Here is a 115343-nt window from a genome sequence, read left to right as displayed (position 1 = left end):
TGGTACGTCTTATCGATCGGGAGCGGGCGATCAACATTACCTGCAATACTTCTTCCCCGGCGCCCTGCTCATGATCGTGCTGTTTACTTCCATCTTCACCATGATGTCGGTGATCGAAGACCGCGATCGAGGATTTCTCTCGTCCGTCCTCGTAGCTCCCGTAAGCCGCTCAGTTATTGTTCTGGGCAAAGTTCTGGGAGGCACGACTCTCTCTGCGGTTCAGGGATTGATCTTTCTAATCTTTGCGCCGGCGCTTGGCGTGCACATCGGAGTGTCTGATTTCCTCCTGGTGGTTCTCTCAGTGTTTTCGATGGCATTCGCGCTCACCGCGTTGGGATTCGCGCTGGCCTGGCGAATGGAATCGGCGCAGGCTTTTCACGCAATCGTCAATTTATTGCTGATTCCGTTGTGGCTGCTCTCAGGCGCGCTCTTCCCCGTAAACGGAGCCTCTGGATGGATTCGCTGGATAATGCGATTAAATCCCCTGACCTACGGACTCGACGTGCTACGCACAGCCCTCTTCCCCGCTACTGCTGCGATGAACCAGTTCTCGCTGGGAACTTCCCTTCTGATTCTGGCGATATTTACCGTCGCAATCTTCTGCGCAGCGTTCGTGATGGTAAACCGCAGAACAACCCAACCTGCGGCCTGAACTGATTGCAGATCGACTACAGCATCTTCCCGCCACTCGATGCCACGCTGAACGGCACCACCGCAATCTTGCTCACCATCGGACACAACTTCATCAAGCGCGGCGTCGTGGCCAGGCATCGCGCAACCATGATCGCTGCCTTCGTGACCTCTTCCGTTTTTTTCGGCTGTTACCTCTACTATCACTTTCATGTGGGGTCGGTGCACTTCCGAGGCAGAGGATGGTCGCGTCCGCTGTACTTTTCCATCCTGATTTCGCACACTGTGCTCGCGGCACTGGTAGTACCAATGATTTTCATCACACTCATCTTCGCACTGACCAACAGATTTGACCGTCACCGTCGACTCGCGCGTTGGACATATCCCATTTGGATGTATGTGTCAGTCACCGGCGTGATTGTCTACCTGATGCTCTACAAGCTATTCGTCTGAAGGCGTTGGCCATCGCAAGCCTTCGCCGGGCAAGGGCACGGATGCTCCGTTGAATAGCTACGCCTCGCGGTGCAGGCGCCTCGCCCGGCGTGTCTGGAATCCTATCGATGACCCTCAAATTTCATGACTCCACTGACTCTTTTGTGTTAGAGGAATCACCTAGACGTGCCTAAGAGTTTTTCCGCAAGTCCCTAGAGTCCTACGCCGATGTAGCGAGAGTAGATCGAAACCTACCGTGAATTCAGTCAGTTGCGTTCCCGAACTGGCAGGAGTTTACGGTGCAATTTTCTAAGGTTTTAATCAAATTCAGCGCGGCCGCGATTGCGGTTGGCTCAATTGTGGGTTGTGGCTCCGGATCGGCAAAGCCTTTCTCAGCCGGAAGCGCCAATAGCAGCATTAACTCAAATTCCAGCTCCGGATCGAATTCCAGCAGCTCGTCTTCCGCTTCAACGCCGGGCACGACCGCGTCGAACTCTGCCCCGACGACTCCACCTACACCGATCACGGTTCCGCCAACGCCTGCCGGCGCGGATCCCGCTGGCACAATCGTCTACGGCAGTCTGCAAACTCAGCCTGGATGGCAGACCTGCGGCGGCTGTGGCAATATCGGCGGCGTCGGACAGGGGCCCGACTATCATATGACCCAGGGTGTTTCGAATCCCAGTCTGAGCGGGTCTGCAGCTGACTTTTACGTAAATGGAGGCCCAGCGTACACGGGCGGCTACTACTTCATCGAGCAGCCAACGATTCCCAATCCGGTCAGCTACTTGCGCTACGATTTTGACATGTTCGTGCCCGGGCAGTATGCAAGCGCTCCTCAAGCAATCGAATTCGAGGCCCAGCAGACCACCAACGGCAATACGTACAACTTCGCCTGGCAGGCTGACTATGCCAGCAACACCTGGCGCGTCTTCAACTACACGACGAAGGAATGGGAAGGCACAGGAATCCCGCTACAGCGCTTTGCCCCTGATACATGGCATCACATTTCTGCGGTATTCCATGCGGCAGGGACGCAGGCGATTCATGATTCCCTCACCGTCGACGGTAACACGATGGGCGCAAACATTAGCCATCAAGCGACAGCCACCGGCACTCGCCTCGAGTTCACGGCAGGATTCCAGGTGGATCTGAACGCCAGCAGCACTCCGTATCACGTGTACGTAGACAATATAAAGGTGACGGCGACGGATTAGGCTCGCCCAACAGTGTGTCATTCAAAACCGCTGCCGTTTGGCGGCGAGGAATCCCCACCGACTGCCACTATGCCGGCAGGTGCTAGAGGTTGGCCCTTGGTTTTTGTTAACTGACACACCTCCCACGCAAGGAATCTCGAATCAATTCGGCAGTTTGGAAGTCCGTAGAGATTCCCTTCACCGCCAAACAGCGGCGGTTCGGAATAACAAATCGCGCCGATGGTGAATTTCCTGGGCGTTTGTTATATTGACCGCACTTCTTTCGTACCGGAGCAGCGGCATGGCCAAGAGCGTTAACAAAGTGATCCTCGTGGGAAATCTGGGAAAAGATCCCGAAGTCAAGTACACGTCAACCGGCACGCCCGTCGCCAAGTTCACACTCGCGACGAACGAGGGCTACAAGGACAAGAGCGGGCAGTGGCAGGAACGCACTGAATGGCACAACGTCGTTGCCTGGCAGAGGCTCGCCGAGATTGTCGGCGAGTACGTAAAGAAAGGTTCCAAGGTCTACATCGAAGGACGCCTCCAAACCAGCTCCTGGGACGACAAAGAGACTGGACAGAAAAAATACAAAACGGAGATCATCGCCAACGATCTCGTTTTGCTTAGCGGACGCGGCGAACCTGACGCCGAAGGCGCATCCCGCGGATACTCCCGCGGCGCCACCGCCAGCGGTGGCAACCTCGACCAGAGCCAGCAACATCACGAGGAGCCAGCCCACGCCACCCAGATTCAAGACGAAGATATTCCTTTCTAACCAGCCTCTAGTAGAGACGTAGCATGCTGCGTCTCTACCATGCTCTCAATCGGCTGCAGCAGCTCTGATCCAACGTAATCTGCTGGATTTTCATCCAATCATTTGAGCTTTTGCTCAATTTTTTCATCGGAAAATCCTTGTCTCTTATATGCAAGTTTCTTTCGGAGCTATTCAGCGTTTCTGTCTTTTTGTCGGCACTATAGTTCTCCTGAATCTCTCAGGATGCGCCGGTTCGCATCGCACTGATATCGCTCGCACGCTGCGATCAGAATTCTCCGCACCTGAAGGCAGTCCGCAGATCATCGCTGCGTATCAGCCATGGTTCGGACGTTCTGGACACATCGACGTCGGGTACAACTCGCAAGATTCGAACGTTCTTGCCCAGCAGGTCGAGCACGCGAAAGACCTCAACATCAAAGCGTTCGTCGTGAACTGGTATGGACCCTCACACGACTTCGAGGACCGCAGCTACGCCGCGCTGCAACGAGTTTCATCTGAACATGGATTCAAGACGGCCATCATGTACGACGAAAGCGTGGACGATCCCAGCCGCGCCACCCAACAAGCAATCTCCGATCTGCAATACGCATACGAGCACTACATCGGCCCGAAGTCCTCAATGCCTGCGGGTGCTTATCTGTCCTACGACGGCCGTCCCATGATCTTCGTCTTTCCCAAATCGGGAGACACAGACTGGAAGCGGGTGAAGCAGGCCGTGGATGGATGGGAGCATCCGCCCATTCTCCTTTATGAGGATCAAGACGCAAAAGATTGGGGCGCCTTCGACGGCTACTACGCCTGGGTTTCACCGGGAAAAAAGGGATGGGTCAAAGACGGGAGCAACTGGGGCCGCAGCTATCTCGAGGACTTCTACAGCAGAATGTCGAAACAAACCGAGAAGATCGCAGTAGGCGCCGCATGGCCTGGCTTCGACGACTCCAAAGCGGAATGGGGCCAAGGCCGCAAGATGGACGCCCGCTGCGGCAAAACCCTCGAAGACTCCCTCAACCTTCACCGCCGCTACTTCCCCGCCGATCGCCCGCTACCGTTCCTCATGATCGTTACCTGGAACGACTACGAGGAAGGAACAGCCATCGAACGCGGCATCGCCGACTGCGGAGGCAAGACCGAAACAGCACAGCGCGCTGGCGGATAGAACCATTCGCGGTAGCGAATGGGTCCACGGCCACCGACACCAACAACATCCACCACCTATAATGTCCCCATGCTCGACGAACTCGATTTCCGTCGCAAGGCCGATGTGGCCGTAGAAGACCTGAAAAAGAGCTTGATCGCAGCCGAAGACGAGGCCGCGATTGAAGTCGAAGAACAGAATGGCGTCCTGAACGTCGTCTTCGAGGAACCACCCGCGAAGTTCGTCATTACTCCCAACACCCCAGTTCGCCAGATATGGATCTCAGCTCTCTCCACGAGTTTCAAACTGGACTGGTCCGAAACCGAAAATGACTTTGTCCTGGAAAAAACCGGCGAACGGCTCAAACCGCTCGTCGGAAGACTAGTCAACGAACAACTCGGGGAAGAGGCGGTGTCCTTGTCCTAGTCTCAGAGCAATGAACAAGCAATCGCGGCAGCCCGTCTTGGTCTTGCATGCAGCGCGAAGCTGTTCTGTGCCAGCCTTGTTAATCGTCCCAAATATGCACGGGGCCGACTCTCGTATCCTTATCTGTTGTAATCCTTTTGTCATGGACGGAAATACGGATGCCACGAATTGCAGGTCTCGAGAAAAATCAGGCGCCCTGGCATTTGCGCTGGTTTTACGGAGCAATGAGGAAGATGTTTGGGCGGGATCTCACGCCGGCAAAGATCCAGATGCGTGTGCCTGGAGTGGTGTGGGGCAGCATCGGCATGGAGGCCGGACTGAGCAGAAAGCGGCGTGTCTCCTTGCGCTATACGCAGTTGAGCAAAGTGCGAGCCGCATCACGGATTGGCTGTCCGTTTTGAGTGGACATCAACTCTGCCGTGGGCAGAAAAGCAGGACTCAGCGACGCCAAGCTGGCGGCCATACTTGGTGAAGATCTTAGCGGCTTCAACGACGTGGAACGGATGGTGATTGAGCTTGCGGATGCGCTCACCAATACTCCGGCGAACGTGTCGGACGAACTCTATGCCAGGCTGCGCAATCAATTCTCGGAGGAACAGTTGATCGAGCTTGCGGCGCAGGTTTCATTTGAGAACTATCGCGCACGTTTGAACCGGTTGTACAACGCGGAGAGCGATCATCTATATGTGGCAGAGAATCGATGATCAAAGAAGTAGTACCATTGCCGACAGTGCACGGGTGGCAGGGATCGGGTGATCGGATCGCCTCCACTCGAGCAACCGCAAATGCGGCGCTCGCTGGGACCACGTTCATCGCGCAATCGGGAGAAGTGAACAATCAGTAGCGTTCGCGAGGCTGAAGCCGTCGCTTTCCCCGACTAGAGTCTCGGGTTTCCAGCAACACAGAACATTGCTATTTTGGAATTGCTTCTTCAGTTTCCTGAAATGGAATGGCATATGAGCATGAGGACGCACAGGGTTATAAGAGCGGTCCAGGGATGCCGCCGCTCAAAGAAATAGACACCGCAAGTCTGCAGACCTTGGCAGGTTTCTGAGATTTTCGTACGAAAACAAAAAAAAACCGGGCGAGGGCGCCCGGCGCTTCGTTCTTTACTCTGAATCAGTGCCCATCGAGGCATCCGCGCTGGCCTGAGCTGTTCGGGTAGCCGGTCCCTGTGTCGTAGGCATGGTTTGACCACTCCCCTTGAAGTTTCCACTCGGACCCGTTAGTAAATGTCACTAAAGGTACGTTGAAGGTCCACGCGCATTTGTCGCCATTTTCATTTCCGGAAGCGTCGTACCAGCCGCCGTTGCGCGGATCGGTTCTCGCTTCGGAGAGTTCGTGGGCACTCACGTTGGCTAGTGCTGCGAGCCCCTGTGAATGGCGCCCCGAACGGTCTTGAGGATCGCAGCCAGAATCGCTGTCGAGGTCAAAGAAGAAGGCAATCTGTACCGGGGTTCCTCCACAGCTCCCATAACTGTGCCAGGCACAGTATCCGGCGTTGCCTCGCTTGATGTCGGTGTAGACCGGGTAGTATCCATCTGCAGCTGGATTCGGTACCACCTTGCAGACTTCTGCAAGGATCGGCGAGACCTGGTTTCCTCCCGTGGCAGCGGTGGTATCAATCACGTAGCCACCATATGAATTGTTGGGCCCAACCTGCCCGTTGCTGCCGTTGTATTCGTCAGAGGTCTTGGCGTAATTCGAGCCGCTGAAGCCGAGGTAAAACGACTCTAAGCCTGAGATCTTCGGATTCGCAGAGGTCCAGGTTGTGCCCCAGTAAATTGCGGTCACGAAGGACGAGTTCATGATCGCGCCGTTGTGCCAGCTCATGTCCGGGCTGCGGTGGGAACGAGCAGCGTGAGCGAACTCCCGCGCCCAGTGAATACCCATCATCGGCGGTTCGTGGGTCGGTCTTGCTTCCAGCTTATCGACTTGTCTGCGATCCTGAGCGGTTAGGCTGCACGGATTGATTAACGCAACGGCCACGAGGACTGCCGCCGACAGGGTTTGTACCAAAACGGAACGGAACTTCATACAGTGGAGCCTCCAGGGACCTAAAAGGGATGTGCCTCTTACGGGAGCAAACCAGCTCGTGAGAAGAAGCCGCATAAATAGAAAAGAAGAGAGGCAACGAACGACCTGATCGGACGGGAACGCCAGCGAAGCAATCGCGCCAGCCAAGTTGCGGGACAGAGTAGCTGAATTGAGTTGTGGAATTCAAGGCGGGAATTGTGTGACCCAAATCAGTACCGCCCCGGCAGCAGACGATGAGCGCTTCACATGATCGGAGCAGCACTACATTCCACGGAACCTGCCCTAGCGCAGGCGATACTGATCAACTTCGGCGCGCGCCTCCGGCTGCTCGTTCCAGTGCAGCCAGTACTTCTTAAAATCCATCATCATTTCCTGGAGCTGGTGGGCAGTGTCGGGCTTGGTGAGATAGCCGTTTGCGCGGAGATCATAGGCGCGGTTCACATCGACCGAATGGCGGGAGGAGGTCAGCATCACAACCGGAATGCGGCTTAGGCCGGGGGGTTGTGATCGAAGCCACTCCAGTACTTCAAAGCCGGTGCGGCGGGGGAGTTTGATATCAAGGAGAATGACGTCGGGTAAGGGGTGAGTCTCACGATCGTCGAAGGGCGAAACGCCACTGAGATAATTGATCGCCTCTTCACCATGCTTGAGCCGCCAGAACTTGAAGTCGAAGCCCGCCTTCTCAAACGCCCGTTTAATAAGCAGGGCGTCACTAGCTTCATCCTCAATCAGCAAAATGTTACGTTGCGCAGACATATTCACGCCGAAGGAAGCCGGATTTCAAAGGTGCTGCCTTTTCCCATTTCGGATCGAAGACTCACAGTGCCGCCCATGCGAATAATTCCCCGCCGCACAATAGCGAGGCCAATCCCGGTGCCGGGATACTCTTCCGCATTGTGCAGTCTCTCGAAAACCTGGAATATCCGCTCCTGGTGTTGGGGCGCAATTCCGATTCCCTGATCCGTGACTTCAATGCTTACATAGTCGCCACGCCTGCAGGCATGTATTGTGACAGAGGGCGGAGTTTCCGGCTGGGTAAATTTCACCGCATTCGTCAGCAGATTGGAAATCACCTGCCGCAGAATCGGCTTGTATGCTCGTATCGCTAAGGCAGGATTTGCTGAGACGGACACCCTTGAGCGCGCATCCCTGTCCAATTCGTTACAGGCATCCGAGACTACAGACCTCACGTTGACTGCTTCCAACTTGAATTCGATTCGGGAGAGGCGGCTGTAAGTAAGCAGATCCTGAATCAGCCGGTTCATTCTCATGGTTGCTGTGACGATGTGCCGGAGCGATTCTTTGACCTCGTCCGGCAGCTCGCCGGCGAAATCCTGGAGCATGATATCGGCGAATCCTTCGATGGCTCTGAGCGGCGCACGCAAGTCGTGCGAGACGGAGTAGCTGAACGCTTCCAGCTCAGCATTCGTCTGCTCGCGCTCTTTGACTCTGAGTTCGAGCTCTTTGGAGTGCTGCTGAAGTTGGTGGACAAGAGCCTTGCGATCGGTGACGTCGCGGGTGATTTTGGAAAAGCCGACGAGAGTACCAGCTTCGTCCCGAATCGGTGTGATCGCAACGCTCGACCAGAATCGCTGGCCGTTTTTGCGCACACGCCAGCCCTCGGCCTCATAGTGTCCGTCTCGAGCGGCGGTCTCAAGCACCTGTGCCGGCAGATTTGCAGCTACATCCTCCGGAGTGTAGAACTTCGAGAAGTTCTGGCCGATGACCTCCTCAGCCTCATAGCCCTTTAACCGCTTTGCGCCGGAGTTCCAACTGGTAACCCTGCCCTCCGGATCAACGGAGTAGATTGCGTAATCGGTAATACCTTCAATGAGCCGGCGGTATTGCAGCTCCACTTCCCTGCGATCGGTGAGGTCGCGCGTGATCTTGCCAAAGCCAATCAGCCTCCCGCTCTCATCGAGAATCCGGGTGATGATGACGTTGGCCCAGAAGCGGCTGCCATCTTTTCGTAAGCGCCAGCCTTCATCTTCGAAGCTTCCCACTTCGGCAGCGACCTTGAGTTCGTGTCCTGGCTTGTCCGTGACTAGATCGTCAGGCGGATAGAAGAGTCTGAAGTTTTTACCGATGATCTCGGCTGTTTTGTAACCCTTGATTCGTTCGGCGCCGGGATTCCAGGAGGCGACATCTCCTTCGGGAGTTAAGAGGAAGATCGCGTAATCCTTTACCGAATCTACAAGCGTGCGGAAGACGTGTTCGGAGTGGAGTGTCGTTTCAGGTGTAACTGAAGTGCGACGTATTGAAGCCAACATAACCTCGAAGTTGCAAATTTGTGGTCAGGCGACCACATCGGATCAGCTACTCTCAAGCAAAATGCCGGATTAAGCAGGCTCCGCTGGAAGTCGGTTTGCATTCAACCAGTAATTGAGAGTCTTGCTGAGTAGATCGCTCATCTCCGCTGATGTGCTGGGTTTTACCAGGTACCCACAAGCTCCCAAACCGTAAGCCGAACTTATTGCTGACGGACTGTCACTGCCACTGAGAATCACAATCGGCGTCGAATGCAGTTGAGCGTGTCTCTTAAATTCGGAGATTAGATCCAGGCCGCTCATGCGTGGCATGGTCAGATCCATAAGCACGAGAAACACGCTTTCCTCGGGATCGGGACGAAAACGCTGAATCCAATCCAGCGCCTGTTCCCCGTTAGTTACCACTTCGAGCGCTACGTTGGGAAATTCCTTCTTGAGCACTCGCCCGATGCCGAGCGCGTCGATCTTCTCGTCCTCGATCACCAGCATCTTCTTGCGCACACCGCCTCCGAGCAAAGCAAACATTGTATCTCTGCCGGGCAGATGGCGGGCGCCCCCTATGGGATGGCTGCAAGCTCTTTGGTGTTGCTGAAATGTGATCCACGGCAGTGAGCTTCACAAGCGTGCTGATCAGTTTTTCCGGGTCACCTTACTGACAAATGCCGATGAGTAGGGACCAATGTCATCAGATGGCCAGTCCAGCTCCGAAAGGATAAGAATGGCGGTTTTCGGGAACTTGGACTTCAGCTGTTTCGCTATTTGAACCGCTGAGAGGGAAGCCTTGAGCCGGTAATCCAGAGCGACCACATCATGAGTCGCCTCCGGCATCTTTAGTGACCCATTTCCAAGGAAGACCGGGACGACATTAATGGTCCTCAAATCGTCATCAAATGGTCCTCGCTCAATGACCGACTGGTACAGCTTGAAGTGCTGTGGATCATCATCGAGAAAGAGAACCGTTGAGCGTTTTCCGAAATCCTGGTTCATTGGCGGTTGAAGTGTAACTTATATGTTTACACGAGCTCGGCCGCCTACGGCGCGCGCTTGCCATGACTTCGCACGCACGTGGCTGCGGAAGACTATGAAAGAATCCGTTTCGGGGGCATTGGTTGTCTACTCTGTGTATTCAGCGCCTCCGCTTTTGGACAGCAAATGGCGTCACAGACTGCGTCACCAAAACGCGTCGTAATCGCCGCCAGCACGGTTCTCGATGGCAAAGGACATGTGCTGCACGACACGCGCATCGTCGTTGAGGGCCCGAAGATTGTTGCCATTGATCCCAACGCCGCACCAGTGGATTACGATCTGCGCGGGTTGACTGTCCTGCCGGGATGGATCGACTCGCACGTGCACATCAGCTGGAGCTTCGGTCCCGACGGAAGAAACGTAAACAGCGGAGGCACTACGCAGGAGGCTGTGTATCAAACCGCGGCGAACGCATGGGCCACGCTGATGGCCGGCTTCACCACAGTGCAGAGCGTGGGCTCGGCGCTCGACGCTCCATTACGGGACTGCATCGCGAAAGGCCAATTACCCGGCCCGCGAATCATCACCTCGCTTGAGCCGCTCATGGGCCAGGGCGAAAAGACAGGGACTCCGGACGAGATACGTGCCTGGGTGCGCAAACAGAAGCAAGCGGGAGCGGACCTGATCAAGATATTTGCTTCCGGCGGCATGCGTCAGAATGGCATGACACTTTCGCAGGAGCAACTGAACGCCGCTTGCGACGAGGGGAAGAAGCTCGGCCTGCGCACGCTGGTGCATGCTTACCGCGACGCGGTCCGCGCTTCAACCGTTGCCGGATGTACCCAGGTCGAGCACGGCCTCGGAGCCACGGACGACGATCTGAAGCTGATGGCCCAAAAAGGGACATACTTCGATCCTCAGGCTGGGCTGCTTCTGAAGAATTATCTGGAGAACAAGGAAAAGTTTGTCGGCACGCCCTACTTCCCTCCCACACTCGACGGTTTTGCCCCCATGGAGCAGATCATTCCAATGAACCATGATGTAATGCGGCGAGCCGCAAAGACTCCCGAATTGAAAATCGTCTTCGGCACGGACGCGGTGGCCGGCATGCATGGACGAAACGCTGAAGAGTTTGTCGAGCGCGTGCGCGAATGTGGAGTCAGGCAGATATTGTCGCCCTTCAGGGCGATCCGCTGAAGGATATTAGGGGCGTGCGGCGGGTGGCGTTTGTGATGAAGGGCGGAATGGTTTATAAGGACACGGCGCACAATCAAAGTACGTGATCCCAGTCGCCGGAAGTGAACGCCGAGGGCGCGGCATTCTCGTAGCCCATCGGCGTGAGCCATGGGTTCAGCGTGCAAGAACATTGTCGGCTCTTAGGACGCCAGCCCGAAGTCCATGGACCAAAACGGAAGAGGAATGGCCCGCCTTCGGCGCTCGTGACCTAGGCTCCATTCACTTTGAGGGACTTCATCCTGTCTCTGGATTCCGCGCTGGCCCACGATGCTGCAGCTCTTGCTCAACCTTGTCCAGCCAACGAAGTTCCGTTTTGAACTGCTCGAGTATTAGCTTCAGCATCCAGACCGCCTCGTGATACGGGTGCCCCAATTCGCTTAGCACGGAGTGCAATACTTCTTTTTCGCGCATTAGCTCTGATTCCAGGAAATTTCTTCTGCGCTGGATCTGTCCTTCGAAGACCCCCGGGCGTGCCAGCCACGAGAGAGCGACCCAGGTGAGAAACGGGGGCCGTTCGCGCTGTGTGGTCCAGTCTTCGCGCTCAAGAGCGTCAGCGAGGGCGGCTCGTCCATCGGCGGTCGCGGCGAGGACGTTGCGCTCCGGACCCGCGGCGGGTTTCTTCGTTGCCTTCGTTCGCAGAAATCCCAAGCTCTGCAATTTGTCTAAGCTGTAGTACACCTGCGGTCTTGAGATTCCTGCCCAGTCCCGGATTTCGCGGCGTTCCAATTCGAGATTTGCTTCATAGCCATGCATCGGCCGTTCCGAGAACAGGCTCAGCACGACCAGGTCTGCAGTTGTGAGGTCCAGCTTGCGCTTACGCTTTGCCACGCCTCGCCTTCCGCTTGCGGCTCCAGTACCACCATACAGACTTTTCTGGCGCCAATCGTGGACTGCGCGCTTGCGCGACGGCGGCCTGAAAGACATCGAGGCAGCAAATGTCCTGTGTCTCTCCGGTCAACTCACATAGACGTCGGTACATCTTGCTCGGATTGGACTTGGCAAGCTGAGCAACGCTGCGGATTCCCAGCAGCTCGAAATCGCGCAGCGTCGCAGGACCAACGGAGATCAGGTCCTGCAAATTGCCCGCTCGTTTAAGGGATGAGATTTCAATTGACGCGGCCATACAGCTCCTGTACTGTTTTTGTAGTAGTCTAATTTAGACTAGGCGGGCAATGCAAGCTTCTCATCGGCTGCCCACGCCAGCTCGAGGCTTAGAAGCTCAGCAGCTTAGGAGCTCGCAACTATATGCACATCAAGAAACTCACGCCCGTGCTATACGTGGATGAGATTGAACCGTGCGCAGAATTCTGGACTGAGCGCTTCGGATTTCAGAAGACGGTGGAAGTGCCGGATGGGGATCGTCTTGGATTCGTAATCCTGCAAAAGGACAATTGCGAAGTTATGTATCAGAGCTTTGCCAGTGCAAGGAAGGATGCTCCCACGATCGCAGGTGAGATCGAAGGAGGCCGCGCATTCCTGTATATGGAAGTTGAGGAACTCGAACCGTTTATCGCAGCAACCAAGAACGCGAATGTCGTGCTTCCTGTGCGCACAACCTTCTACGGAGCCACCGAAATTGGAGTGAAGGATCCTGCAGGACATGTAGTCGTCTTTGCCGAGATCGCCGCCCAGCAACAGCACTGAACAAGTAGACGGAACCGGAGACGACGGCCCAGCGAAAGAGTTCGGACACGCTCGATGTCCGTGGGGATCAGCTCGTCCCCGCTAGTGCGTTGCAATGATTTCCCTTTCGTAATGCGCTGATACGTGGTTGCGTTCATCCGTCGCGCATTTTACCGCCATAATTGCTGGAGCATCATCTCCCCCAGGCGTGAATCCCGAAAAGGAACCTTAACCTATGTTGAAGCGGAATTGTGTGTTCGCACTCGTATTGCTGATGATTGGAGCTTCGGCGTCCTTCGCCCAATCCACGCCAGCGTCCTTGACGCTGCGTATGCCGGACCGGGGCTTCAGTTCTTACACGACGCTGTCGCAAAGCTATGACTCCTCCGCCAACTGGTCGAGCATTATTGATTCGACCGTCAGCTATAACTTCAACAAGGTTTTCGGCATCTCCCTGGGAGCGCCGTTCTATCTCGCTTACAATCAGCCGCTCTTCAATGGCACGACTACCACCACACAGACGGGTGGCACGACTACGCAATTCACTCCGAACTCCGGCTACAACGCGATCGGCGACATGCGCTTTGGGTTGAGATTCGCGACGCCGACTCCGGTAATCAAGTACGTGGTCACCGTAACGGGCACCGCGCCTACGGGTGATACATCGCTCGGGCTCAGCACTGGTCGTGCAACTGCCGATTTCAACAACCATGTGGAGTTCGACCTTGGGCATTTTTCTCCACTTCTCGATTTGGGAATTGCTAACTCTAATGCGCTCGTCAATATGGTGAAGCGTCCGTATACAACGCTGGGCGTGCTCTCGCACTACAAGGCGGGGCTCGGACTTCCGCTCGGCAAACGGTTAAATCTTGAGCTTGCAGGTTATGAGAATCTGCCGCTCGGACTGCAGAAGCTCTACAGCCAGGAATTCAATCGCGGAACGGGTTCTGTCTCCTCTAGTGGGAAAGGAAAGTCTGCGCCGATCTACGAGCAGGTTGCTGCGGCTATAGGAAATGGATTCACGGAAGATAACGGCTTTACTACTGGTCTGAACGCAGACCTCGGCCGTCGTATGGATCTCGGCTTCACCTACGATCGCAGCGCACGGCAAAAGCTGGATAGCTTTGCATTCAGTCTTGGCATTCGCATCGGCCACGCTCCGGCGCATTGATAAAATCGGGCGGCTAGCTCCGCGATGCACTGCAACTGCTGTTTGCCAAGGGCCCACTGACTATTCGCATCGCAACGCCACAATTGGATTCAGCAACGAGGCACGACGCGCGGGAACGAAGCTTGCTGCCACGGCAATCGCCGCAATGCCCAGCAACGGCATGATGACGCTGATGGGATCTCCTGGCTCTAAGCCGAAAAGCATGGCTTTCAGGAAGCGTGCGCCGGCTAACGCGATAGGCAGGCCTAGAAGCGTTCCCAAGAGACACAGCATGAGGCTTTCGCGAATGATCATCCACAGCACCTCGTGCTGTTGCGCGCCTACGGCCATGCGACGCCGATCTCAGGCGTGCGTCGCACGACTTTGTATGCCAGCGTCGCGTAGAGTCCGGTGGCTACGAGTACTACTGCAAGCACACCGAAGAAGATAGCTAGCCTGGCGAACAAACGGTCTTGAGATAGTGATTCTGCAAACTGCTCCTCCTGCAGTTTCGGTTCGAGGAGGGCGAGGTCGGGCGCGAACTCATTCACTGCCGACCGCACCGTCGGCAGGAGCGCGGCAGAATCTCCCGCTGTCCGAAGTTCAACCTGCATGGACATCGTTCCCGGCACTTGTGTGAACGGGAAATATGCCATGGGAATCATTTCTTCACGTACGCTTGTGTACTTGCTATCGGCAGCCACTCCCACGATTGTGTAGCGCTTCGAGTCGGGATTATGCCCGAATGACACAATGTGCCCAAGCGCGATCGAATCGGGAAGATAGCGCTTAGCGAAGGTCTGATTCACAACCACGACCTTGGGAGCTTCGGAAGTATCGGCATCGCTGATGTCGCGCCCGAGGTATAGGAACGGCGAGAGTGTGAAAGAAGTCGGAGCCGACGCTGTTCCATCGCATGCGTGACCCATCACTGACTTTCGGCTTTTGGCCGTCTACATAAACACTCGTGTTGCTGCTCCAGCCAACGCCAAGCCTCTGGCGCATGAGGGTCGCCGATTCCACTCCGGGTAGCGCCCGGATTCGTGCGATCAGCGCCTGAAAAAAGCCAATGCCTTCGGCATCGTTGTGTATCTGCTGCTGCGGCGTTAGTCCAAATACAAGCAATCCCGAAGGGCGAAGACCTAGGTTTAACGTTTCGAGGTTGTGCAGTGTCCGCACCAGCAGACCGGCTCCGACGAGCAGCACGAGGCACATAGACATCTGCAGGGCTACGACGAGCTGCGCGCTGCGATGAGATTTCCGGTCCTGGTAGGAGGTCGCGCTCGAGGTTTTCAAGGCCAGGCCGATCGGCACTCGCATGGCACTGCGGAACGGCACCAGACCGAAAATGAGCGCCACGACTACCGAGATTCCCAAAGTGAAAAGCAGTACTGTCGTATTCGGAGCGAGGCTGCGATCCAGCAGCGACCATCTGGCGAGGGCTCCGGTTGCCCAGATTGCGAACAGCCATCCCAAAGCGGCACCAGTGGCAACCAGCAAAAAGCTCTCCGCGAATAGTTGCAGGAATATGCGCGTGTCCGCCGCCAAGGGCCATGCGCAGGCTGAACTCTCGTTGTCGCGCTGCGTTTCGCGCAACCAGCAACATCGCGACATTTCCGCTGGCGATCACGAGCACTAGAACTACCATGCCCATCAGGATTCTTAAAGGCTGTTCGTATGTCTCGCGCATTCCTTCCATACCACGCGTGTCGCTGAGGGAGAGGGTTGGAGGTTTATCGTACCCTTCGAGATCGTCTGCGGAGAGCCCTTCATAAGCTGCTTGCCGGAAGATGGGATTCAGATACGCGGCTGCTTGTTCTTTACTGACTCCCGCCTGCAGCCGTCCAACTGTCAGCAGGAACCACCACTTTGCGCCGTAAAGATGGCTTCGTTGCCCCTTGCAGTCGACGTGCGTGAGACGCCCCAAGGCTTGACGTCGTCGCTGATCTGGAATGGGACCCAGACGTCGGTTGAGCTGCCGCGATGGAGTCCCACGAACCCTGGCGCAGCGATTCCTACGATGCTGAACGGCACTCCCTTAATAAAGAGAGTCTGGCCGAGCACAGCGGGACTGCGTCCGAAGCGCCGTGTCCAGAAGTCGTAGCTCAGGATGGCGATTTGAGCATGTTGTTTTTCGTCGGAAGGATCGAAGATTCGACCTCGGCCAGCCCTCACTCCCAATCCCGAAAAGAAATTACCGCTGACCATGTCGGCCTTAAGCTCTTCCGGCTCGGAACCAATGCGCGCGGGAACACCTCCGCTGGTGGAAAGAGGAACCCATGCCATTAGATCCGAGAAAATGCGCTTTTCGTTCCGCAGCGCTTCATAGACCTGCATGCGCATCGAGGTGTCGCCGTATCCGGTTTGTCCGCCGGGGAAAACTGAGGTGTGCAGATAGACAAGCTGCTGGGAATCGCGGACTGGAAGCGCGCGCAAAAGTACGGCATCCATCACGCTGAAGACGGCGGTGTTTGCTCCAATTCCAAGTGCCAGGGTGGCTATCACAACTGCGGTGAATCCCGGCGCCTTCCGCGGCTGTCGCAGAGAAAACCTTACAGCTTGCAGCACACTGTCAACTGTACTCCGCCTACTTATCCCCCCGCCATTACTGCGCTCTCATAACGCGCGCGGTTGATGTTTGTCGGCGCTTCCCACTGCAGCCGAAAAGTTAGATTCAAGTCCCACTGGACCGTCAACACTCGGATAGCCGCTTTGGAGCGAGGTTACGCCGGGGAATGGTAGACGGTTGCGAGGTCCATAAGTCTTTGGTCAGGTAGCGATGTGCTCGCCGCTATCTCTATGACCACTAACGGTCCATTCCGCAGGACAGGACTGTGGCCAAATGCGAATCCGCGGTCGGCTTTGGTAATGTTGATCGAATTCGTCCTGAATGGAATGCTTTCGCAATGCACAACATTGCAGATCAGCATCGCGATTCGATACGCGCTCCCCGCGTTATCGTTCCAAACAAGGAACGGGCGCTGGTTGCTCTTGGTGCCCAGCAAATGACAGGCATCCTGTGCAAGCTGTCCGCCACCGGAGGTACTGTGCGCTTAGGAAGGCCAGTGGCCAAGGGAACGATTGCCGATCTTACACTGGTGGCCGTATCCGGAAGAATCAGCAGCGCCGTCGAGTTCCTTGGACCCGCAGACCGAGGGACACCTCCTGCGCAAGCTTTCCGGTTCATCCACATGGGCCCTGCTGAGTGCCGGCGCCTCGAAAACGCCCTCTTGGAAATCCGCAAGCAGGGTTTCGGGGAGAAGCAGGATTGGAGATTCCACCCGCTAACGAGAACCGCCCTTCGCACAATGCGATCCATCACGCGCAAGCGCTCATGAACTAGGGGCCGCAAAGCTCTGGCGGCCCTCCCATTGTGGAATGCCTTACGTTCCACAGGGAGCTTCCTGGGTGGTTTTTACAAATTCGCCGCGATCAGTGTATCGTTGCGTGCGCCATTTCCACATCCCTCATTGTGGTGGTTCACATGACGATCCGTCGCCTGGCTGTTCTCTCCTTACTTCTTCTTACCGCACTCACTCAAAGCGGGATGTTCGGCTCCGCAATGCAAACCGCTGCACCGGCGGCGGAAGCCAGATCGGCGCCGGAGCAGTTAACGGCTGATACGCCGCGCGTCACCGCAGCCGGAGCGAGCTTCACGGTCCCTGCCGGCTGGTCGATCATGACGGGCAAGAATATAGTCATCCTTCAGCCTCCCGAGCCGGACACTCATATAGCGATCGTGGATACCCAGGCCACCGATGCGGCAGCTGCAGTCGCGGCCGCCTGGGGGGCGTACAAGCCAGATCACAAGTGGCCGGTCAAGGTCGTTACAGCGCGCCCACCACGCGAGGGGTGGGAGGACCGGCAGGTGTTTGACTACGAGACTTCTCCCAACGAACGCGCGGTTGTGCAGGCGATTGCGCTACGAGCGGGCAGCACATGGACGGCGGTGATCCTCGACGGAAGCGAACCAACTTTTGGAAAACGCGGCGCGCCAATTGGACTGATCATTCAGAGCCTACGTCCCAAGGGCTATCAACGTGAATCCTTCGCTGGACGTAAGGCTCATCCACTGGATGACGCAAAAATCGCTGAGATCAAAGCGTTCGTGGAAGATTCAATGAAGACGTTGGGAATCCCTGGCGCGTCTCTGGCGCTGATCGAGGGCGGCAAGATCGTCTATCAGGGTGGCCTCGGAGTGCGTGAGCTGGGAAAGCCCGAGCGCGTGGATGAGAACACGCTCTTCATGGCGGCTTCGAATACGAAAGGCATGACCACACTGCTGCTTTCAGAGCTCGTGGATGAGAAAAAGCTACGATGGGATGAGCCTGTCATTGACGTTTATCCGAGCTTCAAACTTGGCAATCCAGAGACGACCAGGAAGGTACTTGTCAAGAATTTGATCTGTGCTTGCACTGGAATGCCGCGGCAGGATCTGGAATGGATCTTCGAATTCAAGCAAGCCACGCCGGAGTCGTCACTTGCTCTGCTCGGCACCATGCAACCCACTACCAAATATGGCGAGGTATTTCAGTACAGCAATCTAATGGCATCGGCCGCCGGGTACATTGGCGCGCATATTGTGTATCCCAATATGGAACTCGGGGCTGCGTACGACGCTGCCATGCAGAAAGCGATCTTCGATCCTTTGGGGATGAAATCGACGACGTTCGATATGGCGAAGGCGCTGAAAGGCAATCATGCCAGTCCGCACGGCGATGATGTCGACGGAAAGCCGGCGGTCGCCGATATCGCATTCGATTATTCCGTAATGCCGCACCGTCCGGCGGGCGGAGTCTGGACCTCGGCTGCTGATCTGATTCGCTACGTCCAACTGGAGCTCTCTCTCGGAAAGCTGCCGAATGGCAAGCAGCTCGTCTCGGCGGAAAATCTGCTGGCACGGCGCGCGCGCCAGGTCGATGTGGGTGAAGATCATTATTACGGGATGGGCTTGATGGTCGACAGCAAATACGGCGTCCCCATCGTTCATCATGGCGGCAGCATGGCCGGTTACAAGAGCGATATCGATTTCCTGCCTGATTCTGGAGTAGGAGCTGTGCTGCTCACAAATTCCGATAACGGCGGAATGATGCTAGGTCCTTTCAGAAGGCGGCTGCTCGAAGTCCTCTTCGATGGCAAGCCCGAAGCGGTAGGAGACGTCAAAGCACAGGCGGCGCGATACAGGGCAGTTCTCGCGAAAGAACGTGAACGACTTGTGGTGCCGGCAGATGCATCGCTCGTCTCCCAACTGGCGATGAAGTATTACAGCAAGGACCTTGGCGAAATCGCCGTTTCAGCCAAGGGCGGCAAAACTACTTTCGACTTTGGCGAGTGGAAGAGCACGATTGCAACGCGGAAAAATGATGATGGAACGATATCGTTCATCACTATTGATCCAACAAATGACGGCTTTGAATTCGTGAAAGCGGAGAAGAATGGCAAGCGCGCGCTGATCATCCGAGACGGGCAGCATGAGTACACGTTCACGGAAGCGTCGCTGACCGTGTCTTCGAAATGAAGATTAGACGGACTCGCGAGCCTCTTTGAATTGGTTAAAACTGATCCGATTGCCGAATGGATCAGTCACGTGCATCGCGCGTGCGCCATAGAACTCGTCCTGCACTCCGGGGCAGAGATATGGATACCCTTTTGCAGTGACTTCGGCGTGGAATTCGTCGACTCCGGTCATCTCCACGTGAATATGCACGCCAGGCGAGCCATCGCCATGGTGCTCGCTGAGATGCAGCTGTAATCCCGCGCGTGAGACTTGCATGTACACCGGCATGCCAGGCTCGAACGTGTGCTCCCAGTCGACGGAAAACCCAAGAAAGCCACGGTAAAATTCTTTCGCCTTTTCGACGGAGAAGATGCGCAGAATTGGAACTGTACGGATGAAAGTGATAGCTGTCTTTGCGTCTGTTGGCAATGGGCTCATGATTGCTGCCTCTTTACGACAGAAAAATCATGCTTATCTGTAATAGGTTGAACTCTTCCACGTCAACCTGCGTATGAGGGAGAAGCACTTCCCTGCCTGGCTGTTCTGCTGCTCCCGTTAGGTGGGGGCTCGGCCCAGCTCGATTCTTGGCCTTGTGATACGGCAAGGAGTAATCATAGTGTGCGCTGGTCTCGTGCTTGGATTAATTTGCGCACTCGCCAGCGCCAAGCTCGTGGGCAAGTTCCTGGTAGTGAGCGGCTCCGATCCACTGATGTACTTTACGGTCTCGGCTGCGTTAACGCTGGTCGCGCTAGTCGCATGTTACCGGCGCGGCGGAGTGCCAGGGTGAATCCCATTATGGCTTTGCGCCACGAGTAGCAACAAGTCTATCGGTCTGGAGAGCGGCGGTGAAGGATGGACGACACTGCCAAAACCGCGGCTATGACGACGGCGACGCTCATTGCTGGCACACTCCTTGTCAGCATTTAGAGCGTATCCGGAGCCATGAGGGCCAACAAGATTACCCGCGCAAATTCACCGATTACTCGCGTTACCCGGAAACAACATTGCAATTAACAACTAACGGTAACGTGTTGATTCGGCTAGAGTGCTTTTGATTTCTGGCGCTCACATATCCGCTACTGCGGGCGGTTCTGAAATCGCGGCAATGGTGCAGGATGCCAATCGCTCGCCCATTTTGACGGGGTTTGGCCCATTTCGAACTCGAGGTTACCTCCATGTTGAATGTCCTCAAAATGGAGCATCGGTATCGTCAGGGGCTTTCCATTGAGCTTCGCCGACTGGATATATAGGCTTTGCGGCGAATTGCCATGCGCCGTGATTACGAAGGTTTTCCCTCCGGGCAGACTCAGCGCAACCTTCTGAAACAGCGGGCTTCCGATCATATACTCGCCGGAGACTGGATTTAGCGGGTAAAAGCCCATCGTAGTAAAGATGTACCAGGCCGACATCTGACCGCAATCTTCGTTCCCCAAAATTCCAACCGGCGTATTCGAATACGCTTGAGCGGCAATTTCACGGACTTTGGCCTGCGTCTTCCAAGGCTGTCCGCTGAAGTCATACAGGTATCCGTAGTGATGACTGGGCTCGTTGTCGTGCTTGTTGTGGCCGGCGGCGAAATGCTCGTCCAGCTTGCGATTGAAGACTTCCGGACTTCCCATGAGCTTCATCAGTCCGGGAACATCGTGCATTGGCGACCAGGTGTAGACCCACGTATCGCCTTCAGTCCAGCCCACTCCAGGATCGGCCCAGCTACCGTCGGAATTACGGGCCTGCATGAATCCTGTTTTGGTATTAAATAGCAGCTCGTAATTATGCGAGCGATTCATGAAGAACTCATAATCGCTCTGCTTGCCGAGTGCCTTGGCAATTTGTGCTACGGCGTAATCGTCGTAGGCGTCTTCCAGCGTTGAAGACGCCGCTTCGGCGGTCTTGTCGGCAGGCACGTAGCCCAAAGTCTTGGCGTAGCTGAGTCCGGCGCGAGCCTCGTACGGGGTGTGCTCCTCGCGATCGAGCCATTTGTGCTTGGTGTCGTCGTCGGGAGGCGTCATGGCGTCTTTGTAGGCTGCCTGGTACGCGAGGTTGTAATCGAATCCGCGGAAACCCTTGTTGATGGCTTCGGCGACCACTGCATCTGCATGCGTGCCAATCATGATGTTGGTGTAGGACGGATTGGGCCACTTCGGCATCCATCCGCCCTCTTGGTAGTCCTGGAGGAGTGCCTTCACCATATCAGGGACGCGCTCAGGGGCGAGGAGCGTGAGCAGGCTGTGCTCGGCCCGGAAGGTGTCCCAAATTGAAAAAGCAGTATATGAGACGCCGTTATGGACGCGATCGTCGAAAGCACTGTAGTACCGCCCATATTCGGAGAAGAGCCGCGGGTAAAGCAGCGCATGATAGAGGCTGGTATAAAACACTGTGCGCTGATCGTCGGTCGCTCCATCGATGGAAATCAGTCCGAGTTTTTGGTTCCAAATTTGTTTTAGCGCAGCGCGAATGCCTTCGAAATCCCAATTGGGAATCTCTTTCTGCAGATTGGCATGCGCCTGCTCAATGCTGATGAAGGACGTTCCGACCCGCACCTCAACAACTTTCTCCTCTCTAGCGCGGAACGTCGCATAAGCACCGACGTTGCTCCCTGAGACGGAAATGCGATCTCCGCGCACGTCGGAGCCGTGGTATGTGCCGCTCTCCGTCCACGAATCGCGGAATTGCACTACGAAGTACCCCTTGAAGTTCGGAAGCGCGAAGGGACCGAGGTGAGCGTCCATGCGATGAGGATTAAAACCGCTGATCTCTTTGCGATCGATGCTTACTTCGACCGAACCGGCGATGTTCGGCCGAGTCGCCTCCACTAAAACGCTGCCGCGAGTATCGGCAGGGAAGGTAAATCGGAGATAGCCGCAGTGATCAGTAGCGGTTAATTCGGCGTGGATTTTCCGCGACTGCCCGGCATCCAGCACTACGGAGTAGTAGTACGGAGTGGTGCGCTCATCGTCGCGGCTGAACTTCAGCTTGCGTTGTTCAGGAGTCGTCTTGATGTCATCCACTTCCGGCACAATGGTTACGTAGCCGAAGTCTCCCATCCAGATCGCGGGCTGGTGTGTGCCGATGAATCCCGAAATGGTCGTATCGTCGTAATGGTATGAGGTGACGCTGATCTTGTTTTGCCGAGTCTGCGGCGTCCAATTCGTCATGCCAAACGGCGTAGTGACCAGCGGCATGGTTCCACCATAGTCGCTTCCCGCGCCCGCAGCGCCGATGTATGGGTTCACCCAGTCGACCGCGCTCGTGCGCGTCGGAGGTGAAGCGGCTTCGTTTGTTTGTGCGAAAGTGAAGGTCGAGAGAAGCGAGCAGATGACTACGAGGAATGCTGGAATCGAATGTGAAGAGTGGCGATGAAGATTATTCAATTTTTGCCTGTGACAGTCAGAAGATTCGGCCTGTCAGGATAGCAAAATTGAATACAGCGTCGTGGGGGCTTCCTTTGACGCTGTCATCCCGGGCCGCCGCGACGCGGTATACCGCTCTGAGAATCGGCTGTTGCGGCGCGGGAATCTATGTTTCATAGCGTCAAGAAACAGCAGATCCCCCGGGCCGCTTTGCTTCGTGGGCAGATACACATTTTCGCACCGGCCCGAGGCATGGCAGTGTCCAGAGGAATGGCGTGATGATGGAGTCACGCAACCCCTCCGGGAGTGGCAGCACCCTGAGTCTTCTCCAGTGTTCGATAGTAGTTAATTAAGTCCGTGCTCTCAGGTGGTTTGGCGCCGACCTGGCGCAGCATGGTCGTCACTTGTCCGCGATGATAACTGGCGTGATTTACCACGTGCCGAAGCATCTGCTCGAACGAAGACAAATGCAGTTCCCCTTTGAGGGATCTGTACTCCAGCCGTGTCTCGAGTCGCTCAGCGCCCAGCTCCTGAAAAAAGACGCGCACAGCGGATTCCAACTCGCGCCAGGCAGAACGCAGCGCCGCGACATCTCCAAAAGAGTCACTTCTAGGCATTCCCTGCGGACTTCCACGCCAGCGGGAGTACCAGACCATTTCGGCGCCCATGATGTGCACCACGGTATCGCGAATCGATTTGAAGCTGCTTTCCATCGGCTCGGCGAATTGCTCAGGCGAGAGCGAATCGAGGGCAGCGAGCATGCGATCGCGCGCCCAGTAGTGATAATCGAGGAGAGAGTTGGTTTCGTCGTTGGTCACGGATTCCTCTTTGATTCAATCCTGCGTAATAATTTTATCTACCTTGTGAACGGAGCAAAATGGTCGCGAGCAACATAATGAGTTGATTTGATTCGAAGTTCCAAGAATGAGGATCGTTCAATTGTCATCCGGTGCTATGAGTTCGACAAGATGCTAGTTTCTTTGCAGGAAGCTCTCCATTACGTTCCCCGAGAACGCGCCAAGAGTGGATGGTAGTTCTTCGTGATCCTAATGGCCGGAGACCTAACTTGTCTTTGAAGCACGATCGTGAAAGGGGCTCAGGCAAAAGGAGCAGCTTTCATCACGATCTCTCTACACAGAGAGAGCAGAGAGGTCAAGGTGGAGCGGCTGGTAAAGGCCGGCGCCACTCGCTATCCGTGTAGATATAGAAAAAACCGATGACTTGTTGCGCTTGAAGATCCGAGTGGGAATCTCTTTTGCGTAATCCAGGTTGCCCAAGCTTGACTGAAAACGCATGCGGTAGAACGCAGCAATGCTGCAGCATGCTGCGTCTCTACCTTGCTGTTTATGGCGTCGACAGCTATCGAGGGCGGTATAAAGCCTGCAACGCGCTTCTGTAGGTTCGCCCACAGGGCAGTTCCTTGCCGTCTCGAAGGCACACTATAAATTCTCCGCTGTTGCAGGATTGCAGCTGTCGAATTCGGCTGACGTTCACGATATAAGAGCGATGAATACGGATGAAGCGGGAGCTGTCGAGCTGTGCGGCTATCTTACTGATCGGTTTGCGAAACAGGTATGACTCTTTTCCGTTCACATGGAGTCGAACGTAATTTGCATCCGCTTCGATCCAGTCAATCTCGTCCATGCGAATGAAGATTACGCGGCCGCCAGATTTGATGATCAGCCGAGAGTCTGACGGCCGGTTATTTTCCGGAAAGGCCGTACTCACCGCATTGCCCATCCACATCGATCACCTACTCCCATTACACCTGTCTGAGTCAAGATAGACCGAATCAACCAACAGGACTGGACGTTTGCGGACGTGTCTCCCTGCGGTTCAATTGCGGCTAAGGAGGCTGGTCCGAAAACGTCCATCCTGCTCCCAACGTTCCACTATGATGGCATTACGAGAATGGCACTCGATTGGCAGGCATGCTCGCAGGCGCGGCTCTCACGTGATGCACGCTTCGACGGCAAATTCTTCATTGCCGTCCTGACAAGCGGGGTGTATTGCCGTTCGATTTGTCCAGCACCCACAGCCAAGGAAAAGAACGTTCGCTATTTCCCCACTGCGGCCGCGGCCGCCGAAGCAGGCTTCCGTCCGTGCTTGCGCTGCAGCCCCGAGTGCTCGCCTGGAACGCCGGCGTGGCTGGGAACTTCCAACACCGTTTCGAGAGCCCTACGCCTGATTGATGAGAGCGGACTCGAAGATGGAGGCATCGAGGCGCTTGCCGGCAGACTGGGAGTCGGAGCGCGCCATCTTCGCCGACTATTCCTGCAGCACCTTGGAGCAACCCCGAGCGCCGTAGCTCGCACACGCCGATTGCACTTCGCCAAAAAACTGATCGACGAGACTAGGCTTGCGATGAATCAAGTCGCGCTGGCCTCAGGATTTGGTTCGGTGCGCCGATTCAATGCCGGCATCCGCGATGTTTACAAGAGAACGCCGAAGAAGATTCGCCAGCTTGCCCGCCAGAAAAGCATCGAGCCCGAGAATTACTATCTCTTCCGCCTCCGCTTTCGTCCGCCGTATCACTGGCAAAGCATGCTGACGTTTCTTGAAGCTCGAGCAACGCCCGGAGTTGAAGCCGTGGACTCCGGAATTTACCGCCGCTCCATTGCTGTAAATGGGAATCACGGCTACTTCGAGATTTCTCTCGACAAGAGCACGCACACCCTTGTAGCCCGGATTCAATTCGGCGATCCTCGAGCGCTGTTCTTCATTGTCGAGCGGATACGAGCAATGTTCGATGTGAATGCTGACTGGTCAACTATCGCGTCCGCTTTGCGTGCCGACGGAGCGCTGGCCAGGAGGATCGATGCAGCTCCAGGAATGCGCGTGCCCGGATGCTGGAACGGATTCGAACTGGCCGTCCGTGCCGTTTTGAGACAGCAGATCACGGTCAAAGGAGCTGCAGCACTCGCAGGGCGCCTCGCCAGATCCTTCGGATATTCCTTCTCCACACCTGCCGGTCTCACCCACATCTTTCCCGGACCTGAGGTGCTGGCCGATGCCAACCTCGCCAGCATCGGACTACCCAAAGCACGAGCCGGAACAATCCGCGCTATCGCACGGGCGGTGTGCGACCGAACAATTAGCTTCGAAGGAATCGTGGATGTCGATGCCTTCCTGAGTGGCCTGCAGCAAATACCGGGAATCGTCGAGTGGACGGCACAATATATCGCCATGAGGGCGCTGAGAGAACCTGACGCCTTTCCTTCTGCTGATCTTGGTTTGCTTCGAGCGCTCGACACACGGTCTCCGAGAGAGCTGGAGCGCCGAGCCGAGGCATTGCGGCCCTGGCGCGCCTACGCTGCGATGTATCTCTGGATCATCCCGGCTCACCAGAAAGCATCTCGCAAAGAAAGAACTTCCCTCAAGCCGGCCTTTCAGCAGGAAGACGGGGAGCGGCATATCTATGAGCAAGTATAGCGGCGACCTCGATCCGGTGAGCGGTTGCGCCTGAGTGAATCTATTTACGGAATTTTCCAATCCCGAATCGGAACTGGATTGTGTTCAAGCCAGGATTGGGAACGGACAATCCGGCATTGGAAATGTGCAGATATTTAAGGGCCAAAGTGGCGTGTAGGCCGTGCTCCCCAAACGGAATGTGCACTCCCAGGCCCAGTTGTGGCGTGAAATTGACCGCGTTTGTGCCGAATGGGATATCGTGATTGGAGATGAGAACGCCGCCACCCAATTCGGCAAATGGGATAGCGCGCCCAGCATTCCGCCGGAAGTTGTATTTGACATCGAATGGAGTGAAGCTTATTGCGTAGGCGTTCTGGATGGGCTGACGCACAAAATAGATTGGGATTGCCTCGAGCTCGTACTGAAATGAGCCACGGCCGAGGTCAAAAAGCCCGAATCCCCAACGCGCGCCCGCGTTAAAGATGGTCGTATCTCCGCGTCCACCGGCTACGCTGTGTCCACCCTGAGCAAAGAATTCGATTTCGCGACTACCGCTAGTCACCTCCTGCGCCCAGAGATTTATACAGAACAATGCTAAGCACAGCAATAGCAGCTTTCGCATTCGCGGATTTCCTCGATTGTTGATTCAAAAATTGAATGTATCACGCTTGTCTTCGGGAGGAGGCGCGGATTCCATCCGTACCGGAAAGGGAAAACTCTTCTTGCTTCTCAGTCTGCGGCTTCAATCGCGGCTTAAACCGCTGAACGATGCCAGCCAATGTTGTTCTTTCCGGCACGCATGAATCCGTGCTCCCTGGGCAGAAATCCAGCTGTTTCGCATGCAGAAGGATTATCGATTACTTCGCAGGAACGGCGCGTCCGTACTCCGACGAGCGGCCTAATCGATCGAAATATTCGTAGGCGGCGAGCGCGATTTCGCTGATCGAACGTTGGCCGACGCGTTCATCGTGCAGATAAGTGGTCATAACGCAGAGAATGAATGGGCGATTGGGCACGAAGATGATGCCGGAATCGTTGCGTACGGCTTCGAGCTCGCCTGGTTTATTGGCGATGTTCAGATCGGCTGGAAGTAGTTTTGGAATACTGCTGTCCTTCGGCGTGGAGAGAACTTTGAAAAAGTCGGCAGTAAGTTCCTTATCGAACAGCTTATTGCGATAAATAGCATCGAACAGCGTCATCATTTCGCGCGGCGTGGAGACGTTTTCCCGGCCTTGGCGTGCCGCTGCAATGTCCATCATCTTGCGTTGTAAGTGAGTGTTCTTTAAGCCAATCGAGGCAAGCATGCGCTCGACGTTCGGCATTCCCAAGTGGTCGATCAGAACATTGGTAGCCGAATTGTCGCTGACAGCAACCATCATCGTCGCTAAGTCGCGATTTGTAATGCGGCTTACGCCGGGAGTAAGCCCTCCCATAATGAAACTATCAGGAACAAGGTCCTCGCTGCGAACCGTGTAAAGATCAGCGAGTCGGGCTACGCCGCTTTCACCGCGACGTCCGCGCTGTTCCTGGTCGTAGAGTTCGGCCAACACGGCAATCTTGATGGAACTGGCTTGTGGGAAGACATCGTCGCCGTGCAGTAGATATGTCTCACTGTTGGTCAGATCGCGAACAGCGACGCCCATAACGCCGTCCAGATTGCGATCCACGGCGGCGATCTTTTCTTGCAATTTGGTCCAGAGCGCCTGTTGTTTTTCTTTACTGGAAATTTGCGGGCAGCAATTTAAAGCAGACATCTGCGCCCAGGCGCACGAGCAGCCCAGCAAAAAGACGCAGATTATCTCCTTTAATCTCCGCGCGGAGGTATTCAACGGATCAACGAGTCCTGCGATCTGACCAACGAGTCGTCCTTAGGCACTTTCTCTGCGCGACATCGTTGCTACGTTCGTGTGCGGAGCTGAGTGGAACGCGTTGACAGCCTTGCGCTCATCATCGTAGCTTTCGAAGACTGTAATCAGCTTGGTGATCTGGAGTAAGTCTCCAACACGCTTTGTGAGATTGACCAGTTTAATATCGCCTCCGGCGTTGCGTGCCGTGGTGAACAGGCTCACCAGGGTACCGATGCCGCCGCTATCGATGTAACTAACTTCGCCAAGATTCAGAACAAGACGATTGTTTTCCGCCAGTTCCCGCTTAACCGTCTCTCGCAATTGACTTGCTTCGTCGCCGAAGACAATGCGCCCAACGCAGTCGATAACCTTCACACCGTCTACCGTGCGAGACGTGATTTTTAACGCCATAGTGCCCCCCCGGGAAATGTAGCCCGAAGCGTACTCCCAAGCGCTCCACTTTTCAAGCGGAGCTAGAGCGACATCTGGCGACAGGAACTGGTGAATACGGTCTCCTTGTTCGGCTCAATTTCAAATCGTCGAGCTTCAATCTGACAAGTGTTGCCGAAAAACTCAGTTCAACTTGCGATTCGTTGCTCCGGCAATAGAAATTTCAGCGTGACAAGAGCCGCGATGAGGGACTTGAGTTGCTGAATCTAAGAAAAAATTACATCGTTAACGCCATTAAGTGCCTTGTTTTCAACAAGGCTACATGGTATCGCGCTTGCATTCAAGCAGTTGAGAGCTCGCAAGCACGAGGCGCGAACCAAAGTAGGCAATTGGTCAGGAGAGACGTTTAATGAAGTTCCCCACTTCGATGGTTTTGGTGGCATTGCTGGCTGCGGTGACTGGATGCGGCAAGCAAATGAGCACGCCTGTAGCGCGTAGTGCCAACGATCAACCTTCGACGCAAGCACAAACCGCGCAGGCCGCTCCCTTTTCCGGTAAGAATGATTCTGCTGACGCCAGCAAGACGACAAGCAAATCGCTCGTTCCGCAGGAAGTAGTGATCCCTTCGGGAACAGCGATCACCGTGCGCCTGCAAAACGCGGTTTCGAGCGCGACCTCGAGCCCCGGAGATCAATTTGAGGCGGTTCTTGATCAACCTATTGTCGTTGATGGAGAGACCATCGCGCCAACCGGCGCGCAAGTCACCGGACGTGTGGTCGCTGCTCGGCGCTCTGGACGGCTGACCCATCCCGGATATCTGCGGATCGCGCTCGCATCCATGGACGTCAAGGGCAAAACGATTCTTCTGCAGAGTTCGAGCGTGATGGTAGCCGGGGCCGCACATAAAAAGCGGAACTTGGCGTGGATCGGAGGCGGAGCAGGTGGTGGCGCACTAATCGGGGCGATAGCTAGCGGCGGCACCGGCGCGCTTATCGGAAGCGCCATCGGCGCGGCTGGTGGAACAGGTGCCGCATACGCCACGGGCAAAAAGGATGTTGGATTCGGCCCCGAGCGTCGCCTGACGTTCAGGCTGACGCGGCCAATAACGATTGCCTGAGTTTTCTCCCTCTTGAGCCCGGATTGGCATTATCGCGATCTGGGTCCCTTTGTTTTTAGATACATCGGACTTGGCAATAGTAGAGACGTAGCATGCTACGTCTCGTCCGTGCGCTTGCGAGGGCCGAACAGTCCTAGCCTTTCCGAAGTACGTCGTGAAGATGCAGCATGCTGCGTCTCTACCTCTCAATCTTTATCCAAGTTGCTCGGGCTTTTGCACAAAGCTGACTGTCGGAGTCATAGAGTCCAGCTCCAGCATGATGCTTTCGGCCTTCGCTGCCGGTTGACCAACTCATGACCACGTACGGCCGTGCAGGATATACCGGCGCCACTTGCTCGACGGAAAGGCGGCCGGTTACCAGAGTTCCCTTCCAGGGAAATCCGGCAGCGAAGCCTGTCGGACAATCCATGGCCGCCCAGACAAACTCTGGTCGAACCACAACACCGCCGTTGGTCAACGACGAGTCAGGGATCCACACCGCAGCAAAAACACCATCGTTGCCGTCCGCCTCGGGCAGGCACCCCGGAAAAATTCGCAGACCATCTCCAGGCTTCCGCTCCGGACCGCATGTGAAGCAGGTTGGAAAAGGATGATTCTCAAATGCCAGAGAGGTCAACGAAGCACGCTGCGCCTGTTCGAGTGCCGGAGCACTGTGATCAGCGCCATCTATCTCCGTCCGCACAGCCTCAATGATCAACTCGGCGCCATCGAGCAATCGCGCGCTTCGATCTGAGATCTCGGTCTGCAAGTCGCGCTCGAGTGGAATTGGCTTTCGCAGAGTGCATTCACACGTTCCGGGTAAAAGGCAGGCTAGCATCCCCGCACTATATCCGCCATTGCCGCTGTCTGGTGGTCCACAAAATCGACGAGCAATTCTGATGGCTGGGGACATTTATCCGCAGAATAACAGGGATAAGGGGAGAATCGGGTGAAGCAAGACCAGCAACCTTGAGTGGGCGGAATAGATCGCCTTCCATACTGTGATCCCGAAACGAAGTGAGGGGATCTGCTGTCCTGGGCAATGCTGGGAAGGAAAGCAGATTCCTCGCGCCCAATACCAGGCGCTTCGGAATAACAATGTGTAGTTGCGATCAGCGTGGGTTTCGCTTCACCCGATCACCGATCTGCGAGAACCTCGGCGACACTCAACGTCCAAATCCCGCGGCTTCCATCTGTTCGCGTGCAGCGTCGGCCGTTGAGCCGATTCCCTGCACCTTCAGCTTGAAATCGTCTGGGTTGGTCGCGTTTTCGAGCGCAACCTCGTAGGTGACAAGCCCCTGCTGATACAGGTCGTAGAGTGACTGATCGAAGGTCTGCATGCCGTATTGTGAAGTGCCGGCCGCAAGGGCTTCGCGGATCATGCGCGTCTTTTCGGGAATGGTGATGCACTCACGGATGAACGCCGTCGAGAGCAGCACCTCGACTGCGGGAACTCGGCCATTGCCATCGGCCTTGCGGACGAGCCGTTGGCTGATTACGGCCTTAATGGTCGCCGACAGCTGCATGCGCACTTGCTTTTGTTCTGGTGGTGGGAAGACGGAGATGATGCGGTTAATGGTTTCCACAGCGTCCAACGTGTGCAAAGTCGAGAAAACCATGTGGCCGGTTTCGGCTGCATGAAGTGCGGTTGAGATTGTTTCCAAATCGCGCATTTCGCCGACCAGGATCACGTCGGGGTCCTGACGCAAGCTGGCGCGAAGCGCCGACGCAAATGATGGTGTATCCACTTCCACTTCGCGCTGATTTACGAATCCGCGTTTGTCGCGATGCAGGAATTCAATGGGGTCTTCGATGGTGATGATGTGCTCGGGCCGCAGGGAGTTCACGCGGTCGATCATCGCGGCCAGTGTCGTTGACTTGCCGGAACCTGTGACTCCGGTAACGAGCACGAGTCCACGGGCTTCGTCGCAAATCTTCTCGATGATCTTCGGCAGATATAGCTCGTCAAGCACGCGGATCTTTGTCGGAATCACGCGCAGTACTAGCCCCACATTGCCGCGCTGCTGGAACACGTTCACACGGAAACGTCCCAGACCGGCGACTCCGTACGCCATATCGAGTTCGGCGGTTTCTTTGAACTTCTGTTTCTGCCGGTTCGACATCATGCTGAAGGCCATGTTCAGCATGTCTTCGGCAGAGATACGTGGCTGGTCGGAAAGTGCGACCAGTTCGCCGTCAACACGAATGTGGGGAAAGTTTCCGACTTTTAGATGCAAGTCGGAAGCTTTGCGATCCATTGCTATACGAAGCAGATCATCGATATTCATCGTCTATCCTTGCCCTTGAAAACGCTGGAATTTTTCTCTCGCCGGCGCTGCTGGGGCAGTACTGCGGAGTTTCGCAGTTGTGAGCTTTGGCGAAAGGTAGCATGCTCCTATTGCATACACAATGAGGCTCGCTACTTAGTAGTTACTTTTGGTCACGTCCGCTGACTTGGAACATCAAATAGGCATCATGGAAAGCAACAGCAAACACGCGCGTCCTCATGTGGTGGTCATCGGCGGCGGTTTCGGCGGGCTCCAGGGTGCGCTGGGACTGGCCAGAGCGGATGTGGAGGTTACGCTTCTCGACCGCAAGAACCACCACACATTTCAGCCGCTGCTATATCAAGTAGCATTGGCTGCGCTGTCGCCCGCAGACATCGCTGCACCTATCCGCAGCGTAATGCGCGGAAAGAAGAATGTGGAAGTGCTGATCGGCAATGTCGTCGGCTTTGACCTCGAGCATCGCCGCATCCTTCTCGAGGAAGGCGATCGTGTTCCCTATGACTACGTTGTCATCGCCGCTGGCGCTACGCATTCCTATTTCGGGCGAGATGATTGGGCTCAGCTTGCGCCGGGCTTGAAGACGCTTGAAGATGCAACCGAGATCCGCCGCCGCGTTTTGCTGGCCTTCGAGCTCACAGAGCGCGAAACCCTGCTAAACAGGCAGCACTGCCCGCTGAATTTTGTTATCGTGGGCGCCGGTCCTACGGGAGTTGAACTGGCAGGGGCTATCGCGGAAATCTCAAGACATGTGCTCAGCCAGGACTTCAACGCCACGGATCCACGTCGCGCGCGAATCGTCCTACTCGAAGGTGGACCACGCGTCCTGCCAGCTTATGCGGAAGACCTTTCGACCAGCGCGCAAAGACAGCTTGAACAATTGGGCGTGGAAGTTCGAACCAACACGAAGGTAACGAACATTGAACCAGGGCTCGTTTGGGTTGGAAACGAAAAAATCGAGGCTGCCGTAGTCCTCTGGGCCGCAGGAGTAAAGGCCTCACCCTTGGGTCAAGCGCTTGGCGCTGAAACCGATCGGAGCGGCAGAGTCATGGTGAACGACCGGTTGAACATCGAAGGATACCCGGAGGTCTTTGTCATCGGCGACCTCGCGCATTTTGAACAAAATGGCTCGCCTATGCCAGGAGTCGCTCCGCTGGCCATCCAGATGGGCCAGTATGTTGCGAAAGAAATCCGACGCCGCGTTGAGGGCAAGCCGAGCCAACCGTTCAGCTATTGGGACAAAGGCAGCATGGCGACGATTGGCCGTACTAAGGGAATCGCCCAAATCGGGAAAATCCATCTCTCTGGCGTGCTTGCATGGTCGGCATGGCTGTTCATCCACCTCATTTATTTAATCGGCTATCGCAACCGCTTCTCTGTTCTGCTGAACTGGGGCTGGCAATATCTGAGCTGGCAGTCAGGCGCACGGCTCATCACAGGTAGCGACCAACTGCCGGGATGGCACTATCATCATGAGGCTGAAGACTCGGAGCAGAAAAAACAAGCAGCGGGATAGGCTTTGTCTGTACCTACGGCTCAGGCCAGATGTTCGGCAGAGTTCTAACTCTTTGAATCGCTCGTCTGATTTCACGATGTATTCTGTAACTCTGTAACGTAGTCGCAGTCTCCCAATTCCATCTCCAAGAAAGCTGCGATGAGCGAATCCAAACAGGAAATCTGGTTAATGCGCCACGGCGAAACCGAATGGTCGGCCTCAGGAGCGCACACCTCGCGTACTGACCTGCCTTTGCTTCCAAGCGGAATCAAACAGGCAGAGGAACTCAAAACAAAACTACATGGACGCAAATTCGCGCTCGTGCTCGTCAGTCCGATGCAACGCGCGCTGGAAACATGTCGCCTGGCTGGCTACGCGGGCCAGGCCGAGATTACTGATGATCTCAAAGAATGGGATTACGGCGAATATGAAGGCCGCAGTACTGCAGACATCCGCAAGGATCGTCCCAACTGGTCGCTGTGGCGCGACGGTGTAGTGAGAGGTGAGTCCGCGGATCAGGTCGGAATGCGCGTGAAGCGTGTCATCGATCGCTGCGTGCAAGTGAACGGTGACGTGGCCCTCTTCGCCCACGGTCACGTGCTGCGCATCTTGACGGCTGTTTGGCTTGATCTTCCGCCTGTCGATGGAAAATTCTTCGCACTAAATACGGCCACGATCAGCGTTCTCGGATGTGAACATGAGTACAAGGTGATCCGCCGCTGGAATTCCGCGAGTGTATGACGTTTATATGTAACTGCGATAACGATATCGGCGCCAATAGCCGCCGGGTGCGACCGACCTCGCGCAGGCGCCAAACGAACGGCAGCTCACGCAGCTCTTCCCTGCCTTCTCTGCAAATTGAGTAACACTTGAATTGCACCAGAAGACCGGGTACTGCCTATTCTCGTGTTCTCTCCGCTCAGTCCCGCCAGAAATACGTAAATTAATTGCTACTTATCCACAGAAAATATTACGAGTAACTATAGGATAAACACTGTGGCAACAGCGTTTTGGAGATCCATGATTATGCAGCAATTAGCTGGAATTAATGGTTATTAATAGGTTCACAATGGGATAAGAAGGATCGTAACTATTTAGTAATAAGCCATCAAAGTTTTACTTGCCATTTCCCAATCCTCACTCCTATATTGGCCGCCTCCACTTCATCGGTAACACGAAATATCGTTACTCGGCCCCCGAAAGATTGCTGTAATTAATTCTGAGGTGTGCAGGCAGCAATCGCACCTTCAAAAAAGCCTTCCGCGTGCTTCCTTTTTCGCATGCGTCAGTAAACGCCATTCGTTCTTGAATCTCTGAAGTTCCTATTGGCCAAGGAGCTCGCGCACCGCTTTGCCTAACCCACTTGGAAGGAGCTCACTCGTGAAATATCCCCTCAGAAGCCATCTGCGGATCATCGCCGTACTGGCCCTGCTATGTGTGACTGGCACGATGACATTCGTGCTGAGCCAGGGAGCCTCGCAAGCACCCACCGGCTTCAGCACGCCAACGCTTAACGAGAATCAAGGATCGCAAAGCTTCAGCAACGGCTTTCCCGAAAGCGTAGGCAGTATCTTCGCAGACGTCCAAGCAACGTTTGAAGAACAAGACGGAGTGGACACGGGCCTTGGCCCACTCTACAACGCGCAATCCTGCGTGAGTTGCCATCAGAATCCGGTGACTGGCGGAATCAGCCAGGTGACCGAACTGCGCGTTGGCCACAATGATGCATCCGGAAACTTTATAAGCCCGACGATCAGCATCAACGATGGACAGAACACGGTTCCGAATCGGTCGTTGGTAAATGACCGTGCGATCTGCGCGGAAGCGCAGGAACGCACTCCGGGGTCGGAGAATATCCGAACCTTCCGGACTTCACTGAACACTCTAGGCGATGGTTTCGTGGAAGCCATCGATAGCAACACGCTGTTCGCGATTGCGAACAACCAGCCATCGCAAAGTGGCGGACGAATCGCCGGGGAGTTCATCCAGGTCGCGGTACTCGAGGCTCCCGGAAAGATTCGTGGCGGCCGCTTCGGATGGAAGAACCAGCATGCAAGTCTGCTGTCATTCTCAAGCGATGCCTATCTGAACGAACAAGGCATCACAAACCGCTTGAATCCTACTGACACCACCTCGGTCTGCAAGCTCACTGGTGATCCGGAGGATCTTGACAACGATATCGATCGCTTTGCGATCTTCATGCGCGGCACCAAAGCGCCGCCTGTGGACTCAGTATTGCTTGCGACCGGCGACGCGCAAGCTGGACAGCAGTTGTTCAGCGCTATCGGCTGCAACATCTGCCACCTCACGTCAATCACTACCGCTCCTGCGGGAACCGCAATCAACGGCGGCGCGTTCGTAGTGCCTGCCGCTTTGGGAAACAAGGTGATCCATCCCTACAGCGACTTCCTGCTGCATAACGTAGGGACGGGGGATGGAATCGTCCAGAACGGACCTGCCGATACCGCCAACAAGATGCGCACAGCTCCGCTTTGGGGCGTACGCACGCGCGATCGCTTGATGCACGATGGCGAATCACTCACGCGTAACGAGGCAATCCTTCGTCACGCGGGAGAAGCAACCTTCGTCATCAATAATTATCGGAACCTGACCACAACTCAGAAGAACCAACTAATCACGTTCCTGAACTCGCTCTAGAGTGGAAGAGCTTAGGCAGGCGGAGGCAAAAATCTCCGCCTGCTGACAATTCCTGAGGCCCAGAATGAAAATCTCTCATTTGGCTATTATTGCGATCACAGTTCTGTTTTGGTCCTGCTCAAAACGTGCTCCTGCTTCGTTCGAGAAGCCGGTTATTCGTCAGTCGAATGCTGACTCGCAGCCAGCAGCGTCCATTCCTATCAATTCTTCGCCTGCTACAGCTTCAGAGGTAAACGCGGCGTTGCATCGGATCTTTGCCGATTCCGTCCACGCCAGTTGTCAGGAACATTCATTCACCACTGGTGATTTCAATGGGGACGGATCACCGGATCTAGCCGCACTCGTTCTTCCCAACTATTCCAAGCTCAAGATAGTTAACGATCCGCTTGCCAATTGGACGATTCAGGACGCGAGGCAAGCCTTCGTGGCACCTGCAGACCAACGAGTCGTGTTCCTGCCCCCAAAACCGAAACCTCAGTCGACGCATTCCAAAGAATTGTTGTTGGCTATTGTTCACGGATATGGTCCGAATGGTTGGCGCGATCCCAATGCACAACAGGCTTACCTTGTACGTCATCCAGGAACCGGCCCGATTGAGACCCGGCGTGCGCCTCAGCACGTAGAAGGAGCTCCCGTCTCTCTGGCACACTCTCAAATTATTTTTGAACCTACGAGGGTAGGGTTCCTGTTCTGGACAGGCTCGCAGTACGCGTGGAGGGCTGCCCCGCATATGCCGGTCGAGACAGCCGAGTCAATACCACCGCCGTAGAGAGAGGCTACTGCTTCTGTGGCATCGATCCGAACCATTTCCTGCGACCGGGATGTACAGATGTCCGTCTAAAATGAGACAGTCGCGCAATGGCAGAAGCCCATCAGGAAGAAGAGGTACTAGGAAAGGCGTACGACAGCCGTTTGATGAAACGGTTGCTGGCTTATCTCGCGCCTTACAAATGGCAAACCATCGTTGCCATTGGCGCAATCTTGATCAAGGCTGGAGCTGATGTTCTCGGGCCGTATCTCACCAAGGTCGCTGTTGATAGATATTTGGCGGCAAGGCATACAGCTATCAGGCCTCACTTCCTCGATTCCTGGCTAAGCTCGCGACCTCTGATGGGCATTGGACAGATTGCCGGACTCTATCTCTCCCTGCTTTTTGTTAGCTACTGCATGGAATTCCTACAGACCTACTACATGCAATGGGTGGGACAAAAGGCAATGTTCGACCTGCGGAGCCAGATTTTCGGGCATTTGCAGCGACTGCATGTGGCATTTTTTGATCGCAACCCAGTAGGACGATTAGTCACACGAGTTACTACTGACGTGGACGCAGTCAACGAAATGTTCACCTCAGGCGTGGTCTCAATCTTCGAAGACGTCTTCGTGCTTGCTGGCATCATCGGGTTCATGCTGGTGATGAAGTGGTGGCTCGCACTCATCACCTTCTCCGTGCTGCCACTAATCTTCTGGGCAACGATGATTTTTCGTCGCAAGGTCCGCGAATCTTACAGGCGGATTCGGACAGCCATTGCGCGCATTAATTCTTATTTGCAGGAGCACGTCAGCGGAATTGTCGTGCTCCAGCTCTTCAATCGCGAGAAACGGTCCTATAAGAGCTTTGAAGAAGTAAACGCGATGCACATGGATGCCTTCAAAGACGCGATCCTGGCGCATGCCGTCTATTACCCTGTAGTCGAAATTCTGTCGGCAATTGCTATTGCATCCGTGATTTGGTTTGGCGGAAGACGGGCCCTAGTAGACGCAACTCTCTTGGGCACGGTGGTCGCCTTCATTCAATATGCTCAGCGCTTCTTCCGCCCAATTCAGGACCTGAGCGAAAAGTACAACATTCTGCAGTCCGCGATGGCCTCGAGCGAACGCATCTTCAAGCTGCTCGACACAGCGCCCGAAGTGGTCAGCCCAGCTACGGAGCGACAAGTGAAGGGCCGCGGACGGATCGAGTTCGACCACGTCTGGTTCGCATACAACCGGGTGCAACGCAAAGCTGACCGTAACGGGCAGCGCCACGCAGCTGAACCGCCGCCGCCGGAACCCGAATGGGTGCTGCGCGATGTATCTTTCACGATCGAACCGGGAGAGACGGTTGCAATCGTAGGCCACACAGGCGCCGGCAAGACGACGATCATCTCGCTGCTATTGCGGTTCTACGACATTCAACACGGCGCAATTCGTATCGATGGTGTGGACATACGGGACTTGGATCTCGGCGAGTTGCGGCAACGCTACGGTGTTGTACTGCAGGATCCATTCCTCTTCTCTGGCACCATTGCGGACAATATTCGGCTCGGTTCGAAATGGGTCACAAAAGAGATGGTCGAGCGGGCCGCTGACGAGGTAAATATCGGAGATTTCATCCGTACCTTGCCCGGAGGTTTCAAGGAGCCGGTACGGGAACGCGGCAGCACGCTCTCGACTGGACAAAAGCAGCTTATATCGTTCGCCCGGGCTCTGGCCCATCAACCCAGAATTCTGATCCTGGACGAAGCCACTTCCAGTGTCGATACCGATACGGAACTACGAGTGCGCGAAGCGCTCACGCGAATGGTGGAAGGTCGCACATCGATCGTCATCGCGCACCGGCTCTCCACCGTGCAGCGCGCTGATAAGATCATCGTGATGCACAGATCGAAGCTTCGCGAAATGGGATCACACCAGGAGCTTCTGACCCAGCGCGGAATCTACTGGAAACTCTACCAACTCCAGTACAAGGATCAGGAGCTCCCTACAACTTCCGGGACTCTGATCGGCAGCGACGACTAGCCCGCGCGACGAATCTGGTCCTCATCTCGGTCAATCTCGTCAGGCCTCCGCCGGTAAATCTCCTCGCGCCGGATTACATCCGGCTCGCGCGTGCTGCGTAAGGTCGGATCGGTCTGATCGATATCCGCCGCTGCTCGACTCCTCCCGATGAGCGCCCCAAGCAGGACCAAGGCAACAAAGATGCCTAGCGCGATCCAGAACCATTGGCCTCTTGTTCCCGGATTGGTAATGTTGGTTGGGGCGTGTCCGCTCGTCGGATTGCTCCCGGTGTCATCTCTCTTCAGGCCGGTGTTATCGCTACTGTTCGCGTTATTGCCTGCGGCAGTTCCGGGGGTGCCTCCGTTACCTGAATTAGCTCGAACAGCGCTTCCATTGGCCTGAGCGTCGCGTGTGGTGGCATTCGCGGGATTGCTGTCGCCTGGCAATGCCTGATTAGGGCTCGATGGCGTGCGACTCGCCTGTCCCTGAGCGCCTGAAGGCGAGGTGCTATTGCTGTTCGGGGTGGAGCTGACGCTGTTCCCACTGGACTGGGTTCCCCTGGCTGGAGCCTGGCCGGTCGCTGTTCCCTGAGCAAAGGCCATAGCACCACTAATAATATAAGCAGCAACAAACGTAAGAAGCCGATGCATGTTGCCTCCTCTGATTGTGCAGGTTCTATGTGAGATAAGAACTGGAGGGTGGTGGCTCTGTTGCCATCCAAAGGTTTTTTCTTGTATAGAGCAGCTGGACGAGAGCTGTGGGATACAGGTGCTGCTTACGTGGTTCCGGCCTCCCTCCGCCGGTAGGCTGCGACGAACCGAGAATTCGTACGTGCCAATTAATTGCGAGCCTTGAGTAGCGATCGCAAATTGATAGCCAGTCGTATTGTTTTAGCACTATAGAGATCGCCAGCCGCCTACCGGCCGAGGGCGGCCGGAACCACGTAAGCAACCCTTGACTTCAGGAGGACAGTTTTTGTGGAGAACTCCTTTCCGACAACTCTTCCCTGACTTTTACACCACTGGTTTCTAGATTCATTATTCTGGCTGCGAGGTTCAGGATGCGAGCTGCTGCTTCTTCACTCTGGAGTCCTCGCGAGTGAATATTAGAGATCAAGTTTCGGTCAGAATCGGTGTGTCCTGATCGAGGACGATAGGCCATGTATGCTGACATGCTCTCGGCGGTTGCCAATCCAGGACGTTCTCCAATCAATAGCACCGCTAGCCTTGGATGAAGCAGATCGCCAACATCATTGAGGACGCCAACGCGGCAGAAGCGGATCGCGAACAGTCTGCCTACACTCCATCGACGTGCGACCGCTCCTTGCATCAGGAGCGGCAGAAGAGAGGGAACCTGCGCCGAGATCGCTGTCGTGGAGAGTCCGTCGCCAATGATGATCTGGAGGTCAGGTTCTGCAACGCACAAATCCCCAGTCTTCTGCCGCGACTCAAGCGACAGTCGACGTCCCAGATCGGGACGCAGTAAATACTCGTCTTTAGAGCGGGCTTGCGTAACAGTCTCAAAGATTCCGAACTCCTCGATGAGTTCTTTGCCGAGGTGCTGTTGGAGATCAAAGTCGGTACGAACCGCGTCGCGAGCTGCGGCATGCGCGGCGCGCAGCTCAAGCTGCGTAGATGTGCGATATCCGCCACCGCTGTGACCGGCAAGCAAGCGCGCCGGAGTGCGAGCGCGAATCTTCTCGACGATACGAACCGCTAAATCGCTGTCCATGAAGATCTCAGCTCCCCAGAAGCTCTTCTGCTTTGCCAATCAGTTCGCGCCGGAGCGTGTTTTCGAGCATTGCCGGCTGCGAGTTCCTATACATGCCTTCAATCTCGAGCCATTCGAGAAATTCCGGAGCAGGACGAAGATGGAAGAGACGGCGCATCGCCAGCGCGTCGTGATAGCTCGTCGATTGATAGTTGAGCATTACGTCGTCTGAGCATGGAACTCCCATAAAGTAGTTGCATCCGGCAGCAGAGAGCAGCACGAGTAGGTTGTCGGCCGAATTCTGATCAGCTTCAGCGTGGTTGGTGTAGCACACATCGCAGCCCATAGGAAGCCCCAAGAGCTTGCCCATGAAGTGATCTTCGAGCCCTGCACGGATGATTTGTCTTTCGTCGAAGAGATATTCAGGACCAATAAACCCAACAACGCTGTTCACCAGCATCGGAGCGAATGCACGCGCCACACCATAAGCACGCGCTTCCAGAGTCAGCTGATCGATCCCATTATGGGCCTCGGCAGATAGCGCGCTACCTTGCCCGGTCTCGAAATACATTACATTCTCGCCGACCCAATGCACGTCGCTGCGCTCACGATGGTGCTCATGCACTCGCTCGTGACCTTCGCGTAGCAAGGATAGATTTATTCCGAAGCTGCGGTTCGCAGCCTCCGTGCCCGCCACGGACTGAAAGAGCAGATCAACCGGAGCACCACGCTCCATTGCCGCGAGTTGTGTTGTGATGTGAGCAAGACAACAGGTTTGTGTTGGTATCTCGTAAGCAGTCACGAGACGTTGTAAACCGTGCAGTATCGCCGAGACGCTCTCGACGGAATCTGCCGCTGGATTGACGCCGATCACCGCGTCCCCACATCCGTAGAGCAGACCTTCGAACGCTGCCAGCAGGATGCCGCCGATATCATCTGCAGGGTGGTTGGGTTGCGTGCGGATTGCAAGCACTCCAGTTTCGCCGAGAGTATTCCGGCAACGGGTTACATTGCGCATCTTGGACGCGGCGAGCACGAGGTCTTTGTTGCTCATGATCTTCGCGACTGCGGCGGCCATCTCGGGAATGAGTCCCGGCTCCAACGACTTGAGATCTTCGCCAGAATTTAGATCGCTCAATATGTGCTCGCGGAAAGCGCCAACCGTCATACTGCGGATCGGTGCGAAGGCTGCTTCGTCGAAGTTGTCATAAATCAGACGCGTGACTTCGTCTTCAAGGAGAGGCTTCGCAAAAATCTCGGCAAGTAGAGTGTCGGCAAGCGCGCACTTCGCTGCAACCCGCTCCTGCTCTGATCGCGCCGCGACGCCCGCGAGCTGATCCCCCGACTTCACCTCGTTGGCTTTGGCAAACAGCTCCCGAAGATCAGCAAAGCGCATAACGACAGGGTACAGGGGGAGAGGGGCAGGGAACAGGGTTCGTCGCTAACAGTTCCTTGCAATCATCAGAGCGACTTCTGACAAAGTCATGGGTTCGGTGCCTGCATCGCCTGCTGTGCCTTGCCTGTTCCCTGCCCCTGTTCCCTGTACCCTAATTCGTGTGCGTGTCTATCACTGCGACGTCCATGCCATCGACTTGCTCACGGACATCGGTTCCTTGCAGGTAAGTATCAGTCTGGTGTTGACTCTTTGTACTCCGATCAAGTTGGTCACCCTAGGGACTCTTGGCGGCGGATATTCCTTGCCCATGGAGCTGGCAGCAGAAGCACACGCCAAGGTCTATCGAACGGCTTCACAGATTTTTCCTTGAAAGGGATCCGCAAGAGCGGATCCCTGAGGTACTTAGGCTATGCAGCCAGCTTCGATGGAGCAGTTTCCATTGACTCGCCCGCCACTGCTGCGGGGGCGGAGACGACTTGATATGCCGGAGTTGGATGGTTGTACACGCCAAATAACAAGTGGTAACGGATCTTCAGAACCTCGCAAAACATGCGGAACGAATCGCTCACAATGTTCAGTCGACTGCGATCATCGTGAATAACCTCAACCCCGACCTCTTTCACGATAAAGCAAAACTTGTCGGCGAGCATGAGCACTTCAGGATCGAAGCCCCAACGTTCAATGCGCTGCCGTGAGAAGATCAACCGCGCTGCCTTGCGTTTGAGAGCCTTGAAGCCGCACTGCGTGTCCTCAAACCGAAGTCTGAGGACGGATTGGACGAGCATGCGAAAGCCTGCACTGCACAAGCGCCGATGCCAGGGAGCTAACGCACTTCCTCCAGCCTGCGCACCTCGCGATCCAATCGCGATGTCTGCGCCTTCTTTGATGGCATCGAGCAGCTTGTGGGCTTCGTTCAGCGGCACAGAAAGATCCGCATCGGTGAGAAGAATTAAATCTCCGAGCGCAGCTTCGACTCCGCGTCGGATGCTGAATCCCTTGCCGCGATTCACGTGGTTCTGCAAGAGCCGCATGTAAGGTTTCTCAAGCATGTGGCGCATTACGAGCTGCGCGGTTCGGTCGGTGGATCCGTCATCGACAACGATGAGCTCTGCATTCCAGTCCTCAGCCTTGAGGAATGCGTCGAGTTTGTGCAGCGTCGCTTCAAGGCGCGACTCTTCATTGAAAGCGGGAATGACAATTGTGAGCGAATACATGAGACACCTAAGAATTCACCGTAATGAAGTGTTGTTCCGCTTCTGTCGCTTGAGGCAGTTCCGACGGCCAGTAATCGAACGCCTGTACCGGTGAACGCTTTGAAATCTTATTCCGTCGCTTCAATGCAAGAGTCTTCGCGAACGCGTGGAGATACTGTCCCACGACTCTCTCCATCGTCGTTCGTACCGCTACCGAGAAGTTTTGCTCTGCCATCTCGTGCTGCAGAGTCGGATTCTCGAGTAGATCAGTCAGGACTTGAGCCAGACTTTCGGGGTTTCCAGTTTCGTAGAACAACATGGCGAGCTCTTCTGTATTCGCCATGTCGCGGAAGTCGGGAATATCCGATCCGATGATCGGTACTGCAAACTCACATGCCTGATGAGCAACTCCGCTTGGTCCGCCAGCGGAGGTATAAGGCAATACCAGAACCGTCGCTGAAGAGAAGATGTTTCCGATCTCCTCCTCCGGTATATAGCCCTGGAACTCGATGCGCTGGCAATCGCGCCAGCGCTCGCGCAGCGATTCGACGTATCCAGGGCACATCGGGTGATTGGAACCTGCGATCACCAGTTTCGCATTGGGAAACTTGTCGGCGATGTGAGCAAAGGCTTCAATCAAAATTTCTGGACGCTTATAGGTCCCCCATTTTCCAAATGCCAGAATCCGATGTTCGGGATTGCCTCGTTTGCTGATGTCCGGAAACTTAGGTGCTGCCGAAAAGACTCCGTGCTTGCGAAGATGCACGTACTCCCCACCGTAGCTTTCGAGCAGCACTTTGCGATAGGACGGCAACAACACAGTCAACGATCCCGAGAACAACATTAGTTTCGTCGCGATGGCTCCGAACAGCTTGTATAGCCTCGGGAATCGAGTTCCGTTCGAAAGATCGATGAATTCAATTACGTGATGCAGAGTGATATGTGTGTAAAAGCCGAAGAGCCGCAGTAGCAGCGCGGTACAAATTCCCAAAAATGCTGGGATCGGCTTATCTCCAAAGCTCGAAAACACCAGGTTGAACCAGACTACGTCGGGCCTGTGCCTTCGTGCGGCACGCAAAAGAGCAAACGGCGTCGCGACGGAATTAAATTTCCAGCTGCGGTCAACATCAAAGCCCGGAAGCTCGGCCGCGGGCCTGTCCATCTGATCTGCGAGGATCGTCAAACTGACGAGATCTCGCTTCTTGATTTCCTTTGCGAGATGAAACCCGTACTCATTCAGTCTTTCTGAGCTGGGAGGAAAAGCTGTGACTAAACAAACTTTCATCGTCGGGGCCCATCCGCCACATCCTTATCGGCGGATCATATGTTTACAGATGAGGCACTCTGCTTAGGTGTTGGCAGCAGCTTAGAAAAAATCTTTATAACATTTTCATCCGCTGTATGTCGTGATTCACCTGCCTTTACACGCCTGCTGGACCTAGATGAGGCAACCTTTTTGCGATCTCCCGTTGGTTACTGGTTCGATAACAGAGTTAGATGTGCAACATGCTGTGTCTTACTGCGAAAAATAAAAAGGCCGAACTCTTGTCCAGAGTTTCGGCCTTGCCGACATTTCCAAACAGCTCTCAAAAGCGAATCGACGGTCCAAACGTAATCTTCAGATTGTTCTGCGCTCCGCGATCGAAATAAATCTCGTCGCCGGCATCTGCTCGAATGCCGATAGGCCCCAGGAAAAACTCAATTCCGCCCCCGGGATAGAAGGTCCCGTTCAGGTCAGTGTTCTCGAGACGAGTAGGAAATGTCCCGAAGGTAACTGGTCCAGGAGTTACTCCGAATCGAACAAAACCTCCTTTAGCGAAAAGGAAGGCGCGAACTGGTCCAGTCGTACCGAGTTGGAACTTTGGTCCAAATTGAAAGTGAGTGGCACGGAGATCCGAGCGGAAGAAACTCGTGTTGCCGCTGACATCCGTTACTCTCGTTGTGTTGCTCTGCGAAAAATCATAGGAACCTTCCGCCTCGAGAGCAACGTTGGGATGAACGTTCAAGCCAACTCTTCCGCCCACTCCATATAGATTGAGGCTGCTGGCCGAAGCTCGGAACATTTCTCCGAACACACCAATTTCACCGTGATCCTGCGCACGGAGCGCCGGAGCCAAACCCAACGCGGCCACCGCGAGCAGCATGATTGCGATTCGTGTTTTCATGGAATCCCCCCTAAAATGCAGGTCTCTCGTTCTCCACGCGGCACACTCGGCCAACTCAAACATGCCAAAGGGCTACTGTGGAGAGACAGTAAATGAGACGAGCAGCGCCGGGCCCAGGTTGGCAGCCAACGAGAGTAGCTGGAGGCGTGTTGATAGTTGACAGCGTTCAGAATAGCGGGAATCCTTGTAGCGCTCTGGGTTAATCCCAGTGCATGGGGTGTGGCATGCATGGAACACTCGATATCCGTAAGAACGCTTCAGGCAGTGGCTTTGACGTGTACCAGGTTCGCTATGAAGATCTCGCCGGCAATTCCTTCGCGGGCAGCATGAGTAACGAGGACCTCCGGGAATTGCTCTACCACAAGTTAGCGCTTCCTCTTACCGACGCAGAACTCGAAATGGACTTCGATCAGCTGGTCCGTGAAGGACATCTACGATTCGATGAAATTGAAATGAAGGCGAGTGAGCTGGCGGGCGCAGGACTTAGATATTTAGAGCCTGAGGCTTAGAATCACCTCGTTACCTACTTGCGAGCAACCTGTGGGGATAATTTGCGCGCTAAATCGGCCGCAATCTGGCGGCCGTGAAACCGGCCGTTCTCGATGAAGATCTCGCTCGTGCGCGCGCCGGCGACAATCACGCCTGCAAGATAAATTCCAGGAACATTGGATTCAAGCGTTTCCGTGTCGCACACCGGCCGGCACTCACCACCGCCGAGTTCGATACCAATCGCGTTCAAGAAGTCGAAATCGGGATGATAACCAGTCAGCGCAAAGACGAAATCATTCGGTAACTCGATCTTGCCAGCTGGTGCTTCCACCAGCACACTACGCTCCCCAATCTCGAGCACTCGGGAATTAAAGAACGCAGTGATCTCCTGATTGCGAATTCGATTCTCGATATCCGGCAGAATCCAGTACTTCACGTTCTTGTGCATCCCAGGTCCGCGATGTACCAGCGTGACGCGAGCGCCATGACGCCACAATTCCAATCCCGAGATCGCGGCCGAATTCTTGCCGCCGATGACTAAAACATCGTTGTCGTAGTACGGATGAGGCTCGCGGTAGTAGTGCATTACCTTGGCCAAGTCCTCGCCCGGAACGTTCATGTAATTCGGCAAATCGTAGTAGCCGGTGGCGACCACGAGTTTTTGCGAGCGATGACGATGACAGTGCGCGAAGCGATCGGTTGTATGCACGCGAAAATCGCCGTCGCTGCCGTCAACACGATCGACCCGCTCGTACTGCCTGACATCCAATGCGTAATGTTCCGCAACTTTGCGATAGTACTCCAGCGCCTCGCTGCGATTCGGCTTCTGATTCGGGCTGCTGAATGGAATGTCGCCGATCTCGAGCAATTCTGGTGTCGTGAAGAACGTCATGTTGGCGGGATAGTGGAAGAGAGAGTTCACCAGACATCCTTTGTCCACCAAAACAGCACGCATCCCCACACGTTGAGCTTCAATCGCGCAGGCCATACCTGTAGGACCGGCACCGATCACAAGAAGATCGAAGATTTCGCCCTCAGCGGTCTTCATGGCAGTTCTATCGACTCAATATAGATGAAAACGTCACAGACTTTGCTCCGAGCATTCTCTGCTCTGATTAAAGGCGCGAGTTGCAGGCATCGATCTACGTCTTCGATTACTTTCCAGAAGGCGAAGAAGCCGCCTGCTGAGGGCGTGCCACGCGCATCATCTCCTGTGTGATCTTTGCCAGCAGTCCTCCCTGATAAAGATTCCCGTGATCCCGGCCCTCGACGTACGTGAATTGGGCGCGAATTCCTGCGTCGCGCAGCGTCTTCTCCAGCAAGCGCGCGGGCTCGTCGAGATGATAAGTGTCAATCGTGCCGACAGTCAGATGAATCTTGTCCTGCAGCAGCGGGCGCAGCCGATCAGCATTGTTGCGGATAATCGTCGCGATGTCATACCTCTCCCACGCACTCGCGATAGCGGGATCGATTTTTCCGGTTGCGCGATCAAACAGACGCTCCGGTCTGCCATCGTCTGCACGTGGACTGAAGACCCACTCGAAAGAAGCCATCTGTCCGCCGTACTCGCCGAAGACAGTTTCTTGGCGGGCAAAATCTTCAAGCGAAACCTGGTCTTTGCCTTTAATGCGCACCAGCATCCACGGCGAGCCAGAAGGGTTTCGATAAAAGTTTTGCGGTGGATTAGCGAGAAGGTTCGGTCCGGTGAAGCTGTGAAAATCGGAGGGATCCGGCGCGGTTGGCCAGGTTCCTCCGAAAAATTCTGGATAGGCGACCTGCAACCACAACACTGCCCAGCCGCCGGAGGAATGGCCGTTCAGCAGACGGCCGCTCGGCTTCGCGTCCATGCGATATTTCTGTTCCAAATACGGAATCAATTCTTCGGTTAACGCCTCACCCCAAGGCCCATTGTTGGCCGAATCGGCAAATTCGTGTGTGCCGCTGGGACAATGCTCATCGAGCAGCACATAAATCATCTCCGGCAGGGTTCCAGCTGCCACCTGCTCGGCAAAGCGCGCAGCCACCCGATTCACAATCGCTGGAAACGTTGCGCCAAAGCCATGGGTCCAATACATCGTGGGATAGCGGCGGTCGGGATTGTTCCGGTAGCTCGGCGGCAACACGACTGCGGCATTCATCTGGATCCGTCGTCCCCAGAATATGGACAGTGAGGAGCTAGTGAAACTGATGACCTCGACTGACTGTGGAATATTGATCTTGAGGTCCGGTACCACTGAATCCAAAACGAGACTAATGCTCCCACCCCTACCCGCGACAATGTGTCCGATTCGCTTTACCGGACCTCGGAGATCTCCCGCCGCAGTTCCGTTGTACGCATAGCTGTGGTTCACATCCAGGAGCGCCATGGCCGCGTAGTCTCCGGAAGGCAAGTGCGAGAAGCTGTCGGGATACGCTGCGGCATCGGAACGTAGGTCCAAGGGTTTGCCCGGAACGAGGTTATGAACTTCTTCGGCTTCGACCCAGACCGCATGCGGATCGATCTCGTCGGGTTTGATTTCATCGCCATCAATCCTCTTGCTCGTGAGAAAGATCAGCAGTCTTCCCGAAATTGGACTTGGCATTCCGGGAGCCAGAGTCACATGAACCATGATCGCTTGTGGCCTGCGCGCAGTTGTGGATGCTGGACGCTGCCCAAAAGTCAAAACGGATACCAGTGTTGCGAGTACGACGGGAAGGCACCGGATCAGTCTTGTCGTAGTTTTGAGTGAATGCATCTAGCTATTTCTGCACTTTTAGCTTTTGATCGAAGAACCGACCAGCCTGTTTGTACGAGTTCACCCAATCCTTCCACAGCAATAGGTCGTGAATCTCATCGGGATAGATGATCTCCTCGTATTCAATGCCCTGCTTTTTCAGCCGCTGCACGAGATCGGTCGTCTGGTTGAAGGGAACGTTGCGGTCGTCGTCCCCATGAATCAGTAGAACTGGAGAACGCCATTTGTTCACTGAAGAATCGGGAGAGGATGAAAAGGCTAACCGGAGTGCCTCTTTCACATCCGGAGCCTCTTCCGAGAAGAGCCGTGGCCGCTGCGGAAGCAGCTCAGACCAATCATGTACGCCGTGGAAGTCAACTCCCGCTTTGAAAATGTCGGAATTGCGGGCAAGTCCCATCGCGGTAAGAAATCCGCCATACGAGCCGCCCCACAACCCGATCCGTTGTGGATCGACATTAGGCAAGGTTTCGAGATAATGCACGCCTGCCAGCACGTCGTTATATTCCGAAGCGCCGCGCCAGCCTGCGTTCGGCGGCTGACGAAAGTCGTGACCATACATAATGCCGAGCCGGTAGTTCACGGACAGGACCGTGTATCCCAAGTTGGCAAGATACTGATTCTCGGCGTATGCATTGTGGTAGTAGTACATGTAATGGAACCCGAGCATCATCTGCCTGGGAGGGCCACCATGAGTAAAGATCAGCGCTGGTCCTCTGCCTGTCTGATTCTTAGGAACAAAGAGCTGGCCGTGGATCGTGAGCCCATCGCTGCTCTTGAACGTCACCTCCTTCGGAACGACCAGTTGAGCTGAAGGAAAGTCCTTCGGCAGCGCATCCTTTGCAGTTAGTTCCCGACCCGAATTGCCGATGCGATATGGCAGAGCCGGTGTAGTCGCAGCAGAGCCGAGACAGAGAATGCGATCTCCCGATGTCACCGTAGGAGCCCATTCGATGGTCTCGCCTCTCGTTATTGCCTTTGGCGCTCCGCCTTTCGCGTCCACACTCCAGATGTGGCGGCGATCAACATCGTCCTGGTTCGAGGAATAAACGATCAGGTTTTGCCCTGCTGGATTGGGGGTGACATCCTCCACGTCAAAGTCGCCCGGCGTGAGTTCGACAGCCCGTCCACCCGAAATGGGAATGGAGTACAGATGATTACGATTCGTTTGCTCGGAGACGAAGACAATGCGATCTCCGGCAAACTGCAGCGACTCCCCAGCAAATGGTGGAAGAGAATCACGAAGAGTCGGACCGCTGCTCCAGATCTGACGTGCTGTGTAGCTGGTCGTATCACCCACCCAGAGCGACCACGGTCTAGGACGAATCGGAATCAGCGGCAGCTTGTTCTCCTGACCTCCGGTGCGAATGAAAGCAATCTGCCTTCCGTCGGGCGACCAGCGCGGAAACATATCGCGCTCGGAGCTCGGGGCAAGATAGTGAAAGGCGCTCAGCAGCGGCGGCTGCTCTTTTTTCTCCGCTTTTTTGTCTGCTGCAGGCTCGGTTGATGAGAGCACTTGATCGAGATTCGGGGAAATGTCTCCAATAACTACCAAGCTATGCGAGGTGCGATCAACGCGGAAAGCGATGCGCCTGCCGTCCGCCGACCATTGCGGCCACGAAATTTCACCGCGAATATCGGTCAATGGCTTAGCCGTCGCGCCAGCTGGAGCGTCAGTACGAGCCATCCATAGCTGATGCTTTGTCTCCCACACGGCATACTTTCCGTCCGGAGAAATCTGGATGTCTTCGCAGCCCTCCTCTTCACAACCCATGTCGCCAAGCAGGCGCGGCTCACCCTTGTCTACTTCTGCTGCCCACACCTGTTGCTTTGGTTGCGCCGGCAAACTGACCGGATTCGCCGATCGACCGATTCTATTTAGCTCCGAACCGCGTGCGTAGAGAACGGTTCGGCCATCCGGAGTGATCTTCAGCGACGCAATCCGCTGGCCGTCATCTCCTGAGTAGTGCGTGATCTGGCGCCCAACGAAATCAGGTGCGGTTGCCATCCAGACGTTGTCGGACCCTTTGTTGTTGAACACCCAGCCCACAATCTCGGCACTTTGGGCGGAAGTGAGCTGCGAAGGAAACGGCGAGCTCATGACTTGTTCAACCGTGAAGCTCTGGGCAATAGCAGCGACGGAAGCGAACAGCAGAAAGAAGGAGCAAAATTTGAGTGCTTTCACGTGGTCTCCAGGCATCAGCTTTTCAGAAATCTTGCATGATACTCGCAGAGGTCCTCCACGCCAAGATTCCCGCCGCACAAAATCAACACAACGTGGGAGTCAGGACGAAAGCTCTCTCTCAGGCGCAAGGCGGCGGCAAGAGTGCACGAAGCAGCGGGCTCGGTGAGGACCTTGGCACGTTCCAATAGGACTTCGAGGGCTTCAACCGCCTCCTTGTCCGAAATAACCGTCACGCTGAGAAGATGCTCCTTAGCCATTGCCAGAGTGTGGAAAGAGACTGAGGGAGCTCCCAATGTCTTTGCGATCGAAGTTGGACGAATCTCGATCGGATGTCCAGCAGCCAGGGCCAGCGCCATAGCATCGGCGCCTTCTGTCTCAACGCCGCGAAAGCGGACGTTCTTCTGAGAACGGATCGCCACGGCGGTCCCACTCATCAGGCCGCCTCCCCCTATGCTCACGAACACATCTGTGAGTTCAGGCACATCTTCGAGGATCTCCAAGCCCAGCGTTCCTTGTCCCGCCATCACCAACGGATCGTCGAATGGATGGACGAAAAGCATTCCCTGGTCTTGATAGTCGTGGGCCTTGGCGAAGGCTTCGGAGATGTCTTCGAGCTGAATGACCTCAGCTCCGTATCCGCGTGTCGCTTCGATGTAGTTGCGAGGCGTGCTGCGATGTGTGAGCACTACGCTGCGGCACCCAAGCACCTGGCCGGCGTACGCCACTGCCTGCGCATGATTTCCGCCGCTGACAGCTACAACCCCAGCGCGCCGCGCGTGCTCGAGTTCGGAAAGAATCTTATTGAATGCTCCGCGAATTTTGAATGCACCAGTGGTCTGAAACAGCTCCAATTTGAGATAAAGATTCGTGCCAAGCATCTCGCTCAAGGTGCGGTTGCGGACCGTGGGAGTGCGCCTTACATATTTCGAGATGCGCTCGCGGGCTTCCTGAACGTCCTGAAAGGAGATCATTAGTTCAAGTGATTGTGGCACAGGCGCCCTCGCCTGTGTTCGCTTTGGGCAGAGCCACAGCCGAGGGCGGCTGTGCCACACTGATTCATCCCTGTCGGATCGGAGAAGTCGTTAAGGAGCCGCCCTGGCTGTCTGGACGTTCTTGGAATAAAGAAGCCGGTACACCGTCGCGTTGCGCATAATCGCCTGTACGTATTCGCGAGTCTCGCTGAATGGAATCGCCTCGACAAATTCGTGGATATCCCGATATGGGCCTTGCTCCTGCCAGCTTTTTACGCGGTCTGAACCCGCATTGTAGGCAGCCAAAGCAAATTGTACTTGCCCGCCGAAACTGTCGACGATCTCTTTGAAATATCGCGTGCCCAGCTGAATGTTGACGTTGGGATCGGTTAGCTGGTCCTGGCTGAAGTGCCTCAACCGAACTTCCTTCGCCATCTTCTTGCCGACTGGAGGCAGCAGTTGCATCAGTCCCCAGGCATTTGCATGCGAGACCGCCTGAGGATTGAACTCGGACTCTTGACGAATCAAGCTGGCTACCAGATATGGGTCAAGACCATTCGCGTTCGCGTAACGCGTCAGCTCGTTCCAATATGGTTTTGGAAAAAGAATATTCCACGCCCAGGAGGGCATGTCGGTGATGTCACCGGCAAAGTAGCCGGGCACGGCGCGCTTGAAGGATTGTAGTGCCCGATCTGGCCGGTCCGCTTTTAAGTACACACGAGCGATCTCGGCTTTTGCGTAGAGCTTGTCGGGTTCAGCCTGAAGTTCGCGAACGGCGAAATCGAATAATGCAGCGTTGGTCAGCAGCTGTGCGCGAGCAACGCGCAAATCGTCCGACGGAGCTTCGAAGCTGTTCTTATCGACATCGTCCTGCGTCGGTATCTTATCGAGCAGCGGATCATGTTTTGCAGCATCGAAACGGAAGCGCAGACGCTCGCGAGCGAGATCCGCGTAGTAGTAATGCGTGAACCGGCGAAGAATATAGGCGTAATACTCGCCTGCGCGATCGTAATCTCCGTCTTCTTCCGCCAATCGCGCGCGCCAGTACAGCGCTGGAGGAATCTCCTGTCCGGCGGGATACAACCTTACCTGCTCTTCCATCAGGCGCTTGGCTTCGTCCTTATTTCCGGTGCGCAGGTTCAGCCATGCCGCCTTCCAATGCGAGTACGGTGAATACTTTCCTTCAGGAAAGAGTTTGAATTGCGCGGTATAAAACTCAATTGCATTCTTGTAGTCGGGCCGCAACAGATACATGTTGCTGGCCGACAGCAGGGCTTCCTGTAACCACGGACTCGCCGGAAACTTCTGCATCATGTCAGAAAGAATCTGACGCTCGCGGTCGCCGTCGTCTTTGCTGCGTGCGATTTCGTGCAGATAGTAAAACCGTTCGGCTTCGTACAGTTCGGAACTTGCTGGAACCGACTCGAGGAGCGACTTAGCTTCCTCCAACTGATGCTGGCGATAGAGGGCTCCGCCGAGCTTCACTTGCAGCTCATGCTGCAAACTTTGCTGACTCATATCCGACCGTATGCTGTCGAGAATCCCGCGATATTCGGTCGCGGCGAGGTCGAATCGGCGTCCCTTCATCAGCAGATCGGCGCGCGTGCGGCGTTGTTCAAGAGTCGGAGCCGAGATGAGTCCCTGTCCGCCGAGCTTGGTCAATTCAATTTGCGCTGCCGAGGCCTCCTGGCTAAGCGGCATCTCGGCGTACAAATGATTCCAAATTGAAACAGCCCTCGCCAATTGACCGGCAGCGGCATACGCCTGGCCGAGCGCGAGTTCGACATCCGGCTTGCTATCGCGCATCCCTTCGAGCAGGCGAATGGCTTCGTCGTGTTCTTTGGACCCGATCAACGCGCTCGCGCGCATGATCTCTGCCTGTCTGATAAAGAGCGAATCAGTATGTTTATCGCCGAATCCTTTGAGTAAAGCCGCAACCCGCTGCTGATCGGGAGCAGATGCCGCTGCCGACTGTGCCAGAAAAAAGTCCGCGTAATCCGACAGTTCGCTATCCGGAAGTGCCGCCAACTTCAACTCTTTGTCGGCTTTTACGTAGTCCTTGTCCTGCAGATGTGCGTAACCGAGCACCAGATGAGCAAGCATGCCGCCCTCGTCGGCGCGGTGCTTGACGGCATAACGCTCCACAGCCGTGTAGGCGATCGGCGTCGGCTGCTCCAGCAACTGCTTCGCCATTGGACGCAATTCCGTCGATGCCACAAAAGCGCGATGCAGCTTTTTCTTATGCGCCGGAGTGACTGTCGAGTGGCTTCTTCGCGGTGCGCTGCGCTTTCTTTGCGGAGCACGTTTGTGAACATTGATAGAGGAGCTCTGCCCCAGACTTAGCGCAGACGAAGAGATCACCAGCAGGCACAGGAGTACGTATGAGATGCAGCGAGACAACACAGCGGATTGGGTTCCTGAATTCAGCTCACTTATAGATTAACCCGAGATCAGGCGGGAAAGTCGCTTCCCATCAAAGACCTGTCATTGTCGGCAAGGATACGCACGACCTCCGAGTCAAAGTATCTGGCAGGGGCGACAGGTGTGCCGCCGTATCGTTTGTCATACGTGGCGCGGCTCTTCTCGATGTCTTCACGAAGGACTCTGTACAGATCGCGATTCTGCTTGCCCTCAGCTACCTTGGATTGGTTGTAGAGCTTGATCTCGTCGACCAATAATTTCGCGAAGCGCTGAGCCTTCGTGTGAAGCTCCTGCTCCTCGGCCGAGAGGTTTCCGATCCCCGGCGCTGAGTCCGTTGCGACTTTGGTAGAAAGTTCAGCGGCGCGCGTCGTCGGGATCTGAACACCGCCAATGCTCGCCGCCGTCGTACCCGCGCTTGACTCCGGCGATTGTGATCCGCTCGGCTTCTTTCCCGCCGCCAATTCGAGCCAAAGACAGGTGTAACGAGTGAGCACGTCAATGGCTGAAAAATCGCCTGCTAGACCGCCTTTCTGCCCTGCATCGCAGTAGAGAAGTGCCGCCACTTTATCTCGAACAACCAAGGGAAATACTGTGGAGCTTCCGTCCGATGGCGCTCCGTGCTGCTGAATGAAGGAATTATCAAATTCGGATGCAGCCGAGGACGCCCGGTTGCGCTCCTGAATCGCGCGCGCGGCCAGCCCTTTGGATCCATCCAGCGTGAGCCCCCGGATGTTATCGTCGGCAAATCCACGAGCTTGCCACCCGGCTAAGGTCGTGCCTCGAACGACAAATAGCGCCGTCCTCGCGCTGAAGTTCGCGACTCCTTCGAGGAATGCCTTAAGAATGTCGGCCTGAACAGTCGAAGCCTGAATGGCTGACAAAGTCGAACTAAGGATGTCGCTGGCCGGTGAGCTGAGCGAGGGTGGTTGTCCACCTGCGGACGCGAGAAGAGGTGCGATCTCATGCAAAACCTGTTCGACAACGTCCTTCCGAAACTGGTCAGCTTGTTGGCTAAGGCGCTGCGAAACTACGCGTTCGATGCTGCTACGGACTTGATTGAGATCGGCCATCAGGAGTTCTGGGCGGATTATAAGGGGAATCGGGTGATCGGGTCATCGGGTGAAGTCAGGAGCGGCGCTCGGCAGTCGGCACTCGGCGTTCGGCCACTCGGCATTCTGATCAACCACACACAAACCGCAAAGGCCGACAGCCCGACCGCTGACAGCCTTGGGTTCCCCGAGATTCCGGATAGGCAAGATAAACTTAATTCGCGAATACTGCGTAGTAGCATTTAAGATGTCAGACTCAATTTCGGCGCCTTTTCCCCCTGCATATGATCCTGTAGCAAATTGGCGACGAATGAGTCGTATTTCATATGGAAAGTATTGAAGCCAAGGTTGCGGAGCCACAGACCGAAGAACTGGCGCTGGTAGATGCGGCGCGTCACGGTGATGTGGGCGCGTTTGAGCAACTGATCAAGCGCTACGACCGCAATGTGTTCCGCATTGCCCAGCACATCACACAGAACCGCGAGGATGCAGAAGACGTCGTTCAGGACGCATTTATTAAGGCTTATCAGAACCTTGAGCAGTTCCAGGGGAACTCCAAATTCTACACCTGGCTGGTGCGCATAGCGGTAAACGAGGCGCTGATGAAGCTGCGCCGGCGCAAGACGAGCAAGACCGTCTCCCTGGACGAGGACGTGGAAACCGAAGAAGGCTCCATGCCTCGCGAGGTGGCCGACTGGGGCCCTAACCCCGAGCAGCTATACGGCCAATCTGAGCTGGGAGACATACTCCAAAAGACAATCCAAGGTTTACCCCAAAGTTTCCGCACCGTTTTCGTATTGCGGGACATCGAAGGATTGTCTACAGAAGAGACAGCGGAGATGCTAAATTTGAGTGTCCCTGCTGTGAAATCGCGGCTCCTGAGGGCAAGGCTCCAATTGCGAGAGCGCCTCAACCGCTACTTCAAAAAAGTAAAAAGGGACGGGGCTAAGCCGCAGTGAAATGCAAAGACTTCCTTAAAGAACTTAACGAGTACCTGGACGGCGATATTGACGTCCAGCTTAAAACGGAGTTGGAAGAGCACCTTCAGTGGTGCCATAACTGCTTCGTTGTATGCAATACCACCCGCAAAACCATCGAAATCTACCGCGATAACGACGTTTACCCGCTCCCTGAACCCATCCGAGACCGACTCCACGACGCCATCGTCAGCAAGTGTAAACAGAAGCACGAGCAGAAAACCTAGCTCTATCTAGCCCCTGTGCTGCGCCCGGTACGAGGGGGTAGACTTGTGCCTAAGGGCGGTGTGTGCCCATCTTGGCATGCGCAGAATTGCGTTTGTGTCACTCTTACCGGTTCTGGTGATTTGCGCGATTTGGGCGCAGAACACTACTTCGCCGCACGCATCGCACATTCCCATTCCTGAAGCCGGATTCGTCTCTCCCAGTCAGTATACGAATGCCTTCTTCGGCTTCTCCCTGCCATTGCCGAAAGATCGCAAATACCAGATCGAAGACATCAGCGAATCCGACAAAGCGCTGGAGCACTCGTTGTTCGCCTACAAATCGGCGAGCAAGGGACTCTCCCTGCTAATCGTCTCTGCCACCCAGGTCTTCGGCGCGCGGGACGACGAAGCACAAAAAGCGGTATTCATTTCGGGCATGCAGGGTCAAAAAGGTGCCGAGGCGATTAGCATTGGAGGCCGCCTGTTCTGGAAAAGTGAGCTTGAGGAAAAGACCTTTTCGGGAAAACTCCACCGTCTACGTTATGCCACCGCAGTGCCGGGATATGTGCTTCTATTCAGCGTTTCGTCCTACAATTCCGGACAGACTGACGACCTGCGCAACTGTATTGAGTCGCTAAAGTTCTTTGATCCGGCCAGAGCAAGCGAAATCGCCGGATCAGGCAGCCGCCCTTTTCTGCCAACAGCTGCAAAGCGACGCCTCGAGAACGGCCCACAGCTCGATGTCGCGCATTTGGAGCAGGGAGCCATCTCCGGGAATCGCTATTCTAATCCCGTTTTGGGATTTATTTATCAGCTTCCCGAAGGATGGTATCCGGAAGCGCAGAATTCCAACCCTAAGAGGCACGAAGTAGACATCATTGCAGGCGATTCTACGAGGACTGCGATCGTCCAGGAATGCACAAAAACGTTGCTCTCAGCCACGCAGCCTGCCGAGACGAACGGCCCAGGAGGATCACCTCCAAGGATTACCATCATGGCCGCTGATCCTTCGTGCTTCGCACCGGACCTCAAATATCCAGATTCGGTGCACGACTCGGAAGCACTTCATCGCATAGGAGAAGCCATCGTTCACAGCTTTGCCGGCACTTCCCTGCTTGGCCGCGAAGCTAACCTCCTGCGAGCCATCGAACTCGACGGACACCTCTTCCTCGAAATGCCCAGCGTCTCCGCAGTACCTGTAGCCGGCTCTACCCTGCTGCGAAAAGTGCACAGATCTTTTGTCTTAACCAGCCTGCAGCAGTACTGGGTGATATGGCTCTTCGAAACCGATACTCCCTCTGAACTCGAGCGGATGATGAAATCCACAATTTCGTTCGCTCCACCTCACCAGGCGGCCGGTCCGGGGGGGATTTAGGCCCGCCCGCCTCCGGCATTGGCTTGCTGTCGCCAATCGCTTGCGCGTTTTTTCCGTGGCCGCCCAGGGGGCTCCATGTTCCAACCAGACCGCGAAGAATTCCTTTCGTCCAGCGTAAATGACGGTCCTCTGCCGAAGCTGCAACGGCAAGGAATTGGGCTGAGTCTTTCCGGCGGCGGCTTTCGCGCATCCCTGTTTCACTTGGGCGCGTTGCGCCGATTGAACGAGCTGGGGATATTGCACCATCTCGACACCATAAGCTCGGTTTCGGGCGGAAGCATCATGAATGCTTTCCTGGCTGCGACGCTGCCGTTTCCCCTTTCGGCACCAGTACAAGATTGGGAGAATGTCATATCGAAACCATTGCGGAAGTTTTGTTCACAGAACATCCGGCGAAAACCGATACTGAAAGGATTATTGCCGTGGGAGTCGAATAGCAAAGCATTGGCGGAGCAGTACGATTCTCTGCTCACCCGCGGCAAGCTGATCTCGCAGCTTCCACCCGCCAAGCCGCTGTTTGTCTTCTGCGGCACTGATCTTGTCTACGGCGTTAACTGGATCTTCACGCAACCTCGAACCGGGGATTACCAAGCCGGATACCTGAGTCCCATACCAGCAGACTGGAAACTCTCGACCGCTGTCGCGGTCTCTTCCTGCTTTCCGCCGGTTTTCAAGCCAGTGTCTCTCAACTTCGATCCGAAAAAGCTAACCGGCGGGAAAGCGCAAGGGCCAACGCGTAATGAAAACATTCGCAACCTGACCTTCAGCGATGGCGGCGTTTACGACAACCTCGGCCTGGAACCGATTTGGAAGACACACAAGACGGTGCTTTGCTCGGACGGCGGAGCTTTGTTCGACAGCAACGCCGGCAAGACCTTCTTCTGGAACGTAAAGCGCTGGCTTGCCATTCCTGAGAACCAGGCCCTCGCCGTCCGAAAACGCTGGTTAATTTCAAGCTTTGGCGATTCCAGCGCGAATGGTCTTGACGGCACATTCTGGGGAATTGGCAGCGCCCGAGAAAAGTACAGGCTTGCGGGCGGCGGATATCTCTCGGGAGGCTATTCGAAAGCGCTGGCAACCGAAGTGATCGGCTGTATCAGAACCGACCTCGATGGCTTTTCAGAAGCCGAAGCCGCAGTTCTTGAAAATCATGGATACTGGCTGGCCGACGCCGGGGTCTCGGTGCATCTACCTCCGCCACTGCGACCCGATCCGTATCCCCCGCTCCTCCTACCACATCCGGAATGGGCCGATGAGCAAAAGGTTCGAGAGGCACTGAAGGACAGTTGGAAGAGAACGGTTTTCGGACGAGGATAGACAATTGTGCCCACGCGGCGCGCAGAGACGCAGCAAGCTGCGTCTCTACTGTTGACACTCGCTGCTATTTCACCATCGCGCTCTGAGTCGCACCCGGTTCCGGTCGGATCATTTGCATCGACGTGACCGAGTATTCACGCTCCTTGCCATCAAGCTCAGGTACAGCCAATAAGAGCTTGTCCTTCTTAATACGGAATTCGGCCCGCTCTCCGACCGGCAGGAGCATCGGATGCTTCTCGTCGCGCGGACGGATGCGATACAAGACACGATCCGTCTTCAGCACATATTCCTGGCAAAGGAGCTGCCGCGTCTTCTTGTGCGCCCCGTCAGTGCCCAGAACCTCTCCGGCAAAGCTCTTGCCGCTGTTTTCGTCCACGCCGCATTCCACGCCGTCCATGGCAGTAATGGTGCCCTGCTGATGAAATACCGGTTCCTTCGCAAACGCCGAACTGGCAGCCAGAAAGAGGGCAGCCGCAAGTATGGATTTCATGGTTCATCTCCTCACTGCAAAGGGACCAGCTGAAGCGTTGGATCAGCAATTTTTTGCTGATCCGGAAGTTACTAAAGGCACCAATGGCAAGGAGCAAATAGGGTTTCCGCAGCGAACGACGTACACATCTTGACTTCAAAACAGACTCGAGGTAGCAAGAAAGGAAGGACTGATGGCTGTCGCAGGAAGACAGTCACAGGATGCGAACCAGGAGAATGACGGAGAGATCATGAATGTGAGATTCACTGATAATTCACTGATAATTCACTGCCCCTGTCGGACTCAGCCTGTGTTCATGCGCCTCTCCGCGTGCTCAAAAATTTTCGCTGTTATTTTCGCTGTTATTGGCCGGATCAGTGAAAAAGCAGTGAATTGATAAAAGAGGATCGATCCCGATTTTCCCACCCCCGATTTGTACCAACGTGCTTGATTACATTGGTACGGTGCGCACGCGAAACCTATCCTGCTTGCCCATTGAGTGCGATAGTTTACGCGTATGGCCGATTTGCAAGACGAACTCGTAGGCTTGCGTGCGCAAGTAGCTGCGCTGACCGCCCGCTTATATCGCGTGGAACAGAGACTCGGTCTGGAAAGCGAGTCGCCGCGGGAAGCTCCAGTTGTCAAACATGAAGCTGCGAAAGCGCCATACCCCTTAGCTCCGCCACCGTCCACTCCAGCTAAACCGTCGGAACCTCTCCCAACGTTCTTGGCCGGGCCGCTGTCATCGTCAGCAGCAGTTAGAGCAGAGGAGGACGAACTCGAAGGCCAGATTGGCAAGCTATGGCTGAACAGAATCGGGATTGTTGCCATCCTGGTAGGTGTCTCCTATTTCATCAAGTACGCCTTCGACAACGGCTGGATTGGGCCCGCAGGTAGAGTTGCACTGGGTCTGCTGGCCGGAATCGCGCTCATTCTCTGGAGCGAGCGATTCCGCTCACGGGGACACGCGCCTTTTTCCTATTCGCTCAAGGCCGTCGGCATTGGAACGTTGTATCTGTCGCTTTGGGGAGCGTTCCAGGTGTATCACCTGGTGCCTTCGGCGGCGGCTTTTGTGGCGATGATCCTGGTGACTGCCTCAACGGTAACGCTGGCTCTCACGCAGGACGCGGAAATCCTGGCGGCGTTCGCCATGATCGGCGGTTTCAGCACTCCTCTGCTGCTTTCCACGGGCGAAAACCATGAGGTCGTTCTCTTCTCTTACGTTTGCCTGCTGGACTTGGCGATGCTTGCCGTGGTGAGGGTCAAACCCTGGCGCAGATTGCTGGTTGGCAGCTTCACCGGTACCGCCATCCTTTATGGCGGATGGTTCTTTGAGTACTACACGAAAGAACAGCGTGGCGTTACGACACTGTTCACCTTGATCTTCGCGGCGATTTTCGCAGCCATTCCGCTGCTCACCCCGCTGACGCGATCCCGCTGGCATGCCGGCTTTTCCATCACCCTAACATTCCTGCCGCTTGTGAATGCTGGGGCTGCTTTCCTGTGCTTGCATGCGATGTATGAGGACGAGACTCTCACCTGGTTCGCGCTCGCATTGGCGGGGGCTTATCTCGTACTGAGCAGCCAGTTCAAGCGACGGCTTGGCAGCGACCCCGACGTAGTGAAAACGATCAACCTTTTGCACGTGGCAATCGCTGTAGCGTTCATTACCATAGCCATCCCTCTGAAGCTGAACTCGCACTGGATTACGCTCGGATGGCTGGTCGAGTCAGCCGTACTGCTGTACATCTCGGTCCGAACGCAAACGAATTTTCTCCGTTACTTTGCCGCTGTCACGCTGTCGTTGGGAATCATTCGTCTTCTGATTTGGGATAACTTCAGCGTCGAGACACTGATTTTCAATGCCCGCTTCGCAACATACCTTGTGGCTATCGCGATCCTCGGCGGCATCGTTGCTGCGGCTAGCAGGTCCGCCAGCGAGCGCGAAAGGCCAGCCGTTCGTCTCGCCAGTATTCTTCTGAACCTGCTCGCGCTGATCGCGCTCACTCTGGAGGCGTCTGACTATTTTCGCCGGCAAGCCACGGAGCTGTATCAGATGCACGATCGCGCGGCCGGCGCGTTTCATCAGATTAATCTCGCTCGCAACTTCAGCTACTCACTTATCTGGCTTGCTTACGGAGCGGGACTCATGATGTTTGGCTTTCGTAAACGCTCCGCCTTCGTTCGCTGGCAGGCACTTGTGCTGATCGCCTTCACGATTGGCAAAGTTTTCCTTTTCGACGTTTCCGAATTGCAACAGGGCTATCGCATCCTGAGCTTCATCGCTCTCGGAGGAGTGCTCATGGGAATTTCCTACGTTTATCATCGCGACTGGTTGAAACTCGGCGCGAGCGTAGAAGCAAAATCGTCCGAGACACCCTTTGCATGAAGATGCTTCTTCTAACCCTCGCTTCGCTTCTCCTGCTGATGCCGTCCGGCTCACATTCGAAGTACCAGCGGCCCGTGCAGGTCTCGGCTGCAGGGCAGAACTATGTTGCTGTGGACGAAGCGATCTGGAACCATGCGCGACACGATCTTGGGGACCTGCGGCTGGCCTCCGGTGATAGCGAAGTTCCGTATGCAATCGCCATCCAGCACGGCAGTTCGGAGGAGCAGCGCACCGGAGTCACGGTACTCCAACAGACGACCGTAGGAGAAAAGACGCAGTTCTTAATCGATATGTCCGGAGTGACGGAGTACGACCATGTGCAATTGAAGCTGGCGACGCGAAACTTTGTCGCGCACGCGCGAGTGGAAGGCGCCGATGATCCTCACGCTCGAGCCTGGGCAGGCCTAGGAGACACGATCCTCTACGATCTGTCCCGCGAGAGTCTCGGCTCCAACACGCTGCTGCGCATTCCGCGCGCAACTTACAAGTACTTACGCGTTACGATCGATGGGCCGGTTGCGCCCTCCGATGTTCAAGGCGCGACTTCAGAAATGGCCGAGGAGCATCCGGCGGTGTGGCGGGATGTAAGCGGCGCTCCGGACCAGGCACAATCAGGCAAAGAAACGATTTTCAGTTTCAAAATCTCTGACAAGATTCCAGCCGAGCGTTTGGAGTTTCGCGTTGCTCCATCTCCAAACACGAACTTTCGCCGCGATATCGAACTTCGAGATGATAAAGACAACTGGATAGGCTCGGGCGATATCGAACGCGTGCACATGGTGCGCGGCGGTCGTAAGATCGACTCCGAGCGATATACCGTAGATTTTTCCGGAATCGGACATACAACGATCAAAGTGCTGGTCCAGAACGGAGACGATCGGCCACTTAACTTTACCGGCGTGCGTCTGCAGCAATTGGAACGCCGCCTCTATTTTGAGGCTGCGGGACACGCCCAGCTGACGCTCTACTACGGCGATGAGAAGCTGAACTCGCCCATTTATGACTACGCCAAGCTTTTCCAGCAAAGCAAAAATTCCACAGTAGCGACCTTAGGGGCTGAAGCTGCAAATGCGGCCTACAGCGAACATCCAGATGAACGGCCCTGGTCCGAGCGCCATCCAGTCGTCCTGTGGATTGCGATTATTGCCGCGGTCCTGATACTGAGCGCAATCGCGTTGCGATCCATGCGGACAGCTACCGCTTAAGAACGGCCATAGCGAACGGGCGACGCTTACTCTCACAACCTGCGCTGACCCAGCGGCTACCGCGCGCCGGTACTGCACTTCTGTACCCTGTTCCCTGTACCCTGTTCCCTGTTCTAAGATTTCGTAGCTCGACGAATCTCAGGGGGTTCACCATGTCCACCAGCGCTATTGCCACGCAGCTTAAGCCTTGTCCGATCTACATAGATGGACGTCCGCAGATTTCGCGCGGCGAGGTTTTGATTCAGCACAATCCGGCAACGGGGGAGCCCGTGGCTGAGATCCCGATTTGCACACATGAGGAAGTTTCTGCGGCTATCGCTTCGGCGCAGGCTGCGTTCCCGGCATGGAGCGCTACGCCGGTGATGAACCGGTGCCGCGTACTCTTTCACTTCCATCAACTCATGGAGAAACATGCCGACGAGCTGATAGCGCTGGTAACGGAAGAAAATGGCAAAGTTCGCGAGGAGGCCCGCGGATCATTCCAGCGTGGGTTGGAGTGCGTGGAATTTGCTTGCGGCGTCTCCAGCATGATGATGGGCGAGACCGTGGAGCATGTCGGGGCGGACGTGAATGGTTGGTCGACGCGGCATCCATTGGGCGTCTGCGTGGGAATCACTCCCTTTAATTTTCCCTTGATGGTACCGCTCTGGATGTTTCCCGTAGCCATCGCTTGTGGAAATACATTTGTGCTGAAGCCCTCAGAGCGCGTACCCCGAGCGTCGGTGCGCCTGCTGCAGCTGTTGTATGAGGCTGGACTTCCAGCTGGCGTATTGAACCTTGTGCATGGAACCAAGCCGGTGGTTGATCAGCTGCTTACCGATCCGCGGGTGAAGGCAGTGTCCTTTGTTGGATCGAGTAGCGTGGCGAAGTACGTCTATGCAACCGCATGCGCGAATGGCAAGCGCGCGCAGGCGCTCGGCGGCGCGAAAAATCATTCAGTCGTGATGCCGGATGCGGACATGAAGCACTCGGCGAGCACAATCATGTCATCCTCATTCGGATGCGCAGGCGAGCGTTGCGTGGCTACTAGCGTGGTCGTCGCCGTGGGCGAGGCGGCCGATCCGCTGCTGGCTGCGTTGAAGAAGGCTGCGGATGAGATGAAGGTAGGCGATGGCATGGATCGTAGCTCTGTGATGGGTCCAATCATCAATAGCGAAGCCAAGCGGCGCATTCTGAACTATATCGATATCGGTGAGCAGGAAGGCGCTAAGCTGGCGCGCGATGGACGCAAGGATTCTTGCTGTGACAATGACGGATATTTCGTTGGTCCGACGATCTTCGACAACGTGAAGCCCTCGATGCGGATCGCGCGCGAGGAGATCTTTGGTCCATTGCTGTCCGTGGTTCGCGCTAAGAATCTCGAAGAGGCGATCGAGGTGGTCAACTCCTCGGAGTATGGGAACGCCTCGTCGATCTTTACCAAATCGGGGCAGACTGCACGCGAGTTCAGCGCCAAGGTGCAGACAGGGATGGTCGGAATCAACGTCGGCGTGCCTGCTCCAGTAGCGATCTTTCCATTTACCGGCTGGAAAGGCTCGTTCTTCGGCGATCTGCATGCGCTAGGGAAAGATGGCGTAAAGTTCTATACCGAAACGCGGGTGGTGACGTGCAGGTGGTAGCTCCTCGATTGTCATTCCTCGCCGCTGATTTGCGGCGAGGAATACTTATGAGTACTGGCTCTTCCGGGACCAATCGAGAAGAGCGAACACAAGGGCCACAAAGGACAACGGCGAGGTCACGAAAGACACAGGAAAAATGTCAGAGGCCCACGTATGTCGCGCGCTTCAGGAAATTCCCGCTTCCAGCTTTGCCCAGGAATTTGTCGTTCTCTACGAGCACACGTCCGCGGGACATCACTACGTCGGGCATTCCCTTCACTTTGATGCCTTCGAACATTGAGTAATCCACTCGCATGTGGTGAGTTTTGGCGCTGATCGTATGTTCGCGATTTGGATTAAAGATCACAAGGTCGCCGTCGCTGCCCACAGCGATCGTTCCTTTGCGCGGATAGAGTCCGAATATCTTCGCCGGGGTAGTTGAAACAAGTTCGACGAAGCGGTTCACGCTGAAGCGTTTCTTTCCTACTCCTCCGGCATAGACGAGGCTCAGGCGATGTTCAATGCCAGGTCCGCCATTAGGAATCTTGGTGAAGTCATCTTTTCCGAGCTCTTTCTGTTCTTTGAAACAGAACGGACAGTGATCTGTGGAGACAACTTGCAGGTGATCGTTCTTTAAACCGTTCCAGAGCTTTTCCTGGTGCCACTTCTCACGCAACGGCGGAGTGAAGACATATTTGGCACCTTCGAAGCCAGGTGCGTCCATCTCCTCCAGCGAGAGATACAGATATTGCGGACAGGTCTCGGCGTAGACAGGCAATCCACGATCGCGAGCTTCGCGGACCTTTTCTAGCGCATCGTTGCAACTGAGGTGAACGATGTATACGGGAGAACCGGCCATCTCCGCAAGCGCGATAGCGCGGGCTGTAGCTTCGGCTTCGGCAGTAGTTGGGCGCGTGAGCGCGTGATATTTCGGCGCGGTCTTCCCTTCAGCCAGCGCCTGCTTTACGATCACATCAATCGCGCCGCCGTTCTCCGCGTGCATACAGATCATCCCACCACTTTTTGAAGCCGCTCGCATGGCTCGAAAGATAGTGGCGTCGTCCAGCATGAAGACACCGGGATACGCCATGAAGAGTTTGAAACTAGTGACGCCATCGCCAATGAGTTGCGAGATCTCATCGATGCGCGCATCGGGCAGGTCAGTGATGATGCAGTGGAAGGCGTAGTCGGCGACTGCTTTGGGAGCGGCCTTCTGCATCCACGCATCGAACGCCGTGCGAAGCGTTTGTCCTTTGTACTGGATCGCGAAGTCGATGAGCGTTGTGGTTCCACCAAAGGCCGCGGCACGCGTGCCGGTCTCGAAGTCGTCAGCGCTAGTGGTCCCGCCGAAAGGCATGTCGAGGTGGGTGTGAACATCGATGCCACCCGGCATCACGTATTTGCCCGCCGCATTGAAAACGCGCGCGGCGTTCTCCTGAGGCAAGTTCACGCCGACGGAATGAATCTTTCCATCCACGATTGCGACGTCGGCAGTGTAAGTATCGGTCGCGGTAACAACAGTTCCGTTCTTGATAAGAGCATCAAAGGCCATGAGGTCTCCGGGAAAGCTGGGAATCGCAGATTTTATGCTATGCTGCCGAAATTTCCAGCCTATCATTGAGACAGGATCACCATGCATACGGGCCCCAAGCTTACTCCGGAGCAACTCGAAGAGAACTTCGCAGATATTAATCCGCCGCTTACGCCGTCGCTCGCCCTGGAAGCGGCGTCGCGCTGCCTGTTCTGCTACGACGCGCCCTGCATAAAGGCCTGTCCAACCGAGATCAATATTCCACAATTTATTCGGCAAATCCTCACGCAGAATCTTATGGGAGCCGCGCGAACCATTCTGTCCGCCAATGTGCTTGGACATAGCTGCGGTCGAGTTTGTCCAACGTCGGTTTTATGCGAAGGCGCATGCGTTCTAAATGCGGAAGGAAAGAAGCCGGTTGAGATTGGACGTCTGCAGCGGCACGCCGTCGACCACGTGCTCGATCACGGCATCAATGTGCTCAAGTCTGGTAAAGAAAACGGACAGCACGTCGCCTTGATCGGCGCTGGCCCGGCGAGTCTGGCATGTGCGGCAGAGTTGCGACGACTCGGATACGGTGCCGTGATCTTCGATGCCAAGCGTCATCCAGGTGGACTGAATACCTACGGAATCGCTGCCTACAAAATGCGCGCGGCGGATGCCGTACGCGAGATTGAGATGATCCGCGCGCTCGGAGTCGAAATCCGAAACGGAATCACCGTCGGCCGCGACCTATCGCTGGCAGAACTCGAACGCGAGTACGACGCGATATTCCTCGGTATTGGACTCGGCGAAACCGAAGATTTGCACATCGAATCGGAACAAATCCGCCGATGCGGCGATGCGCTCTCTTTTATTGAGAGGACAAAGACCAACGGCTTCGATCATGTGCAAGTCGGCACGCGAGTCGCCGTAATCGGGGGCGGCAATACCGCGATCGATGTCGCTACTGCTGCACGAAGATTGGGGGCTGAAGTCGTGTACATGATTTATCGGCGCGGCCACGAAGAGATGTCCGCATTTGATTACGAATACGATTTGGCGAAGGCCGACGGCGTGACGTTCATCTGGCAGGCTGCTCCTGTACGAGTTGTGCCGGATGCACGCGGCAGAGCGCAAGGCCTGGTTTGTGTAAAGACTGAGCTGGGCTCACCCGATTTATCGGGCAGACGCTCTTTCCGTCCCATTCCCGGAAGCGAATTTACGCTCGACGTTGACATGGTAGTGCGTGCGCTCGGCCAGAAGAAGCTTGCCTTCCTGAAAGACATTCCTAACCTGAGATTGGACAATGGTAAGGTCATTGCGAACTCCGAGACCATGCAGACATCGAATCCAAAGTATTTCGCCGGAGGCGACTGCGTGAACGGCGGTGGCGAGGTCGTGGATGCTGTCGCACATGGAAAGCGGGCTGCCCGAGGAATTCACGCAGCCCTGCATTCGCAGCGGAAAGGAGTCGCGCATGCCTGATCTCAGCATCAACTTCTGTGGCGTACACTCGCCGAATCCTTTCTGGCTGGCTTCTGGCCCTCCGACCAACAGCGCCTATCAGGTGATGAAAGCCTTCGACACCGGTTGGGGAGGAGCCGTGTGGAAGACGATCGGCGAGCCCATCATTAACACAGCGTCCCGCTATGGGTCCATCGATTACAAGCACGAGCGCATGATCGGGCTCAACAACATCGAACTGATCAGCGATCGTCCAATTGAAACAAACTTTCGTGAAATCTCTGAAGTAAAAAAACGGTTCCCGAGGAATACGGTCGTAGCCTCTCTCATGGTCGAATCCAGACGCGAGACCTGGCATGACATCATGCGTCGCTCGCAGGATTCCGGCGCCGATTTGGTGGAACTCAATTTTGGATGCCCGCACGGAATGTCGGAACGGGGCATGGGTGCTGCCGTCGGACAAGTGCCTGAGTACACGACGATGATCACGACCTGGGTGAAGGAAGTCGCAACCATTCCCGTGATTGTGAAGCTCACACCCAATGTGACTGACGTGGCTCACATGGCCCATGCTGCAAAACAAGGCGGCGCCGATGCAGTCTCATTGGTCAACACCTTCAACAGCCTCGTGGGAGTCGACCTCGACAGCTTCGCTCCCCGGCCAAACGTCGGTGGCTATGCCAGCCATGGCGGCTATTGCGGACCCTCGGTCAAGCCCATCGCCCTGCACATGGTCTCTTCTGTCGCCAAACATCCCAAAGTAACAATTCCTATTTCAGGAATCGGTGGAATTGCCAGCTGGCAAGACGCCGTCGAATTCATATTGCTCGGAGCCACTTCAGTACAGGTCTGTACGGCTGCCATGCATTATGGCTTCCGCATCGTCGAAGACATGATAGACGGCCTCTCGCAGTATCTCGAAGACAAGGGCCTCGATTCTGTCATGGACCTGGTGGGCAAGTCAGTGGATCGCATTCGCGATTGGGGCGATCTCGATTTGAATTACAAGATCGTCGCCCGCATCAATCCCAAGCTGTGCATTGGCTGCAATCTTTGCTACATCGCGTGTGAGGACGGCGCACACCAGTGCATCACCGCCGCAGAACGCCCAAAAGGAGATTTGCGCGACGGAGAGATTGCAAAGCATGTGCCGCGAGTATTGGAAAACGAATGTGTGGGCTGCAATCTCTGCGCGCTTGTATGTCCTGTTCCCGGCTGTATCAGCATGGAGCAGGTAGGTATCGGCCGACCGGCGATGAGTTGGCGGCAATTGCAGGAAGCTCGCGGCCGAAGCCCTCAATCCAGTATGGAAGATTTGCTGGCCAAAAGCACATCCGCTGATTAGCAGCCGCTAGAGTTCTATGCCGGTGCGGTACTTGTTGCCAAATGGGTCCGAGACATCAGAAACAGATAGGAGGCGAACGCGATTATGAATCCCACGAACCACGAGTAGTCGTACAGGAATCGCACAGGCGGAACGACAAGACCAATCAGTGCAATACCACTCCCAATCACCAGCGCCGCGATGGCTCGCCAATTGAATCCACTGGAGTACTCGTATGCTGAGCCGCGCAAATACAGATCCTCGACTACCAGATTTCTTCGTCGAATCACGAAGTAATCGCAGATCATGATTCCCGCAACGGGACCGAGCACAGCAGCGTATCCACCGAGCCATCCAAAGATAAACGTGCGGTGATTTGCGAGGAGCTTCCAGGGCATCATAGCGACGCCCATGAAGCAGGTCATCATGCCGCCAACCTTGAATGAAATGCGCTTCGGCCAAAGATTAGAAAAATCGTTTGCCGGCGACACAACGTTGGCACCGATGTTGACGTTTAATGTCGCCAGCAGGATTGCCAGGAGTGAGATCACGACTGCAATCGGAGAATGGAAGCGGCTCAGCAACTGAACTGGATCCCAAATCGCCGATCCATAAATCACAACTGTGGCTGAAGTCACAGCCACGCCAATGAACGAATACAACGTCATCGTGGTGGGAAGAGCTATCGCTTGACCGATGACCTGTCCACGTTGGTCACGCGCAAAGCGCGTGAAGTCCGGGATATTAAGCGAGACCGTCGACCAGAATCCTACTGTTCCGTTTAAAGCGGGAACCAGAAACTTAAGGAAATCCGACGTGTTTTGGAATTTCGACGGCGCTGATAACATCGGGCCGAATCCACCTGCCGATTTGTAAGCCCACCCGAGCAGGAGCAATCCAACGCCCAGCAGAATCGGCGCGCTCACTCCCTGTAGGAACCGGATGTACTCAATTCCCTTCAGCACGACGATCAGGTTGATGCCCCAGAAGATCACGAAGCAGATCGCGACGCCACGAGGATTATTTGCCCACGACGGCCAAAGCGTCGCCAGCAGACTGTTAATCGCTTCCCCGCCGATCCAGCTTTGAATGCCAAACCATCCGCAAGCGACCAAGGCGCGAAGCACGGCCGCAACATTCGCTCCCAGGAGTCCAAAAGACGCGCGGGCCAGTACCGGAAAGGGAATGCCGTATTTCGCTCCTGGATGCGAATTGAGCAGCATGGGAGCCAGCACGATGGTGTTGCCCACAAATACGGTCAGGACCGCCTGTTTCCAGTCCATTCCACCCTGAATCAGGCTCGCAGCCAGCATGTAAGTCAGAATGTTTACGGACATCGAGACCCAGAGGGCCGCGTAGTTGTACGTGCCCCATGTCCGATGTGCCGCGTCGACAGGCGCGAGATCGTGGTTGTAAAGAGGACTCTCTTCGATGCGGGTATTGATTTTGATCTCGCGCGAGAGCGTGCTCATGTGATTTGTTAGTTATTACCTCGCGGCCGCAACCGCCGGCTGACGAACGGCGCTCAAGGCTTCGTCCATGATCCGAATAGCCTCATCCACGTCGCTCTTGGCGATGTTCAGTGGCGGTGACATGCGAATGACATTGCCGTACAGCCCACCTTTACCCACAAGCAGGCCGCGACTGCGACACTCTTCCATGAACTGCGTTGTCTCCTGCGGAGCCACTTCTTTAGTTTTGCGGTCCTTCACGAATTCGAGCGCTTGCATCAGTCCCATTCCGCGGACATCGCCGATGAGATCGTGTTTGTCCTGAAGGCTCTGGAGTCCCTGGCGGAAGTAGTTGCCGACGACGTCGGCATTATCCATGAGGCGATCTTCCTCGATGAGATCGATAGTGGCCTTTGCGGCGACGCTGGTGACAGGATTGCCGCCGAAGGTTGAGATTTGCAGCCCCTTGAAGCTCCCCGCGATCTCGGGTCGAGTTGCAGTAAGACCTATCGGCGTACCGTTGGCCAGACCTTTTGCTGACGTAATGATGTCGGGGTACACCTCCCACTGCTCGATGCCGAACCATTTCTTACCCGTGCGTCCCCAGCCCGTCTGGACCTCATCGGAGATGAACAAGCCCCCGTACTGCTTGACGATGTTGAAGACAATCTTGAAATACTCCTTCGGCGGCGTAATAAAGCCGCCTACCCCCTGAATCGGCTCAGCGATAAACGCGGCGATCTGGCCAGAAGTAGCGGTCTGGATCACGGCTTCCACGTCCTTCGCGCATTCAATACCGCACTCCGTTGGCTTCATGCCAAAGGGACACCGATAACAATAGGGATTCAATGCATGAACGATGCCGGGATTGGAAACAGGCAGCGACTTGCGCCACGTGCCGTGACCCGTGAGCGACTGCGCAAGCTGCGAGCGTCCACTGTAGCCGTGACGCAGAGCGACGACCTCGAAGTTTCCCGTATACATCCGTGCGATCTGAACAGCAGTCTCATTCGCCTCAGTGCCGCTGTTTGAGAAGAAGCTCTGAGAAATTTCTCCAGGCGTGATCTGAGCAATCTTCTCCGCCAGAGCCACGATCGCTTCGTTCGGAAACAGAGTCGAAGCATGCTGCAGCTTGTCGATCTGAGCCTTCACCTTCGAAGTGACGCGCGGATTGGTGTGACCAACCGAGATGGTGACGATCCCGCCGAAAAAGTCGAGATACTTTTTTCCATCGGCATCCCAGAGATACTGCATGCTGGCGTGATCGGTGACGAGGGGCTCGGAGTAATACGTCGTGATGGATGGAAACAAGTACTGCTTATGTTTGCGAATAATTTCTTCTTTAGTCATCAGAACCCCAACAATTAACGATTAGCAATTAGCGATTTTCCTGGGTAAAGAGGCCGCATACTGCGTCCTACGACGCCGCTCGGGCGATCTTCCCCGCCTGCGCAACCAGCGGCTCGTAGGAGTCTGGACGCCGATCGCGGAAGAACTGCCATGTCTTTCGCACTTCGGCGATCATGTCTAAATCAAGATCGGCCACAACGACTTCGTCTTTGTCGCGGCTGGCTTGCGCGATGATCTTACCGCGAGGATTGCAGAAGTAGCTCTTGCCATAGAATTCGCCAATTGCCCATGGCTTCTCAACTCCAACTCGATTGATTGCTCCAATGAAGTATCCGTTCGCGACAGCATGTGCCGGCTGTTCAAGCTCCCACAGATATTCGGAGAGACCAGCAACCGTAGCAGAGGGATTGAAAACAATTTCTGCACTATTTAGTCCGAGAATCCGCGCGCCTTCCGGAAAGTGCCGGTCGTAGCAGATGTAAACCCCGACTCGCGCATACCGGGTCTGAAAAACAAGATACCCAGTATCACCGGGCGTGAAATAAAACTTCTCCCAAAATCCGGGAGCCACTTGCGGGATATGGTGCTTTCTGTATTTCCCGAGATAAGTTCCATCGGCATCGATAACCGCGGCAGTGTTGAAGTACAACCCAGTCATTTCTTCTTCGTAGAGCGGGACGACGATGACCATCTTGTACTTGGCCGCCAGCTTCTGCATGAGTTTCGTCGTTGGACCGTCAGGAACCGGCTCTGTCATCTCATACCACTTCTGGTTTTGCTCGGCGCAGAAATAGGGCCCGTAAAAAAGTTCTTGCAAGCACAGGACCTGCACCTTCTCTTTCGCAGCCTGCTCAATTAACTTCAGGTGCTTGTCGATCATTGCCTTTTTGATCTTGGCCATGCTGTGATCTGGACCAAGAGGATTATGGGCCTGGATCAGGCCACAGCGGACAGTTCGGGACATTACCTACCTCGAAGTGAGAATTGCTGGAAGCTGAATATATAACGCCTCATGCGCTCAGGGCACTGAAATTCATCGTGGAGTGCATCTCGCCGCAAAGTCAAGAAGGCGTTTGATGTTTGACTAGCTGCGCCTAACAACTCAAGAAAGTTACTCTAGAGCCTGTCATTCCGAAGCGCCTTATGTCGGCGTGAGGAATCTTTTTGCCTCGGCATCTAACCGGACAACAGATCTCCCTTTATTCGAGATGACGGTAGAGTGATCAGGCGACCCGGCGGTCCAGGTTCAGCAGTGAGCGGCCCGAGATCTGCTTCAGAATCCCAGTAACTTCGGAGAGAATTTTCATGAGTTCCGACGCCAGGCATCGCGCAAAGTCGCGGGTGAGCCCTTTAGAAACGGCAGTGTCATACGAGTGCTGTGCTTCGACGATCTGGTGCCGAACCGGTTCAGGGAGAAAGTCGCCATTGTCTAGAAGCGGTACCAAATGACGCTCGTGGACGAGCTCCAGTGCCTGATTCGCAGGCACAAGATCGCTTGTAAGGAGCTGGGCAGCTGCAAACAACTGCTCTGCGGCGAAAGCTAAACTAACGGCCGAATCCCACTGCAAGGGTGGCGCTCGTATGGACGAAGGATTTTCTGACTATTACTGAATTTTAGATGCAGCGATACCGCGAATATTCGGCTAACGGACACTGATTCGAAGAAAAAAAAGAAGTTCAGCTACTCGGCTAACTCCGAGCCACACTCGCGGAGCAGCTCTCGCGAGAGTCCCTCAAGATCAGGAAAGATCGTCGTCTCTGAGACTCCGCACGTGCGCAGATCATTCAGGACAGCGTCGGCAGCGTTCGTATCAATACCAATCCGAAACAGAATACCCGGATGGCGTGCCGCCACCGAGATGAGTCCATTGCGGTCCCGGCCATGAATCGTGAAGCGGCTTCTCTGAACGGCCAACCGGCGAGAGACATGAATCGGATCAACGGCAATAGGTAGTTCTGGCCGTAGTTGATCACGAGCCGACTCCGGAAGGTATCCAGAAGCCTGCGGCTCATTGCTGAGCACAACGGAATCGGTCTGACACACGACTTCGTTGAGCCTGACGGGGTTTAATACCCATACCGCCGGAGGCATTGCTTGCGACAAGGGTGAGCGAAGAGCGAAATACAAGGCGATCAGCGCGCTGTCAGTCCAATCCAGCAGCCGCGTGGGTGCGTTGTGGTGACGCATGAGGAAGTACCATTCCCATTCATCCTGCGGCTCGCGCTCTGCCACCATCTGAATGCCACGGCGGCGAAATTCGCGTCTGATATCCCATTCGTTCGCCTTTTCATATCGAAAAAGACTTGGTATCGGATCGTGCTCGCGGTCGGCGCCGCGAAACCACAATTCCCGCTGCTTGCGTCTGCGGGAGGGCAAGCTGTCGCGAATCTCGAAGATAGCTTGTAAGTATCCGAGCAAAGACTCTGCCCGATGCTCTTCAATTTGAGCGCGTACTGATTCGCGATCCGTGGTCTTCACCAGTTTGGAATTCCTGCCAGACACCAGCAGTGAGATGCGTTGTCTCTCAGTCTGTGCGGCTTGTAATTCAGCCCAGAGATGGCGATGCGAGCCGCTCGGTCGCGATTGGAAGACCAAAAGAAAAGACCGACCCATGGCCGAGTTGGCTGGTAACACTAATGCGTCCGCCGTGCGCCTCTACAATCGCCTTCACGATAGCAAGTCCCATTCCGGTACCCTGCACCCGATATCGCTGGCTTTGCCCCCGGTAAAACTTGTCAAAAATTAGAGATCGCTCCAGGTCATCGATACCACTCCCCCGATCAGCGACGCTCGTGAGGAGACGATCGCGGTTCACCTCAGCGCTCACGAAAATCGGCGACTCCGGTTGCGAGTACTTCACCGCATTCTCCAATAAGTGCCGAAGGACCTTCGTGATCCACATCGCGTCCATAATCGCCGAAGGAAGCTGCTCAGGTACTCGCACCTCGACTCGATGCCCTTCGAGCACCTGCTTTGAGTCATCGAGCGCAGCGTCGATTACCTCCCGAATCGCATGAGCATGCAGCTCAAGCTTCACTTCATTTGCATCCAGCTGCGCCATCTCCACTGCTTCGCCAACGAGACGATTCAGTCGGTCGCTCTCTTCATCAATTACCGTCAGCAGTTCCTGTCGCTCCTCCCCAGCAAGCTGAGGCTGCGTCAGCAAGCTGCTCACCGAAGCCTTAATGGACGTGAGCGGTGTCCGAAATTCATGAGTGACTGAATCCAGCAGCGCCGAGCGCAGTCGCTCGCTCTCGCGCGCCGCTTCGGTGCGCGTGACCTTCTCAACCGCGGCCGCTCGCTCAACGGCAACAGCGATCAAGCTTCCAACCGCTTCCAGCGTCTCCTGAGAAACGTTGCTTCCAGACATTGCCAAAATTCCCAGCGAACGAATTCCCATGCGAATGGGAACGAAGCACACATCGCCGTCGCGACCGAGCACAAGTTCCGAACGTGCGGCAGCGATCTTTAAGGCCTCCTTGCTGAGAACGCCGTCATCAGCTGCGGAGCGGTACACCCGATCCCGGTCGCTGACGTAAACCGCTGCCTGGCTGGCGCCAAAGGTCTCCAGCAAATGACGCGGAATCGCATTGAGCAATTCGACCACGTTCTCGGTCACGAGAAGTTGCTGGCTGAACGAATAAAGCCGCTCAACGTCACGTCGACGTTCGTCCGCTTCCTGCGCCTCACGTCTCACGCGCTCGGACAAATTGCTCGCTACTACTGCAGTGATGAGAAACGCAAACAACGCCAGCCAGTTCTGCGTATCGGCAATCGTGAACTTCCCGATAGGAGGTAGAAAGAAAAAGTTAAACGCCAGTGCTGCGATCAACGACATGAAGACCGCGACGGTGAGTCCCCAGTTCGCCGAAACAATCAAAACGGCAAGCAGGAAAGTCAATGCTACGGTGGTCGGATTGAGCTTCACCACGCGCGTGTAGAAGACAACTATCACGGCAACGATGGCTGTCGCCGCAATGAATCTGAATGTCTTCCCGAGCGCCGGACTCACGCCGCGATTGTAGCCGAGTTCGACAATTCAGCACTGCTCGCGCAGAATGTAACGAAATGCCCAAGAGTCCCGAAGAGTGGCTGGAACAAACCGCGCCCGAGAAGCGGGCGGGAACCTTCAAGCTCATTCTTGGCTATGCACCCGGTGTGGGAAAGACTTACAACATGCTGAGCGAGGCCATTCGCCGGCATCGACGTGGGGAGGACGTCGTCATTGGGGTGATTGAAACGCATGGAAGAAAAGTAACGGCCGAGCTTGCGCAGCAGCTGGAGGCGGTCCCGCGCAAGAAGATCGAATACAAAGGCACTATCTTCGAAGAGATGGATGTGGATGCCATTCTGGCACGTAAGCCGCAGGTAGCGTTGGTGGATGAGTTCGCGCACACCAATGTGGAAGGCAGCAGGCACTGCAAACGTTACGAAGATGTTCTGGACCTGCTGGACGCCAAGATCGATGTCCTCTCGACCATGAACATTCAGCATCTCGAGAGCATGAATCCCACGATACAGAGCATCACGGGCATCCAGGTTCGCGAAACCGTTCCCGATTGGGTCCTGCAACGCGCCGATGAGATTGTCATGGCCGACCTCACTCCTGAGGCGCTGCAAACGCGCATGCAGCGTGGGGACATCTACCCGCTGGATCGCGGGGAAAAAGCGCTTAAGAACTTTTTTCGCCGGGGAAATCTGATGGCGTTACGCGAACTCGCACTGCGACAGGTAACGCACTTGGTCGATCGCAGTCTGGATGCTTACCTGAAGAAGAAGAACATCGATCAGAACTGGGGAATTCGAGAGCGCATCGCCGTGTGCATCAGTTCGCATCTAGAGTCGCAGCAACTTATTGCCCGTGGGGCCAGAATCGCGGACCGCATCGGAGCCGATTTCTTCGCGGTTTACGTCGAACAGGAGAAGGATCGAGAGCCCGATCGAGCCCGAAGTCTCCATTCGAACTTTCAGTTTGCCGAGAGTCTGTCGGCCAAAATCGTGAGGCTGAAAGGAAAGGATATCGCTTCTTCGGTTGCCGAATTCGTTGGCAAAGAGAACATCACGCAGGTGGTCTTCGGTCGCTCGGCCGTGAGTGGATGGCGCGAATACCTTTATCTTGGCGCGATTCAGCGATTCCTGCGCAACGCTCCGCCAGTCGACGTACACATCGTCACGCAGAGGGTCGACTGACCGTGGCCGGGCGCCGAATCCTTGTCGTCGACGATGAGCCGCAGATCACGCGCGTGCTGCGCACTACGCTTTCCAGCCATGGATATGAGATACGCGTTGCTAATGATGCCGTCGCCGCCCTCGACGTAGTGAATGACTGGCCGCCGGAGCTGATCATCACCGACCTCTCGATGCCGGAGATGAGTGGCGTGGATCTCACTCGCAAGGTCCGAGCGAAGTCAGAAGTGCCGATCATCGTTCTCTCGGTGCGCGGCGAGGAGCGCTCGAAGGTCGAGGCACTCGACGCCGGCGCCGATGACTATGTGACAAAGCCGTTTAACATGAGTGAACTTCTGGCGCGCGTGCGCGCAAATCTTCGGCGCTTTACACCGCCGAAACCCGAGGAGCAGGAAATCAATGTCGGCGATTTCAAAATTGACCTTCCGGGACACAGGGCTGTCGTGCGCGGACAGGAGGTGCGGCTCACGCCGAAGGAGTTTGACCTCTTGGTGCATTTTGCCCGCCATCCCGACAAGGTAGTAACCCACGCCGTTCTGCTGCGTTCTGTGTGGGGACCGCAGAGCGTGAATCAGAACGAATATCTCCGTGTCTTTATTGGACAACTGCGCAAAAAGCTTGAGGCGGACAGCGATAAACACTACATCACGACTGAGCCTTGGGTTGGCTATCGTTTCACTCCAGGGGAGTAATGCCCCGCCTCAGACGCTACTCACGATTCTGTCCAAACACTCGTCTGTTCCTCACCAGGTAAGTGATCATCGCTCCTCCAATGGGAAGACTAATGATGGTCCGCCAATCATGAGCGATGAACGTATTCGCAGTATCGCCGAGGAGATTGACGCAGAGGATTCCAGCAGCGGTGACGTAACCCCATCGCCGGCAACGCCACAAACCTAAGGCCGCTACTGCACAGGCTGTCGCAATAATCACCATCACGATCACAGCCCAAAATCGAATCGCAACGAAAGCGTCCCGCGCACGCGGATTTAACCGCCACAGCGGCTCAAGGATGCTGCCCGGGAACAACAGCATTCCAGCTGCAAGCGATGCCATCAGTACGCCAAAGACAAAGAATAAGGTCAGGAGAGTTACGCCCGCTGGACGGGTTGTGGTCGGCATTGTGAGTATTATCCATTTCGCGCGGAATGCTCTTTCTAAGTGTTGAATGATGGCGTTTCCTTCGCGATCCACTGGCATTCTCGATTTTCTGCACAATACCACGGTTAATTTTGCGCTGGATGGGGCAAGCGCTCTCGGTTACGGCACAGACACGCATCTCAGGTGTGAATTTCAACGGCAGACAAGGTTCGCAAGGGAGCAGCCGACGCGATCCAGCTACCTGCGGGAGAATGGCGGGGAGATCCCCAAACAATTGCAGCTTTCGATCGACACGATCGCTCGCTCTGGCGGCACGCCGCTTATCGTTGCTGAGAGAAACCGTGCCATGGGCGTCATGCACCTGAAGGATGCGTGAAAGGCGGCATGAAGGAGCGCTTCACTCAATTGCGCGCGATGAGTATTCGCACCGTGATGATCACCGGCGATAATCCTCTCACCGCCGCAGCGATCGCCCGCGAAGCCGGAGTGGATGACTTTCTTGCCCAAGCTATACCCAAAGACAAGATGAATCTGATCCGCCGTGAGCAAACGGACGGCAGGCTCGTGGCGATGATTGGCGACGGCACGAACGACGCACCCGCACTGGCTCAAGCTGATGTCGGCGTTGCCATGAATACCGGCACACAAGCCGCCAAAGAAGTAGGCAACGTGGTGGACCTCGACTCCAACCCTCACTTTTCTGCGGGGAAAATTGCCTGCCGGATTCCCTGAAGCAGGGTATTCGACTCATCGAGGCGAGTGAAGGAGCTGAGTCCTTCGTGTGACCCGTTCTCAGTGCAACCTTAGTTGTTAGTTGAGCACTTCCCGAGAGTCAGGGCACTTTAGTCATCTATTTTTCCCTTTCGAACCGTGGCACATTCGGCACTTGCAGTACACCGCAATTTGCAAGCCACCGAGGGAAGAATGAATTTCACGTCTAAGAAAAGATTAATGCTCACAGTGTGGGCTCTCGGGGTAGTGACCCTACTCACAGTGAGCTCAATGTATGCCGCGCAACCAACAACCATGGGACCTGAGGGCGGCGATGTTCGCACTCTGGCCTACGATCCGCAGAACCCTGACCACATCCTGATCAGCACCAGCGCTGGACAGATGTTCTCATCGGACGACAACGGTAAGACCTGGTCGCGCTTCGCCCGCATCGGCGAAAGCGAATACGTTCTCGACCACATCTATTTTCATCCTACCGACTCCCGCATCGTCTATGTTGCCGGCTGGAGCGTCCTCGGCCAGAACGGCGAACTGTTCCGCACCGAAGACGGTGGCCGGAGCTGGTCTTCACTGAAGGACATGAAGGGGAAATCGATTCGCTCGCTGACGATCGCGCTGTCGAATCCGAAGATGATCGTCGCCGGCACGCTCGATGGCGTTTACCGCAGCGATGATGGCGGCAGGAAGTTTGCCCGCATCTCGCCCGACAACATTCACAACGTTCAGTCGCTCGCAATCGATCCGAAGGACACGAATGTGATCTACGCCGGAACCTGGCGCCTGGCTTACAAGACCAGCAACGGCGGCGAGACTTGGCAACAGCTCGCTAAAGGAATGGACGACGACTCTGACGTGTTCTCGATGGCAATTGATCCGAAGACGCCATCCACGATCTACGCCAGCGCCTGCACCGGCGTCTACAAGAGCATCAATGGCGGACAGCTCTTTAAGAAAGTCGAAGCCATCCCAGTGAACTCGCGCCGCGTTCGCATCATCAAGCAGGATCCGAACAACCGCACCGTGATCTACGCGGGCAGCACGACCGGCCTGTGGAAGAGCGTGGACGGTGGACTGAAATGGCGTCGCGTTTCCGCAGCCAACCTGGTCATCAACGACCTGATGATCGATCCTCGCAACTCGAAGCGCGTTCTTCTCGCCACCGATCGTAGCGGCATTATGGCCAGCAACGATGGCGGTCTGACCTTCGCTTCCTCGAACATCGGGTTTGCGCATCGTGAGATCCGCGCGCTCCTGCTCGACAAGTCCCAATCTGACACCATGTTTGCCGGTGTCGTGAACGATAAGTCATTCGGTGGCGCCTTCCTCTCCGCTGACGGTGGTTTACACTGGTCGATCATCAATAAAGGACTGAACGGCAGCGATGTATTCACGCTGGCACAGGACTCCAGTAACCAGCTCATCGCCGGAACCAACAACGGACTTTTCCGCATGGAGCCCACAACCCGGACGTGGAGCAGCGTCTTCACGACCGCTGCCTGGCATCCATATGTAACTGACCTGCACATCGACGGCGACAACTGGTTTGCCGGCACCACCACCGGACTGCTCTTCTCGCATGACGGTGGCCGCTCATTCCAGGTGCAGCGCAACAGCGGTAAGGAGCCAATCACGATCGTCCGCAGCAGCGGCAACCGCGTCGCGGCCGCCGGATATCGCGAACTCCTGACCTCCAACAACGACGGCCGCAGCTGGGGCAAGATGGAATCGCCTTCAGTCTCGGTCATTACCGGAATGATCCTCGATCAGGACGGTCGTCTATGGGTCTCCTCGCCCGAAGGCCTGTTCCACGAGAAGGCGATGGGCGGATGGGAAACAGTAAAGACCGATCTAGGCGGAATTAAGTCCCTGACCTATGACCAGAATCTGCATCGCATGTACGCGGTGGCAGACGGTTCAAACGAAGTTTTCGCCAGCACCGATGGCCGTAAGTGGACTTCAGTGTACGAAGGCGGATACGCAGTTCATCAGGTTGTGCCTGCCGGCAACACGCTGCTGGTAGTCACCAAGTACGACGGCATCGTGAGCTCGAATACCAGCGACCTCAACGCAAAATTGGCCGCCAACAAATAATTCCCTAACCAACTGTTCAACCAACAGGCGGGACTTGTAAGAGTCCCGCCTTTCTTCTTCTTAGGTCCGGCTGCCCCGGGGTTCTGACTCCAATTGCAGGCTCTCCGTTCGCGACAACATCGCGCAGACCGGTCTCTATGGGATTCGATCCGTCTGGACACTTTTTGTACGTGGGTGACTACGACGAACCGAAGATCACAGCATTCCAGATCCACAGCTCCGGCGCGCTGACTCAGGTTCCTGGTTCGCCATTCACAAACCGCGATACTCCGATTTTTGGACTTGTTACCGATCTATCCGGAAGATTCCTGTACGTTCGGGCGAACACAAGTATCACGGGATACACCATCGATCAGAACTCCGGCGCACTTGCAACGCTACCCGGGTCCCCCTTCTTCTTTGTGCCTCGAGATCCACAGCCGTTGGGACTCGTGGCCGTCAAGTAGGGCGCATTCCTCTCTTCGTGAGGTTGGTGTTCTCCTGCTCGCGATTGCAAAGTGTGGGTGCTCCAGCGTTTCGCTAAGTTTGAAGCGTGTGCTTATTCTGCACTGTCATTTGATTTCATCTATCCGTTCAACCGTCCAGTAGCCTGCAACTCGCGATAAAAGCCTAGATCTATGCCACGCAGCATTTTTGTAATGTAGGTGATCTGTCCGTAATGCAGTCCGAAGTGCTCGATTACCTGATACACCGCGTGCAGTCCGCTGACGGTGTAGCCCTGGATGTTGTATGTCGCGAGGAGGTCGGACTCACTGATGCTAGCCATTACCGCTGCCGCATCCTGCAACGTTCTGGCGATCGTCTCCAGCAACTGTCCTGTGGGTATCACTTGCCGCTCCGAGAATTCAGCTGGGCGATTGCGCTTGTCCTCGCGATGATCGAATGGGGCAACCAGCCACTGATTCACGTTTCCATTCAGGTGCAAGATCAAGTTGCCGACGCTGTTGCTCGCTTCATTCGCACGCCACCACACTTGCTCATCGCTGAGAGATTCCACACAAGCGCGCAAACGCGGCCAGTACTCGTCCAGCAACTTCCAGCGGGAAAACTCGATGAATGCAGCGGCCAGGCTTTTCAATGGCATGGCAGGATTATAGCTTTCGGGAGTCCTCAAGATTTCATGATCGTAAGCCAGGGCTGATATCAGAATGGACCACCAGGCATATTCCCTATCTTGCGATCTCATAGCGCAATCGAACTACACCGTCCGGATACTTTCGCGCTGAGCGTAAATGCAGCGAGATGTCCCGATGTCGTGGCGCTATTAGGGGTATACCCTGACCGATGAAGGTCGGGATGACGTGAATATCGAATTCATCGATTTCGCCTGCATCGAGGAATGAGGCGATCAGTTTTCCCCCGCCCATCATCCATATATGCTTTCCCGGCTTTGCGCGCAGACGCCGCGCAAAGGCTTTCACGGGTTCCGTTACAAATTGCACGCCCGGCGCAACCTTCTTCGGAGGCTTCTACGAGAACACGTAATTGGCTATCTTCTTATCGAACACCCCGCCTTTGATGCCGTTCTTCTTGCAGTAATCGAGAGTCCAGTCGTAAGTCTTGCGTCCCAGAAGGATGGTATCGATAGACGAGTAGAACCTGCGCATGCCGTAGTCCGCTTTGCGCGGTCGGCGATTCAGCCATTCCATGTCACCATTCGGCTTTGCGATGTAACCATCGACGCTGGTAGCGATGTAGACGATGATTTTTCTGCGTTTTTTCATGACCTTATGTGTGGTTCAAATACTGTGTGACGCGCGCGCCTACTTCGGGCCGCGCGCAGATCTTAGCCGTGCCAAGGAGTCAGCCTCGGAATCCGTCTTCGGACGCTGGCACAGAAGGTCTCATATCATCGCCAAAAGTCTTCTGCAATGTTGGTTCTTCATAGGTGCGGCACGAATACATGAGAGATCGACCCTGCGGCAGCACCGTACGCGAACGAGCGGATGTTCCCAAACAGGAATGCATCGCTGATGATCGGATAACCTGTTTCACGAAAGTTGCGTTGAACGTGAGGCCCTTTGCCCTTCAGCCTACGTGCGGCAAATAGACGGGAACCCCCGCCCGCCGAGGGCCGCCGGATCCACGTAGTTAAAGTCAGCTAACGCTCTACTCGTATCTCAGAGCTTCGATTGGATCGAGGTTGGCTGCTTTGATCGCTGGGAGCATGCCGCTCACGATGCCAACTATGGTCAGAATCACCGTTGAGATGATCAGAGTTGAGGGATCGATGATCAAGCGGATGTCAGCTGCTTCAGCATTCTTCGCGATGGCGCTGTAGAACGTAATTCGCCCCGCTGCGATTGAGATTGCATACGCCAGGATGATTCCCAGAAGTCCGCCGGCGAACGTAATGGTGAGAGCTTCGGCTAAAAATTGGAACAGAATGTGGCCTTTTCGTGCGCCCAAGGCCTTTTCCACACCAATTTCCTTCGTGCGCTGTGAGACGGAAACCAGCATGATGTTCATCAGACCAATACCGCCGATGCCTAGGGTGAGGGCACCGATAAAGGCGAGCAGTACTTTCAGTCCGAGCTTAATGATCTCGAACTGTGTCACCTGCTTCATCGCGTTGTAGAGGAAAACGGCGCGACGGTCCTTCACGTTGTAGCCATGAAGGTGTGCGAGCGCTGCACGGACTCCCTCCTCCACGCCGGTATAGGCAAAGGTGTCGTAATCCATCCAGATGCCGTCTATGTATTGCAAGTCCTTCATCTCGCCCATGGTATTGAACGGAATCAGGATCTGACGGTTGGCGTCATCGTTGCCGCCTTCCTGCATCTTGGCCGTAAGCACACCGATCACTTCGAAGCTCATGCCATCGAGGCGTATCTTTTCCCCGATTGGGTAGCGTCCGGAAAACAGTTTGTTCTTTGCCTCTGAGCCGATCACTGCCACGCGCGCGCGGATTTCGTTATCGTGATCGTCGAAGAAGCGCCCGTAATCAATGGGGAAATTGAGAATCTTCTGGATGTTCGCGTAGTAGCCGTTCACGGGGAAAGTGAACGTGCGATTCTCGTACTGCACGGCATCCTGCTTCCACGCGGAAGGACTCACGTGCTTGATCAGCGGAACGGTGCTTTGGATGTACTCAACGTCTTCGATCTTGAAGCGGATCTTCGATCCCGCTTTCGTCCCACCCGCCTGAAGCGATGTGCGGTTCGGCCAGACTCCGATGATCTTCGCTCCCCAATTGGCAAAGATGGCGTCAACCGCGCGTCCGAAACCGGAGCCATAGGCCAGCAACAGCACCACGGTGGCGATGCCCCACGCCATTCCCAACATGGTAAGGGTTGCGCGACGACGGTCGTGTTTCATGGCGCCGTAGGCTTGTCCGAGGAGATCGCGAACCATAACTACTCCTTTCGCAGTGCTTCTACTGGTTGAAGCATTGCCGCTTTGCGCGCTGGATAAAGTCCGGCTGCAAGTCCCGCCAGCGCCAGACAGCCGATGGCTAACGCAGCGGATGACGGTACCAATTTGGGAGTGTCAAATCCGGGAGGCGCGGGCAATGTGCCTAACGCTGCCATCAAACCCGCCGCGCCCGCCATGCCGATGCCTCCGCTGAGCACAGTAAGCAGTATGCCTTCGAGAAAAAATTGCGTGAGTATGCTGCCATTCGTGGCGCCGAGAGCCTTGCGCAATCCGATCTCACGCGTGCGCTCCGTAACCGATACCAGCATGATGTTGATGATACCGATAGCGCCCAGAGCGAGCGTAACAATGCCGACGCTGCCCAGGAATGCGTTCATGGCGTCGAAGATTTTACCCACCATGCGCTGGCTCTGGATCGTGTCCCACTCCTCGATTGCTTCCTTGTTGTTGGGATCGAACTGGTGATTACGTCCGATAATCCTGTGCACTTCTTCCTTGGCTAAATCGTGATTATCGGGAATGTCTGGCTGGTAGTTGATAGTCGAAACCGCGTCGGGAGTGTCGCCAACGTTGGTCAGAGGAAAAAATTGATGCATCGTCGCGTACGGAATGTAAACGCGATTGTTGGTGCTGTTGTTCTCGTTCACGCCGATGGAACTCACGATTCCGACGATCTGAAAGCGTACGCCATTCAACAGTAAGCTCGCTCCCAAGGCATTTGTGCCGGGATAGAGATTGCGCGACATCTCGTCTCCGATCACAGCGACGTTGCGCTTCTCGGCAATGTCGGCGTCGTTCAGCCACCGTCCTTCCCCAATCGGAATGTAACGAATTTTGCCCAGGCTCGGAGTCGTGCCGTTCACTTGTCCGTTGGCGTTGGTGAGATCACTGACGGCGCGAATGTCGCCGCGATTTATCAGGGTAGCGGCGTTGCGCACATGCTTCGCTTCTCGAACGATGTCCTGATAGTCGCGATAGGTGAGGTAGTACTGGCGCTGTCCGGTACTGCTGCCTGACTGCGCTGGAACGCGACCGGACCACAGCATGATAATGTCTTGTCCCATCGTAGCCATCTGCCGGCGCTGGCCACTACGGAACCCTTCTCCCAATCCAACCAGCAGCAGCAGCGAGCCCACGCCCCAGGCAATGCCGAACATAGTGAGAAACGAGCGCAGCTTGTGTGCCCAGAGGGTCTGCAGGGTCTGGGTAAAGATGTCGAACAAGAGCTGCATGCTGTTCATGGTGTACGCGCAGGGAGATGCTTAAGTTCCTGAAAGACTATTGGTTACTGACGCCGAGCGATCGAGAATGTTCCCGCGGCACACCTTCGCCTCAGCATATAGACCCTCGAAACTGCGGGATGTTAGTGGACCAATTTGGATTCGGAGCTCTTTTCTTTGTTCTTTTGGACGTCGGGATACTCGAAGACGCCTCGTCCGCTTTTTCGTCCCAATCTCCCAGCTTTTACGTGCTGCACCAGAAGCGGAGCAGGACGAAACTTCTCGCCAAGAGCTTTGTGGAGGTACTCGAGGATGTGCAGCCTAGTGTCGAGTCCAACGAGATCGACCAGCTCAAACGGTCCCATTGGATGATTCAGCCCTAATTTCAATGCCTTGTCGATGTCCTCGGCCGAGGCGATCCCCTCCTGGAGCATGTAAAAAGCTTCGTTTCCAATCATGGCATTAATGCGGCTGGTGATGAATCCGGGAGACTCCTTAATCACTACAACTTCTTTGCCCATGCCCTGTCCCACTTCAGTCGCAGCGGCGATGGTCTCATCGTCGGTTTCGAGGGCACGGACGACTTCGAGCAGCTTCATTTTGTGTACTGGATTAAAGAAATGCATGCCCACGCAGTTTCGTGGACGGTACGTCACCGACGCGATCTCCGTCACGCTCAGTGACGAAGTATTCGAAGCCAAAATGGTCGCAGGACGGCAGATCTTGTCGAGCAGGGTGAAGATCTCGATCTTCGAGTCCATCTCTTCCGGGACAGCCTCGATTACGAGATCGGCTTCGCGTGCCGCTTCTTCCACCGTGCCGACAAGTTGTATGCGCGAAAACGCTGCATCGGCTGCGGACTTTTCCAGTTTGCCTAGTTCCACTCCCTTGTCGAGGTTCGTGCGAATCTCGCTTTCGGCCTTATGCAGGCTGGCGGGGAGAATGTCCTCGAGAATGGTGCGATATCCGCCGAGCGCTGCTACGTGGGCGATGCCCCGGCCCATAATGCCGGCTCCGATCACCGCAACCGTCTTCACGGAAGCCACAACTAGCTTCCCTTCTCCAATTTGTCGATCATCCCCGGATAGCTCGGCTCGGCTTTACGCATGTAATCTGCCAGCCGTTTCCGCTCTTCATCCGTCATCATCGGAATGTTAGCGGCGATACGGCGCAAAGTGGCGGAAATATCGTCAACATAGTTCATCATGCGAATGGCTTCGCCAGAAATGACCATAACTCTCCTTGTGTTCGCGTTGTCGAGACGAACTTTCTATTGTGCTGGTTGTAAAGGGATTCGTCTAGGGGAGGCGTCGTTCCTGTCAATCAGTTCGCGTGACTGACATAGGTCATCTCCTACATTCTCGAAAGGCAGAAGCAACTACTCAAGAAGATGAGCGCAGATTGTAGGATGAACACAGATTTTGGAGCTTCACATGTCCGCTTAGGCCCGCGCAACATGCCGAGCTTAAGATTCAGTGGAACACGATTCGCCCAGAAAGGTTAGGTCATGACGCAAAGAAATAAGAACTCCGTTGAAACTCGACTAATCCACGGCGACCGCAAGCTGAACTCCACGTCCGCAGTGGTGGCGCCGATCTATCAGACTGCTACATTTCGCGGAGTTTCAGGAGAGGACTTCGCCAAACGTGCGGGAGAGGCTCGGCACCCGGAGTTTTATACCCGATATGGGAATCCGACGTTGAGCCAGGTAGAAAGTGTGCTCGCCGCGCTTGAAGGTACTGAATCCGCGCTCGTGACAGCTTCGGGTATGGCCGCAGTTAGCGCCACAGTTCTCACCATCCTCGGCAAGGGCGATCACGTGGTTGCGCAGACGAATCACTATGGCGGCACGACAAACCTGCTGCAAAGGCTGATACCGCGATTTGGGATTGAAGTAACACAAGTGGACCAGCGCGATTCTTCCGCGTTTGAAAGAGCCGTGCGTCCCAACACAAAACTTATTGTCGTCGAGAGCCCCAGCAATCCGATCATGACCCTTACCGACCTGCGAGCCGTTGCCGCAATTGCGAAGTCGCGCGGCATTACAACGCTAATCGACAATACCTTCGCTACGCCGCTCAATCAGCGCCCAATTGATCTTGGCATGGACCTGGTCTTCCACAGCGCGACGAAATACTTCGGCGGACATTCGGATCTAATTGCCGGAGCTGTGATGGGCAGCAAAGAATGGATCACGAATATTTGGAATACTCATGTGATTCTCGGCGCGGCGCTTGGGCCATTCGATGCCTGGCTCATGCTTCGCGGCTTGCGGACGCTTGCTCTTCGTGTACGCCAACACAACGAAAACGCGCTGCAGCTCGCTCAGGCTCTCGAGAAACATCCCTCTGTGGAGTCTGTTTACTACCCTGGTTTGAAAAGCCATCCGCAGCACGAACTCGCCAACCGACAAATGTCAGGTTTCGGCGGCATGCTCAGCTTCGAAATTAAGGGAGGATACGAAGCCGCCGACCGTTTTCTGAGCCGCCTGCAATTGGCTTCGCGAGCTGCAAGCCTCGGAGGAGTTGAGACTCTAGCGGTCCATCCCGCTTCAAACTTTCTGCACTATATGACCCTGGAAGAGGCAGCAAAGATCGGAATTGCGCCGGGTCTGCTTCGTATCTCCGTCGGCTTGGAAGGTAAGGACGATCTGGTCTCCGACTTCGAGCAAGCCTTGTGCCAGAGTGCCTGATTCGCAGGCGCAAGTCGGCGTAACATTTCCACACACGGACGCCGCACCTTAGGAAGCCAAGCCTCAGAAAATAGACGGTTTAATCGCCCTCCAGGGACATTCACTAACGGCATCTTCGAAGGCAGCATCTGAGTTGTTATTATCGTTGTGCGCTACCCCCAGTCCTTCTGCGCACCTTCTGAACGGGGCTAGAAAACCCTTGGCCTGGTGGCTGTTTTGCCAGGACCACACTTTACCAAAACGAATTAAGGGAAACCCACTCTGGCCGGTGATTCTTCTGGTCAAGCACTCGGCGGTTAGAAAGAGCAGGTGCTGTGGGCAATCGATTCGTTCGCATAGGATTCTTGTGTCTCTTCGTGTCTCTGATCCTGATCGTCTGTGCAGGATGCGGAAGCACAGGCGTCACTTCTTCGGCTCCTTCATCATCGCCGACGCCTACTTTCTTTAATCTTTCAGGCACGCTGAGCCCGGCGATCAAGACCGCTGGAGCAACGGTGACGTTGAGCGGAGGCTCGAGCGCAACCACCACGGCCGACGCGAACGGTAATTACAGCTTCACCGGCTTGAGCAACGGCAGTTACATCGTTGCTCCGACTAAGGGTGGATTGACCTTTAGCCCTGCGAGCCAGTCGGTGACGCTGAATGGAGCATCGAACACCAGCGTGAATTTCACCGCGTCGGCTCCACTGCAGTCCATTAATATTTCGGCGTCGAGCGCTTCGATCATAAAAGGAAGCACTGCTCAATTCACAGCCTTGGGCACACTTACCGACGGCACTACTCAGGATCTAACCAGCTCGGCAGCCTGGAGCTCCTCGAATCCTACGGTCGCGAGCATGACGGCTGGTGGCGTTAGTACCGGAGTGGGCACAGGATCCAGCGTGATCACTGCGATCCAAAATGGGATCACATCCAACAGCTTCACCCTCACAGTGACTCCAGGTACAGTGACACTGCAATCCATTACGATCAACGCTCCGAACTCCTCGATTGCCAAAGGAACAACTGAGCAGTTGACTGCGGCCGGAACCTTCAGCGATGGCAGCACTGAGAATCTGACCAATTCGGTCACGTGGCAATCTTCTTCCCCTGCAGCTACTATCGCACCCGGCGGCCTGCTAGCCGGAGCAGCGGTTGGCGCGAGCAATATCACGGCAACGCAGAATGGCGTAACCTCAAATATCTTCGCCCTGGCGGTCACCGCAGCCACGCTGACGTCGATCACGATTAACGGACCGAATGCGTCCCTCGCTAAAGGAACGACAGAGCAGTTCACAGCTACTGGAATCTTCAGCGACGGCAGCACGCAGAATCTGACGAACTCTGCCACCTGGAGCTCCTCAAATATCGCAGCCACGACTTTGAATGCCGGTTTGGCCTCAGCAGTTGGGACCGGCTCCAGTAACATCACCGCTGCACAAAGCGGAGTTACCTCTAACACCTTCGTCCTGACTGTGACCGCAGCCACGCTGCAGTCGATTGCCGTCAGCGCAAGCAGTTCTTCGATCGCAAAGGGCACCAGTGTTCAGTTCATTGCCACCGGAACCTTCAGCGATGGCAGCATCCAGAACTTGACGAACTCGGCAACCTGGGCTTCTTCGAGTCCAGCAACGGTGAGCATCAACGCCGCTGGCTTGGCTACTGGGACGGGGATGGGTTCCAGCAACATTACAACGAGCCAAAACGGAATCACATCGAACAGTTTCGCTTTGACAGTTACAGCGGCGACGCTGCAGTCGATCAGAATTAGCGCTAACACTTCCTCCATCGCCAAGGGCACGAGCGTTCAGTTCACGGCAACAGGAACCTTCAGTGACGGCAGCACTCAGAATCTGACAAATGCAGCTACGTGGACCTCCTCAAGCCAGGGAGCGGTCAACATCAGTTCCACAGGTCTTGCCACAGGAGCGGCTGTTGGATCGAGTAACATCACCGCATCCCAGAATGGGATCACGTCGAACGCCTTTGCGCTGGCGGTAACGGCGGCAAATCTGCAGTCGATCACGATCAGCGCGAACACTTCGTCCATCGCCAAAGGCACAAGCGTTCAGTTCACCGCAACAGGAATCTTCAGTGACGGCAGCTCTCAAAGTCTCACAAGCACCGCTACATGGACTTCTTTCAGTCCCGCGACGGTAAATATCAGTGCTACAGGTTTGGCTACCGGAGTGGCTACTGGTTCCAGCAACATCACCGCATCCCAGAATGGAATTACTTCCAATACTGTCCCGCTTGGCGTTACGGCCTCGACGCTGCAATCGATTACGATCAGCGCCAACAGTTCCTCGATCGCGAAGGGCACAAGCGTTCAGTTCACGGCTACCGGAACCTTCAGCGATGGCAGCACCCAGAACCTGACAAACACAGCAACGTGGGCATCTTCGAATACGGCGACAGTGAACACTAGCGCTGCGGGCCTCGCAACGGGAGCGGCTATCGGTTCGGTCAACATCACGGCAAGCCAGAACGGCGTTACTTCCGCCGCCTTTGCTTTATCGGTGACGGCAGCGAGCCTGCAGTCGATCACAGTAAGCGCCGCGAGCTCGTCGATTGCCAAAGGCACCAGCATTCAGCTCACTGCGACCGGAACCTTCAGCGACGGCAGCACTCAGAACCTGACAAACACGGCGACCTGGGCTTCCGCGAGTCCAGCAACCGTCAACGTCAGCCCCACGGGGATTGCCATGGGAGCGGCGCTTGGTTCCAGCAACATCACTGCGACTCAAAACGGAATTACTTCCAACGGCTTCGCGTTAAACGTGACGGCTGCTACGCTGCAGTCGATCGCGATCAGCGCTGACAGCGCTTCGATCGCTACAGGCACCGGTGTGCAGTTCACTGCCACCGGAACCTTTAGCGATGGCAGCACTCAGAATCTGACGAATACTGCCACGTGGGTTTCTTTCAATCCGGCAACCGTCAACATGAGCTCCAAGGGTCTTGCCACGGGAGTGGCCGTGGGATCGAGCAACATCACAGCGACGCAGGTTGGGGTTATCTCGAATTCCTTTGCACTGTCAGTAACTGCGGCAACGCTGCGATTAATCGCCCTCAGCGCCAGCAGTTCGTCGATCGCGAAAGGTACAACCTTGCAATTCACCGCGACAGGGACTTTCAGTGACGGCAGCACTCAGGACCTGACACATACCGCGACATGGTCGTCTTCAAGTCCAGCAACCATCAACATCAATACTTTCGCCCTGGCCACGGGCGTAGCAATCGGCTCAAGCAACATTACTGCGACCCAAAGCGGAATTACTTCAAGCAGTTTTGCTTTGACAGTCAGCGCCGCCACACTGCAATCGCTCAGCATCGGCGCCAACAGCTCTTCAATTGCAATGGGCACGAGCATTCAATTCACGGCGATAGGGACTTTCAGCGACGGCAGCACTCAAAATCTAACCAGCACAGCCACCTGGGTTTCCTCGAGTGCTGAGACCGTAAACATCAGCGATGCAGGGTTGGCGACAGGCGCCGCAATCGGCTCTAGCAACATTACCGCGAGTCAAAACGGAGTCACGTCCAACACGTTTGCTTTATCAGTAACAGCTGCTACGTTGCAGTCGATCACGATTAGCGCAAACGGTTCTTCGATCGCCAAGGGCACCAGCGTTCAGTTCACGGCGACCGGAACTTTCAGCGACGGGAGCACCCAGAATCTGGCAACTTCGACGACATGGGCTTCTTCGAGTCCGGCAACTGTCAACATCAATAGTATGGGTTTGGCCACAGGAGCGGCCACCGGCTCAAGCAATATCACGGCGACTCAGAACGGAATCACATCCAACACTTTCGCTTTGACGGTCACTGCGGCGATACTGCAATCGATCACTGTCAGCGCCAACAGTTCCTTGATTGCGAAGGGCACCAGCATTCAGTTCACCGCAACGGGAACCTTTACCGATGGCAGCACTCAAAACCTGACCAGCACCGCGACATGGACCTCTTCAAGTCCTGTAACCGTAAATGTCAGTACCGCAGGTTTGGCTAGCGGAACGGCGATTGGCTCCAGCAACATCATCGCTACCCAGAATGGGATCACCTCGAATAGCTTTGCGCTAACTGTCACGGCGGCGACATTGCAAGCCATCACGATCAGCTCGCCCAAGACATCGATGGCCAAGGGCACGAGCGTGCAGTTCACCGCCACCGGAACCTTCAGCGATGGCAGCACACAGAATCTGACAAACACCGCCACGTGGGCTTCTTCGAGTCAGACATCCGTTAACATTAACTCGACCGGTCTGGCGACTGGAGCGGCGATCGGTTTAAGCAACATCACTGCGACCCAGAACGGCATCAGCTCCAACTCGATTGCTCTTACCGTAACGGCAGCTACGCTGCAATCCATCACGATCAGCGCTGGCAGTTCCTCCATCGCCAAGGGTACGAGTGTGCAGTTCACCGCCACCGGAACATTCAGCGACGGCAGCACTCAAAATCTTACGAATACGGCTACATGGGCCAATTCGAGCCCAAGCGCAGTCAATCTCGACGCTACCGGCCTCGCGACCGGAGCCGCCATTGGTTCGAGTAATATCACCGCAACGCAGAATGGAATTACATCCAACAGCTTCGCTCTTGTGGTTACGGCAGCTACGCTGCAGTCGATCAACGTAAGCGCAAGCAGTTCTTCGATTGCTAAAGGCACAACAGTACAATTCACCGCCACCGGAACCTTCAGCGACGGCAGCACTCAGGATCTGACGAAGACGGCGAACTGGGCTTCTTCGAGTCCGACGACGGTGAATATCGGCTCCACGGGTCTGGCTACCGGATCATCAATCGGTTCCAGCAACATCACCGCAACTCAGAGCGGCATTAACTCCAACGGTTTCACCCTCACTGTGGCTGCGCCAGCACTACAGTCGATCAACGTGACCGCACCCAACACATCGCTTGGTATCGGACTTACGGAACAATTCACTGCTACCGGAAGGTTTAGCGACGGCAGCACGCAGAACTTAATGAATACCGTGAACTGGGCGAGTTCGACTCCGGCGAATGCCAGTATCAGCTCCAGCGGACTTGCCACGGGATTAGCCAGTGGCACAACTAACATTACGGCGTCCCAGAATGGGATCAATTCGACCGGTTTTGCACTCACGGTGACAGCCGTAATTTCAGGTACGCTGACCATCGCTGGCGCCGGAGCAACTGTGAATCTGAACGGATCCGCCAGCTCTACCACGACAGCAGATGCCACTGGCAACTATAGCTTTAGCGGAATTTTGAACGGCAGTTACACGGTCACACCAACAAAGAGTGGCGTGACTTTCAGTCCTGTGAACCAGAGCGTCACCATTAATGGAGCGTCGAATACGGCGGTGAACTTCACCGCAACCGTCCAAACTTGGACTATTTCGGGCACGCTAAAGCCCGCCTCTGATACTGCAGGGGCCACGTTGACTCTCAGCGGAGCCCCTATTGCAACGACTACGGCGGCCGCAGATGGCACCTACAGCTTCACTGGAATCGCAAACGGCACTTACACGGTAACCCCAACGAAGACTGGATACACTTTTAATCCGGCGAACCAGCAGATAACTGTCTCCAATGCTTCGAAGACTGGCATAAACTTCGCGACTGTTCCGGTTCTTTCGACCTCACCGGGGAGTTTCACCTTCTCAAACATCACTGTCGGCACGACGAGCGCGCTGCAATCGGGAACACTGAGCGCCTCGGGCGGAAGCGTTACGGTCACGAACGACACGTTGACCGGGGCTGGATTTGCTGTAAGCGGAATCACTTTCCCGCTGACGTTGAGCCCAGGACAGAGCCAGGGCTTGAGCGTGAGCTTCTCGCCTTTAGCAACGGGCAGTGTGTCTGGCTCGCTCTCGTTCACCAGCAACGCATCGAACACTCCGCCAGCGATCACGCTAAGTGGGACCGGCGCCGGTCTTGGCCTCTCGCCCATGACCGTGAACTTCGGGTCCGTGCCCGACGGCAGCACTTCCCCGCAGACCGCCACGCTGAGTGCAGCTGGAGGGCCCGTAACAGTCACTGCTGCGAATCTGTCGGGAGCAGCCTTCTCGATTTCTGGCTTGCCGGCTCTGCCGTTTACGATCGCGGCTGGTCAGAGCCAGACATTCAGCGTCACCTTCGCTCCAATGCCGGGTTCACCAGGTCCAGCTTCGGGAAGCGTCGCTTTCCTCACTGGACTCAATAATGTGACGCAGACTCTCTCCGGCATGGGCACTTCGAATGTCTCGCTTACCTGGACAGCCAGTACCACGCCGAACGTGACATATAACGTATATCGCTGCTCGATTTCGGCAAGTGCATGCGATCCGAGCCAACCCGCCAATTTCGGTTCGCCGCTCGCAACCCAGATTGCCGCAACGTCGTACGCCGATTTGACCGCTTCCTCCGGTGTGACGTACTACTACGCATTGACCGCTGTCGACAGTAGCAACAACGAGAGCGGGTTGTCCTTAGTTGCGAGCGCGGTCATACCGTAGCCTGCTCGGCCCCGAACTCCCGCGCTGGCTTTTTTTGCTGATTCCTGTATCGGGAATTGGCGACAGGCGGCATGAATCGCGTCTAATGCCTCTCGCCAGGAGGGCGCGAAGCCTTTTACTTGCCCGTAAGCTTCCCCAGGATCTGCTTGGCCAAGTTCAAAGCTTCCCCGAAATGTTTCTGATATTCGGCGAATTGGCGATTGAGTTCCAGAGATTGATCTGGCGCGAGCTTTGCATGAAACAGCATGTCGCGCACCTTAACCGGATTGGGCAGGAGCGCTTCGTCGTTCAAATCTTCGAGCGCTTGATGTGGATCAGGAGTAGACATTGATTTGCCCTCGTTGTAGTTTCACGCACCAACCGCTTTCCGCGCTGTTGCGTGAATCAGATCAATCTCGTCAGATCGACTCCGTTCCCCACAGATCATGGAGATGGACTACTCCGAGCAGCTGCGAATCGCTTTCGATCACAACCAACGAGGTAATCTTGCGCTCCTCCATGACGTTCAACGCAGTCATGGCGAAGGTCGATGGCGGCACCGTAACCGGAGTCCGTGTCATGCATTCGCCCGCTTTCAGGTCCATCGCATCTTTCCCACGTCGTTCGAGCAGGCGCCGCAGGTCTCCATCGCTGATCACGCCCAGCAGCTTCCCGTTCTGGGCGACCGTTGTCATGCCCAACTTCTTACGCGACATCTCGTAAATCACCTCGTGCATCGAGGTCTCGGGTGTGACGCGGGGCAACGCATCTCCAGCATGCATCAGCTCGGAGACGCGCATCAGCTTCTTGCCCAGTTTTCCGCCTGGGTGCAGTTCGGCGAAGTCCTCTTCTTTGAATCCCCGCTTTTCTGAGAGTGCAACCGCGACTGCGTCTCCGAGCGCAAGCATCGCTGTCGTGCTGGCAGTGGGCGCCAGGCCCAGATTGCATCCCTCCCGCGGGACCGAGCAATCGAGCGCAACATCTGAGGCTTGCGCTAGCGTGGATTGCAGATCGCAGGTGAAGCAGATGAGCGCGTCGCCGATGCGTTTGATCTTGGCAAGAAGCTTTAACAGTTCTTCGGTTTCGCCGCTTGAGGAGAGCGCGATGACGACGTCTCCACTGGCGACCATCCCCAAGTCTCCATGCAAAGCTTCAGCTGGATGCATGAATAACGAAGGCGTTCCAGTGGAACTTAACGTTGCCGCAATCTTCTGCGCGATGATTCCGCTCTTTCCCATCCCGGTGACGACCACTCGCGAGGTGCACCGATGCAGGAGATCCACCGCTCGCTCGAAGCTCTGCTTCATAGGACCAGCCAGTCGATCTGCCAACGCGACGAGCGCCTCCGCCTCGATGCGAACTACGCTTTCCCCAGTAGAGGACATGGATGAAGAGATGGTAACAAAGCCAGAAAGACACGCATCATGCTAAGGCCAGGGGTCAAAACACAACCCCCAATGCTCGTCCCCGCTTTCTCCTTGACAGCTTAGGAGAGCCACGCTAATCTCCTAAGCACATTAGGAGTACACAATGACCGAACAGGCCCAGCTCCTTCCCGGGACCCTCGATCTCCTCATACTGAAGACTGTTTCTTTAGGTCCTCTTCACGGCTACGGAGTGCTTCTGCGCATCGGGCAAATCTCCGGGAAGGCGCTGCTCATCGAGCAAGGAGCGCTTTATCCCGCGTTGTTCCGCCTGGTGCGCCAAGGGCTATTGAAGGCAAGCTGGGGGACATCAGAGAACAATCGTCGCGCCAAGTTCTACGAGCTAACTACCGCCGGACGTAAACGCCTTCGGGAAGAAACCGAGGGATGGAATCGGCTGGCTACGGCCATCGGGTCAGCGCTTGCGGCCCAACCGGAGGAAGTATGAAACTCCTGGCTTATTTTCGTTCCCTCGCCGCGAAGTTTCTTCATCGTGATGACCTGGACGACGAGGTAGAGGAAGAGCTTCGCTCTCACATTCAGAGCCGAGCCGATGATCTCGAACGTTCAGGTCTGAGCCGTGCCGAAGCCGAGCGCCGCGCGGGCCTCGAATTTGGCGCCAAAGAGCGTGTGAAAGAGGAAATTCAGGAAGCACTCGGCGGCAATTTTCTCGACACACTTCTGCAAGACGTGCGCGTGAGTCTTCGCGTGCTGCGCAAGTCTCCCGGATTCTTAACCGTTACCGTTCTGACGCTCGCATTGGGAATCGGCGCAAACGCAGTGGTATTCAGCGTGATCAATGCCTTCATCCTGCATCCGCTTAATGTCCCGAAAGCGGAAAGCCTCTACCAACTTGAGCGCGGTAAGGACAAGGCAGGCAATTTCTCGTATCCCGACTATCTCGATCTGCGCGATCGCAACCGCAGCTTCGATGGTCTGATTGCTTGGAACGTCACTGCGGTTGGATTGGATACCGGCAAGGATCCGTACCGCTCCTGGGTAATTGAAACGAGCGGAAACTATTTCGACGCTCTAGGCATTCAGCCCTATCTGGGCCGGTTATTCCACGGTTCCGACGAGCATGGCCTGAACAGCGCTCCCTATGCCGTACTGAGTTACGAGTGTTGGCACACTCATTTCCACGACGATCCCGGCATCGTCGGCCGGACCATTCAGCTCAGTAAACAGCCCTTTACCGTTCTCGGTGTAGCGCCTCCTGATTTTCATGGGGTACTGATGTTTTTCCATCCAGATCTGTTTGTGCCGATAATCAACCGGGAGCAGATAGATGGATTGAGTCAGCTGGATGAGCGCGGCGTCCGCTGGGTTTTCATGGTCATGGGACATCTGAAGCCGGGAGTGACTCGGGCGCGGGCAATCGCAGATCTAAACTCTATCGGTTCCTATCTGGAAAAGAGTTATCCCAAAGAAGATAGCAACATGACCTTTTCCTTGGCGAAGCCAAGTTTTTATGGCGACTATCTTGGCCCGGCTGTACAAGGCTTTCTCGCAGGATTGATGCTGCTGGCAGGACTGATTCTGCTGGCCGCATGTGCCAATTTGGGAAGTCTGTTTGCAGCCCGTGCGGCTGACCGTGCCCGCGAGGTTGCCCTGCGGCTTGCGCTGGGATCGAGCCGCACCCGCATTCTTCGGCAGGTGTTCACTGAAGCCGTGCTGATTTCCCTGATCGGAGGCGCTGTCGGGCTTTGGGGCAGCGTTCTGCTGTTGCACGGTTTGAGTGCGTGGCGGCCCTTTGCCAACTGGCCAATCCAGGTGCCTGTGAACCCAGACGCGAATGTTTATCTCGTCGCTCTGTTACTGGCGCTAGTCAGCGGTTTCCTCTTCGGCGCAGTCCCAGTGCGGCAGATACTGCGCACCAATGCGTATGAGATCGTGAAGGGCTCCAGTGCCATAGTGGGACAACGGATTACCGTCCGCGACCTGCTGCTGGTAGTGCAGATTGCTATTTGTGCGGTGCTTGTGACCTCGTCGATGGTCGCGGTGCGCGGCCTGGTGCGTTCGCTGCATAATGATTTCGGATTCAATCCGGAGAACGCAATGCTCGTAGATACAGATCTCATGATGGGCGGCTACAGGGGCGAGGGCGTTCGCAAAATGCAGCGGCGCATGATCGAGGTTCTACAGGCAATTCCCGGAGTCGAGTCGGTTGGGCTCGCGGATTCGGTTCCCTTAAGTGATGGTGCGAACAGCGCAATTGTCTTTACCGACAAAACCACGGATTTGCGTCCAGCCAACGCTGCCACTGAAGCCGCAATGTTCAGCATATCTCCCGATTACTTCCGAGCGGATGGCACCTCTCTATTGTCGGGACGAACGATTACCTGGCACGATGACAAGCCTGCTCCGCGCGTTGCGGTGGTTAATCCGGTGTTTGCGCGGAAGATCTTCGGCTCGGTAAACAACGCGATCGGCGCCTATTACAAGCTGCGGGACGGAAGTCGTATTCAAGTGGTAGGCATTGTCGAAGACGGAAAATATAACAGCCTCACCGAAAACCCAACACCCGCGATGTTTTTCCCGATCTTGCAAGCTCCAACGAGTTCAACATGGCTAGTGGTGCGTTCCAGCCGCGATCCCCTGCAACTGGGATCAGCCATCAGAAGCACGCTGCATGATCTGGATGCAGGACTGCCTATTTACATCCAGACGCGCTACAAGGAACTGGACGCAATTCTGTTTGGGGCGCGCATGGCGACCATGGCTCTCGGTGTGCTGGGACTCATGGGCGCGATGCTGGCGATCACCGGCATCTTCGGAATGGCGGCCTATTCGGTCAGCAAGCGCCTGCGAGAGCTGGGAATCCGTATCGCCCTCGGCGCAGAGCGCAAGCAAGTGTTGCACGCGGCACTCGGACGAGCATTCAAATTGCTCGCTCTCGGCTCCGCCGCAGGACTGCTCCTCGGAATTCTCGCAAGCCGCGTGCTTGCCTTCATCGTTTATTCGGCAACTCCCCGCGATCCTATCGTTTTGGCGGGTGCTGTCCTGACAATGTCACTGCTCGGACTACTCGCAACGTGGATCCCAGCACAACGAGCGCTGTCCGTCGATCCACTCATCTTGCTGCGCGAAGAATGACCTCCGAAAACAATACATGGCCGCCGGAGATACATAAGCCAATTACAAACTCCACTTCCAATCCTTAACCTCGGGCATGTCTTCGCCATGTTCTGACACGTAAATCTTGTGGCGCTGCATCTGCTCGTAGTAGCGTTCTGTGGCCTCGGGAACGAGGTGCGCGAATCGCGGAATACGGCGAATCGCATCGAGCTCAAGTTGGAAGCGATCGAGGTTATTCAGCACGACCATATCGAATGGCGTCGTCGTGGTTCCCTCTTCTTTATATCCGCGCACATGAATGTTGTCGTGATTGTGGCGGCGATACGTGAGTTTGTGGATCAGAGCCGGATAGCCGTGATACGCAAAGATCACGGGCTTGTCGGTAGTAAAGATTGCGTCGAAATCCTCGTCCTGCAAGCCGTGCGGATGTTCTTCGTAGGGCTGCAGCGCCATCAAGTCGACGACGTTTACAACGCGAACGCGAATGTCGGGAACGTGCTTTCTTAAGCCAGTGACTGCTGCGAGCGTCTCTAAGGTTGGAATATCTCCGGCGCAAGCCATCACGACATCAGGATTGCCTGCATCGTTGCTGGCCCAATCCCAAACTCCAAGTCCCGTTGTGCAATGGCGCACGGCGGATTCCATGTCCAGCCACACCCATGCAGGTTGTTTGCCCGCGACGATGAGGTTCACGTAGTTCCTACTGCGAAGGCAGTGGTCTGCGACCGAAAGCAGCGTGTTCGCATCCGGAGGCAAATAGACGCGCACGATCTCCGCTTTCTTGTTCGAGACATGATCGATGAATCCCGGATCCTGATGAGAAAAACCATTATGGTCCTGCCGCCACACATGCGAGCTGAGCAGGTAATTCAGAGAAGCGATCGGCTTCCGCCACGTGAGACGTCGCGTCGTCTTCAGCCACTTCGCATGCTGATTGAACATTGAGTCCACGATGTGGATGAAGGCTTCGTAGCAATTGAACAATCCATGACGTCCGGTGAGTAGGTAACCTTCGAGCCAGCCTTCGCACATGTGCTCGCTCAAGACTTCCATTACACGGCCGTCACGGGCCAGGTTCACATCTACCGGCTCGATGGCCGCTTCCCATTCCTTGCCAGTAACTTCGAAAACAGCATCAAGCCGATTGGACGCAGTCTCGTCAGGCCCCATGATGCGGAAATTGCGCTTCTCCTCGTTGAGCTTTAGAACATCGCGCAAAAATCGCCCAAGCACCCGCGTCGCCTCAGCTTCGACTGTGCCCGGACGATCGATCTTGACCGCATAGTCGCGGAAGTGCGGCATAGTGAGTGGCTCAAGCAAGAGTCCACCATTTGCGTGTGGGTTCATGCCCATCCGACGTCGGCCTTTGGGAGCAAGCGAAGTGATTTCGTCGCGGACCTTGCCGTCTTTATCAAAGAGCTCTTCCGGCTTATAACTTCGCAGCCAGTCTTCAAGGATCTTCAGATGCGCCGGATTTTTACGCACGTCATCCACCGGTACTTGATGCGAGCGCCACGTTCCCTCCACCGGCTTGCCATCCACTTCTTTCGGACCAGTCCAGCCCTTCGGGCTCTTCAAGATCAACATTGGCCAGGAGGGACGCTCCGGGTTCTGCTGCTTCCTCGCCCGCTGCTGAATCGACTGAATGTCAGCCAGAATCTGATCCAGACTCGCCGCCATCATTTGATGCATCTCGGCAGGATCGCTCCCTGCAATCAGCACCGGATGATAGCCATATCCGCGAAACAGATCGAGTAGTTCATTTTCGGGAATGCGCGCGAGCACAGTGGGATTCGCGATTTTGTATCCATTCAGATGCAAAATCGGCAACACCGCACCGTCCTTGACTGGGTTGAGGAATTTGTTCGAGTGCCAACTGGTGGCGCAGGGACCCGTCTCCGCCTCACCGTCACCGACAATGCACGCGACGACCAGACCGGGATTGTCGAATGCAGCTCCGTAAGCGTGGAGCAATGAATATCCCAGCTCTCCGCCCTCATGTATTGATCCGGGAACCTCCGGCGCCACGTGACTCGGAATCCCATATGGCCATGAAAATTGTTGAAATAGGCGATACAGTCCATAACGGTTCTGCTCGACGGCAGGATAGATCTCTGTGTAGGAGCCTTCGAGATACGTATGGGCTACGAGTCCGGGACCGCCGTGTCCTGGCCCAATCACGTACATCATGTTGATATCGTTCTTAACGATAAGCCGATTTAAGTGGGTGTAGATAAAATTCAGGCCCGCCGTCGTTCCCCAATGACCCAGTAGCCGCGGCTTGATGTCGTCTGCTGTGAGCGGCCGTTCAAGAAGAGGATTGTCCTTAAGATAGATCTGCCCGACGGTCAGGTAATTGGCTGCGCGCCAATAGGCGTGCATTCGCTGCACTTCCTCGTCACTTAGGGGATGAGTTGAAGTCTTGTGTTCTTCTACTGTTTCCGCGTATGGCATTCCAACACCTTCTTCCTTCGTTCAACGATGGTTTTTGGATGTTCCGATGTCGGCAAAGTTCACTTCTATCGACCATTAGGTTACCCTTTCGTGACCTGGATCACAGCGGCCATAAAAAAGAAAAGGCCGGCATGGCAATGCCGGCCCAAAGCAGTCAGAGACTTGTTCGACTAGAAGCTGAAGCGGAATCCGAATTCACCTGCCAACGAGCGCGGAATGTTCGTGCTGGTTGGATTGATGAATCCGGCAGGAGTACCGAAGTTGTTGTTACCGTTCTTATCTTTACCGTTGACGTTCGTGTTGACGTCATTGCCGTAATTAGCGCGATTGGTCAAGTTGAATGCCTGAGCCATGATCTGCACGTTGGCTTTTTCGCCTATCTTGAAGTTCTTGCTCAATCGCGCATCAAGTTGGGCGAAGGTATCTCCACGGAAGTTGTTGAACGGCACCAGGTGGCAACTTCCAGCAAAGTAGCAGGCTTGCCCAGCAGCTTTCGTCATGAAAGTATTCGGGCTGCTGTTCGGTACGACTACAGCGCGATTGTCCTCACCCGAACCGAAACCGAGCGTATCCGTGGGAGCCGCAGCATTGTAAGGACGCCCAGAACCCACTTGGAGGATCGGGGCGAACTGAATCTTCCATGGCAGGTCGGCAACCGCACTCAGAGTCAGGTGATGACGTTCATCGTTGAAGGTTGGACCGTACTCAAACGGCGAGAATGGATTGTGGGGGTCGCGCGGATAGTGGCGGAATGACGTTCCGGTATCGCCGTACGCCATTGCGCGCGCCAAGGTATAGTTAGCTCGCAACGAGAAGTGGCGAACCATCTGCCGCCTGTAGCTGAGGTTCATGCCATCGTAGCGTGAGCGCCCAATCGATTGCTCGTCCCGCACACTATGAAGTACGGGAACCCCTGCTGCCGCAAATGCCGCGTCAAGCGGACGGGTAGTGCCATCACCGACCAAAGGTAACTGCGGATTGATGTTGATGGTTTTATTCAGGTGTAGGCCAAGCACATGGACATACTCGGCTTCGAATACCGAAGAGTTGTTAAGTTGCCAGCTATAGCCAATGTTCTCTTCCTCGGTCATCGGGTTCTGGTAGAGCGGATCCATGATGCGTCCAGTGCTGCCATCAAGAAGTTGGCTCGACGGAGGACCGACTGTCGGCAGCGGATCGACCCCATACCGGTAGTTCCCCAACGGAATTCCTGTTCCGGGAACGACCTCTCCGGGAGTCCCGATTGAGAACTGAGTCTGGAAGATGGTGGCGTTGCTCATCTGCTCCATGAACAAGGGGATATTCTGGAAGATGTTTCCGTAGTAAAGACCGAATCCTCCACGAAGGACATGCTTTCCAGCTCCGGTCAGATCGTAAGCGAAACCGATTCGTGGACTGAAGTTCTTATTGTCGTCACTTGGTTTTCTTGAGGTGAACTGCTTGGCTAGTGGACTGATGCTGGAGATCGCAACCAGTTCCTGGAAAGTGCGGCTCTTGTCGATCGCCGAGCCGCCGATAAAGTTGAAGTCCTTGTCCCAACGCAGGCCGAGATTCAACGTCAAGCGCCTTGAAATCTTCCAATCGTCCTGGAAGTAAGTTCCGAATTGCTTGGTTCCGCCTGGAACGTTCGTCGCCGGATCGCCATTCGAAATGGACATTCCGACAACCGCACCTGGAGAAGCGAATCCTTGCGGAAAATTGGCTTTGTCAGTCGTGATTTGGCTTGGATCTGCCCCAAAATCGACCTCAAGCGTGTCATTGAACTCGAAGTATCCACCCAGAGTTGGATTGTGAATGTAATCCACTCCGAACTTGAAGTTGTGATTGTTCCAGCTCTTCGAGACGTCGTCCTTGAACTGCCACTTGCGCTGGAACGACTGTTGGGGAACGTTGGCGTTGGTGCCGAAGCAAGAGCCGCCGGCGCCGCAGTTGTTGCTTCCGCCGCCCGGGAAGGTGATCAGCGGTACGCGAATCTTGCTGTCGATGACGTTGTTCCAATACTGGAAGCCGAAGGTGAAGCTATTTACTGTCGTGTTCGACAGGGTTGAATTCAGCGTCAGGTTCGCCAGTTGCAGCTGGTTAGTGGTGAAATTTCCCGCGGTGGCATCCTGGAAGCCATCCGACTGATCGTTGTTGCTGTCGTTCCCCTGCGAGTTATAACTCAGATAGGCAGTATTTTTCGAGTTGATGATGTAGTCAGCACGTCCGTTATAGCGCGTCTCAAAAAATGGCGTCGGCACGATTGAGATCGGCTTCGCACCCAGCGGCTGAGCAAGCGTCAATTCGTTGAAGGTGTCCGGGCTCTCCTGGATGCTGGTGTGCTCGCGCTGGCGCTCGTACGCAAAAAAGCCGAAGAGCTTGTCCTTCACGAACGGTCCGCCTATGCTGCCACCGAACTGCTGGCGCGAGTACGGCGGGTTCGCGGTCTGTCCCGGCTGGGGATGCTGATCGGCATTGAATGTCTGATCGCGGAAGAAGCCGAAGATCGAGCCGTGGTAATTATTCGATCCTGATTTGGTAATCATGTTGATCGCCGCGCCCTCTGACCGTCCATTGGCCGCAGAGAATCGCTGCGTGGAGATGGCAAACTCCTGCACGGCTTCCAGTGGAAGCTGCATTACCGGCCCGCCGACGGTGTTGTCCTTGTTATCGACGCCGTTCACGGTCACGTTTACGTTACGGCCACCGTCTCCGTTGACGGAGAGAATCGCGTAGCGATTCTTCGTGGGATCGTAGGAATCCGCGGCTTTCACGCCGGGAGTAAGGTACGCGAGGTTCGCAACATCGCGGCCGATCAGTGGAAGATCCTGCACTTCCTTCGGCGTAATGTTTTGACTAACGTCGGTTTTCAGCGCGTCCACTAGCGGAGCTTCCGCGCTCACTTCGACCGTCTCAGTTGCAGAACCCACGTTGAGAGTAAAGTTTTGCGACGTGGTGGATCCGACCAGAGTTTGCACTCTCTCGGCGCGTGCCTTGTCAAAACCCGTCATGCTCACAGACAGGCTGTAGACTCCGACTGATAGTGGATCGAATCGATAACTGCCATCCGCTCCGGTCTTCATGGAGCGACTTACTCCAGTTGCTGCGCTGGTGACCGTAACTTCTGCGCCGACGATAGCAGCGCCGCTTTTATCAGTGACTGTGCCTTGAATGCTCGAGCTGGCAGTAACTTGAGCAAATGCACAGTTGGCGGCAACTAACAAGCTACAAAGCCACAGAGATAATTTCCTACACATTGCCTCTTCTCCTTAATATGTGCTTAGCGAGAACAACTCAGCGGCGATGACCTCTGTCCCTACCCCTGACCGCAGAACTCTTTTCGCCATTTGGTCCCCGAATTTTCAGACACGTTCATCGACGAAATCCAGACTCCGAGCGGAGAAACATGGCGCTTCAACAACATTGATGGGACAAGGCGCGGAGTCTCAGGGACGACGTCGGAAAGCATCCTCAGTCTGCGGGAGAGCCGGAAGAAATTCCGTGTCAAACGTGACTGGGGACTACTCTACATAGTTAGTGCATGACAGTTTCGTTGTTGTAACTGAGACTGCGCAGAAATTGATGGATCGGCTGTATCTATAGCGATGCACTATTGTTTCCTTCGGCGGACGTAGATGCAGTAAATGCGCAAGGGCTCTTAGTGCCAGTTCGGTTCCACACTAGTGGCACATCTCACTCCTGACGCAAGGCCTGCGAAGGATCGATCAGCGTTACTCGATGGGCAGGAACAAAGCATGAGATTGCCGCGGCTACAAGAAATACAACTGCGACGGCAGCATAAGTGGAAACATCAGTTGGACTGGTCTTGTAGAGCAGCGAAGATAGTAGCCGAGCAAGAGCAAGTGCTCCGATGATTCCCAGAACAGTACCGAGGACGGCGAGGCCAAGCCCTTGGCGAACGACCATCTGCAGAATGGAAGTTTTCGATTCTCCCAGAGCCAAACGTATGCCCAGCTCGTGCGCTCTCTGATTGATTGACAACGCCATGACACCAGCAATGCCCGTAGCGCTGATCAGCAGAGCAAGTCCGGCGAATATTCCAAGCAGGATTGTCGTCGTTCGAGGCGAACTCATGGAATCTTGTTCGAGACGATCCATGCTCTCGACTCGATCGATCGCCAACTGTGGATCGACATTATGAAGAGCGGCCTGAACCAGCGGAACCATGCTCATAGGATCTGTGGCAGTGCGCACAATAAGCTGGCCAGCGCCTCCGAACTGCTTTACCGGAACGTACAGCTCGTCCAGAACATCGCGCTGTAAGCCGTACTCTCGCGCATCACCCACTACGCCGGCTATTTTGATCCAGCTTTGCCCCTGGTCCAGAGAAAGGCGCTTGCCGATCGGATCTTCGGTGGGCCAGAAGTGCCGCCGCATCGTGTCATTCACGATGCCGACGATAATCGCCTTGTGGTCGTCATGATCACTAAAGAATCTTCCTGCAAGCAGCGGCTGGCGAATCGCGTTGAAGTAATCGGGAGAAACCAGTGTTAGATCGATTTGCGGCGGCGTCTCTCCCGGAGCAAGTAGCCGGCCCTCGATCTGTATGCCGGTGTTGCCAGGTCCCGAAATGATCCCCTGTTTGCTGAACGGATAGTTGCTCGCGATGGCTGCCGACTGCACACCACCGACCGTGCTCACCCTACGTAATATGTTATCGGCAAGCTGCTCGAAGGCCTGATTGGTTGTGTACTTCGAGAAATTTGCGCTCATTCGCAGAGTAAGCAAGTGATCCACGCGGAATCCCGGATCCACTCTCTGCAAATTCGCGATGCTACGCAGCATAAGGCCTGCGCCAACCAACAGCATGAAGGAGACTGTCACCTGAGCAACCACGAGCGCGGCTCGCATTCGCTGACGACTGCTACTTGCGGTCGTCTGCCCGGTAGCTTGCTTCAATACGTCAGTAATTTGATTGCTGGAGGAGATTGCAGGCACAAATCCAGCCAGAATTCCCGCTGCTATGGAGGCAAGGAGGGTGAACAGCAGCACCGGCCAGTCGATCTTCACTTCAACGGCTCGCGTTGTAAAGCGTGCCGCAAACTTCACCAGCAATCCCAAAGCGGGAGGAGCGATCAATAGTCCCAAAGCGCCCCCGGCAACAGCAAGCATGACCGCTTCGGTCAATAGCTGGCGTATTAGACGTAGCTTGCTGGCGCCTAAAGCGCTGCGCACGGCCAGTTCACGTTCTCGCTTCAGAATTCGTGCAAGCATCAGGTTGGCCACGTTTGCGCACGCAATGAGCAGAACGAAACCCGCAGCTCCAAGAAGCACGATTAGCGTCAACCGAGCTCGCTGGATCAGCTCGTCCTGCAATGGAGCTATTGTCAGTCCGTAACCATATCCGCTTGGATAGTCCTTTGCATAAGAGCTCTCGAGTTGACGGGCGATCGTCGACAGATCTGCCTGTGCCGACTGCAGAGATACGCCGGGCTTGAGTCTGCCAAAAACAGCCGGCAGCATTCGCGCTTGCCGGTTCTCAATTGTTCGTGGATTCGACCGGAATGGGCATTGCGTGGTCGGCATGTAGACATCGTTTTCCGACGGATATTGAGGAATCGGAGGCAGAACACCAATGACGGTGTGCGGGCGGTTGTTCATCTGAAATACTTTGCCCACAACATTGGCATCACCGCCCTGGTGACGCTGCCAATACTCGTAGCTGAGCACCAGCACGGCGTCAGCGCCCTTGGTCTCATCGGCCGCTACGAATGTTCGGCCCAGCAGCGGCTTGGTTCCGAGGACGTCAAAGAAGTTTGCGGAAACAACCCCAGTCTGAACCCGCTCTGCGCTGTCCTTTCCCAAAAGGAGGAAGGACATGCTGTGATACTCGACTACGGATTGCAAGGTATGGTTGTAATCGCGATAGTCGAAAACCTCTTTGGGAGAGAACGGCACGTTATTGAGCTTCGCTTTGGTCGCCTGCTGCTTCAACACCACAAGCTTCGATCCGTCCGTGTAAGGCAGGGGACGCAGCAACACGCCGTAGACAACGCTGAAGATCGCAGTATTCGCGCCGATACCGAGGGCAAGCGTGAGCACTACCAGCGCCGAGAACCCTGGATTGTGAATGACCATCCGCCAGCCGAAGCGGAGATCTTGCAAGAGGCTCTCGGCCCATGCCCCGGCACGCACTTCACGCACGTGCTCCTTCACCTGGTCGGATCCGCCGAGCTCGATCTTGGCCGCGCGGAGAGCTTGCTCGCGGCTCATGCCGGTAGACATCTTTTCATCCGCCAGCAGTGCTACATACGACGACACTTCCTGATCGAGCTGTTCGTCTATGTCTTCCCGACGAAACAGGTTGCGAAAAAAGCTGCCGATCTTTGTAAGAGACATGAGTGTTAATCCTTGGCTCATTGCATAATTCCCGGATTGGAACTAGACTACTTCGGCAAGCCGCTAGGTTGCATTCAGATACTTGTCGGGCGAAGCATCGAATGCCTGCTTATGGTCCTGCATGCAGAAGTGATATGTCTTGCCTTTGTAAACTGACTTCGGCGAACCCGCCGCGTTTACTTCCATCTCGCACACCGGGCAAAGCGGATGATCTTCGGTGGAAACTGGGATCTTCGCGTATGCCTCGTTCGAATCCGGATTCATCCAGCCTTTGCCCTGATACTCCATGTCGTACGCCGTGCGCTCAGCGGCTTCGCGGCCGTAGTAGCGCTCCACTACTCGCAATGCCAGATCGATTCCAGACGAGAGCCCACCAGCGGTAGCAATGTTTCCGTCCTCGACAAACCTGGCTCCGCGCTTCACGTGAATGTCGGGATTCTCCATGGCCATCACTTTGTAGGAGCTGTGATGAGTTGTTGCCGTCTTTCCCGACAACAATCCCGTTTCAGCTAAGACAAAGGCGCCTGTGCAGACCGACATGGTTAGGTCAGCGCTCTGCGAGGATTTGCGAATCCAATCCAGGACAGCCTTACTTGCATGGTGTTGCGCGGGAATAACAATTACCTTCGGCGCTGGAGCGTTCTCAATGCTGTAGTCAGGAATAATCTTCATCCCGGCGCTCGCCTTGATTGGTTTAGTGGTTTCGGCCACCGTGTAGAGCTTGAAGGCTTCCACCATTTGGCCTGGGTTCGTGGCCATACCTGCGTCCTGAAAGACCTCCCACGGACCCGCAAAGTCGATCATCACGGCTCCGTCTGAGATCACGAAAGCCACTGGGATGCTCCCTTCTTTTGGCGGTTGCAACGGATTCGCAGTCGGCGGCGGCGTGTTCCGTTCTGGTGCTGCCTCCACAATGGAATTGAGCTTTGCCACCGACAGCGGCATGGCTGACGCGAAACCAAACATTGCCGCGTTCTTGAGTAGTTCCCTTCTCTTCATGGCATCCTCCTTGATTTAAGAACTTGCCAGCGCCTGGGCGATGGCTAGCGAAATGCGACTCCAGCGCTCACTTTCAGTCTCGAGTTGTTTGCGTCCAGTTTTCGTAAGCCGGTAGTACTTCGCTCGGCGGTTGTTCTCCGACTCGCCCCATTCCGACGTTACCCAGCCTTCTTCTTCCATGCGGTGCAAAGCAGGAAAAAGCGATCCGGGCTTTACTTGAAAAGTTCCCCTGGTAATCTGCTCAACCCGTCTTGCAATTCCCAGTCCATGCATCTGGTCAAGCGCGAGAGATTTCAAAATGAGCAGATCCAGAGTTCCCTGCAGTAATGCGGTTTGTTCAGGCGCCACGTGCACGCTCCTATCGACGTTCTGTAGGAGGATAGGTTAGCGACCTATAGAGAATCAATAGGAAAATCCGCTTAAGTCACTCTCAGCAGACAGCTCCAACTGAAACTGATACACGGATTCGCTTTCAAGATTGTTCAATTCCGAACACGTGCGTCTGAATGTGAACATCGGAGTCGCAGCTTGCGGAGCCGAAGAATGGGGGACAGCGGATAGAAGGTGGGACTCAGCTCTTCGCCGACCGCTCTGGACAAATCTCGCACCAGCGATCTGCATTCACTTCTAACGGCAGATGCTCTCCAGTTCTTTGAACGGCTTCGGCGGGAGCTTTGGGTAAGGCAGCTTCTTCACGTTCATCATCTGCTCGAGCAACGAATCGCCGAATCGTGAGGTTGGGACATCAGGATCGATCTGGTAAGCAGGATCGCTCTCTGCTTCCTCGAGCGTTATGAGACGCATGCGCTTTTCCTGCAGCATGTCCAGAAGTTGCGGCAGGATCGTGCTGCTGAATGCGCCCAGATGCAACAACAGGACATGGTTGATATCGTGTCCGTAAACGAGCTTAGCCATGGCGCGATCGCCATCGATGTAAGCCGACGCGATGCTCAGGTAATTCGAGATAAGCCACTCCATCGATCGTGCGTCCCGCTTCGCCGCGCAGCGAGCGTACGGAGTATTCCAGGCGTAGTCCTCATAGTCGAGGGTGACCTGTGCGATCTTGTATCCGCGATCGCGCAGATACCCTCGGACGGCGCGGCGCTTCTCCATGGTGTCGCCTTCGCGAAGAAATGGATAGCGCAACCAGTGCCAATCATTTGCGGGAGAAAGCAGTTCCAAAACGGGCTCGTCCTGAGCCAGATCGCGCTCGAATGCCTCCGCCGTATTCTGCTGGAGATTCATGTGGGAGTAGGTGTGATTGCCGACGCGCTCCCCACCCGCGACCCACTCCGCCAAGGCAGCCGCTGCATCCGGATTATTCTCAAGCTTGTTGGCATTCACAAAACCAAAAACCTGAGGCGTCTTGCGCTGCTTCAGTATCGCGAGCACATCCTTGACGATTTGCACTCGCGTCACGCCCGGCGGCAATTCGCCGTTCAGCGGCAAATCATCGAAGGTGATGGCCACGCCCTGGGAAAATGCACGACCCGGGGCAAGGGAAAAGAGAAGAATTACCCAGAGTAAGATCCGCCGCATGATCGACATTCTATCGTTGCGGGGCGGCTTCCCTGATGACGCGCATGGCCAACAAGACACCCAGAGTCGCATCGAATGCTAAACAGAAACCCGGCCACCACGGCGGTACTCCAGGATTTCCAATGAACAAGTGATGGAAGAAGTCAAAGGCTGCGTGCCCGATGAGGCCGGCGATTACGAACCACAAACTTCGTTTGAAACCGACCACCGCAAGAACCAGGAAGCCACCGGCGATGACACTTTCCATGACGAGTGTTCGCACAGAAGCTCCCATCACGGCAAACAACGCATAGTATGAGGCAATTACGATCAGCAGCGTCGGATAGAAGACCCGCTCGCGGTCAAAGCCCAAAACCGCCGCGAAGCCAGCCACCGCCAAAGCCAATATCAACCCAATCAGATATTCCATAATGAAACTCGACCTCTGTGCGGGTGTTCCGTCCTTCGCTGGTTTCGCCAAAGGTGGATAGCCACACGTTCAGACTTAAGACTCTTGCTAACTTTATTGCGAATCTATCCAAAACGGAACTGCCCCAGACCACGAACTCGATATATTCTCGCAACCCCACCCTTGAACCCCCAGAGGGTAGAGCATCCGGCCTTGACATTTTCGTTTCGCGACATACACTGGCGGCCTAATGGCGACTGGGAGCGCTTCGCTGATTGGGCGTGCCGCGAGCATTATTGGGCGGCGGGGAACAGTGTTGTTTGGAGTCTCCTTGTGGCCGTTCGCATTGAGTTTCGCAGGGCTGATGTTACTGGTACGAACGACAGGATCTACCGCCTCCGATGGTTCCTTGGATCCGATCCAGGTTTGGAAAAGCATGAGCTGGCTCATGAAATCTACCTGGATACTTTCCTACATATCCTATTTTTTTCTTTCACCGATGCTGGCCTTGGCCGGCATTTCCGAGATTGTCTCTGCCGAGCAGGAAGGAACGGAGCTGTCGTTTGGTAGCGCGCTTCAGAGAGTGGTGCGGGCTCTGGGTCGCTTGGTCGCTCTATCGTTTGCGGTGGGAATGTTAGCCACTCTTGGGTTTCAAGTCTTTGTGCTTCCCGGATTGGCGGTGCTTGCGATCACCACCTTTGCCGTCCCGGCAATCATGCTCGAAGGGAAAGGGATGCGCTCAGCGTGGCGGCGGAGCGCCGCGTTAGTACGGCAATCTAGAGGCGCAGTGCTTGCCCTTGGTGGTGGGCTGCTGCTCACCGCAATACTGATCTTCTTCGCGATCTTTGCCCTTGGTCTGGCAAACCAAGAGGCAGCGAAACTCGTTTCCAGATTTTGCTTGCTCCTGGTTGCTCCGCTGGTTGCCGTGGTCTTTGGAACGCTGAATACGCTTCTTTTTCTCGACATCAAGGAGCGCGAGACCGCGGCGGCTCGAGCCGCCGCGACTGGCTCGAGTATGTAGGCAGCATTCGCCGGCGGGTGGCCTAGCCGGGAGAAAAAGTGGGTGCCCTAGCATCGGCGGTTTCCGAGGACCAAAAGGGGACGGCCTGATCTGGGCGATTCTTTTGTGTTATGCACAGCGATCCCCTTTTCCCTCTACTTTGGAAAGAGTAGTTGACTTGCCTTCGCAGCGCCCCTAACATTCCCGCCCATGGCTACGCCATCCCGTTGTTGGGCCAGACGATCTCGCATTATCGCGTCATCGAGAGACTTGGTGGCGGCGGCATGGGCGTGGTGTACAAAGCGGAGGACCTGAAACTCGGCAGATTTGTAGCGCTCAAGTTTCTGCCCGACGAGGTAGCCAAAGACGCGCAGGCCCTCGCCCGGTTTGAGCGCGAGGCAAAGGCTGCGTCATCGCTGAACCATCCGAATATCTGCACGATCTACGAAATTGACGATCAGCACGGGCAGGCATTCATTGCCATGGAATTTCTGGATGGAATGACGCTGAAGCATCGCATCGCGGGTTCTCCGCTGGAGACAGGCTTCATCCTGGACTTGGCCATTGAAATCGCCGACGGTCTCGATGCCGCCCACGCCGAAGGAATTGTCCATCGCGACATCAAGCCCGCGAATATCTTCGTGACCCGGCGTGGCCATGCCAAGATTCTGGACTTCGGCCTGGCAAAGGTAACCGTAGGCGCGCGCAAGTTGGAACCGGCGCTGTCGGGCCCGACCATGGAGTCGAGTGCCGAGCATCTGACTAGCCCCGGATCAGCAGTAGGGACGATCGCTTATATGTCTCCGGAGCAGGTGCGAGCCAAAGTGCTCGACGCGCGTACGGATTTGTTTTCCTTTGGCGCCGTCCTGTATGAGATGGCAACGGGCGCATTGCCGTTCCGCGGAGACAGCTCGGGCGAGATCTTTGATTCCATTTTGAACCGTGCGCCGGTGCCTCCCATACGATTGAACCATGACCTTCCGGTCAAACTGGAAGACATAATTAATAAGGCTCTCGACAAGGATCGCAACCTTCGCTACCAGCAAGCTGCCGAACTCCGCACGGACTTGCAGCGCCTGAAACGCGATTTGGAGTCTGGACGGCAGGCGTCGACGGGCGCTGCATCAACGACGTCAGCAAGCGGCAGCTCCGTCGTTGCCGCTGTGGCCAGGCAGCACAAGTGGGGTGTGTTTGGCGCGGGAGTTGCCCTCGTCAGTATTCTGGCTGTGGCCAGTGTCGGAGTTTACTCTCTGCTCCATCGTCCGCGTTCCTTCCCGTTTCAGAACTTCACAATCACGAAGGTCAGTAGCTCGGGAAACGTAGTCGCTGTCGCGCTTTCTCCGGACGGAAAGTTCCTCTTAAGCGCTGTCAGGGAGAATGGCCTGCAAAGCCTCAAGCTACACAATATCGCCACCGGCAGCGACGCGCAGATCATGCCACCGTCTGCATCCGAATATGAGAGCCTCGTCTTTTCCGCCGACGCCAACTATATCTATTTTCGTAAAGTAGAGACCGCGCTCCATAACGCCTTCAATCTCTATCGCATACCCGTTTTGGGAGGGACTCCGCAGAAACTTGTCGGAGACATCGATACGGATGTCGCCTTTGCCCCGGACGGAAGCAGAATGGTCTTTGCCCGTGCCAACGATCCTGAAGTGGGTAAGGCCCGTTTCGTCTCTGCTGCAATGGATGGAAGCGACGAAAAGATCCTGCAGATCGTACCCGAGATCCAAATGCCCCGACACCCGGCATGGTCTCCTGATGGATCGCATATCGTGTTTGCGGCCAATAACTCGGCTGGAGTGGATGGAGTCGCTTTATTCGACGTCGCTTCGGGCAGAGTCGAGCGCGCCAAAATATTCACGGATAAATTTATTGGAGCATTGACGTGGGCACCTGACAGCAGTGGAGTTTTTACAATCTACAGTCCGAAGGGCACGCAGTTCCCCCCGACCCGGGCGCAAATTGCATTCCTTGAGTATCCCAATTGGGAAATGCATCCGATTACCCGTGATGCGAACCTATATTCGAGCCTGAGCGCATCTGCAGATGGAAAGACTTTCGCAACAGTGCAGGCGAGGTTTGTCCAGACGTTCGCTATTGTTCCACTGTCTAATAGCCAGCCGGAGGTGAAGCAGGTACCAGAAGAGTTAGCGGATACGCGATTTTTTCGCTGGATGGCGGACGGCACTCTGCTGGCAAGCGAGGGCGTTCGATTGTGGCGGCTGCGGCCCGGCGAAGCTGCGGCCACGCAGATCGCACTCGAGAACAGCTCATTCATGGCAACTGCCTCAACCTGCGGCAACTACATTGTCTTCCCCTGGAGACGGAAAAACGGTGGAAGCAATGTCAACATTTGGCGCATTAATCCAGATGGATCAAATCCGGTGAAATTGACGAGCGGTGCCAACGACCACCTCGCAGTTTGTTCTCCCGATCAGAAGTGGGTTTACTACCGCGATGGTAGTGGCAATCGGATTTGCCGGATTCCCATCGAGGGTTCAGGCGCGCCGGAAACCGTCGTCAGAGGATTGGACCTAAACGGAACGATAAGCGGCCAGAATAACGATATCTCAGCGGATGGAAAGACGCTGGCATTTACCGTCGGCATTCTCGATCCGCAGAAGAACGAGTACAGCAACAAAGTAGCCCTGCTCAATGTAGAAACGCGGCGTTCTCGAGTGCTCGATACCCATCCGCGACTGGCAGGCGGCCCACAATTCACACCCGACGGAAAGAGCCTCGCCTATCCCATCGGCGTGGGAGGCGTAGACAACATATGGGTCGAACCTCTCGACGGTTCACCCGGGCACCAGATCACCAACTTTAAATCTGACCAGATACTCCAAGTCAGATTCACACCGGACAGGAAGGGCCTCGGAGTTGTCCGCGGGCACATTTCGTCAGACACGGTTCTCTTGCAGGAATCCAAACCGTAGAACGGCTACTATCTCAGGACGGGTGGAACACCCTCGAATTGAGCAGTGCTTTGTTTCCGGGTTTTGGCCGGGTGCTCTACCCGCTAGTCTCGCTTTTTGATGGATGAATCATAAGTGGCTACCCTACCCTCTGTGTTTTCGGAGGGTGGGCAAAGAGGATGGTTGCGTCACTTCTCGGAGGGGACGGACGAGTTGATTCAAAACGAGACTAGCTATGAACCAGACGCGATGTTACGTTGCGTCTGTCCCGGGGATTTCTGGCGGTTCGGGATTTCTGGCAACTGCTGCCAGGGCAAACACGAAACACCATATTCAGTGCTGGTATCGAATATGGTACCATCGGAGGCACTATGGATACTGCCCGGAAGATCACTGTGGAGGTACCGGTGGCGCTTCTTGAAAGAGCGCAGCAAGCCAGCGGTACAGGGGTTACTCAGACCGTTCGTACTGGACTACAACTGGTTGCGGCCTCGAGAACTTACGCGCGCCTGCGCAAGCTGCGAGGCAAGGTTCGCTTCTCGCGAAGGTTGACGGAGCTGAAGGCCGACCGGTGATCGCAGCCGACACAAGCACCTGGATCGCGTTTTTTGACGGGAGCCGTGGCGAGGACGCACAACTGCTCGACCGTGCCCTGGAAGATCGCCAAGTGGTGATGGTGCCGGTTGTGCTCACCGAGCTCTTAAGCGACCCAAAGCTTCCTTCCGATGTAGCCGAAACGATTTCAGAAGTACCT

General features: G+C 55.4%; 102 protein-coding genes and 2 pseudogenes (1 of these 104 running past the window's edge). 47 read left to right on the top strand and 57 right to left on the bottom strand.

From position 1 onward, the window contains the following. A protein-coding gene (locus tag DMG62_04280; GenBank protein PYY24230.1) for a multidrug ABC transporter permease crosses the window boundary here: on the top strand, positions 1-652 show its 3' portion. The gene continues 176 nt to the left of window position 1, outside the view; the window shows 652 of its 828 coding nt (coding positions 177-828); its start codon lies off the left edge, out of view; its stop codon occupies positions 650-652. Between the two features lie 5 nt (positions 653-657). Continuing rightward, positions 658-1083, top strand: coding sequence for a DUF420 domain-containing protein (locus DMG62_04275; protein ID PYY24229.1), 426 nt, complete (start codon positions 658-660; stop codon positions 1081-1083). A 241-nt stretch (positions 1084-1324) separates the two neighbouring features. Here DMG62_04275 and DMG62_04270 read toward each other — a convergent pair whose 3' ends face one another. Then, positions 1325-1627: a hypothetical protein gene (locus DMG62_04270; protein PYY24228.1), complete on the bottom strand. Its 303-nt coding sequence runs from the start codon at positions 1625-1627 to the stop codon at positions 1325-1327. A gap of 94 nt (positions 1628-1721) precedes the next feature. Between DMG62_04270 and DMG62_04265 the strand changes: the two genes are divergently transcribed. The 6 genes from DMG62_04265 to DMG62_04240 all read left to right on the top strand — a co-directional run bounded on the left by DMG62_04265 (position 1722) and on the right by DMG62_04240 (position 5301). After that, a complete protein-coding gene (locus DMG62_04265; protein ID PYY24227.1) occupies positions 1722-2279 on the top strand; it encodes a hypothetical protein in 558 nt (185 codons plus the stop codon). 280 nt (positions 2280-2559) lie between these two features. Beyond that, positions 2560-3036 carry a single-stranded DNA-binding protein gene (locus tag DMG62_04260; GenBank protein PYY24226.1) on the top strand — a complete coding sequence of 159 codons (477 nt, stop codon included), beginning with the start codon at positions 2560-2562 and terminating at the stop codon, positions 3034-3036. 148 nt (positions 3037-3184) lie between these two features. Then, positions 3185-4192, top strand: coding sequence for a hypothetical protein (locus DMG62_04255; GenBank protein ID PYY24225.1), 1008 nt, complete (start codon positions 3185-3187; stop codon positions 4190-4192). 69 nt (positions 4193-4261) lie between these two features. Further along, positions 4262-4597: an iron donor protein CyaY gene (gene cyaY, locus DMG62_04250; protein PYY24224.1), complete on the top strand. Its 336-nt coding sequence runs from the start codon at positions 4262-4264 to the stop codon at positions 4595-4597. A 158-nt stretch (positions 4598-4755) separates the two neighbouring features. Beyond that, positions 4756-4998 (top strand): hypothetical protein, encoded by a 243-nt coding sequence (locus DMG62_04245; GenBank protein ID PYY24223.1) that lies wholly within the window; start codon positions 4756-4758, stop codon positions 4996-4998. Then, positions 4999-5301 carry a hypothetical protein gene (locus tag DMG62_04240; protein PYY24222.1) on the top strand — a complete coding sequence of 101 codons (303 nt, stop codon included), beginning with the start codon at positions 4999-5001 and terminating at the stop codon, positions 5299-5301. It abuts the gene before it with no gap. A 415-nt stretch (positions 5302-5716) separates the two neighbouring features. On the opposite strand, the gene DMG62_04235 is transcribed toward DMG62_04240, so the two are convergent. The 5 genes from DMG62_04235 to DMG62_04215 all read right to left on the bottom strand — a co-directional run bounded on the left by DMG62_04235 (position 5717) and on the right by DMG62_04215 (position 9888). Then, on the bottom strand, positions 5717-6634 hold the full coding sequence (locus DMG62_04235) for a hypothetical protein (GenBank protein PYY24221.1): 918 nt from the start codon (positions 6632-6634) through the stop codon (positions 5717-5719). A 282-nt stretch (positions 6635-6916) separates the two neighbouring features. Continuing rightward, positions 6917-7390, bottom strand: coding sequence for a two-component system response regulator (locus tag DMG62_04230; protein ID PYY24220.1), 474 nt, complete (start codon positions 7388-7390; stop codon positions 6917-6919). Between the two features lie 2 nt (positions 7391-7392). Further along, a complete protein-coding gene (locus DMG62_04225; GenBank protein ID PYY24219.1) occupies positions 7393-8904 on the bottom strand; it encodes a PAS domain-containing sensor histidine kinase in 1512 nt (503 codons plus the stop codon). Between the two features lie 69 nt (positions 8905-8973). Continuing rightward, complete coding sequence (locus DMG62_04220; protein PYY24218.1) at positions 8974-9426, bottom strand: hypothetical protein; 453 nt, start codon at positions 9424-9426, stop codon at positions 8974-8976. 105 nt (positions 9427-9531) lie between these two features. Next, positions 9532-9888, bottom strand: a complete 357-nt coding sequence (locus tag DMG62_04215) for a hypothetical protein (protein ID PYY24217.1) — start codon at positions 9886-9888, stop codon at positions 9532-9534. Between the two features lie 165 nt (positions 9889-10053). Here DMG62_04215 and DMG62_04210 point away from each other — a divergent pair, with 165 nt between their 5' ends. Next, the gene (locus DMG62_04210; protein PYY24216.1) at positions 10054-11064 is read left to right on the top strand and encodes an amidohydrolase; all 1011 of its coding nucleotides are present in this window, start codon (positions 10054-10056) and stop codon (positions 11062-11064) included. Positions 11065-11337: 273 nt separating this feature from the next. Here the strand turns inward: DMG62_04210 and DMG62_04205 are convergent, their stop codons facing one another. Both DMG62_04205 and DMG62_04200 read right to left on the bottom strand, forming a co-directional pair. Continuing rightward, on the bottom strand, positions 11338-12027 hold the full coding sequence (locus DMG62_04205) for a hypothetical protein (protein ID PYY24215.1): 690 nt from the start codon (positions 12025-12027) through the stop codon (positions 11338-11340). After that, positions 11918-12226, bottom strand: a complete 309-nt coding sequence (locus DMG62_04200) for a hypothetical protein (protein PYY24214.1) — start codon at positions 12224-12226, stop codon at positions 11918-11920. The genes DMG62_04205 and DMG62_04200 overlap by 110 nt, the downstream gene beginning before the upstream one ends. 122 nt (positions 12227-12348) lie before the next feature. On the opposite strand from DMG62_04200, the gene DMG62_04195 reads away from it, so the two are divergent. After that, positions 12349-12747 carry a hypothetical protein gene (locus DMG62_04195; GenBank protein ID PYY24213.1) on the top strand — a complete coding sequence of 133 codons (399 nt, stop codon included), beginning with the start codon at positions 12349-12351 and terminating at the stop codon, positions 12745-12747. Between the two features lie 214 nt (positions 12748-12961). Next, positions 12962-13897, top strand: coding sequence for a hypothetical protein (locus DMG62_04190; protein PYY24212.1), 936 nt, complete (start codon positions 12962-12964; stop codon positions 13895-13897). Between the two features lie 60 nt (positions 13898-13957). Here DMG62_04190 and DMG62_04185 read toward each other — a convergent pair whose 3' ends face one another. Both DMG62_04185 and DMG62_04180 read right to left on the bottom strand, forming a co-directional pair. Continuing rightward, the gene (locus DMG62_04185) at positions 13958-14227 is read right to left on the bottom strand and encodes a hypothetical protein (protein ID PYY24211.1); all 270 of its coding nucleotides are present in this window, start codon (positions 14225-14227) and stop codon (positions 13958-13960) included. Beyond that, positions 14218-14805, bottom strand: coding sequence for a hypothetical protein (locus DMG62_04180; protein ID PYY24210.1), 588 nt, complete (start codon positions 14803-14805; stop codon positions 14218-14220). The genes DMG62_04185 and DMG62_04180 overlap by 10 nt, the downstream gene beginning before the upstream one ends. Positions 14806-15194: 389 nt before the next feature. Here DMG62_04180 and DMG62_04175 point away from each other — a divergent pair, with 389 nt between their 5' ends. After that, positions 15195-15515: a hypothetical protein gene (locus DMG62_04175; GenBank protein ID PYY24209.1), complete on the top strand. Its 321-nt coding sequence runs from the start codon at positions 15195-15197 to the stop codon at positions 15513-15515. Between the two features lie 212 nt (positions 15516-15727). On the opposite strand, the gene DMG62_04170 is transcribed toward DMG62_04175, so the two are convergent. Continuing rightward, a complete protein-coding gene (locus tag DMG62_04170) occupies positions 15728-16471 on the bottom strand; it encodes a hypothetical protein (GenBank protein PYY24208.1) in 744 nt (247 codons plus the stop codon). A gap of 239 nt (positions 16472-16710) precedes the next feature. Between DMG62_04170 and DMG62_04165 the strand changes: the two genes are divergently transcribed. Both DMG62_04165 and DMG62_04160 read left to right on the top strand, forming a co-directional pair. After that, the gene (locus DMG62_04165) at positions 16711-17214 is read left to right on the top strand and encodes a hypothetical protein (GenBank protein ID PYY24207.1); all 504 of its coding nucleotides are present in this window, start codon (positions 16711-16713) and stop codon (positions 17212-17214) included. Between the two features lie 356 nt (positions 17215-17570). Next, complete coding sequence (locus tag DMG62_04160; GenBank protein ID PYY24324.1) at positions 17571-19394, top strand: serine hydrolase; 1824 nt, start codon at positions 17571-17573, stop codon at positions 19392-19394. Positions 19395-19397: 3 nt separating this feature from the next. Here DMG62_04160 and DMG62_04155 read toward each other — a convergent pair whose 3' ends face one another. Beyond that, positions 19398-19811, bottom strand: a complete 414-nt coding sequence (locus tag DMG62_04155; GenBank protein PYY24206.1) for a glyoxalase/bleomycin resistance/extradiol dioxygenase family protein — start codon at positions 19809-19811, stop codon at positions 19398-19400. A gap of 121 nt (positions 19812-19932) precedes the next feature. Here DMG62_04155 and DMG62_04150 point away from each other — a divergent pair, with 121 nt between their 5' ends. Continuing rightward, entirely contained in the window at positions 19933-20160 is a 228-nt protein-coding gene (locus tag DMG62_04150) for a hypothetical protein (GenBank protein PYY24205.1), read from the top strand. A gap of 289 nt (positions 20161-20449) precedes the next feature. On the opposite strand, the gene DMG62_04145 is transcribed toward DMG62_04150, so the two are convergent. From DMG62_04145 to DMG62_04135, 3 genes are all read right to left on the bottom strand, one after another. Beyond that, complete coding sequence (locus tag DMG62_04145; GenBank protein ID PYY24323.1) at positions 20450-22711, bottom strand: glycoside hydrolase family 92 protein; 2262 nt, start codon at positions 22709-22711, stop codon at positions 20450-20452. Positions 22712-23010: 299 nt separating this feature from the next. Further along, positions 23011-23541, bottom strand: coding sequence for a damage-inducible protein DinB (locus DMG62_04140; GenBank protein PYY24204.1), 531 nt, complete (start codon positions 23539-23541; stop codon positions 23011-23013). A gap of 541 nt (positions 23542-24082) precedes the next feature. Beyond that, positions 24083-24469 (bottom strand): LytR family transcriptional regulator, encoded by a 387-nt coding sequence (locus DMG62_04135; GenBank protein ID PYY24203.1) that lies wholly within the window; start codon positions 24467-24469, stop codon positions 24083-24085. A gap of 165 nt (positions 24470-24634) precedes the next feature. On the opposite strand from DMG62_04135, the gene DMG62_04130 reads away from it, so the two are divergent. Then, on the top strand, positions 24635-26155 hold the full coding sequence (locus tag DMG62_04130; protein ID PYY24202.1) for a 3-methyladenine DNA glycosylase 2: 1521 nt from the start codon (positions 24635-24637) through the stop codon (positions 26153-26155). A 40-nt stretch (positions 26156-26195) separates the two neighbouring features. Here DMG62_04130 and DMG62_04125 read toward each other — a convergent pair whose 3' ends face one another. The 3 genes from DMG62_04125 to DMG62_04115 form a co-directional block, all read right to left on the bottom strand. Further along, entirely contained in the window at positions 26196-26756 is a 561-nt protein-coding gene (locus DMG62_04125) for a hypothetical protein (GenBank protein ID PYY24201.1), read from the bottom strand. A 235-nt stretch (positions 26757-26991) separates the two neighbouring features. Next, positions 26992-27888, bottom strand: coding sequence for a serine hydrolase (locus tag DMG62_04120; protein ID PYY24322.1), 897 nt, complete (start codon positions 27886-27888; stop codon positions 26992-26994). A gap of 114 nt (positions 27889-28002) precedes the next feature. Continuing rightward, positions 28003-28392, bottom strand: coding sequence for an anti-sigma factor antagonist (locus tag DMG62_04115; GenBank protein ID PYY24200.1), 390 nt, complete (start codon positions 28390-28392; stop codon positions 28003-28005). Between the two features lie 388 nt (positions 28393-28780). Between DMG62_04115 and DMG62_04110 the strand changes: the two genes are divergently transcribed. Beyond that, on the top strand, positions 28781-29488 hold the full coding sequence (locus DMG62_04110) for a hypothetical protein (GenBank protein PYY24199.1): 708 nt from the start codon (positions 28781-28783) through the stop codon (positions 29486-29488). 178 nt (positions 29489-29666) lie between these two features. Here DMG62_04110 and DMG62_04105 read toward each other — a convergent pair whose 3' ends face one another. Together DMG62_04105 and DMG62_04100 are read right to left on the bottom strand one after the other, a co-directional pair. Continuing rightward, positions 29667-30305: a hypothetical protein gene (locus tag DMG62_04105; GenBank protein ID PYY24198.1), complete on the bottom strand. Its 639-nt coding sequence runs from the start codon at positions 30303-30305 to the stop codon at positions 29667-29669. A gap of 328 nt (positions 30306-30633) precedes the next feature. Then, positions 30634-31755 (bottom strand): type IV pili twitching motility protein PilT, encoded by a 1122-nt coding sequence (locus DMG62_04100; protein PYY24197.1) that lies wholly within the window; start codon positions 31753-31755, stop codon positions 30634-30636. 187 nt (positions 31756-31942) lie between these two features. Here DMG62_04100 and DMG62_04095 point away from each other — a divergent pair, with 187 nt between their 5' ends. The 5 genes from DMG62_04095 (at position 31943) to DMG62_04075 (ending at position 38683) form a co-directional block, all read left to right on the top strand. Then, positions 31943-33268: an FAD-dependent oxidoreductase gene (locus tag DMG62_04095; GenBank protein PYY24196.1), complete on the top strand. Its 1326-nt coding sequence runs from the start codon at positions 31943-31945 to the stop codon at positions 33266-33268. Positions 33269-33406: 138 nt separating this feature from the next. After that, on the top strand, positions 33407-33988 hold the full coding sequence (locus tag DMG62_04090) for a histidine phosphatase family protein (protein ID PYY24195.1): 582 nt from the start codon (positions 33407-33409) through the stop codon (positions 33986-33988). Between the two features lie 639 nt (positions 33989-34627). Beyond that, the gene (locus DMG62_04085; protein ID PYY24194.1) at positions 34628-35905 is read left to right on the top strand and encodes a hypothetical protein; all 1278 of its coding nucleotides are present in this window, start codon (positions 34628-34630) and stop codon (positions 35903-35905) included. Between the two features lie 64 nt (positions 35906-35969). Beyond that, positions 35970-36674 (top strand): hypothetical protein, encoded by a 705-nt coding sequence (locus DMG62_04080; protein ID PYY24193.1) that lies wholly within the window; start codon positions 35970-35972, stop codon positions 36672-36674. 89 nt (positions 36675-36763) lie between these two features. Then, positions 36764-38683 carry an antibiotic ABC transporter ATP-binding protein gene (locus tag DMG62_04075; GenBank protein PYY24192.1) on the top strand — a complete coding sequence of 640 codons (1920 nt, stop codon included), beginning with the start codon at positions 36764-36766 and terminating at the stop codon, positions 38681-38683. Here DMG62_04075 and DMG62_04070 read toward each other — a convergent pair. The 6 genes from DMG62_04070 to DMG62_04045 form a co-directional block, all read right to left on the bottom strand. Next, a complete protein-coding gene (locus DMG62_04070) occupies positions 38680-39312 on the bottom strand; it encodes a hypothetical protein (GenBank protein PYY24191.1) in 633 nt (210 codons plus the stop codon). The two genes, DMG62_04075 and DMG62_04070, sit on opposite strands and share 4 nt — an antisense overlap. A gap of 310 nt (positions 39313-39622) precedes the next feature. Next, positions 39623-40393: an ethanolamine ammonia-lyase gene (locus DMG62_04065; GenBank protein ID PYY24321.1), complete on the bottom strand. Its 771-nt coding sequence runs from the start codon at positions 40391-40393 to the stop codon at positions 39623-39625. Positions 40394-40400: 7 nt separating this feature from the next. Beyond that, entirely contained in the window at positions 40401-41768 is a 1368-nt protein-coding gene (locus tag DMG62_04060) for an ethanolamine ammonia lyase large subunit (GenBank protein PYY24190.1), read from the bottom strand. Between the two features lie 407 nt (positions 41769-42175). After that, positions 42176-42982 (bottom strand): glycosyl transferase, encoded by an 807-nt coding sequence (locus DMG62_04055; protein ID PYY24189.1) that lies wholly within the window; start codon positions 42980-42982, stop codon positions 42176-42178. A 7-nt stretch (positions 42983-42989) separates the two neighbouring features. Further along, positions 42990-44246 carry a group 1 glycosyl transferase gene (locus tag DMG62_04050; GenBank protein PYY24188.1) on the bottom strand — a complete coding sequence of 419 codons (1257 nt, stop codon included), beginning with the start codon at positions 44244-44246 and terminating at the stop codon, positions 42990-42992. 301 nt (positions 44247-44547) lie between these two features. Then, positions 44548-45126: a hypothetical protein gene (locus DMG62_04045; GenBank protein PYY24187.1), complete on the bottom strand. Its 579-nt coding sequence runs from the start codon at positions 45124-45126 to the stop codon at positions 44548-44550. Between the two features lie 224 nt (positions 45127-45350). Between DMG62_04045 and DMG62_04040 the strand changes: the two genes are divergently transcribed. Beyond that, the gene (locus DMG62_04040; GenBank protein PYY24186.1) at positions 45351-45635 is read left to right on the top strand and encodes a hypothetical protein; all 285 of its coding nucleotides are present in this window, start codon (positions 45351-45353) and stop codon (positions 45633-45635) included. Positions 45636-45649: 14 nt separating this feature from the next. Here DMG62_04040 and ypdA read toward each other — a convergent pair whose 3' ends face one another. The 6 genes from ypdA to DMG62_04010 form a co-directional block, all read right to left on the bottom strand. Beyond that, complete coding sequence (gene ypdA, locus DMG62_04035) at positions 45650-46663, bottom strand: YpdA family putative bacillithiol disulfide reductase (protein ID PYY24185.1); 1014 nt, start codon at positions 46661-46663, stop codon at positions 45650-45652. A gap of 106 nt (positions 46664-46769) precedes the next feature. Continuing rightward, positions 46770-48350, bottom strand: a complete 1581-nt coding sequence (locus DMG62_04030) for an enterochelin esterase (protein PYY24184.1) — start codon at positions 48348-48350, stop codon at positions 46770-46772. Positions 48351-48354: 4 nt separating this feature from the next. After that, positions 48355-50547, bottom strand: a complete 2193-nt coding sequence (locus DMG62_04025) for a hypothetical protein (protein ID PYY24183.1) — start codon at positions 50545-50547, stop codon at positions 48355-48357. After that, a complete protein-coding gene (locus DMG62_04020; protein ID PYY24182.1) occupies positions 50547-51503 on the bottom strand; it encodes a pyridoxal-5'-phosphate-dependent protein subunit beta in 957 nt (318 codons plus the stop codon). The genes DMG62_04025 and DMG62_04020 overlap by 1 nt, the downstream gene beginning before the upstream one ends. A 111-nt stretch (positions 51504-51614) precedes the next feature. Then, positions 51615-53903 (bottom strand): hypothetical protein, encoded by a 2289-nt coding sequence (locus DMG62_04015; protein ID PYY24181.1) that lies wholly within the window; start codon positions 53901-53903, stop codon positions 51615-51617. A 50-nt stretch (positions 53904-53953) separates the two neighbouring features. Further along, on the bottom strand, positions 53954-54892 hold the full coding sequence (locus DMG62_04010) for a hypothetical protein (protein PYY24180.1): 939 nt from the start codon (positions 54890-54892) through the stop codon (positions 53954-53956). Between DMG62_04010 and DMG62_04005 the strand changes: the two genes are divergently transcribed. From DMG62_04005 to DMG62_03985, 5 genes are all read left to right on the top strand, one after another. Next, positions 54887-55219 (top strand): hypothetical protein, encoded by a 333-nt coding sequence (locus tag DMG62_04005; protein PYY24179.1) that lies wholly within the window; start codon positions 54887-54889, stop codon positions 55217-55219. The genes DMG62_04010 and DMG62_04005 overlap by 6 nt on opposite strands. Before the next feature lie 80 nt (positions 55220-55299). After that, on the top strand, positions 55300-55932 hold the full coding sequence (locus DMG62_04000) for an RNA polymerase subunit sigma-24 (GenBank protein ID PYY24178.1): 633 nt from the start codon (positions 55300-55302) through the stop codon (positions 55930-55932). Continuing rightward, positions 55929-56177, top strand: a complete 249-nt coding sequence (locus DMG62_03995; GenBank protein PYY24177.1) for a hypothetical protein — start codon at positions 55929-55931, stop codon at positions 56175-56177. The genes DMG62_04000 and DMG62_03995 overlap by 4 nt, the downstream gene beginning before the upstream one ends. 76 nt (positions 56178-56253) lie before the next feature. Beyond that, positions 56254-57531 (top strand): hypothetical protein, encoded by a 1278-nt coding sequence (locus DMG62_03990; GenBank protein PYY24176.1) that lies wholly within the window; start codon positions 56254-56256, stop codon positions 57529-57531. A 75-nt stretch (positions 57532-57606) separates the two neighbouring features. After that, positions 57607-58848 carry a hypothetical protein gene (locus DMG62_03985; protein PYY24175.1) on the top strand — a complete coding sequence of 414 codons (1242 nt, stop codon included), beginning with the start codon at positions 57607-57609 and terminating at the stop codon, positions 58846-58848. A 64-nt stretch (positions 58849-58912) separates the two neighbouring features. On the opposite strand, the gene DMG62_03980 is transcribed toward DMG62_03985, so the two are convergent. Further along, positions 58913-59338, bottom strand: a complete 426-nt coding sequence (locus DMG62_03980; GenBank protein ID PYY24174.1) for a hypothetical protein — start codon at positions 59336-59338, stop codon at positions 58913-58915. 172 nt (positions 59339-59510) lie between these two features. Between DMG62_03980 and DMG62_03975 the strand changes: the two genes are divergently transcribed. The 4 genes from DMG62_03975 (at position 59511) to mmsA (ending at position 64530) form a co-directional block, all read left to right on the top strand. Then, positions 59511-59714: a hypothetical protein gene (locus DMG62_03975; protein PYY24173.1), complete on the top strand. Its 204-nt coding sequence runs from the start codon at positions 59511-59513 to the stop codon at positions 59712-59714. 120 nt (positions 59715-59834) lie between these two features. Further along, entirely contained in the window at positions 59835-61706 is a 1872-nt protein-coding gene (locus tag DMG62_03970) for a hypothetical protein (protein PYY24172.1), read from the top strand. After that, positions 61703-62911, top strand: coding sequence for a hypothetical protein (locus DMG62_03965; protein PYY24171.1), 1209 nt, complete (start codon positions 61703-61705; stop codon positions 62909-62911). The genes DMG62_03970 and DMG62_03965 overlap by 4 nt, the downstream gene beginning before the upstream one ends. 152 nt (positions 62912-63063) lie before the next feature. Next, positions 63064-64530, top strand: a complete 1467-nt coding sequence (mmsA, locus tag DMG62_03960) for a methylmalonate-semialdehyde dehydrogenase (CoA acylating) (protein PYY24170.1) — start codon at positions 63064-63066, stop codon at positions 64528-64530. A gap of 139 nt (positions 64531-64669) precedes the next feature. On the opposite strand, the gene hydA is transcribed toward mmsA, so the two are convergent. Then, the gene (gene hydA / locus DMG62_03955; GenBank protein ID PYY24320.1) at positions 64670-66061 is read right to left on the bottom strand and encodes a dihydropyrimidinase; all 1392 of its coding nucleotides are present in this window, start codon (positions 66059-66061) and stop codon (positions 64670-64672) included. Positions 66062-66142: 81 nt separating this feature from the next. On the opposite strand from hydA, the gene DMG62_03950 reads away from it, so the two are divergent. Together DMG62_03950 and DMG62_03945 are read left to right on the top strand one after the other, a co-directional pair. Next, entirely contained in the window at positions 66143-67507 is a 1365-nt protein-coding gene (locus tag DMG62_03950; protein ID PYY24169.1) for a hypothetical protein, read from the top strand. Next, positions 67500-68831, top strand: a complete 1332-nt coding sequence (locus DMG62_03945) for an NAD-dependent dihydropyrimidine dehydrogenase subunit PreA (GenBank protein ID PYY24319.1) — start codon at positions 67500-67502, stop codon at positions 68829-68831. The genes DMG62_03950 and DMG62_03945 overlap by 8 nt, the downstream gene beginning before the upstream one ends. Positions 68832-68845: 14 nt before the next feature. On the opposite strand, the gene DMG62_03940 is transcribed toward DMG62_03945, so the two are convergent. The 6 genes from DMG62_03940 to DMG62_03915 all read right to left on the bottom strand — a co-directional run bounded on the left by DMG62_03940 (position 68846) and on the right by DMG62_03915 (position 75624). After that, on the bottom strand, positions 68846-70282 hold the full coding sequence (locus DMG62_03940) for a nitrate reductase (protein PYY24168.1): 1437 nt from the start codon (positions 70280-70282) through the stop codon (positions 68846-68848). Between the two features lie 15 nt (positions 70283-70297). Continuing rightward, positions 70298-71611: an aspartate aminotransferase family protein gene (locus DMG62_03935; GenBank protein ID PYY24167.1), complete on the bottom strand. Its 1314-nt coding sequence runs from the start codon at positions 71609-71611 to the stop codon at positions 70298-70300. A gap of 67 nt (positions 71612-71678) precedes the next feature. After that, positions 71679-72575 carry an acyltransferase gene (locus tag DMG62_03930; GenBank protein PYY24166.1) on the bottom strand — a complete coding sequence of 299 codons (897 nt, stop codon included), beginning with the start codon at positions 72573-72575 and terminating at the stop codon, positions 71679-71681. A gap of 259 nt (positions 72576-72834) precedes the next feature. Beyond that, positions 72835-73179, bottom strand: coding sequence for a hypothetical protein (locus DMG62_03925; protein PYY24165.1), 345 nt, complete (start codon positions 73177-73179; stop codon positions 72835-72837). A gap of 113 nt (positions 73180-73292) precedes the next feature. Beyond that, complete coding sequence (locus DMG62_03920) at positions 73293-74225, bottom strand: hypothetical protein (protein ID PYY24164.1); 933 nt, start codon at positions 74223-74225, stop codon at positions 73293-73295. Beyond that, positions 74158-75624 carry a sensor histidine kinase gene (locus DMG62_03915; GenBank protein PYY24163.1) on the bottom strand — a complete coding sequence of 489 codons (1467 nt, stop codon included), beginning with the start codon at positions 75622-75624 and terminating at the stop codon, positions 74158-74160. The genes DMG62_03920 and DMG62_03915 overlap by 68 nt, the downstream gene beginning before the upstream one ends. Before the next feature lie 56 nt (positions 75625-75680). Between DMG62_03915 and DMG62_03910 the strand changes: the two genes are divergently transcribed. After that, positions 75681-76802 carry a histidine kinase gene (locus DMG62_03910; protein PYY24162.1) on the top strand — a complete coding sequence of 374 codons (1122 nt, stop codon included), beginning with the start codon at positions 75681-75683 and terminating at the stop codon, positions 76800-76802. Next, positions 76709-77491, top strand: a complete 783-nt coding sequence (locus DMG62_03905; GenBank protein PYY24161.1) for a DNA-binding response regulator — start codon at positions 76709-76711, stop codon at positions 77489-77491. Before DMG62_03910 ends, DMG62_03905 begins: the two co-directional genes overlap by 94 nt. A 16-nt stretch (positions 77492-77507) precedes the next feature. Here DMG62_03905 and DMG62_03900 read toward each other — a convergent pair whose 3' ends face one another. Continuing rightward, the gene (locus tag DMG62_03900) at positions 77508-77999 is read right to left on the bottom strand and encodes a hypothetical protein (GenBank protein PYY24160.1); all 492 of its coding nucleotides are present in this window, start codon (positions 77997-77999) and stop codon (positions 77508-77510) included. Between the two features lie 41 nt (positions 78000-78040). Between DMG62_03900 and DMG62_03895 the strand changes: the two are divergent. The 3 genes and pseudogenes from DMG62_03895 (at position 78041) to DMG62_03885 (ending at position 81169) form a co-directional block, all read left to right on the top strand. Next, positions 78041-78632, top strand: a pseudogene (locus DMG62_03895) (hypothetical protein). A 192-nt stretch (positions 78633-78824) separates the two neighbouring features. Beyond that, complete coding sequence (locus DMG62_03890) at positions 78825-80723, top strand: hypothetical protein (protein ID PYY24159.1); 1899 nt, start codon at positions 78825-78827, stop codon at positions 80721-80723. Between the two features lie 137 nt (positions 80724-80860). Then, positions 80861-81169 (top strand): hypothetical protein, encoded by a 309-nt coding sequence (locus DMG62_03885; GenBank protein PYY24158.1) that lies wholly within the window; start codon positions 80861-80863, stop codon positions 81167-81169. A 119-nt stretch (positions 81170-81288) separates the two neighbouring features. Here DMG62_03885 and DMG62_03880 read toward each other — a convergent pair whose 3' ends face one another. From DMG62_03880 to DMG62_03855, 6 genes and pseudogenes are all read right to left on the bottom strand, one after another. Continuing rightward, on the bottom strand, positions 81289-81909 hold the full coding sequence (locus tag DMG62_03880; protein ID PYY24157.1) for a hypothetical protein: 621 nt from the start codon (positions 81907-81909) through the stop codon (positions 81289-81291). Next, a pseudogene (locus tag DMG62_03875) lies at positions 81893-82447 on the bottom strand (dihydrofolate reductase). Before DMG62_03875 ends, DMG62_03880 begins: the two are co-directional and overlap by 17 nt. 385 nt (positions 82448-82832) lie before the next feature. Further along, positions 82833-84077 carry an ABC transporter substrate-binding protein gene (locus tag DMG62_03870; GenBank protein PYY24156.1) on the bottom strand — a complete coding sequence of 415 codons (1245 nt, stop codon included), beginning with the start codon at positions 84075-84077 and terminating at the stop codon, positions 82833-82835. Between the two features lie 2 nt (positions 84078-84079). Then, positions 84080-85330, bottom strand: coding sequence for an ABC transporter substrate-binding protein (locus DMG62_03865; GenBank protein PYY24318.1), 1251 nt, complete (start codon positions 85328-85330; stop codon positions 84080-84082). 131 nt (positions 85331-85461) lie between these two features. Then, positions 85462-86355, bottom strand: a complete 894-nt coding sequence (locus DMG62_03860) for a 3-hydroxyacyl-CoA dehydrogenase (protein PYY24317.1) — start codon at positions 86353-86355, stop codon at positions 85462-85464. Between the two features lie 11 nt (positions 86356-86366). Continuing rightward, positions 86367-86552 carry a hypothetical protein gene (locus DMG62_03855; protein ID PYY24155.1) on the bottom strand — a complete coding sequence of 62 codons (186 nt, stop codon included), beginning with the start codon at positions 86550-86552 and terminating at the stop codon, positions 86367-86369. A 273-nt stretch (positions 86553-86825) separates the two neighbouring features. Between DMG62_03855 and DMG62_03850 the strand changes: the two genes are divergently transcribed. Together DMG62_03850 and DMG62_03845 are read left to right on the top strand one after the other, a co-directional pair. Further along, positions 86826-88010 (top strand): methionine gamma-lyase, encoded by a 1185-nt coding sequence (locus tag DMG62_03850; protein PYY24154.1) that lies wholly within the window; start codon positions 86826-86828, stop codon positions 88008-88010. A 314-nt stretch (positions 88011-88324) separates the two neighbouring features. Beyond that, positions 88325-94471: a hypothetical protein gene (locus DMG62_03845; protein PYY24153.1), complete on the top strand. Its 6147-nt coding sequence runs from the start codon at positions 88325-88327 to the stop codon at positions 94469-94471. Between the two features lie 115 nt (positions 94472-94586). On the opposite strand, the gene DMG62_03840 is transcribed toward DMG62_03845, so the two are convergent. Both DMG62_03840 and DMG62_03835 read right to left on the bottom strand, forming a co-directional pair. Next, a complete protein-coding gene (locus tag DMG62_03840) occupies positions 94587-94799 on the bottom strand; it encodes a hypothetical protein (protein PYY24152.1) in 213 nt (70 codons plus the stop codon). Positions 94800-94869: 70 nt separating this feature from the next. Continuing rightward, a complete protein-coding gene (locus tag DMG62_03835; GenBank protein PYY24151.1) occupies positions 94870-95835 on the bottom strand; it encodes a KpsF/GutQ family sugar-phosphate isomerase in 966 nt (321 codons plus the stop codon). 145 nt (positions 95836-95980) lie between these two features. Here DMG62_03835 and DMG62_03830 point away from each other — a divergent pair, with 145 nt between their 5' ends. After that, positions 95981-96322, top strand: a complete 342-nt coding sequence (locus DMG62_03830) for a PadR family transcriptional regulator (GenBank protein PYY24150.1) — start codon at positions 95981-95983, stop codon at positions 96320-96322. Next, entirely contained in the window at positions 96319-98970 is a 2652-nt protein-coding gene (locus DMG62_03825; protein PYY24149.1) for an ABC transporter substrate-binding protein, read from the top strand. The genes DMG62_03830 and DMG62_03825 overlap by 4 nt, the downstream gene beginning before the upstream one ends. Before the next feature lie 42 nt (positions 98971-99012). Here the strand turns inward: DMG62_03825 and DMG62_03820 are convergent, their stop codons facing one another. From DMG62_03820 to DMG62_03785, 8 genes are all read right to left on the bottom strand, one after another. Continuing rightward, positions 99013-101406, bottom strand: a complete 2394-nt coding sequence (locus DMG62_03820) for a phosphoketolase (protein PYY24148.1) — start codon at positions 101404-101406, stop codon at positions 99013-99015. A gap of 170 nt (positions 101407-101576) precedes the next feature. After that, complete coding sequence (locus DMG62_03815; GenBank protein PYY24147.1) at positions 101577-104642, bottom strand: hypothetical protein; 3066 nt, start codon at positions 104640-104642, stop codon at positions 101577-101579. A gap of 436 nt (positions 104643-105078) precedes the next feature. Further along, a complete protein-coding gene (locus DMG62_03810) occupies positions 105079-107766 on the bottom strand; it encodes a hypothetical protein (protein PYY24146.1) in 2688 nt (895 codons plus the stop codon). Positions 107767-107808: 42 nt separating this feature from the next. Continuing rightward, positions 107809-108744 (bottom strand): hypothetical protein, encoded by a 936-nt coding sequence (locus DMG62_03805; protein PYY24145.1) that lies wholly within the window; start codon positions 108742-108744, stop codon positions 107809-107811. 15 nt (positions 108745-108759) lie between these two features. Beyond that, positions 108760-109092 carry a PadR family transcriptional regulator gene (locus tag DMG62_03800; protein PYY24144.1) on the bottom strand — a complete coding sequence of 111 codons (333 nt, stop codon included), beginning with the start codon at positions 109090-109092 and terminating at the stop codon, positions 108760-108762. A 54-nt stretch (positions 109093-109146) separates the two neighbouring features. Further along, a complete protein-coding gene (locus DMG62_03795) occupies positions 109147-109365 on the bottom strand; it encodes a hypothetical protein (protein PYY24143.1) in 219 nt (72 codons plus the stop codon). Positions 109366-109371: 6 nt separating this feature from the next. Beyond that, complete coding sequence (locus tag DMG62_03790; protein ID PYY24142.1) at positions 109372-110355, bottom strand: polysaccharide deacetylase; 984 nt, start codon at positions 110353-110355, stop codon at positions 109372-109374. Beyond that, complete coding sequence (locus DMG62_03785; GenBank protein ID PYY24141.1) at positions 110294-110692, bottom strand: hypothetical protein; 399 nt, start codon at positions 110690-110692, stop codon at positions 110294-110296. Before DMG62_03785 ends, DMG62_03790 begins: the two co-directional genes overlap by 62 nt. Positions 110693-110921: 229 nt before the next feature. Here DMG62_03785 and DMG62_03780 point away from each other — a divergent pair, with 229 nt between their 5' ends. The 4 genes from DMG62_03780 to DMG62_03765 all read left to right on the top strand — a co-directional run. Then, on the top strand, positions 110922-111692 hold the full coding sequence (locus DMG62_03780; protein PYY24140.1) for a hypothetical protein: 771 nt from the start codon (positions 110922-110924) through the stop codon (positions 111690-111692). 152 nt (positions 111693-111844) lie between these two features. After that, positions 111845-114610 carry a hypothetical protein gene (locus DMG62_03775; protein ID PYY24139.1) on the top strand — a complete coding sequence of 922 codons (2766 nt, stop codon included), beginning with the start codon at positions 111845-111847 and terminating at the stop codon, positions 114608-114610. 350 nt (positions 114611-114960) lie between these two features. Then, positions 114961-115164, top strand: a complete 204-nt coding sequence (locus DMG62_03770; protein ID PYY24138.1) for a hypothetical protein — start codon at positions 114961-114963, stop codon at positions 115162-115164. Then, on the top strand, positions 115161-115343 hold a 183-nt coding region (locus DMG62_03765), incomplete at its 3' end, for a hypothetical protein (GenBank protein ID PYY24137.1). The genes DMG62_03770 and DMG62_03765, both read left to right, overlap by 4 nt.

It is taken from the genome of Acidobacteriota bacterium, from assembly GCA_003225175.1.
Classification (GTDB): domain Bacteria; phylum Acidobacteriota; class Terriglobia; order Terriglobales; family Acidobacteriaceae; genus Gp1-AA112.
The sequence above is the reverse complement of the archived record's forward strand: the minus strand, read 5'-3'. Positions and strand labels throughout refer to the sequence as shown.

Bases quoted from the DNA above. Each gene is read 5' to 3' on its own strand.
- DMG62_04265 (PYY24227.1), top strand. From the start codon at position 1,722: ATGACCCAGGGTGTTTCGAATCCCAGTCTGAGCGGGTCTGCAGCTGAC.
- DMG62_04260 (PYY24226.1), top strand. From the start codon at position 2,560: ATGGCCAAGAGCGTTAACAAAGTGATCCTCGTGGGAAATCTGGGAAAA.
- DMG62_04255 (PYY24225.1), top strand. From the start codon at position 3,185: ATGCAAGTTTCTTTCGGAGCTATTCAGCGTTTCTGTCTTTTTGTCGGC.
- cyaY (PYY24224.1), top strand. From the start codon at position 4,262: ATGCTCGACGAACTCGATTTCCGTCGCAAGGCCGATGTGGCCGTAGAA.
- DMG62_04245 (PYY24223.1), top strand. From the start codon at position 4,756: ATGCCACGAATTGCAGGTCTCGAGAAAAATCAGGCGCCCTGGCATTTG.
- DMG62_04235 (PYY24221.1), bottom strand. From the start codon at position 6,634: ATGAAGTTCCGTTCCGTTTTGGTACAAACCCTGTCGGCGGCAGTCCTC.
- DMG62_04230 (PYY24220.1), bottom strand. From the start codon at position 7,390: ATGTCTGCGCAACGTAACATTTTGCTGATTGAGGATGAAGCTAGTGAC.
- DMG62_04225 (PYY24219.1), bottom strand. From the start codon at position 8,904: ATGTTGGCTTCAATACGTCGCACTTCAGTTACACCTGAAACGACACTC.
- DMG62_04220 (PYY24218.1), bottom strand. From the start codon at position 9,426: ATGTTTGCTTTGCTCGGAGGCGGTGTGCGCAAGAAGATGCTGGTGATC.
- DMG62_04215 (PYY24217.1), bottom strand. From the start codon at position 9,888: ATGAACCAGGATTTCGGAAAACGCTCAACGGTTCTCTTTCTCGATGAT.
- DMG62_04210 (PYY24216.1), top strand. From the start codon at position 10,054: ATGGCGTCACAGACTGCGTCACCAAAACGCGTCGTAATCGCCGCCAGC.
- DMG62_04205 (PYY24215.1), bottom strand. From the start codon at position 12,027: ATGTCTTTCAGGCCGCCGTCGCGCAAGCGCGCAGTCCACGATTGGCGC.
- DMG62_04200 (PYY24214.1), bottom strand. From the start codon at position 12,226: ATGGCCGCGTCAATTGAAATCTCATCCCTTAAACGAGCGGGCAATTTG.
- DMG62_04195 (PYY24213.1), top strand. From the start codon at position 12,349: ATGCACATCAAGAAACTCACGCCCGTGCTATACGTGGATGAGATTGAA.
- DMG62_04190 (PYY24212.1), top strand. From the start codon at position 12,962: ATGTTGAAGCGGAATTGTGTGTTCGCACTCGTATTGCTGATGATTGGA.
- DMG62_04185 (PYY24211.1), bottom strand. From the start codon at position 14,227: ATGGCCGTAGGCGCGCAACAGCACGAGGTGCTGTGGATGATCATTCGC.
- DMG62_04180 (PYY24210.1), bottom strand. From the start codon at position 14,805: ATGGGTCACGCATGCGATGGAACAGCGTCGGCTCCGACTTCTTTCACA.
- DMG62_04175 (PYY24209.1), top strand. From the start codon at position 15,195: ATGGCACTGCGGAACGGCACCAGACCGAAAATGAGCGCCACGACTACC.
- DMG62_04155 (PYY24206.1), bottom strand. From the start codon at position 19,811: ATGAGCCCATTGCCAACAGACGCAAAGACAGCTATCACTTTCATCCGT.
- DMG62_04135 (PYY24203.1), bottom strand. From the start codon at position 24,469: ATGTGGATGGGCAATGCGGTGAGTACGGCCTTTCCGGAAAATAACCGG.
- DMG62_04130 (PYY24202.1), top strand. From the start codon at position 24,635: ATGGCACTCGATTGGCAGGCATGCTCGCAGGCGCGGCTCTCACGTGAT.
- DMG62_04125 (PYY24201.1), bottom strand. From the start codon at position 26,756: ATGCGAAAGCTGCTATTGCTGTGCTTAGCATTGTTCTGTATAAATCTC.
- DMG62_04120 (PYY24322.1), bottom strand. From the start codon at position 27,888: ATGTCTGCTTTAAATTGCTGCCCGCAAATTTCCAGTAAAGAAAAACAA.
- DMG62_04115 (PYY24200.1), bottom strand. From the start codon at position 28,392: ATGGCGTTAAAAATCACGTCTCGCACGGTAGACGGTGTGAAGGTTATC.
- DMG62_04110 (PYY24199.1), top strand. From the start codon at position 28,781: ATGAAGTTCCCCACTTCGATGGTTTTGGTGGCATTGCTGGCTGCGGTG.
- DMG62_04105 (PYY24198.1), bottom strand. From the start codon at position 30,305: ATGCTAGCCTGCCTTTTACCCGGAACGTGTGAATGCACTCTGCGAAAG.
- DMG62_04100 (PYY24197.1), bottom strand. From the start codon at position 31,755: ATGAATATCGATGATCTGCTTCGTATAGCAATGGATCGCAAAGCTTCC.
- DMG62_04095 (PYY24196.1), top strand. From the start codon at position 31,943: ATGGAAAGCAACAGCAAACACGCGCGTCCTCATGTGGTGGTCATCGGC.
- DMG62_04090 (PYY24195.1), top strand. From the start codon at position 33,407: ATGAGCGAATCCAAACAGGAAATCTGGTTAATGCGCCACGGCGAAACC.
- DMG62_04080 (PYY24193.1), top strand. From the start codon at position 35,970: ATGAAAATCTCTCATTTGGCTATTATTGCGATCACAGTTCTGTTTTGG.
- DMG62_04075 (PYY24192.1), top strand. From the start codon at position 36,764: ATGGCAGAAGCCCATCAGGAAGAAGAGGTACTAGGAAAGGCGTACGAC.
- DMG62_04070 (PYY24191.1), bottom strand. From the start codon at position 39,312: ATGCATCGGCTTCTTACGTTTGTTGCTGCTTATATTATTAGTGGTGCT.
- DMG62_04065 (PYY24321.1), bottom strand. From the start codon at position 40,393: ATGGACAGCGATTTAGCGGTTCGTATCGTCGAGAAGATTCGCGCTCGC.
- DMG62_04060 (PYY24190.1), bottom strand. From the start codon at position 41,768: ATGCGCTTTGCTGATCTTCGGGAGCTGTTTGCCAAAGCCAACGAGGTG.
- DMG62_04055 (PYY24189.1), bottom strand. From the start codon at position 42,982: ATGTATTCGCTCACAATTGTCATTCCCGCTTTCAATGAAGAGTCGCGC.
- DMG62_04050 (PYY24188.1), bottom strand. From the start codon at position 44,246: ATGAAAGTTTGTTTAGTCACAGCTTTTCCTCCCAGCTCAGAAAGACTG.
- DMG62_04045 (PYY24187.1), bottom strand. From the start codon at position 45,126: ATGAAAACACGAATCGCAATCATGCTGCTCGCGGTGGCCGCGTTGGGT.
- DMG62_04040 (PYY24186.1), top strand. From the start codon at position 45,351: ATGCATGGAACACTCGATATCCGTAAGAACGCTTCAGGCAGTGGCTTT.
- ypdA (PYY24185.1), bottom strand. From the start codon at position 46,663: ATGAAGACCGCTGAGGGCGAAATCTTCGATCTTCTTGTGATCGGTGCC.
- DMG62_04030 (PYY24184.1), bottom strand. From the start codon at position 48,350: ATGCATTCACTCAAAACTACGACAAGACTGATCCGGTGCCTTCCCGTC.
- DMG62_04025 (PYY24183.1), bottom strand. From the start codon at position 50,547: ATGCCTGGAGACCACGTGAAAGCACTCAAATTTTGCTCCTTCTTTCTG.
- DMG62_04020 (PYY24182.1), bottom strand. From the start codon at position 51,503: ATGATCTCCTTTCAGGACGTTCAGGAAGCCCGCGAGCGCATCTCGAAA.
- DMG62_04005 (PYY24179.1), top strand. From the start codon at position 54,887: ATGCAAAACCTGTTCGACAACGTCCTTCCGAAACTGGTCAGCTTGTTG.
- DMG62_04000 (PYY24178.1), top strand. From the start codon at position 55,300: ATGGAAAGTATTGAAGCCAAGGTTGCGGAGCCACAGACCGAAGAACTG.
- DMG62_03990 (PYY24176.1), top strand. From the start codon at position 56,254: ATGCGCAGAATTGCGTTTGTGTCACTCTTACCGGTTCTGGTGATTTGC.
- DMG62_03985 (PYY24175.1), top strand. From the start codon at position 57,607: ATGTTCCAACCAGACCGCGAAGAATTCCTTTCGTCCAGCGTAAATGAC.
- DMG62_03980 (PYY24174.1), bottom strand. From the start codon at position 59,338: ATGAAATCCATACTTGCGGCTGCCCTCTTTCTGGCTGCCAGTTCGGCG.
- DMG62_03975 (PYY24173.1), top strand. From the start codon at position 59,511: ATGGCTGTCGCAGGAAGACAGTCACAGGATGCGAACCAGGAGAATGAC.
- DMG62_03970 (PYY24172.1), top strand. From the start codon at position 59,835: ATGGCCGATTTGCAAGACGAACTCGTAGGCTTGCGTGCGCAAGTAGCT.
- DMG62_03965 (PYY24171.1), top strand. From the start codon at position 61,703: ATGAAGATGCTTCTTCTAACCCTCGCTTCGCTTCTCCTGCTGATGCCG.
- mmsA (PYY24170.1), top strand. From the start codon at position 63,064: ATGTCCACCAGCGCTATTGCCACGCAGCTTAAGCCTTGTCCGATCTAC.
- hydA (PYY24320.1), bottom strand. From the start codon at position 66,061: ATGGCCTTTGATGCTCTTATCAAGAACGGAACTGTTGTTACCGCGACC.
- DMG62_03950 (PYY24169.1), top strand. From the start codon at position 66,143: ATGCATACGGGCCCCAAGCTTACTCCGGAGCAACTCGAAGAGAACTTC.
- DMG62_03945 (PYY24319.1), top strand. From the start codon at position 67,500: ATGCCTGATCTCAGCATCAACTTCTGTGGCGTACACTCGCCGAATCCT.
- DMG62_03940 (PYY24168.1), bottom strand. From the start codon at position 70,282: ATGAGCACGCTCTCGCGCGAGATCAAAATCAATACCCGCATCGAAGAG.
- DMG62_03935 (PYY24167.1), bottom strand. From the start codon at position 71,611: ATGACTAAAGAAGAAATTATTCGCAAACATAAGCAGTACTTGTTTCCA.
- DMG62_03930 (PYY24166.1), bottom strand. From the start codon at position 72,575: ATGTCCCGAACTGTCCGCTGTGGCCTGATCCAGGCCCATAATCCTCTT.
- DMG62_03920 (PYY24164.1), bottom strand. From the start codon at position 74,225: ATGGGTCGGTCTTTTCTTTTGGTCTTCCAATCGCGACCGAGCGGCTCG.
- DMG62_03910 (PYY24162.1), top strand. From the start codon at position 75,681: ATGCCCAAGAGTCCCGAAGAGTGGCTGGAACAAACCGCGCCCGAGAAG.
- DMG62_03905 (PYY24161.1), top strand. From the start codon at position 76,709: ATGGCGCGAATACCTTTATCTTGGCGCGATTCAGCGATTCCTGCGCAA.
- DMG62_03900 (PYY24160.1), bottom strand. From the start codon at position 77,999: ATGCCAGTGGATCGCGAAGGAAACGCCATCATTCAACACTTAGAAAGA.
- DMG62_03890 (PYY24159.1), top strand. From the start codon at position 78,825: ATGAATTTCACGTCTAAGAAAAGATTAATGCTCACAGTGTGGGCTCTC.
- DMG62_03885 (PYY24158.1), top strand. From the start codon at position 80,861: ATGGGATTCGATCCGTCTGGACACTTTTTGTACGTGGGTGACTACGAC.
- DMG62_03880 (PYY24157.1), bottom strand. From the start codon at position 81,909: ATGAGATCGCAAGATAGGGAATATGCCTGGTGGTCCATTCTGATATCA.
- DMG62_03870 (PYY24156.1), bottom strand. From the start codon at position 84,077: ATGGTTCGCGATCTCCTCGGACAAGCCTACGGCGCCATGAAACACGAC.
- DMG62_03865 (PYY24318.1), bottom strand. From the start codon at position 85,330: ATGCAGCTCTTGTTCGACATCTTTACCCAGACCCTGCAGACCCTCTGG.
- DMG62_03855 (PYY24155.1), bottom strand. From the start codon at position 86,552: ATGGTCATTTCTGGCGAAGCCATTCGCATGATGAACTATGTTGACGAT.
- DMG62_03850 (PYY24154.1), top strand. From the start codon at position 86,826: ATGACGCAAAGAAATAAGAACTCCGTTGAAACTCGACTAATCCACGGC.
- DMG62_03840 (PYY24152.1), bottom strand. From the start codon at position 94,799: ATGTCTACTCCTGATCCACATCAAGCGCTCGAAGATTTGAACGACGAA.
- DMG62_03835 (PYY24151.1), bottom strand. From the start codon at position 95,835: ATGTCCTCTACTGGGGAAAGCGTAGTTCGCATCGAGGCGGAGGCGCTC.
- DMG62_03830 (PYY24150.1), top strand. From the start codon at position 95,981: ATGACCGAACAGGCCCAGCTCCTTCCCGGGACCCTCGATCTCCTCATA.
- DMG62_03825 (PYY24149.1), top strand. From the start codon at position 96,319: ATGAAACTCCTGGCTTATTTTCGTTCCCTCGCCGCGAAGTTTCTTCAT.
- DMG62_03820 (PYY24148.1), bottom strand. From the start codon at position 101,406: ATGCCATACGCGGAAACAGTAGAAGAACACAAGACTTCAACTCATCCC.
- DMG62_03815 (PYY24147.1), bottom strand. From the start codon at position 104,642: ATGTGTAGGAAATTATCTCTGTGGCTTTGTAGCTTGTTAGTTGCCGCC.
- DMG62_03810 (PYY24146.1), bottom strand. From the start codon at position 107,766: ATGAGCCAAGGATTAACACTCATGTCTCTTACAAAGATCGGCAGCTTT.
- DMG62_03805 (PYY24145.1), bottom strand. From the start codon at position 108,744: ATGAAGAGAAGGGAACTACTCAAGAACGCGGCAATGTTTGGTTTCGCG.
- DMG62_03795 (PYY24143.1), bottom strand. From the start codon at position 109,365: ATGCAGATCGCTGGTGCGAGATTTGTCCAGAGCGGTCGGCGAAGAGCT.
- DMG62_03790 (PYY24142.1), bottom strand. From the start codon at position 110,355: ATGCGACTCTGGGTGTCTTGTTGGCCATGCGCGTCATCAGGGAAGCCG.
- DMG62_03785 (PYY24141.1), bottom strand. From the start codon at position 110,692: ATGGAATATCTGATTGGGTTGATATTGGCTTTGGCGGTGGCTGGCTTC.
- DMG62_03780 (PYY24140.1), top strand. From the start codon at position 110,922: ATGGCGACTGGGAGCGCTTCGCTGATTGGGCGTGCCGCGAGCATTATT.
- DMG62_03770 (PYY24138.1), top strand. From the start codon at position 114,961: ATGGATACTGCCCGGAAGATCACTGTGGAGGTACCGGTGGCGCTTCTT.